The sequence below is a fragment of the Corynebacterium faecale genome (assembly GCF_030408735.1).
GTDB lineage: Bacteria > Actinomycetota > Actinomycetes > Mycobacteriales > Mycobacteriaceae > Corynebacterium > Corynebacterium faecale.
The window spans coordinates 1-103,707 of record NZ_CP047205.1; the positions used below are offsets into that span (position 1 = coordinate 1).

A 103,707-nucleotide genomic window follows, 5' to 3' on the forward strand; every position below is an offset into this window, starting at 1 on the left:
ATGAGTACCCCACATCATCACGGTGATCACACTGGACATGAACAGCACGACGATGCTGCCACCCACGGCCAGGCCATGCCCCAGGATCACCCCCACTCCGCAATCGACGAGCACCACGGGCATGGCGACCATGCCAGCCATGATCACGACGATGATCACCATGTCCACGGCCACGGTGACCACGCCGGCCACAGCGTTGCGATGTTCAGGGATAAATTCTGGTGGACGCTGATTCTGTCAGTGCCGGTCGTGTTCTTTAGCCCCATGTTCGCCGACATCATCGGTTATCAGATCCCGCAGTTTCCGGGTTCCACCTGGATCGCCCCGATACTGGGAACCATCATCTTCATCTTCGGTGGAGCCCCGTTCCTTAAAGGCGGAGTCGCCGAGCTGAAATCCCGCCAACCAGGCATGATGCTGCTGATCGCCATGGCCATCACCGTGGCATTCGTCGCGTCCTGGGTCACCACCTTAGGGATTGGCGGGTTCCACCTTGATTTCTGGTGGGAACTGGCGCTGCTGGTGACCATCATGTTGCTGGGCCATTGGATGGAAATGCGTGCCTTGGGCTCAGCCTCCTCAGCCCTGGACGCCCTGGCGGCTTTGCTTCCCGACGAAGCGGAGAAGATCGACGGCGATACCACCAGGACCGTCCCCATCGCCGAGCTGGCTGTGGGCGATCTTGTCCTGGTACGCGCTGGTGGTCGCGTGCCCGCGGATGGAACCGTGATTGACGGTTCCGCCGAGTTCGACGAAGCAATGATCACCGGCGAATCCCGCCCTGTGTTTCGTGATGTCGGCGCGCATGTGGTCGCCGGCACTGTGGCCACCGACAACTCCGTGCGTGTCCGCGTTGAGGCGGTCGGTACTGACACGGCACTGGCGGGGATCCAGCGTATGGTCGCTGATGCCCAGGAATCCTCCTCCCGCGCCCAGGCGCTGGCTGACCGGGCTGCGGCATTATTGTTCTGGTTCGCGCTGATCGCAGCACTGATCACCGCGGTGGTCTGGTCGATGGTCGGCAGCCCGGATGACGCCGTGATCCGGACCGTAACCGTGTTGGTCATCGCCTGCCCGCATGCGCTCGGGTTGGCCATCCCGCTGGTCATTGCCATCTCCACGGAACGCGCAGCCAAGTCCGGTGTTCTGATCAAGGACCGGATGGCGCTGGAGCGCATGCGCACCATTGATATCGTCCTCTTCGACAAGACAGGTACCTTGACCGAAGGTGCCCACGCTGTCACCGGCGTGGCACCTGCAACAGGTACCTCGGAAGGCCAGCTATTGGCTTTGGCTGCCGCAGCTGAGGCTGATAGCGAGCACCCCGTGGCCAGGGCCATCGTCGCGGCAGCCAACGAACATGAAGAAGCCTCCCGCCAGCCGATGCGCGCAACCGGTTTCACCGCGGCCAGTGGCCGCGGGGTCCGCGCGCTTGTCGACGGCGCAGATATCCTCGTCGGCGGACCCAATATGTTGCGAGAATTCAATCTCACCATCCCCGGCGAACTGAATGAGCAGATTGAATCCTGGGAACAGCGCGGTGCTGGTGTGCTCCACGTCGTCCGGGACGGACAGATCATCGGGGCACTCGCGGTCGAGGACAAGATCCGTCCCGAGTCCCGCGCCGCAGTGCAGGCGCTGCAGGCGCGAGGAGTGAAGGTTGCACTGATCACCGGTGATGCCCGTCAGGTTGCTAACGCCGTCGGCAGGGATCTGGGCATTGATGAGGTCTTCGCCGAGGTCCTTCCTCAGGACAAGGACACCAAGGTAGCGGAGCTGCAGGATCGTGGACTGCGTGTGGCGATGGTCGGTGACGGCGTCAATGACGCACCAGCCCTGGCCCGGGCTGAGGTCGGTATCGCTATCGGTGCCGGCACTGATGTGGCCATGGAATCTGCCGGGGTGGTGCTTGCCAGTGACGATCCCCGAGCAGTCCTGTCGATGATCGAACTTTCCAGGGCCAGCTACACCAAGATGATCCAGAACCTGATCTGGGCCTCTGGATATAACATCCTCGCCGTTCCTTTGGCTGCCGGGGTGCTCGCCCCGATTGGATTCGTGCTCTCTCCGGCAGTTGGCGCGATCCTGATGTCCGCATCGACCATTGTGGTTGCCTTAAACGCCCAGCTGCTGCGCCGGATCAATCTTGATCCTGCTCATCTGGCTCCCAGCAAGTAGAAGGAGGAGACCCTGTGGGTCGACATCCCCCTAATCAATAATGACCATCCTGGTCACTCGGCCCCCAGTTCTATCACTATTCCTTGAAAGGAACGATCATGAAACGCACCATCACCATTGCGGCCCTCGCATTGACGTCAACCCTTGTGCTGAGCGCTTGTAGCGACGATGCCAGCGACTCTGACAACGCTGATACTGTCAGCGCCACAGCGACATCTGCGGATAACGGTGAGACCCACGAGGACACCACCACTGCAGAAGACGGTGGGCATGACATGGATCATCCAGAAGACGGTGGTCCGGCACCAGAAGGTATCGTCGAAGCCGTCGATCCAACCTATCCAGTAGGGTCTGAGGTCATTCTCACGGCCGATCACATGCCGGGCATGGATGGTGCTCAGGCCACGATCTCCGGTGCTTTTGACACCACCACGTATTCGGTCAGTTACACCCCGGTTGGCGGTGGTGAACCGATCACCGACCACCGTTGGGTGGTCCATGAGGAACTGGTTGATCCAGGCCAGGCACCGCTGTCTGACGGAGCCGAAGTGGTCATCGATGCAGAACACATGTCGGGGATGAAGGGTGCTACCGCCACCATCGATTATTCGACGGATGAGACTGTCTACATGGTTGATCTGACCACCGACGACATGACCATGACTAATCATAAATGGGTCACCGAAAGCGAGATCGCCCCGGCAGAGTAAGACCCACCAACCGCAACCTCAGCACCCCGGGCTCCTCCACCATCTGGTTGAGGTCCCTGGGTGCTTACCTCTTTGGTTTCTGCCCTAGGACGAGTTAGTCCTCGTCCTGGGTGAGCACCTGTCGGGCCAGTCGGTAGGCGTGGTCGTTCCATCCCTGGCGGACGACGTCGCGGACGAGTCAGGAGCATCCCACCGGTGGTGGCTGCCCGTGACGGGGATGTTCCCTTGGTGGCGGCCGCTCTAGACGGCGTGGCGGATGTCCTCTGAGTGGGCAGAGACGGTACATCGTGGCCCGCTTGTCTGCCGGGTGAACCGGCCATAGCCATCAGGATGCGAAATGAGCCCCACACCAAATCCCGCACCGGTCATCGTCACCGGGGATGACCTGGTCTCATTGGTTGGAGCTTATCTTCGCGAAGCAGCTACGTACCGTGCCCAGAGTTACTCGGGTTGTGGTCGGTGATACTCGACTTGTGTACTACGAACCGCAGGACCAGACCCCCGCCAGTGGAGCGAAGGCGGAGTGGGTCCAGACCAGCTTGTTCCAGGGCGGATTCGAAGGCATCGGCCTCGATGAGGCGGTGCGGGGAGCCATCGACCCGGTGAAGCCAGCCCGCGACGCGCGAGGAGAGCAGGTCATATCCCACGAACAACCCGCCTGGGCGCAGGACCCGAGCCACCTCAGCCACCGCCTGCTCCCACTCGACCACGTGATGGAGCATGAGAAAGCTCACCACCATGTCGAAGGACTCGTCTGCAAAGGGCAGGGCAGTGGCATCAGCCTGACGTGCCTCAATGGGCAGTCCTGCGAGGGATCGCTGCGCGGCCTGGACCATGGCCGGATCGACGTCGGTCGTTGTGAGGTTCACCTGCCCGTGGGAGTGGATGATTGCTTCAGCCATCGCTCCGCTGCCACCGCCGATCTCCAGAACGCGTCCAGCGAGGGAGCAGTCCTGAGTCGCCCAGGGAATCATCCTCGGGGCCAGAAAATGCCACAGTGCACTGCGACAGAACAACGCTTCTGCGGTCGACATCCGGGGCATGGCTTCCTCCTATCTACGGGGCAGTCTGAGATCGGATCAGTTTCCCGGCGGTAATACCGAACCGCATTGGGCTGCTATGGCTCTACAAACATGCCACCGTGTCGCCGATGTTACCCGGCACAGCAGTCCGTATCGCCGCGCGAGCCAACGTTTCACCTGCTGGGAGTAGGGTGTGTCCGCCACGGTGAAGAAGCTGTCCGCAGTCTCCTGGGAGAACTGCGTAGAGACCTGGGAGGGTGCTGTTGCAAAGTTGGGGCAGTAGGAAAAGCGACGTGAAATAATCACAGCCATGGGTATCTTCTCCGGTCGTCATTTCCCTCGCGAGGTCATCCTGTGGGCGGTGCGGTGGTACTGCCGCTACGGGGTGAGCTGACCTGAGACCTGGAGGAAATGATGACTTCAGCCGGGGCGTGCCGGTCGATCACACCACGATTCTCACCGCTGGGTCCAGAAATACGCCCCTGAGCTGGACAAGCAAACACGGTGGTACCGGCAGGTACCTGACTGGCAGGCCCGGTCCTGGCGGGTGGATGAGACCTATATCCGGGTCGGCGGCAGGTGGTGCTACCTCTGATCTGGCGATCACCGCCGGTGGCCAGACCCTGGACTTTTACCTCTCTCCGAAGCGGAACGTGGCCGCAGCGAAGCGCTTCCTGGCTAAGACCCTGAGGTCGAATGCGTCAGCCGGGTATCCCAGAGTGATCAACACCGATAAAGCACCCTCCCTAGCCAGGGCAATCGCCGAGTTGAAGTCAGAGGGAATCTGCCCTCCTACGGTGGAACACCGGCAGGTGAAATACCTCAATAACGTGCTGGAAGGTGACCACGGTCGGCTGAAGCGGATCCTCGGGCCGAAAGGGGCGTTTAAGAACCGGACATCTGCATATCGGACGTTGAAAGGGATGGAGGCGATGCACTCGATCCACGGAAAGGTCAGGGGACGATGTTTGACCTCACGGGCAACCGAACCCGGACGCGGTGATCGTCAACCGGGTCTTCGAGACGGCCTAACAACGCCCACACGCAGCGGCCATCAGGGAATGAGAAACTGAGTCTTCGCTGCTCTCCGCCCAACTTTGCAACAACACCTTCTCGAGGGCGATCATGGCCGGTTGAAACGGATCCTGGGGCCGAAAGGGGCCTTCCAGAACTTAGACGTCTGCGTACCGGACGTTGAAAGGGATGGAAGCGATGCACTCGATTCACGGAAGGGCCAGGGACGATGTTTGACCTCACGGTCATCTGAATCCGGACGCGGTGATCGTTAGCCGAGTGTTCGAGACGGCCTAGGAACGCTGAGTCGCAGAGACCATGGGAAATGAACCCGGGCGTTTACGGCCCCTCCACCCAACTTTGCAACAGCACCCTTTAATCTGGGGGCGAGCGATTTGATCGGGTTTGTAGGGTTAATAAAAATTGCCCTCTTGATACACAAATACACAAATACACAAATACGCAAATACATGTGTATTTGTGTATTTGTAAATTAATCTTCATGCTCATTAAGGTATCTGACCACTGATTCCTCTACGATTTCTTTCATCGTACGATCTTCTTTAAATGCCTGGAGCTTCAACCGTCTGTGCACACTGGTAGTCATCCGGACATTGAACATAGTGCTTTCCTCAGCCTTGGAAGCGGCATTGGTATCGACAAACGCTTCAGCAATGGAACGACGTTGACGAGGCTTCCCTGGTCCGAGGCTGGACTTCTTGGCGGGCATTAGACGGACTCCAAAATTTCTTGTGCGACGTGATCATATCCCTCGAGGCGTTCTGGTACGGCACCCCAGGATGCGGTGACGGATTCGCGGAGGGGGATAGCAGCCCGGAACCTTGGGACTTCTTCCTCATCGAGGATGGCCAGGAGGAGGTCCAAGCTCTTCGTTCCAAGACGGGCAGAGGTGATCAAGACAGCGTGCGGGATTCCCTCGAGCGCGGGGAGGGTATCCCACACTCGTGATGTCTCGATGCCAGAGGAGCGGGTAGGGACCAGGACGAAGTCGGCGACGTTGATTGCGGCATCGATATTCTGCGGGTCACCGGGGGGAGTATCGAGGATGATGATCGTCTCTGGGTTGATGGACTTCACGTAGCGGTCGAGCCGCTTGGCGTTGGAGATCTCTACAGGGAAAGGGAGTGGGGTGTCCGCATCGGCGGCACGGTCTGCCCAGTCGGAAGCAGAGCCCTGGTGGTCCATGTCGATAACGACCACGTCTTTACCCATTTGGGCGAAGGCGGTTCCGAGGTAGATGGCGGAGGTCGTTTTACCCACACCACCTTTAACGTTCACGATTCCAATAATCATGAAAAACCTTTCCGTAGCGAGATACAGCGATACATGTGTATTTGTAAATCAAGATACAGGAATACTTGTGTATTTGTAAATCACTGCAGTTTGGAGATCTAGAGATAACTTTTTCAGGTTCAGTCGTTAATAGTGACTCATCTTCGATAAGACATCGCTGAGCTCATCTGGAAGAAGGATGATGCCGTCGGGCCCCGTTTTTAAGTGAAGACATATCTGTCTTGAGGAGTTTTTAGGGGCGCTGGCGCGTTAATGTCCCGTTAAACCCATCCAGAGGGCATACTAGAGGCACGAGAAAAAGTAGAAGACCCCGGGTGCAACCGGAGTCTTCTGGAGGTGTAAGTCAGATCGGCCAGGATCTTCTTACCCTCACCCGAACCGTACATTCGAGGTGAGCTGTATCAACAGCATAGCAAGAACCCGTGCCCACGCACCACAACTGGTGCGCGAGTGTCATCACGACACCCTACCGACCTATGTCCCCGTCACAGTCGGTGATCACGCACCCTCCCTGTGGTCAAACACCCAGCGCTACACGGACGAGAACACCTATCAGCGCGACCGGGATAGCTGGTTTGATGCCCATATCGTGGCCCACCAGAGCCGCGAACTCGTTGATACCGGGTGGTGCCACCATGATGCCGAGATCCTGCTCAATCACCTTGGTCGGGATGGCCTGCACTGCGCGAAGGACCGAGCAGGAATCACCAAAGCCTGGTCCAAGACCAAAGACAAACACGGCCACCGCACACCGCTGATCTGGCCCAAGGAACGGGTGCACCTGGCGGAATACATCCACTTCACCAACCCCACCTTTGCTGCAGTCATCGTCATCGATATCGATCATGTCGGAGCACCCGGAGGATTCCTCTCCGGACTCGATGGGTTTGTCGCAGACAAGGTCGAAAAACTCGCCCACCTTCGCCTAGGGCCAAACTGGATTGGGATCAACCCAGAATCGGGTAAATCCCAGATGATCTGGTACATCGACCCCGTCTACCGCACCCCAGGGGAAGTATCCAAACCCTGGAGCCTATTGGAGGCACTACATACGGAGCTACAGGCGTTTTTCGAGGCCGATAAGAACTTCTCGCATGGGTGGTCTCGTAATCCGATCTATTCCGGGGATAATCTAGGGGCATACCGTTGGTACGCCCAACACCATGAGGTGTTTCATATGCGCCTGTTATCCACAGGTCTATGGATGCTGAAAGGAGACACCGTGGCCACCATGGAAGACAAAGGTGTGGCAGATCGACGCCATACCCAACGTTTTTCCAGCGGACGTGAACTCATCAACGCCGCCAGAGCTAATACCGAGCGTGCTCGTCAAGCCATGCAAGCCAGGGAAGTCCTCGCCGGCTTAGAAGACGATGATCTCGCCAAAGCTTTTGAGGCCTCTGACCCGGATGTGATCGATGGAGTGCGCGTGGTGTGGCAGTCACCTGGCAGGGCTCAGCGTGATGTTACCGCGTTTCAGCACGCCTTGAAGACTGCTGGTCGGTTGAACCGGGCGGGGAAGAAGATGACCGATGATGCGATCATTGATGCCTACCGGGAGGCCTACGAGGTGGCGCATTCAGTCGGTGCGGATGATCGCCCGCGGGAGGAACCCCCGATGCGGGATCTGCGTTCTCTAGCGCGTCGTGTGCGCGGCTATGTGGCGAGTGATAAGCGTGTGGAGCATGCGGTGGTGAAGGAGAATCCGACAGATACCCGTATGCGACCGCAGGAACGTAAGGCGTTAGCGACGCTGGGTCGGCGTGGAGGGAAGAAAGCCGCGGAGCGGTGGAAAGACCCAGAAAGCGACTATGCCCAGCAAGCTATGAAGCCGGTATTGCAAGTACAAAAGCGTAAAAGACTACAAGGGGCAGAAAGTCGCTCTCGCGTATTAGCGGCTTACTTAGAAGGATATAAGCAGTCTGAAACTCCTCCTACGCGTCGGATGATTATAGAAGAGACAGGTTTATCTCGGGCCACGGTTACCCGACATTTAGCCACCCTGCGTGGTTTAGGAATGCTTCCGGAGTAGAGGGGGCTCATACTCTAAGCAATAGAACGGTGCCCCTTGGTTGTACTACTCCTAGGGGTTTGTTTTCTTTTTATCGGTGGGAGAGAAAGTGTTTCTGATTCACTGTCTATAGATGAGTACTTAAATCTATTGGTAGCTTGCTAGCTCGATGAGTTAGGCGCTGTGCCCCAAAGGACTTAGTGCTGAAGTAGCTCGTTGAGAGAACCATAGAGAGAAGAAGTAGTCGTGAGTGAACCTGTTGCTGTTGGTGAGTTTTATGTTGATCCTGCTGATTCGGAGGTGCCACCGTGGTCGCGGTTAACAGCAACCGTGCTTCACACCATGACTGACGGGGAGATCTGGCGTCGTAGAGACATCCTGTCAGCTGCGCGGAAGCACGCGAAGGTATCTGAAGCCGGGATGACGGAAGTGTTGAACTCAGGGGCTCTTCGTATTGATAACCGGTTAAGTTGGGCCGTCCAACACTTATCCAAGGCCAGACTCATTGAAGCTGTGTCCCGGGGCCAGTACCGCATCACGGACGCTGGTCGCAGGTGGCTTGAGGAGCACCCGGACGGCATGATCTACAGCGACGCTAACGCATTCTTCAGCCCCTACTGGCCTAAGCCAGCACCCACAGCAGAGGCAGCAGAAGAAGCTGCAGATAGCCCTTCGGTAGAAGTACCTAGTTTGCAGAATTCTGACGAGGTGATGGACACCGCGGAACAAGCTAACCGCCACCGGGTCGGGGCAGAACTCCTTGCCGCACTGCGTGAGGTGGATCCGGAGTTCTTCGAGCGCGTGGTCATCGATGTGCTTTTGGCGATGGGGTATGGAGGAGCGCACGGTAAAGGTTCTGCTATTGGTCGCAGTCACGATGGGGGCATCGATGGAATCATCGATGAAGACGCCTTAGGGTTAGACAAGATTTATGTGCAAGCTAAGCGCTATGCCAAGGGCAATAACGTCGGTCAGCCAGAGATCCAAGCTTTTGTCGGTGCGATGCATGGTCGGGCCGCGCACAAGGGTGTCTTTTTCACCACGAGTGCTTTTACCTTGTCCGCGCGGTCCTATGCTGCTGGGATCCCCACGCGTGTGGTGTTGATCGATGGCCCACGACTCGTTGATCTGATGATGCGGTATCGAGTAGGGGTTCAAGCGCAGCGGACCTATGTCACCCTCGAGCTTGACCAAGATTACTTTGAGTAAACCCCGTCACCACTTCCCGGTGGGTCCGCGCGCCTCGAGTTCGAAACGCGTGCAGGCGAAGGACACTTGATTACGAGCACATCGCGAGCAGACTCGCTAGTTCTCAGTGTGGGTCACGATGATGTCGAGGGTGTCGCAACCTAAGATCGCTGCGGCTAACTCAGTGAGCATTTCTTCTGTCGGTGACACCGGGAGCCGTTCAAGCAGTTGACGGGTTATCTCCGCGGTGTCAGCGCCGATGAAGATCTCATCCCAGGTATCTACAATAATCGCCACACCTTGTTAGACTTCCTGAACCTCTTCGAGGTTCCCATGAGCCCAAAGAAACCTCACCGCGAGGGTCACGTTCGTGATCCTCGCGATCTCACTTGATCAGGGTCTCCTGATCAAGTGAGAAAACCAAAGACACACAAAGAGATCTTTGGTACATTGGCAGTAAACTTGCAAAATTTGTACCCCGTCTGAGCTGGGCAAACGCGTATAAGAGGAGGTCACAGCGGTGCTGACGATCGGCAAGATGCACGCGGAGTCTGTGGCTTATTATGAGTCCACGGTTGATACTTTTGTAGCTAAAAGTGGGCCGGATGGGTATTACTCGGAGGATGGTCGGCGACCTGCTACCGCCTGGGTGGTGAGCCCAAGCCCGCGGTTGGAGGCGTCGGTATCGGCGTTTTTGGGTGTGGAATCGGGTGATGTTGTTGATGGGAAACAGGTCACGAAGTGGTTTAATTCAGCACAAGCTCCGAGTGGTAAATCATTAGGTCGGAGGCCGGGGAGGAGTGGGGTTCCGGGGTTTGATTTAACATTTTGTGCACCGAAAAGTGTGTCGTTGGTGTGGGGTTTCGGCGATTCAAGCATGAAAAAGATCGTTGATGAGGCGCACGCGCAGGCGGTATCAGCGGCGTTAAGTTACCTTTCGCAGCATGCTGGCTACACCCGAAAGGCATCGGAGCATGATCCGAACGAGATGATTCTTGCTCGGGTTTCTGGCTTATCGGGGGTGAAGTATGAGCATAAAACCTCTCGTGCGGGGGATCCTCATGTGCATTCTCATGTGTTGTTGAGTAATCGTCAGTTGTGCCCGGATGGGAAAAGTCGCACGCTGGATTCGAAGTCTGTGTATCACGAGGCGCGTGCAGCAGGCATGTTGTATCAGTCTGTGCTGCGCTCGACGTTGAGTGAAAAGTTGGGTGTGCAGTGGGCTGAAGTGAGCAATGGGTGCGCTGAAATCGCAGGCCTAGATGCCCCGGAAGTCATTGAGGCGTATTCGACTCGGATGCGAGAAATTAATAACTGGAAGCATGAGAATGGTGCTGATTTTGCTGGTGCCTCGCGGATGGGGCAGGCAATTACCCGTCGAGTGAAAGACACAGAGACCCCGATGGAGGAGCTGCATGCGCGGTGGATGGCGCATTCTGTGGGCATGAAAGTCTCTGACACGGTCGCGTCTTTTGCTCAGAAAAGTGCTACGGAATCGGCTCCTCGTGAGGTGACACTGCCCAGCCCAGCAGCGGTGATTAATGCGGTGATTGAGGAACGCTCGACGTTTACGCGCGCTGATTTGGTGGAGAAAACCGCCGAGCTTATGCCCGTCGGCATCGCTCCAGAAGCCATTGTGGGTCAGGTGGAAGCCCTGGTTGATCAGATTATCGCAACGGAATTGGCGTGGTCGGTTAACCCGGATATGGCTCGTAGTCACAGCCTCAAAGCGCGGGAAGGATCGCAGCGGTTTACTGCGGAAGCTGTGGTGGAGGAAGTCAATGACGGCATTGATCTGGCCACAGCGCGGGTGAATCGGGGAGTGGATGCGTCGTCTATTAGGCCGATTAAGGACACGTTGTCGGTGGATCAGGCGCGTGCTATGCGCGCAGTGGTGGCATCATGCTACCGGGCATCGGTGGTGGTAGCACCAGCCGGAGCAGGTAAAACCTCCTCACTCAAGGCTGCTCGCCGGGCCTGGGAACGCGCGGGTAAAACCGTCGTTGGCCTGGCACCCACGGGCAAGGCTGCGGATGTGATGGTGCGAGAAGACGTTGCCCACACCTCTGCCACCATCGCCAAAGCCTTGGTCGGAACCCGGGAAATGACCCCGGAACAGATCGCTTTGAAACTTGGGTGGGATGCCTCAACAGTGGTGGTCGTTGATGAAGCCGGCATGGTGGCCACCCCAGACATGGTGACACTGCTACAAGTTACCGCTGCTGCGGATGCCAGGATTGTGTTCGTTGGTGATCCCCACCAGTATGCGGCAGTGAAAGCTCGCTCTGGGATGCTGGCGACCTTAGCCTATGAACTACCTGATGCAGTGGAGTTGACGGAGGTGTTTAGGCAAAAGCATGCCGGGGAACGTTTGGCGTCGCAGTTGCTGCGTAACGGTGACGAAACCGACTCTGCCCGTGCCGCCCAATGGTACGCCGATAACAACCGTCTGCATGCAGGATCCTCCACGGCGATGCTCATGGACGCCCTCACCAGTTGGGCCAAAGACAAGGATAAAGGCCTGGAGTCGTTGTTGGTGGCTAGTACCCGGGAGGATGTGGATCTGCTTAACCGCTTGGCCCAGCAAGTCTGCGGGGATACCGGGGCTATTAACCCACTGGGTCATCATGTCCGGCTTTCTGGTGGCCACCAGGGATTTATCGGCGATGTCATCCTTAGCAAGCGCAATAACTATGATCTGCTGACTGATGCTGGGGATATTGTCCGCAATGGCCAACGCTGGATCATCGACCACGTGCATGAGGACGGCAGTATGACTGCTCGGCGTATGGATGACACTCACGCTATAGCTCATCTACCCGCTGACTACGTTAAGGATCATGTGCAGTTAGGATATGCCTCCACTGGGCATGCTGCCCAAGGTGCGACCGTTGATACCTGCCATGTTGTCGCAGGTATCGGCCAGGTTGATCGGGCAGGAGTCTATGTGCCACTGACGCGTGGACGCTATGAAAACCACCTGTATTTGATGGACACCAGAGCAGGTGACCCTGATACCGGGCACGGATCCCTGCTGGTGGAAGAACGCCGGGAAACAACGGAGTATGCCCGTGACCTGCTGATCAATGCTGCGAAACGCGACCGGGCAGATATCACGCCACAACAACTGTGGCGGGATGCCAGGGCTGATTTTGAGCTCGCGAAACTCTCCAGCAACCTGGTGGTGGGTGAAGACCCTTATGCCGGCACCCACATGGCGGCCGTTATGACCAAGCGTCAGAGCATGCGTCGTACACGGTTGGAGGAGTTTTACCAGGCCACCCGGGAGCAGCGAGCAGCCAAGAAAAATAAGCCTGCACAGGCCCTGACACCTGAGGAGATTGTTGAGGCGTCCTTGAAGGATCGCCCCCTGGCGGATATCCCCGGCTGGTTGTTAGAGCAGATGGTGGACGCCCCTCACACGGTGGTGGAGACTTATCAGGCCACAGAACAGACCTATCACATGCTGGTAGACAAAGCCCAGCAGGCAGAAGAAGCGAAACAGCACCTCCCTGATGTGGTGGCCACCCTGGAAGACCTACAGGCGAAGAAGCACCAGGTGGAGCAGGAGTTTACGGCGGCACGAGCAGAATTGGAGACGGAACGCTCCAAGCCTGGATTGGTGAAGCTGGTGCGGGGTGGAAAGTTGAAGGATGCTCAGTCCCAGGTGGATGACCTGCGTGAGCAGCTTGTTCACACTACCCGTGAGGTGGAGACCGTCTCGACGCAACTGCGTGATTATCAGGAGGTTCTCGCAGCAGCTCCCACGGCAGAGCAGGTAAGTGAGCAGGAAAACAAGCTCGCTCATTACCGCCGCGCTGCCAACGCCTTAGACAATCCTGCGGCGGTGGCCACGGAAGATCAGTGGCGCAGCCACGCCACGTGGGAGGTCCTACGGGCAGATAGGACACGCCGCGACCCGAACGAACAACCTGGCATGAAAGAAGTATTAAGGGTTGCCGGGGGAGATAAGGATCTGTCCACCATGCTCAACAACCTCCACGCATCGACACCGATAAGTCCCAGGCCCCCAGTTCAGCGCCCCTCTGGGCTGGAGCGGGATCGAGGTTATGGCCTATGACAGCTAAGAACAGTGATGGGCTCAATGATGCGGCACGGTCCTATCTTGAGGCTGTTTCTCGCCGGCTTCACCAGGAATATGAAGAGCAATTCCGCCAAGTACAACGCCGCAGCGAGGCCCAAGAAGAGCTGTGGAAACTAGTAGATCAATTAGAAGAAATCTCTATTAAGGCAGCACAGCATATGGAGGTGTTGCAGGAGCAGGGGATGGAGTTGCCGGAGATCGCCAAGCTGATGTGCGTACCTCGTGGTGTGGCCCGGATGTTTCTCGAGATCGCCGAGAACAGTAAAAACTAGCTGGCATGGCTGGCTACCGCCACCGTGCCCCGACACCTTGCCAGGGCCGGTGCGTGGGTGCTAGCGGGTGCTGGGGACGTTGGCGAGGTAGGCGGCAATCGCGCGTTCTAGCACGTCATGGGCGGTTTCTCTGCGCTGATCAAGCAGGCGGTGGAACAAGTCTGCTTGTTCTGCGGTCACGGAGGTAGAAATGGTGACGTTGGGTCGCCCGTCTGGTGAGTGGCGGGATATTTCTGAATTATCTGCTTCTAAGTAGTCCACCAGTCCTGCAGTAGCGCGTTCCATGATTCGGGTCATGGTGGTATCACGCATAAACGCCTGGTATTTCAGGCGTTTATGCAGGTGCTCGGGGAGGTTGATGGTCATGCGAGCCGACGGGGTTGCCATGGAGATCCTTGGGTGAGTTATATGACTGCATAGTCATATAATGAGTTGTATTGTCTGTAGATTCATAGTCTACATAATCCCATTGTGGATGAGTGACTCCAGACAAGAAAATACTTATGCAACTTGGTGACCGTCTCCGAGAGGCCCGTAAGCAGGCGAAACTCTCCCAGGAGGAAGTCGCGCATCTTTCCGGATTGCACCGGACCTATATCAGCCTGGTGGAGCGCGGGGGTCGCAATATCAGTGTGCTGAACTTGCTCTCTATCACGGGAGTGTTAGGGATAGACGCGGGCGATATCATCAACGGTTTAACTCGCGAACCTAGGATTAAGCCATAAGTTTAAAATTAATGTGGTCAAGTCCGACGGAGTGGTGTTTCTGCCTTTCGTTGAAACAAGCAGTGTGATGGCGTCAGGGACCGGCACGTGCTTGGTGCTGTGACTGGTTCATGCGACCTCCTTGGTGGTGGTGTCGGCGTCGATGATGCTGGCGGTGATCATTGCTTTGGTCTGTTCCAGACTGGTCAGTGACATGTAGCGGTTTTGCTGAATCCAGTCATCATGTTGTTCTGCCAACACAGCACCAACAAGGCGCACGACTGCATCACGGTTAGGGAAGATTCCAACAACATCTGTGCGCCGGCGGATTTCACGATTAAGCCGTTCAGTGGGGTTATTCGACCAGACTTTCTTCCACACCGACTTCGGGGTATTGGTAAACGCCAATAGTTCGTCGAGGGCTTCTTCCAGGTAGTCGGCCACGTGTGGGAACTTCTGCTCACAAAATGCCACGACCTCTTTGGCTTGGGACCACACCGATTCCGAGTCTGGTTGTTGGAATATCGTGTGAAACATCGCCGATAGCGTCGGCCATTGAGTCTTGGGGACCATGGCTGAGAGGTTCTTGGCGAAATGGGTACGGCATCGTTGCCAGGACGCATTCGGTAAGACATCACTAATCGCATGCTGGATACCTAAGTGAGCATCACTGGTAACGAGGTAAACCTCGTTGAGTCCGCGGGCTTTAAGGTCTCTAAAGAACCCGGTCCAGGATGCTACTGATTCCGAGGTAGCAACCTGCATGCCTAGTAGCTCGCGGTAGCCTTCAGCATTAACCCCGGTAGCAAGGAGTACGGAGGTTTTAACCACTCGTCCGCCTTCACGGACTTTCATGGTCAACGCGTCACATGAGACATACAAGTATGGGCCGGTATCTAGTGGCCTGGTGCGGAAGTCTTCGACCATTCCGTCGAGGTCTTTGGCCATCTCAGATACCTGGGATTTTGAGAGATTATTGATACCTAGACTGGCGACAAGATCGTTCATCCTGCGAGTGGATACGCCCTTTAAATAGCAGGTAGCAATTACGGTAGTTAGTGCGCGTTCAGCCCGGGTTCGTCGTTCAAGTAGCCAGTTTGGGAAGAATGATCCAGTGCGTAATTTGGGAACAGCCACATCAATCGTGCCCACGCGGGTATCAAGGTCACGGTGGCGATAGCCGTTGCGGACGTTAGTACGAGACTCAGAGGAGGTGGCGTATTCAGCGCCGCAGACTTGGTCTGCTTGGGTCGAGAGGATTTGGTTGATAAATCCTTGAAGCATCTCGCGCATCAGATCAGGAGAGGCTTGAGCGAGCAATTCGTCTAAGTAGGAAGACGGGTCTATAGAATAAGGACCAGCGGCCATCGTGGTTATCCCTTTCGAGGAAGTGTGGTTATGGAATCGAAAGGTACTACGGTGGTCGCCTCATGCATTCATCAGGCCCTCACCGATAGTCACAGATACACCACGCTAACGGACGCAACCATTAATGTTTGATGGTCAAAATTATTTTTGATGTGTTTTTTCAGCTGTGGCTGAAGTCATAGCTGCGTCATGACGGCTGCGTAGGTAGTCTGAATTTTCATACAAAAGCTCCACCATCTGTGATATAAGTTTCACATTTTTATCGATGCGCCATGTTGCATATACAGGAGCAGAACGGATATCACCTGTCTGAGATGCTATCGGCAGCCAGCGATAATCTGAGAGCCATTTACCAGCAAATTCTCCATCTACTTCAGCATCAAACTGTGCAGCAGCATCGGAGGAAAGAATAGGAATACCTACGTCTTTATGAGCTAGTGAGACCAATACTTTACTCTCGTAAGTCTGGCGAAAAGGGTTGATCGCAACTGCCTCTACATTTGACAAAGAATTGAGAAGAGCTCTAGACCGGGTTCCCTCCGGGGATACTAGAAGGCGTTCTCCCTCCAGGTCAGATAAGTAAACTACCTGTCTGCCATGAGTATGCTCTTTTTTTATGAGAGCAGTTAAAAATGAATCATACAGATGTCGAGCTCTGATATGAGTGGTCTCATTACCTTCTTTTCTTGCTTCCTGAAGGTTCACCTCATGACCAATGATCAAATCATATTTCCCCGAAAAGAGCTGATGGACCGCGCGGACAATAAAACTATTGCGTTCACGGCCCTCTTCTCCTAACACCCGAGCACGGATTTCTTCTACATCATTCCCAGGGGACAGCTTGTCAAGAGCAGGGGCTACAAAACCTGTGTGCTGAGGAAGGTGGAGTACGGCGACCTGGGATTTCGATCTATCGGATAGTTTTTGTGCGAGGGATAGGAACTGCATAAGTTCCCCCCGAATTCGTTCGCCGTGCTCAGTTAATGACCAGCGTTTACTGGTTTTGCTATATTCCACTACCACTCCACCAGTGATCTCAGCTAGTTTCTCTACTCTATTTATTGTCGTTCGAGGGTCGGTGAAACCCAAGAGGTCCCCTACCGACGAAGCACTATGTCCATTAGAAAGCAGTAACACGGTCTCAACAATTTCAGGAGTAAGGCGATGTGCTGCTGTAGTAACTGATTGATTTAATCGACCGTTTTTAGATGGCATTAATATACCCCTAATTTAGATGTTATTCACCACCAATTTTATCCTGCTTTTACGACTAAAGCACTTCTTCTATACCTGCAATTTGAATGTTTAAACTTCATTGAAATCGCTGCTATTTTTTTTCTTTTAAAGGGGGATATTGTTAGAGGGAGCGCTATCCTGCTCGCCCTAATCTAGGAGGTCAAGATGTTCACCCCACACAGTCTTCGCTCACTCCGAACCACCTCAGTGGTACTGACCCTATTTATTCTGATCGGTTTCATGTTCCCCGCTCCGTCCGCAAATGCGCAAAATCAACATATTTGGACAAACTGTGGTGACTACACGTGTACTACATATTTTTCGAAGAAGGGCACTCAAGCTGTTGCTGAGTATCTCAACTCGACCGCAGGTGCAGTTGGAACTGGGGCTGAGTCTGCGGTGTGCTTTTCCATAATGAGCCCTCTCTTGGAGAACAAGCAGATGTTGCCAGCATTTGGTGTCGAGGTAGGGTGTGAAGCCCTCTTTGATAAATACGGAGTATCTGCGTGGAAAAAAGCGGCTCAAAGGGCGGTCGACCGCGGAGGTTGCCTGCAGGCAGAAAAGAAGAAGAATGGTTTCATCTATAAACCGGGATCCACTACACATCCGCGGTATTGTAAGTCGTAATCTACTTTTGTAGCTTCTAATGCTCGCTTTCTACACTTGTAGAAAGCGAGCATTAGTCATTGGAATTCTGTATCAGAGGTAGCGTCATTCTCCTTCAACTTGGGTATCGGTCGCATCCTGGATATTTGCTCTTATAGGCGTCAACCGCTCCACCCTCTATCAGGCACTTGATCATCAAGGCAATACGTGAATATTAAGTTTGAAGGCTTTGGAACTTTCAATTCTGTAACTTAAGTCCCTATGACAGATGTTGTTCTAGTTTCGCTAATCACCGGCAGCTTTACGTTGCTGGCCGGGCCTGCAGCGACACTTGCAAAAGGATGGTGGGATGACCGAAACATCCGCATTGATACCAAACGGGCAGAAGACCGCGATCAATTGCAAGTAATCCGCAGCCTCTTATTGACTTTGAATAAGGAACGCCGTCGATGGGTAGAAGTGGCTCAGTTTTCACACCAAGAAGAAAAACAGCGTGAGTATGCCTCCGACCCCCAGCTCTTTCGGGCCACGCAGGCGCTGCGTAGAAACTCTGAGGAAGCATTTGCTGACAGCTCGTTCCAACTGTTTCACCCAGAGTTACGGGATTCTTTTGATACGTTTCGCACTGAGTGGGATGAATTAACCGTGCGCTTGCTCAACCATCCTCTGCCGTGGCATAAGGGCATCGAGCGGACAGTTGGAATTTCGTTAATTGTTGAGCAAGTCGACATTCAGAACTCTATGGACGCGTTTGCTCGCCGTGCCCAAGAAATTCTGATCGATGACCCAAAAACAAGTTCGTTCTCGAGCATAAAGCGGAGGAAACCGCGTAGGGGCTGGGTCTCGACTACGCGGCCATGGGTAGATTCGAAAGTGGATTCAAAAAAGACAGACACACCCTAGATGGGTATCCTGCTTCTCAGGTGTACTCTGCATATAAAGACTAAGTCTCAACATTATAGAAATTTTGATAATAGTGTATACATCACTAGCTGTATTATCCCGGTAGGTTAGAAATGACCTGGTCTGGACAGTACAGCTAGGAGACCGGTAGGGGAAAGTGCTGAATTCAACTCGCGGCACTTATATATTGGCCAAAGCCCTGTAGAGGGTAGCTCGACTGACACCAAGATCGTGAGCAATAGCCACCTTCGATTCCCCTGCCTCTATACGGGTGCGGGCTTGTTCTACTTGCTCAGGGGTTAAGGCGCGTTTACGGCCCTTGTACTTACCGGCCTTTTTCGCCAGCGCGATCCCTTCTGCCTGGCGCTCGCGGATAATGGCACGTTCGAACTCCGCGAATGAACCCAGGATGCCGAGCATGAGGGTGGCGCGTGGGTCGGTGGAGTCTTTCGAGAACACGAGGTTCTCCTTGATGAAATGCACCGATGCTCCCTTGGCGGTGATCTGGTCAATAGTCGTGCGTAAATCCACCAAGGACCTGGCTAACCGGTCGATGGAGGCGACGTAGAGTTCGTCATGATCACGTAAATAATCAATGCAGCGTTCTAGTCCTGGCCGGCCAGCTCTAGATTTGGCGGAGACTTCATCAATGAATTCTTTGTCTACTGCCCCGATCATGTCGCGTTGACGGGCAAGGTTTTGATCTGTGCTGGAGACCCGGATATAGGAAAACCGCTGCCCACGAGGTGGCGCCGCTGGTGGGAGCGGAGGTGCGGAACTCTCCGCCACCGCTGCTGATTGGGCCATAGGGTGCTTATCGGTTGACCCTCCCGACTTCTGCTCATCGCTCTTGGCCTTTTCTTCTTCCACCTCGGGGACGTTACTTCCCTGGTCGGCGGTGTCTTTTTCTGCCCAGGAAGGAATTATCCAGCCAGCGCTGGCTCCGCCGTCGAACAGGATGGAGGAGGTGAGAATATCTTGTACATTTGTCCAGGTGTTCTCCCCGAGGTAGACCTTGGCTTTGGTGATGTGTTTATAGACACGGTGAACACGCAATCGGGCACGTGGTTCGCCAAAGCTACCTATATAGGTGGCGTGCTGAGGGTTCCTAGAGTGCTGGGCGAAACGCTGGCCATCATCAAATAAGACAGTGTCGGTGGGAACTTGCTGATCGTTGGCCTCCCAGGAGCGCCCGTAATCGGTCGAGCGTTTAATCCGGGTGTTATTTTTACCCTTATGGACGATCTGCACTTTATCTATGGGGCGACCGCACTCATCGAGCAGTGTTCCAATCCTGGCCATATCCCACCTTATGTTTCAATAGAGTCTAAAATTCTATTGCGAAGTGTATCATAATTCGTGTTTGTGACTTGGTGAGACAGGGAATATCGGAATCTACCTTGTGTCTCATTAGGGTATACCCCAGTGATCGGCAGGGAATGGTGCTGATGATCAAGTGAACCTTTTATGCTCCTTCGGTGTGGTAGCTATAGTGCATGTCAAATATGGGCGAAATACTCCCGCCGAATCAGCCTCGGCCGACGGTGATTGTTTATCAGAATGCGGATTTTGTCTCAGGGCTTCTTCAAGAGCTCTATCAAATTGGAATCCTGGAAACTGCAGAGACGGATTTCACCTCGATCGCCGCAGAGAGTAGTGGATCATCGGGTAAGGGGCGCGGGTCTATAGGGGGAGTGTTCAGTTTCCTCTTTGGAAAAAGCGAGATGAGGGCAGAGGGGGAATATGTTCAGGAGCAGGCGAAGAACGACGAGAATGCAGTAGAAAATCGTAAGAAATTTGTTTACTCTCAAGCCTTTTACATGGACCGGGTGCGAGCTGCCCTCCGGGGGAGGAGGCAGGTCCGCGTTATCGATTCTGTGGAAGAGGCAGAATCGATCAAAATTGGTGATTTCATTGAGTTTGACGCCTCATTTGCTGCCAACGAAGCCAATGCCATCCTTGATATCCTTACTCCTCAACTGACTGCTGCGATCACTCGGTACCTCCGCAAGATGGAGGGGTTGAAGGAGATAAGGAGGGTTTCGGAGAGTCTGGAGGATATTGGGGAAGCCATCTCCGTAGAAAAAATCAATTCGATCAAAGCGATTCATGAGGCAGAAGCAGAAAATCAGGCTGCGTTAGCTGAAGCGGTGACTGCAGCGATTCGGACGGACTTCCGAAGCGACAAAACTAAGGAGTTCTACGCCACTATCGGCGAGGAAAGTAAAAAGTTTACCGCGGTCACTGTCTGTGAAGCGGAGCACTTTGTCTCGAGTGATTCGGACCGTTTGCTTGACGGTCGATTTACCGTACTGGCAAAAGTCATTACTGAGGCTCGGGAAGATGCTCCCATACTGGCCAAAAATAAACTCCTGCATCGACTAAAAATCGAAGCGGTGGAGGATGCTTTGTCTCCCCTGGCTGACGACGCTGAAGCGCAGCGATACGTGAATCTGGATCTTGCGGCCAAAATTGAGGGTGTCTCTATCACCGTATTGCCTATAGCTATCTACATCTGAGGGAGCCCAGACAGGGGCAGTGTCGGCGGTGTGATGGGTCGCTTTCACAGGGAAAGTGTTCTTAAAAACTCTCTGGGATCAGTGGCTTGGTCTCTTTCGACCCGTCGATACCTTCTCCAAAGCGCGGTACAGCGTGGAGCGCGCCACCCCTAATCTTCGCGCAACCTCGGACACACTTTCTCCGGATGCCAGAGCCCTTTGTGCCTCATTTATCTGATCTGGGCTCAGCTTAGGCTTCGGTCCGGCGACGCGTCCTTCCGACCGCGCGCGTTCGACCCCCCTCTTGGTTTGCTGCCTGAAGAGATTTTTCTCCCACTGGGCCAATGACTCCATAACACGCAGCACCACTTTGTCTTCCGGGTGACTTGTGTCAAAGGCTGGATCGAGAACCTGGAGATTGATGTTTCTGATCGAGAGATCGGCAATCGAGGTTACTATCTCCTGCAAATTCCTCCCCAACCGGTCCAAACGCGTCACTACCAGCGTGTCACCGGTGTTCATCAGCGACAAGGTGGTATCCAGTCCTAGACGTTGCCCGTTTGTCCTGGAAATCATGTCAGAGTAGCAGCGATTGGCATCGCAACCGGCAGCGATCAACGCTTTGTGCTGCTTCTGAATCGACTCGCTCTGGTGAGAAGAAGACACACGTACATAGCCGAACTTCATGACTGCAGAATTCCTACTCGGTCTCGAGCTCTGTCGCCTCAGCCCCAAGAAACACATGGTGGATACCACCCTGCTCTAGGTCCGCAACGAAACTGCGGCGTAGCTCATCGAGCCCTATGTAATAATCGCGAAATGATGCTGAAATTTCCGCAGCACGTGCGGAATCGTCAATCCAGGGAATCTCGATCTCTAGGTATCGTTTCCCAACATCTTCGCGGTTTGTCTGCATCAAGACGATACGGTTCCACTGTTGACGCACCACCGTAAGGGAGAGCGCCCATAACAGGTAGAAATTGTCTACAGGTGCTTGTTCTGTTGCTCGGAGGACCAGCATCTCTTTCGTCAGGACGATACGCTCCTGACCCGGCATCAGCACAGCGAATTCACCGATGTTCTTCGAGGCACGAATCGGTGTGATCAGATCAAACGGTATCAGACCCGATGTCTCACCCCGCCAGAATTTATGAGCGATGACCTCTGAGACAAGGTTGGTCGGATTAATGTTAATTTGACCTGCTCTGACGTCAGACACCTTGATGTAAGGGATGTCACCTCGACGCTTGTCTGCCGACGGGGAGCCATGGCCGGCCCGGGTGAAGAGCAGGCCTTCTTCGACCAACGAACCGATGGTTCGTTGTGAGAAGCCCGAGAACTCTGGCTTCTCCAGTAGTTCCTCCACTTCCTTGGTATAGCGGGTGTCATAGTACCGCGGGGCACCGATGCTGAGATCCGACTCTGGTACCCAACGCCCGGTGCTAGCAGCCTGCTCATCAAGTAGGGCGTAGACATCTTCGATGAGTTTGTCGTCAATCGTTGTGGTGCGCTCTCCAGTAGCAGGGTCAACGGTGTAGAGCGTATTTCCGTCTTTGTTGATCCCGCAGGTGTCGGCGAAGGAGATGAAAACTTCGCCATCCTTGAACCACTTTGGTTTGTGCGGCATCGGTTAGTCCTTCTTTTCGAGCACGTAGAGATTAGTTTTAGCGCGGCAGAATCCCTGGAAAGCTTCCATCGGGATGTTGAACTCCCCTCGGCGGATGAACCGCTCATCCATCCACTCCCAGAAATATGTGTAGGAGGGGGAGAAGAAGTAAGTTTCAGGAAGGATAATTGCGAGTCGTCCTCCTGCCTTCAAGAGCCGATAGGCGCGCTCCAGGAACACGAGGCCAATCTCGATATCTTTGTAGGTCTTCCCTTTGCCGGAAGCCAGAGAGATCGAATACTTATTTGCTTCGCAATCTCTTGCCGTGATCTTCAAGTTTTCGCCAAAAGGTGGGTTTGTCATCACTACAGTGAAGGTCTCATCTCTCATTGCCGCAGGCATATGGGGATAATCCTTGACCCACCGGTCTTCACGTAGTGAGTCACCGATATGGACATGAGCTGACCCGTCGCCCATCACCATCATCATCGCGCGGGTTAGCTTGACGTTGATCGAATCCTTGTCGACTCCGTAGACATTGCGGTGAGCCCAGGTCCGGAGACGAGCTTCATTACTTACCGTCGAGCTCATTTGACGAAAAGCTTCTACTAGGAATCCTCCGGTGCCGCACGCAGGGTCAATGATTTTGTCGGCAGGCTGAAGGTCCATCAGTTTGACCGCAGAACGAATAATTCTCGCAGGAGTATAATATTGGCCTTCACCAGCTTTCAGGTTTGCCCGACGAAAGACCTGGAAAGCAGAGGAAACCGCCTCAGCCTTCATCTCAAGAAGGTTCCATCCCGACCAAGCGAACACCACCTCCTTGATGGTGTGATCGTCGAGCATCAACGCTGTGCCATGCTCATCCCGGAAGACCTCCTCGCGCTGAGTGACCATCTGATCAAACTCAGATCTGATGTGGGCTGCAGTAGCACCCTCATCGCTTCGCAGCTGAAAAGCTACTGGGTGGGCGGGTCTAAGTGAAGCATTAGTGTCTGATTCCAGCTTGAGCAACAGCAGGTTACAGAGCTGATCCAAGTGCATCTCGGACCTCGTAGCTACAGAGTCTCGTGCTACGACGACATCGAGCAGCGCTTCAAAGGATGCCTTGAGTTCTTGTTCACTGGGCTCTACCAGGTCGTTAAACGTGATCGCCTTGGTCGTTGCCAGCTCAAAATCATCATCGGGGCTCGGCAGAACGACCTCTTTATGGAGCACCGTTTTGAAGGTTCCGTCGGGCAACTTGTAAAGCATGGCTGAGGAAGTCCCGTTGGTCCAGACACCAAATCGGGCTCGAGGCTCACGTAGGAGATAAATTTCCAGCTGTGAAAGGCCCGTATTTTGGTCAGGTGCCTTGAACTCAAAGATGCCCAGGACGTTCTGCCAGTCGTTTGCCTGATCTGTGTCCTGAAAAAGGACCAAATCTACAGGCCAACCGTCGAAGCTGCGCCCATTCTCACGTTTCTGCGACTCGCTCGGCGATTTTGGTACACGCCACTCAGGCTGCCACTGAAGTTGAGACTTCGACCACCCCGCTACCTCAAGGGCCGCAACAATGGGCAGTCGCACCTCCGTATGCTCAGGTCCGCTCAAGGCCATGGTTTCTTCGCCCTCTCAATCGTGCGTCATCCGAGATCAGTTGGACTCGGAAGGCCTAGCTGCGTGCTAGACCGTGAGTAGAGGAGACCCTGGCGGTGTCTCATAATCCCTGTCCGAAGTTCGTACTATAATCTACGGGACCCCCGTGACCACAATCGATAAGGGTGTAGAAGTTGCTAAGCCTGGATCCACCGACGTTGAGGGCGGCGCGGTCTGGCTTGCGGTGAGCGGTCGTGGGCGGTTTCGAGCGTGTTGGATCGGCCGGTCTGTCCGGCTTCTCCACTGAAGGTTCCTGGTCGTTGGGACGATTTCTGCTTCGGTCAGGTGGCCGCTGCGGGGGCGCGGAAGAGCTTTCGGTAGAGCGTCTTCCAGGCGTTTTCCCATGGCCACCCGGCTGGTAGGTGCAGGTGCAGTCGTCGAGCGGAGCTGGCGATCCGGGCCGGGACGGTGATGAGTTTGCGGCGGATCGTGACGGTCGTCGCCCGAGCCAGGGCGTGGGTCTCGGTCAGGGTGGCGGCGGCGCGGGTGAGGTTGAACGCCATCACCGCGCAGGCCAGCCAGACGGCGTTGGCATTGAAATTCCCGGAGGGAAGGTGCGCCAGTGCCGAGTTCTTCAGATCAGCGTGGACGTTCTCGATGATCGCGTGCCGGCGATGAATCCGGTCCGCGGCCACGGTGTCGGTGTGGTCTGGGTCGCTGGTGGTGAAGAAGGCGTGGAACCGCCACGTATCGAACAACGCATCTTGACCTTGACCTTGTCGCGGGTTGAGGTCAGGTATGCGGCGCACCACCAAGCGTCCGGGCACCTGATCGCCTGCACCTTTGGAGGAGAAAGCGGTGAACGGGATCTCGGCGACCTCGGCTCGAGAAGTCCAAGTCCCGGTGACCTCGTCGTAGATGGCGTCGGTGTACTTGATCGCGGTCCACGCAGACTCATCGATGGAGGCGATGGCCCTTTTGACGGTGGGGAACATCCGCACCGTGATCGACACGTCCGCACCGGTGGTCAGGGCTGCGTGAACCAGGGTGTGGGAGTAGAACGCCGAATCGGCACGCAATAGAACTGGCCGTCCGGCCAGCGCGGAGCGCCGCACCAACGCCAACGCATCGGTGGCCAGGCGGGCCGCACCGCGAGGCGAGGCCGCGTTGCCTTTGCGCAGGCGTTGGGCCGCGATGACCGGGGCGATCTGGTCAGTGGAGACCGTCGCCAGGAACGCATTCAAGCCGCGAACACCGGAGTAGCCAAACGCAGCGCCCTGCTTGGCGTATCCGTGCACTTCGATGATGGTGTCATCCAGATCGACCATCACCGTGCCCGTATCGTCGGCCCCACCGAGCAAGCCGGTGCTCTGGCCCAGTCCGAGCAGGAACCGGGAGGCCACCGCGTCGACCTGGCGAACGTGCCCGAACGTGAACGAGCGCAGGAATGACCCCAAAGTCGAGGGGGCGTAACCGCCGGAAAAGAGCTTGCCCATCCCGCCGTGGCGCAACAGAGCCATGTCGTCGATGCTGTCAGCACCGGCGACCATGCCCGCCACCAGCGAGGACAGTTTCAATCCCGGATTGGCGCCCTTGTCACCGGGCACAGTCAGACGTTCGTCGGCCAGTTCGCCAAGGCCGGCTTGCCGGGCCAGCGCCATCACCGGGACCAGACCCGCGGACGACACGAGATTGGGCTCGTCAAACGTCGCCGAAGATACGGGACAGGTGTGAGATAGTTGCATCTGCGAGATGCCCTTCTTGAACGGAAAATGCGGACCTTAAGCAAGTCGCATCTTTCCAGTTCAGAAGGGCATTTCCGCGTTCCCGCGCCTACTCACGCAACCTCAGCATCGGTGGATCGAGGCTAAGCATTCGCCGGTGCTGTTGCAAAGTTGGGGCAGTAGGAAGACCGGCATGAAATAATCAGGGCCATGGGCATCTTCTCCGGTCGTCATTTCCCCCGTGAAATCATCCTGTGGGCGGTGCGGTGGTACTGCCGCTACGGGGTGAGCTACCGCGACCTCGAAGAGATGATGACCGAGCGGGGCGTGCCGGTCGATCACACCACGATCTACCGCTGGGTCCAGAAATATGCTCCTCAAGCTGGACAAGCAGACCCGATGGTACCGACAAGTTCCTGACTGGCAGGCCAGGTCCTGGCGGGTGGACGAGACCTATATCCGGGTCGGCGGGACGTGGTGCTACCTCTATCGGGCGATCACCGCCGGTGGCCAGACCCTGGACTTCTACCTCTCCCCGAAGAGAAACGTCGCGGCGGCGAAGCGTTTCCTGGCGAAGACGCTGCGGTCGAATAAATCGGCAGGTTATCCGCGGGTGATCAGCACCGACAAGGCTCCCTCACTCGCCAGGGCAATCTCTGAGCTGAAGGCGGAAGGCGTCTGCCCATCGACGGTAGAGCATCGTCGGGTGAAATACCTCAACAACGGGTGCTGTTGCAAAGTTGGGGCAGTAGGAAGATCGACGTGAAATAATCAGAGCCATGGGTATCTTCTCGGGTCGTCATTTCCCTCGTGACATCATTCTGTGGGCAGTGCGGTGGTACTGCCGCTACGGGGTGAGCTGACCTAAGATCTGGAGGAAATGATGACTTCAGCGGGGCGTGCCGGTCGATCACACCACGATCTACCGCTGGGTCCAGAAATACGCCCCTGAGCTGGACAAGCAAACACGGTGGTACCGGCAGGTACCTGACTGGCAGGCCAGGTCCTGGCGGGTGGACGAGACCTACATCCGGGTCGGCGGGAAGTGGTGTTACCTCTATCGCGCTATTACCGCTGGTGGAAACACCCTGGATTTTTATCTCTCGCCGAAGCGGAATGTAGCTGCAACCAAGCGTTTCCTGGCCAAGGCCCTCAGATCCAATGCGTCAGCCGGGTATCCCAGAGTGATCAACACCGACAAGGCACCCTCCCTGGCCAAAGCAATCGCCGAGCTCAAGGCAGAAGGTATCTGTCCACCGACAGTGGAACACCGGCAGGTGAAATACCTCAACAACATCCTGGAAGGCGACCACGGACGGCTGAAGCGGATCCTCGGGCCGAAAGGCGCGTTTAAGAACCGGACATCTGCATACCGGACTCTGAAAGGGATGGAGGCGATGCACTCATTGCGGAAAGGGCAAGGCACGATGTTTGCCTACGGGCAACCGAACCCGGACGCGGTGATCGTCAACCGTGTCTTCGAGACTGCCTGAGAACGCCGGCCCGCAGTGGCCATCAGGAAATGAGAAACTGAGTCTTCGCTGCTCTCCACCCAACTTTGCAACAGCACCGTTCCCCACATGTCCTGCCCTGATTGAAGATTCTGATCCTCGAGACCTCTTCAAGGGGGCAGTATTTCTTGATGAGCAGGACGTCGAAGGGTAGCCCATAGTTATGATGTTTTTAGGGTATACCCTAATTGAACCGCCTGTCAGCAAAGGCATTCTGGTCGACCGGTTTTTCGGGTAGGAGCCAATAGGACGGTCGAGACCCTTTCCAACATCATGCTGGTTTCAAGGTGTCTACCAAACGGGGGTCGGGCCCGTATTGCCCAAGAACAACTTGCTCGCCTATTAGGCATGCACCGCACCTACGTCAGCTCGGTGGAGGGTGGCGAAAGCAATATAAATGTGCTGAATTTGCTCTCTATTGCGAGAGCGTTAGGCGTAGGCAGCATTGTCACTGGATTAACCCGCGAACCCCGGATCAAGCTCTAACCCATTGAAGGGGTAATTCGTAGACTCTATGACGGTCCCCGGATGGTCGTACTAGACCCCCAATTGACGCTTATGCCAACTTTTAGGCAGGTGAAAGGGGGTAAATAACTATTTACAGGTTTACAGGTTCTGTAAACCTGTAAACCTGTTAGGATGAGCATGTACCCACTACAACCGCAGGGGAAACCATGATTATCAGTGCAGTCAACGCCAAAGGTGGCGTGGGGAAAACCACCACCACCATTTTCGTGGCCACCGAGTTAGCACGCCGTGGCCACCAGGTTCGAGTCATTGATCTTGACCGCCAGGGCAGTGCCCTGGACTGGGCGGAACGAGCAGAAGAAAACAGTGACCCGCTGCCCTTTGAGGTTGAGGTGTCTATCCCGCGCCAGCTGCCCCGGATCGCCGCCCGGATCGCAGATGATGAGGTTATCGTCATTGATGCCCCACCGGGTGATGAAGCAGCGATTGAAGCCGCCATTGAGGTCAGCGACTTCGTTATCCTGCCCACCCGTGCCACCGCTGCTGATCTCACCCGTGTGTGGGAGATTCGGGACGCGCTCGAGGACACCCTGCACGCGGTGTTGTTGACCTTTGTCCGCCGTGGCACCAGTGCCCCGGAAGTCACCCGCGAGATCCTCGACGCTGAGCAGTTACCGCGTTTTTCCGCTGAGATCCCACTGCGTGAGGATATGCACGCCGCCTATGGCTACACCCCGACCGAGATGCACGGCTATGACACCGTAACCACTGAGATGATGGAGCAGATGAAATGACCACCCGAGCACGCGTTGCCGACCAAGCCGGCCCACGCACAAAGACCACCGCGACCACTCCCGCGAAAAAGACCCCGGCGAAGAAAACCACGCGCAAAGCAGCGGTGAAAAAAGCCTTCCAGCAACCCAGCACCCGCGACTTCGTGAAGAAAATGACCGTGGAAATCGACCAGGATGCCCACGCCGAATTGAAAATGATCGCAGCAAGAGACGGGGTCACCATCCGGGACATCATCAGTGGTCTCATTGATGGATACATCAAAAAGCACAGGTAGGAGCAGGTAAACCTTTATGCAGGTTTACAGCACCAGTAAACCTGTAAAACTGTAAAGTAGTAAAAGAGTAAAAAGATATAAAACCGATCTGAGCAGTATCGACGTGTCACCCGTTGTGGTTGCATGAGGCGCTGATACAGTGCCCTAAAAGAACTTAAAAATGGTGAATGCCCACCAGCTGGACACTGATGGGCATTCCTTGTTTCGCTTAGCAACTAGCTACCAACTAGGTGTTAAGCGCTTTACACCGGTCTAGTCCACCGGGGAAAGCATGGCTATGAGTCTAGTCAATAGCACCGTGTCTGGCACAACTAGACACACCCAGACCACCGATCTCTACGGTGGCCTAGACGATACCCCTGCCAGCGGCCTCGACCGCGAGGCCCTCCTGACACACCTCGGCCGCAAGGTGCTGCACGGCAGCAGGGGCCGTGATTTCGCCAGCTCATACATCACCACCAATAACGGCACCCGAGCACCCAGAATGTACCGGGTGGACTCAGAAGCCCTGGGTAAATGCGAGTACGTGCAGCTGACCAACAAGCAATACGCCGCTGTCCTGGTGGTGGATATTGATCTTCCAGGTGATACCGGCGGACACCCAATCAACCTCAATGACCAGGTCAAGGAGAAGTTTTCCCAGCTCATCGCCCATTATCTCGGCCCGGCGTGGGTGGGGATCAACCCTGTGAACGGTAAATGCCAGGCCATTTGGCTCATTGATCCGGTCTATGCCGATGCCACCGGGCAATCTAAGGCGATGACGTTACTGGCAGCAGCAACCCATGACCTGGGACAATGGTTGGGACATGACAGCCATTTTTCCCATCGTTTCAGCCGGTCACCGTTTTATACCGGCGATTCCCCGACTGCGTATCGGTGGTATCGCCAGCATCACCGTGTCTACCGGTTGGGAGATCTTTTGTCAGGGGTGCGTGCCATGACCGGACAGGAGTCCTATGCCAAGCCTCGCCAGCAGTTTTCTAGTGGCCGTGAGCTGATCATGGCGGTTAAGGCTAGGCGTGAGGAGGCAGAACGCTTCAAAGCACTGTCGCAGGACGTGGAGGCAGAGTTAGCCGGCCAGCTTGATCAGTACGACCCGGAGCTCATCCAGGGTGTGCGGGTGTTGTGGATCCGTGAGGGCCGGGCCGCTCGTGATGAGACAGCGTTTCGCCATGCTCTAAAAACCGGTCACCGGTTGCGTCAATCTGGTCAGCGTATGACGGATGCGGCGATCATTGATGCTTACGAGCACGCCTATCACGTGGCCCAGGAGGTTGGTGCTGATGGGCGCAAACTTGAGTTGCCGCCGATGAAAGATCGCCAGACCATGGCCAGACGAGTGCGTGGGTATGTCACAACGTCTAAAGGCGAGGTGTACGGCAGCTCATCCACCGCAGGACGTGCAACGAGTGCTGAGCGTAAAGCCCTGGCCACGATGGGGCGTCGGGGCGGGAAGAAGGCCGCAGAACGCTGGGAAACAGATCCGAAGGGTGAATACGCCACTGACCTGCGGAAGAAACTCCAAGCAGCAAATCAGAAAAGAGAGTGGAAGGGGCAAGCCCTCGTATCGGAAGTGAGGGCCTCCATTCTTCGAAGTCGTATTGATACCGGTGCAGACCCGTCTACAAGAGAACTCGCAACTGAGTTCAACGTCTCTATTGCCCGAATAAAGCAGATACGAAAGGCGTTAGGAATGCAGGCTGCGCGTGGTCGCCCTAAAAGGATAACGCCATAAGCAATATACGGTTCCCCTGCCGGCAGGCAGGCGGGCTACCTATTTCCAAGTTTCTAGAGCTTCCTGTCTACGAATGATTGAGATGAGTCAAAACGCACCCCTCACCGGTAATGGCTTGGGCTAGCCCGGGTTTTTCACTGGAAGTAGCGGGACACCGGCTGAAGAAATGAAGAAAGTGACCCTTGACCAGGTAAATTGGTAGTTGCTTAGACTCCAGACACCCAGGTCGAAAGGATCACCTTCAGGGTGAATACTACCAGCTTCCATATCGGCACCCCCGCACCTTCCCAACTGTGTTCGAACGCCGGACTCATGCTACTGGCCACCACCGCTGATCAGGTCGGGGTGGCCGCTGCGATCGACACTGAACTCGGGGACCGGCAGAACCCGAACCTGGTCCACACCACCGGCCAAACCATGACCACTCTCGCCCTGGCACTTGCCCTCGGTGGGGACGACGCAAATGACGTGGACCTCCTGGATCCGCTGGTGGCCACCGGCCTGATCGACCAGGTGCCCTCAGACTCCACGGTGCATCGCCGCCACGCAGAACTCGCCGGCCTGGGTTCTGACGGCACCACGGCGATCCTGGCGGGGATGAAATCGGCCCGTCGAGCCGCCTGGGCCGCCTGCGGCACCCGCAACCCCGCAGCCCGGGCCACCACCGACAATCCACTGGTCATCGACCTGGACGCCACCGAAATCCTCTCCCACTCCGACAAAGAGCATGCCACCCCGACGTGGAAGAAACACTTCGGATTCCACCCCCTGGCAGCGATCATCGACCACGGCGACGGGCTGACCGGGGAACCCGCAGCCGTGCTCCTGCGCCCCGGCAACGCCGGATCCAACACCGCCGCCGACCACATCACCGTGCTGGACCAGGCGGTGAGTGCTCTGCCCGAGCACGCCGACGGACACGAGTGGGACACACGCCTGCAGGTGCGTACCGATGCCGCCGGTGGTTCCCAATCCTTTCTCAACCACCTCAACGACCAGGGCCTGGCCTATTCCATCGGGTTCCCGGTGACCTGGCAGATCGGGGAGATCGCCTCGACCCTGGGGGACCCCGTCAAGCAGGGCATCATCCGCCCCGACGGCACCGTCACCGACCCGGGTGACGGCTACGTTGCCGATATCACCTCCCGGATGCGGTCCTGGGCCGGGGAACCCCTGGGCCCCGACCTGGACAACTACCCCGACGATACGCGGATCATCATCCGGGTGGAACACCCCGCGTCCGGGGCGCAGCTTCGCATCACGGATGTCGATGGCCGCCGGGTTCAGGCCTTTGTCACCAACCGCCCCGGCCATGCCAACCGGCTCGACGTCCTGCACCGCGGCAGGGGCAGGTGCGAGCAACGGATCCGGGACCTGAAAGACTGCGGGTTGGGGAAACTCCCGCACGAGAGTTTCCGGATGAATCAGACGTGGTGTCATGTGGCGGTCCTGGCAATGAGCCTCGTCACCTGGGCGGGGTTGGTCACCGCTGCCGGCAGTACCGCGGCACAGCAACGGCGGTCGCGGTGGTGGGTATGGGAACCGAAGACGCTGCGGGCGAGGATGTTGTCGATCGCCGCGATCGTGGTGCGTCACGCAAGGCGGGTCAGCCTGCGCTTCGATCAGGCTGCGCCGCATCGGCAGCTCCTGGAACACGGCCTGGCCAGGATCAGACGGATCGTCTGATCCTGGCCACATCCAGCCGCACGCTTTCGTCACTGCAGCCCTGAAGTTCCCCTACGATCTCATACCGGACCCTGGTTTCCCGGCCCAGTACCCGCCGGGACTCCGCCGACCCTGCAGCCGGTCACCCCCGTGCTGAGGACTGGAGACAGGACCCGTGAAAAATCCGGGCTAGGGGTCTCTACACTGAGGGACGCCTCGATGCCGACTACTTTCTCGGCAGTGCAGGACCGATTCGTGAGTTACTCCGTGCTGGAATCGGGCACACCCTCGTGGACATCCGCAGCCTTGGTAGTGCATATGCGCCAAGCAGGTTTAAGCGAACTTACGCGGTTGATGGAGAAGACTTCGTGCCGTACCTCCGGCCTTACGACGTCTTTGAATATCTCCCACCTGAGGCAGACCGACTCTCAGTCACGCGCACCGCGAGGCTTGAGGATTACCTGATCCAAGAAGGCGACATCCTCCAGACCTGCTCTGGTCGGAATTTGGGCCCGGTAACCATCGCGGACTCTTATCTGACCCAATCCGCGCTCTCGCACGACATGATTAGAATTCGGGTAGAGGATCTATCGGACCGGTACTATCTTCTGGCCTTTCTACGTAGTCGCGCTGGACAGCATTTACTGGCTCTTCACGATTTAGAGTGCGTTGATCCGGGTGTGCAGCTGGCCGGAGTGGATCAGGGATCCGCAAGATGTAGTGGTTGAGGTTCCGGAAACCCAGGGCGATGCCGCGTAGGTGCTCGAGCCGGCCGTTGATCGCCTCGACCGGGCCGTTGGACGCCCCGATGTCGAAGTAGGCGAGCACATCTTCCCGCCGACGCCACAGGGTTCTCCCGAGTTGAGCCAGCTCCTCCAGACCTTTCGGCAAGCCTGTGCGCAGGGTGTTGATGATCCGGTCCATCAACTTCTTGCCCTCCGAGTTCTTCGGATGCCCGTACGCCTGGATCACGTCCTGTGAGAGCATCCACGTCACCTCCAGGGCCACGTAGTCGTCATCGGTGGCCCACAGCATGTCCAGTCGCTGTTTCTGCCGCTGGACCTGACCCCTGGGGGTGTCCCCCGTACCTCGCTCAGCTCGGCAGAGTCCCCGCCACTAGACTCGGGGCACATGACAACTCGACCGGATTCCCTCCGGCATTGGGAGTACTTCGTCGCCGTGGCCGAGGAGGGCAGCGTCACCGGTGCCGCGGAGCGGCTGGGGCTGACCCAGTCCCCCGTGTCCCAGGGGCTGAAACGTCTGGAGTCGAATCTCGGCCTCGACCTGATCCGCCGCTCCGCCACCGGTGCCACCCTCACCGAGGCGGGCCGGTCCCTGCTCCCGCAGGCCCGGATTCTGGTCCGGGACGCCACGGAACTGCAGAGCATGGCCCACGCCATCGCCGACGCCGGGGCCGAGGTCCGCGTGGGGCTGGCCCCCTCGGTGCCGCCGGGCATCGCCTTCGACCTCACCTCCGCGTTGCGGGACGTCGGCCGGGTCAGTGTGCACACGGCCGAGGTGTCGCAGCTGGTCACCCGGGTGGGCGAGGGCCGTCTGGACTGTGCCGTCATCGAGGACCCGGCGCCGACGGGTGAGTTGTCTCGCGGGCAGCTGCACGAGGTTCCCCGGCTGCTCGCCGGGCCCGCCGAAAAGCCCGCGACCTGGGCGGCGTTGCGGGGACACACCCTGCTGGACAACACCGCCGCCGTCAGCCCGGCGGCCGCCGGACGCCTGGCCGACGCCTTCTTCACCATCGGCTTGCACCCGGAGACCGAGCTGTGGCCGGACCGGACGGTCCTGGCCGCGCGGCTCGGTGCCGGAGGCGCGATGGTGCTGCTCACCCCCGATCAACTCGGGGGCCTGCCCGCGTTCCCGATGCCGGCGGCCTTCCACCTGCGGCTGCGGTGTGTGGTGCCGCCGCAACGGGGCGTCGCCGTCGGAAAGCGGGATCTGCGCGACGTCGTGGACCGTGCCCTGCGGCGCTCCCTCGGGCGTCTGGGGGAGACCGGATGACCAGGAGCCTGCGGGCCCGGATCGGCACCGAATTGGTCGCCGCGGGCTGTGACGGTTGGTGCTGGGCGCACCCGGTCGGCGAGGAGGCGGCCGGCGTCGGGGTCGGCGCCGACAGTCAGACCAGCATCTCGTCGATGTACAAGGTCCACCTCCTGGCCGCCTTCTGCCTGGCCGTGGACCGCGGGCTGCTGAATCCGCTCGACGCGGTGACGCTCAGCGCGGATGACGGCCCGGTCGGGACCCCGGGAGTGGGGCTGTTCGCCGACCCCGTGACGATGAGCCTGCGGGATCTGGTGCGTCAAATGGTGGTGCTCTCCGACAGCATCGCCGCCCGGGTGCTGCAGCGGCGTCTCCCGCCGGGCCTGGTCGGGGAGGTCGTCTCCCTGGCGAATCTCGAGGACACCACGATCGTCGCCCCGGGCACCACCGAGTCCGAACTCCCGGCCCTGCCCGAGGACGGCTCCGCGGCCAGCGAGGCGATCCGGCTGCTGGCCTCCTACCCCCGGGTCCGCCAGGATCCGGCCGCCTACCGCTCGGTGAGCACCCCACGCCAGCTGTGCCGCCTGCTGGACTGGATCTGGACGGGCCCGGATCTCACCGGGGTCTCCCGTGCCTTCACCCGGACCGTGCTCGGGCAGCAGGTGTGGGGCCACCGGATCCCCTCCGGCTTCCCCGCCGGGGGCGTGCGCTTCCACGGCAAGACCGGGACGATCGGCCCCGTGCGCGGCGAGGTTTCCGTGGTGGCCGTCGACGAGGAGGCACCCATCGTCGTCGCCGTGATCACCCGTTCAGCCCGCAGCGGCCCGAACCTCGCGGCCGCGGACGCCGCGATCGGCCGCATCGCCCGGTTACTCGTCGATGAACTGCGCATGTCGCGCTGAGATTCCCCACCGGAGAACACCCCGCCGAGCAGGCGGTATTCGTCTCCCGACTGGCCGGAAGTCGTGCGGGAACGTGGTCGCGGTGAGCCCGTGGGCCTAATCTCATCCGGCATGACCACCCGCACCACTGTCCGTGTCTCCGCCCTGCTCGCCGCTACGGCGCTCGCGCTCTCCTCCTGCACCGTGCCCTGGTTCCGGGACGCGGTGGACGAGTTCGTCGCCGCCTTCAACGCCGGTGACGACGCCGGTGCCGCCACACTCAGCGACGATCCCGCCCGGGCCGCAGCCGACCTGGAGCAGCTGCGCGCGGGCATCGGCGGGACCAGCGTGGAACTGGACGCCGGCGGCGAGGAGGACGGCGCCACCGAGATCACCGCCACCTGGACCGTCCCGAATGGCGATGAGTCCACCACCACCGGGACGATCACCCTCTCCGAACAGGACAGCGACCTCATCACCTGGGACAAGCGGATCTTCTCCACGGAGCTGAACGGGGACAGCCGCTTCCTCTACTCCGACGACAAGACCTTCACTCTGCCGGTGACCGACCGCAACGGCACCGACATCCTGTCCTGGACACCTGTCACCGTCGTCTCCGCGGGCCCGGAGCTGATCCCGCGGGCCGGGGAGATCGCCGCCGCCGTCCGCCCGGTCGTGCCGACCTCCACCGCCGAATCCGTCACCGCCCAGATCGAGTCCGGGGACGGCTCCCCGGTGGGGCTGTTCACCCTCCGAGAGCGGGACTTCGCCGTGATGGGGGACGCCCTGCGGGCGATCGAGGGACTGGACCTGCGGGAGGAGGGCCGCATGCTCGGCCCCACCCGGGACACCGCCTCCCCGGTGGACGGCGGCCTGCGCGACTACTGGTCGGAGAAGATCACGGCCGACGCCGGCTGGACCCTCCAGGCCACCTCCCCCACCGGCACGACCATCCTGGGGCAGGTGGAACCGGCGGAGAGCGAGCCCGTGCGCACCACGATGGACCTCGGGGTGCAGACGGCCGCGAAGCGGGCCCTGGAGCCGATCGAGCAGCCCGCGGCGATCGTCGCCCTCAGCGCCTCCACCGGCGGGGTCATCGCCGTCGCGCAGAACGACGCCGCCGACGCCCTCGGCCCCGTCTCGCTGAGCGGGCTGTACCCGCCCGGCTCCACCTTCAAGACGGTGACCACCGCCGCCGCCCTCGAACGCGGCACCGTGGTACCCGACTCCACCGTCGCCTGCCCCGCCACCGCGGAGATCGACGGCCGCGTCATCCCCAACGACGGCAACTTTGCCCTCGGGGACGTCTCCATGACGCAGGCCTTCGCCCAGTCCTGCAACACCACCCAGGGTTTCATCTCCCAGGATCTGGAGCCGGACGACATGAGGAACACGGCGGCGCGCCTCGGGCTGGGCGTGGACTTCACCGCGCCCGGCATGACCACGGTGACCGGCTCCGTCCCCGTCACCGAGCCCGGCGCGGCCCGGGTGGAGGCCGCCATCGGCCAGGGCGAGGTCCTCTCCTCCCCCTTCGGGCTGGCCGTCATGGAGGCCTCCCTGGGCAACAACGGCCGGATGGTGCTGCCGACCCTGATCCAGGGTGAGGAGACCACCGCCGACCAGGACCCCGAGCCGCTCGACCCGGCGACAGTGCGGGCCCTGCGCGCGATGATGGCGGAGACGGTGGACTCCGGGACCGCCGCCAGCCTGAGCGACATCGACGGTCTCGGCGGCAAGACCGGGACCGCGGAGGTCGGGGGCAACCGGCCCGCCCACGGCTGGTTCGCCGGCATCAAGGGTGACCTGGCGTTCTGCACCTTCGTCGCCGGGGCGGAGTCCTCGGGACCGGCGGTGGCGGCCACGGGCCGTTTCCTGCGCGATGACGCGATGTCGGAGTGGCGCTGAGCGAACCCCATCACCCGGGCCGACGCTCACGTCGATCCCCCAAAAGTGGTATTAGTGCAGGTCAGCCCCATTCAGGGGGGCGGAAGAGGACGTTCCGGACAAAAGTCCGCGATACCTCGGGTGGTCACGTCAACTTCTGGGTTGAAAATGAGGGGTCGTTCACTGTCGGTCAACATATTCGAGAAGGTAACCCGGTGTTTTCACGGGAAGCGGGCTGACACGTGGTGAAGATACAAGGAAAGTGACCCTTGACCAGGTAAATTAGTAGTTTCTCACACCGCTAATTGCCTGCTCGAAAGGATCACCTTCAGGGTGAAGACTACCAGCTTCTGCGTCGGTACCCCCGCTCCTGCTCAACTGTGCTCGAATGCCGGGCTCATGTTATTGGCCAGCACCGCCGATGCCGTCGGGGTGGCCGACGCGATTGACGCCGGCCTGGCCGAGTGGCAGAATCCGAACCTGCTGCACACCACCGGGAACACCATGACCTCGCTGGCCCTGGCACTGGCCTTGGGCGGGGATGATGCCAATGACGTCGACCTGCTGGGGCCATTGGTCGCGACCGGGTTGGTCGACCAGGTCCCGTCGGACTCTACAGTGCACCGCCGCCACAAAGAGCTCGCCGACCACGACGACGAAGACGATCGCGCCGGCACGACGGCGGTCCTGGCCGGCATGAAAACAGCCCGCCAGGCAGCGTGGGCCGCCTGCGGTGCCCAGAATCCTGCCGCCGCGGCCAGCGCCGATGCTCCGCTGGTTCTGGATCTGGACGCCACGGAAATCCTGTCCCACTCGGACAAAGAGAAAGCGGCCCCGACGTGGAAGAAGCACTACGGGTTCCACCCGCTGGCTGCGATCATCGACCACGGCGACGGGCTGACCGGTGAACCCGCAGCCGTCCTGCTGCGCCCAGGCAACGCCGGCTCGAACACGGCCTCCGACCACCAGGACGTCCTCGACCAGGCCTTGGCCGCGATCCCCAACCACGTCGATGGTCAGGAGTGGGGGAAGCGGATGCTGATACGCACGGATGCCGCCGGCGGATCCCAGGCCTTTCTGGGCCACCTCGATCACCAGGGCCTGGCGTATTCGGTGGGGTTGCCGGTGACCTGGCAAATCGGTGAGATCGCCTCCACGCTCGGCGAGGACATCAAACAAGGCATCATCCGCGCGGGCGGTACGGTCAGCGACACCACGGACGCGTACGTCGCGGACATCACCTCCCGGATGCACTCCTGGGCCGGGGAGCCACTGGGCATCAACCTCGACAAATACCCCACAGATATGCGGATTATCATCCGGGTCGAGCACCCCGCCCGGGGCGCGCAGCTACGCATCACCGATGTAGATGGTCGGCGTGTGCAGGCCTTTGTCACCAACTGTCCCGGGCACGCGAACCGACTCGACGCGCTCCACCGGGCCCGGGGCAGGTGTGAGCAACGCATCCGGGATCTGAAGGACTGCGGGCTGGGGAAACTGCCGCATGAGGCGTTCGGGATGAACCAGGCGTGGATCCACGCCGCGGTCCTGGCGATGAACCTGATCACCTGGTGCGGACTGATCATCGCCGCAGACAGTGCTGCCGCCGATCGGCGCCGCTCGCGGTGGTGGGTGTGGGAACCAAAGACCCTACGAGCCCGCATGCTATCGATCGCAGCGATCGTGGTTCGTCACGCCAGGCGCACCATCCTCCGGTTCGACAACGCCGCGGCCCACCGCGAGGTGCTCGAGCACGGACTCTCCCGACTCAGATCCATCGCCTGACTCTCGGTACAACCGCCGCACGCTTGCAGTCTTCGCAGTCCCTACCCGCATTTCGAGCCCAGGACATGGAACCTGGTTTCCCCGGCACCAGCACCCGCCGGAATCCCAGCGACCCCGACCTCAGCCACCCCCACCAAGCCGGCCACTCAAAAAGCCCGGTGAAAGAAAGGGGCTAGTAGCTCGACCTGTCTGGGGGATATCGGTGGGGTCAGTTGCTCCAGGAGGGCCGCGGCGATCAGTTCCAGATCACCGATCACCACATCGGTACTTGTTTGTAGCATCCACATATCTGGTTGGACTGCGCCGGCACACTAAAGGTTCCACCCGTTTTTTCTGGTTCTGGGGCAGAACGTGTGGTTCTCTTGGAGGACTCCTGAAGTAAAACCAGGCGGGTGTAAAATCCGAATATCATGAACCCACCTCGGCGGCTCTCAGTGCCACAGCAGAGGCAGCCGATCGATGAGCCGCCGAGATCCCCCTAACAGCACCTTTTGCCTCTTTACATTGCCGCCGGTAGCCCAGGTCTCCAAGTGAACGTAGACAATCCTTTTCTTGGCATCCTCGGAAAGCTTGTCGATATTGAGTGTCCAATTGACATGTTTGGATGGCTCGATAAAAACCCGCTCTGTAGGCCCTTCGAAACGGAGATACGGATCAGACACCACAAGCCGACCGTTACGGTTAGTGTCAATAACAGGCGGCGACACTTCACAGGCGATGCGGCCTCGGTTCTCTACCCTCACGATCATTTGATGCGCGGGTAAGTCCGAGCCTGTGTATCGCTCCCTATAGATCATCATCACAGGATACGGTCCACTCTGGCGATGAATTATCAGCATGAGTTTTTGATTCCGAGCGGCAACTCGATAAGTGATTATCGCTGTAACTAGGCTTCCAATGGCAGCGAGCGCCGCCCACTGCCCAGAAGTTAGCCACCACACGGTTTCGCTCATATTGAAATCTTCTCATAACCTACGGGCTTTTCATCTTTGTCGCAGCTTCGTGTATATCTATGAGATTCCCGCAAGAGCACGCCTTGTCCACTGGTTATTTCTGTTGGTGTGGTCAAATATGCGCACTTTTAGCTGGGGTGGAGTGGGTAGCGGTAGTGCATACGCGAAGATCTCTGAGTCAAAGGGCGAACATTGGGGGTATTTTACGAACCTTTGCCCCTGTTAGTCGTAGTGCTGGATAAGCTCAATTAATGACTTCTAGGGGTCGCCGCAGAAAACGGAAAAAATCGTACGGTAAGGGTGGGCTGAGTCCAGTGGTCACTGGAAGCCACACAGAGCCTGTCTGTAAGCGGGTCCACCACCGGACAAGCACGTTCCGGACCTGCATCAGGGTAAAGTTAGTCCCGCCACCGTCCCGTAAGACCTGTCCGGTGATTCGACCGGTGAAGGGACGTTATATGGAACACTAGACCGCATGGCTAACATACTGGTCGGCTACGCACGTGTATCCACGGAAGAGCAAGATCTCACTGTCCAGCGTGACGCACTGGATGCTCTTGGGGTTGAGTCGAAAAGAATCTATGTGGATCACGGATTTACCGGCCGAAACAAGAACCGGGCCGGACTCCGCGAAGCCCTGGCCGCTTGCCGGGCCGGGGATACCTTCGTCGTGACCAAGCTGGACCGCCTGGCCCGTTCTGTGCGGGACGCCCACGAAATAGCAGACGACCTCGCCAGCCGTGAAATCAAACTCAACATCGGTGGTTCCGTCCACGACCCCACCGACCCAATGGGCAAACTGCTGTTCAACGTGCTGGCGATGATCGCTGAGTTCGAAGCAGACCTCATCAGCATGCGCACCCGCGAAGGAATGAAGATTGCCAAGGCCAAGGGCCGACTCCGCGGAAAACAACCAAAGCTCTCCGTCAAACAGGAAACCCATCTTGTCAAACTCCACACCGCTGGCGAGCACACCATGAGCGAGCTGGCCGAACTGTTCTCCGTCGGCCGATCCACTGTCTACCGGGCCATTGAACGCGCCGAGCGCAAGAAGATCGATGCAATCACACCCTGACCTGTATAGGGCCACCTTCGAAAGCTGACATCCGGTCACAGCATCCCCGATTCTCCTTTTTTCATTTGTTATCGAGAGGAACACCAATGCCGCGTCGTTCGATCTGGTCTGCGGCTGAGCGCGAAAGTCTGCTCGCGCTGCCCGCTGATGAGGATGAGTTGATCCGGCAGTACGCGTTCAGCGAATCCGATCTGGCAATGATCCGCCAGAGACGCGGTGACACGAACCGTTTGGGCGTTGCTGCGCAGTTGAGTTTGTTGCGTTTCCCCGGCCAAGGTCTATCGGCTGAGGCCGATGTCCCCGCAGTGTTGTTGGATTGGATCGGACGGCAACTCGGCATCGATCCGACCTGCTGGCCGGAGTATGCCGCACGGGAAGAAACCCGCCGTGAGCATCTGCTTGAGCTTCGTACATACCTTGGCTTGGGGCCTTTCGGTCTCACCGATTACAGGAAGGCCTTGCAGTCAGCCACGGAATTGGCCTTACAGTCCGACAAGGGCATCGTGCTGGCCGGTAGCGTGCTCGAGGCCCTACGCCGACAACGCATCGTGATTCCGTCCTTGGACGTCATCGAACGTATCTGCGCCGAAGCCATCACGCAGGCCAACCGCCGCATCTACGCAGTCTTGACGGATTCCCTGACCACCGAGCACCGACGACGGTTGGACTCTCTGCTCAAACGCCGGGAAGACAGTAAGTCCACCCGGCTTTCCTGGCTGCGCCAGTCGCCGGTCAGACCGAACTCACGGCACATGCTCGAACACCTCCAGCGTCTGAAAGCCTGGCTGGAGCTGGAGCTGCCTGCCGGCATTGAACGCCAGGTTCACCAGAACCGCCTGCTCAAGATCGCCCGCGAGGGAGGGCAGATGACGCCGTCAGATCTGGCCAAGTTCGAGCCACAACGCCGTTATGCGACGTTGGTGGCTGTGGCCACGGAGAGCACGGCTACCGTCATCGATGAAGTCATCGACCTGCACGACCGCATCATCGGCAAGATCTTTAATACAGCCAGACACCGGCACCAGCAACAATTTCAGGCCTCCGGAAAGGCGATCAACGACAAGGTCCGCCTCTATGGGCGCATTGGCAAAGCACTGCTGGACGCCAAGGAAAGCGGTATAGACCCCTACACCGCGATCGAGAAGGTTATTTCTTGGGAGGCCTTTACGGCCAGCGTTGGCGAGGCACAGACACTCGCCCGCCCTGGGGATTTTGATTTCCTGCACCACATCAGCGAAAGCTACACAACGGTGCGCCGCTACGCTCCGGAATTCTTGGCCGTGCTCAAATTCAGGGCAGCCCCTGCCGCCAAGGATGTGCTCGAGGCCATCGAGGTACTGCGGACTATGAACAAGGACAATACCCGCAAGGTGCCGGCGGATGCGCCGACCAGATTCATCAAACCTCGTTGGGCAAAACTGGTCGTCACCGATGAAGGAATTGACCGGCGGTACTACGAGCTATGCGCGCTGTCGGAGCTGAAGAACGCGCTGCGTTCCGGTGATGTCTGGGTACAGGGATCACGCCAATTCAAAGATTTCGAGGAGTACCTCGTTCCGGCAGGAACGTTCACCGAGCTGAAGGCCACCGGCGCCTTGCCAGTGGCGATAGACACCGATTGCGATCAGTACCTGCACAACCGACTTTCACTGCTGGAGCAGCAATTGGCAGTGGTTGACGGTTTGGCTGGGAGCGGCGGTCTACCCGATGCCATCATCACCGCTTCCGGGTTGAAGATCACCCCGCTCGATGCTGCCACCCCCGATGCGGCGCAGACACTGATCGAACTGACAGCGGCACAGCTGCCGCGGGTGAAGATCACTGACATGCTCATGGAGGTGGATGAATGGACCGGGTTCACCCGCCACTTCACCCACTTGAAGACCGGTGACACGGCGAAGGATAAGAAACTCCTGCTGACTGCGATCCTGGCTGATGGAATTAACCTCGGGCTGACCAAGATGGCCGAATCCTGCCCCGGAACCACCTATGCCAAACTGTCCTGGCTGCAGGCCTGGCACATCCGGGACGAAACTTACTCCACCGCACTGGCCGAACTGGTCAATGCCCAATCCCGCCAATCCCTCGCCGGACATTGGGGCGACGGTACCACCTCGTCCTCAGACGGCCAGCGCTTCAAGGCCGGCGGCAGGGCCCAAAGTACTGGCCATGTAAATCCCAAATACGGCACGGAACCGGGGCGGATGTTCTACACCCACATCTCGGATCAGTACTCGCCCTTCAGCGCCAAGGTCGTCAACGTCGGCGTCCGCGACTCGACCTATGTCCTTGACGGTCTGCTCTACCATGAGGCAGATCTGCGCATCGAGGAACACTACACGGACACGAACGGGTTCACCGACCACGTGTTTGGCCTGATGCATCTGCTTGGCTTCCGCTTCGCTCCACGCATCCGCGACCTAGGCGAGACCAGGCTATATATCCCCGCATCGAATACCGCCTACGGTGCACTGAACCCCCTGATCGGTGGCACCCTCAATACCAAGGCGATCCGAACCCATTGGGATGAGATTCTGCGGTTGTCCACGTCCATCAAACAAGGCACGGTGACCGCCTCTCTGATGCTGCGCAAGCTTGGCAGCTACCCACGCCAAAACGGCCTTGCGGTCGCCCTGCGCGAACTGGGACGGATCGAACGAACTCTATTCATCTTGGACTGGCTCCAAAGCGTCGAACTCCGCCGCCGCGTCAACGCCGGACTAAACAAAGGAGAAGCACGCAACGCCCTCGCCAGGGCTGTGTTCTTTAACCGCCTCGGCGAAATCCGGGACCGTGGATTCGAGCAACAGCGCTACCGCGCCAGTGGACTGAACCTCCTCACAGCCGCCATTGTGCTCTGGAACACCGTCTACCTCGAACGAGCCACAAACGCAGTCGCCAGCCACGATCCGGAATTCGACGACGCGCTCCTGCAATATCTCTCACCACTGGGTTGGGAACACATCAACCTCACCGGTGACTACACCTGGCGCAACAACGCCAAACTGGGAACAGGCAAATTCAGGCGCTTGCGCCCCGCCAAGCGTCCTTAGCGTACGATATATTCCGTTTTCTGCGGCGGCCCCGAGTTCTCCCACTCACCAAGAGCGGCGCGCGTGGTACGCAGCCGCGCAAGATGGCTGTCATGGTCAGCCTCACCCCTGCCGATGAAATCGACGTTGAGGTGCGGGAAATCGCGCGAAAAACAGAGCATGCCCGCATCGAGGGAATTTACATTGACCAGCTCGCCAGGGCGGCGCTGGCCATCGACTATGACGGCCCCACGGCGCTAAACCCGCGCTACTGGCACTAACCGAATAGTACTATTACCGTTGCTTTTTAATAGCGGTGATAGTACTATTAGAGTTATAATAAACATCGAAAGGGAATCATGAGCGACAAGAAGAAATTGCCTATGGCCTGGCCGCATATGGTTGTATCCCTACTCTGCGCCGGCGTGGCCGCAGGTGCAATCGTTGCCCTCTGGCTCGGGCGGATGGAGCGCGGGGAAACGTTTGCTGTCATGGTTTACTGCTTCATCATTTCTGGCATAGAATTCTGGGCTTTCAACAAGATTGCGGATCGCCGCCAGGCTGAAATCGCAGATCGCCTCTATCGGGACGACGAGTCCATGCCATAGACGCAACCCATACCGCGAGGCGTCTAAATCTTGGCCATATAGTACTATTACCGTTGCATTTCGGTAGCGGTGATAGTACTATTAGAGTTAGAGGAAATCACCCGGAGCACTAACCAGGAGGCGAGTCGCATGGTCACCGTGTACACCACCGGGCCAGACTGCATTCGATGCAAGATGACCAAGGGCGTCATGACCAAGAAGGGCCTCGAATTCGTCGAGGTGGACATTCGGCAGAACGCCGCAGCTCGCGAGTACGTCACCGAGGAGCTGGGTTACTCCGAGGCCCCGGTGTGCGTCGTGGAGGACGGTACGGGCGAGGACCATTGGTCCGGCTTCCGCCCCGATAACATCAGCCGGCTGGTCACCCTGACCAGGAGTGGAGAGTGATCCAGGGCACTTGACCCGGGGTAACTCTGATAGTACTATTAGAGTTAGAAAGAATGGAAGGAGCTGAGTTATGAAGCAGCAGATCATCACCCCCTACGACACGGGGGAGCGGCTGGAGCCGAAGGCCTGGCATGTGCAGCCCCGGAACCTCCCAAGCGAGGAGGAGGCCGAGCGCTATGGGCGCGTGGACTTCGACGACGACGAGGGGCGTACGGTTCTCACGGCCCACGTCGAGCGGACACCGATCGGCTACGCCGTGCGCATCGAGAATGTCGCGGAACCCGTTACCGTGACGATCGCGGCAGCAGAGTAACCACCAAGCGGCCCTGATAGTACTATTACCGTTAGGGTCGCTCCGAAAGGAGAAGCAATGCAGACCATCACCGTTCACCGCCTGGCGGACCTGCGCGTCGGGGGACCGCATCTTGAGCCATGGGGGCCGCGCGTACCGCACGCCGCTGCGCGTGACCAACAGCCTGGGACCCATTGAATTCGGCTCGCCCGTCCGGGGCGTGCTGGTCGAAAACCCCAATCCATCCAGCGGCATCGAGTGGGTCCTGTACCTCTCGCAGATGGACGGGCGTCCGATGGAAGTCGAGCGCTACTAGCCCTTGCCAATCAAATAACCCTGATAGTACTATTAGAGTTACACAATGAAGGAAAAAATCATGAGCCACATCACCCAAACCGGCAACCTGGCCGCCACCCCCGAACTGCGCCAAGGGGAGCGCGGCGCATACACCTATGCCCGCGTCATCGTCACCGACAGGCTGCGCCAGGAGGACGGCAGTTACGCCGACGGCTCAGCCATCGCCTACGACGTCGCCGTAAGTGGTGACCAGGCAACGAACCTTGTCGCCGCCGCGCAGGAGTCCGGCAACATCCGCGTGATGTTCTCGGGGCGCTATCGCGTCACCGAATACAAAGGCCAACAGAGAACCCGGATCAAGCACGAAGTGAACGCCGACGAGGTGGCCGTCAGCTTGCGCGGCCAGACAGTCACCGCAACCCGCAACAGCCGCAGCAGCGACTAGGGCAGACTGACGCCTAACCCGTCAGGGGTGCGCGGCTGGCAAGCTTCGCACCCCTGACAGTACTATTAGCACTATTGGAGGTAATACAGTGACCGCTCAAATTTTCGCCCTCTGCAATCAGAAGGGCGGCGTCGGTAAATCGACGACCACCTTCCACCTGGCACGTTCCGGAGTGCTCCGAGGCCTACGGGTGCTCGTGGTCGACAACGACCCCCAGGGCAACCTCACCGCCGTAGCTGCCGCAGAACCAGTAAGCGAGGACCAGGCCGGACTAGCCGACGCGCTCAGCTCCCGCGCATCCGAGACCGTGCGCGACGTCATCGTGCCCGGCATTTGGCCCGGCCTCGACGTCGTACCCACCTCCGGCGTCACGCTTGGCACGGTGCGCGATGAACTGGTGATTGCCGGGGCAGGCCGCGAGGGCCGCCTCAGGGAAGCCCTGGCCACCGTGGCGGAGGACTACGACCTAATCCTGATCGACTGCGCCCCAAGCCTGGACCAGCTCACCATCAACGGGCTGACCGCAGCCCACGGGGTCCTAGTTGTCACGCACTCGAAACAATGGAGCCTCAGCGGCCTGTCCCAGCTCCTTGACACCATCGAGAGCGTGCGCGGCTACTACAACCCGTCGTTGACGGTGGCGGGCGTGCTCGTCAACCAGCACGAGGAACGAACCGTCAGCGGTCAAACGTGGCTCGATGAGCTGCACACGGCAGCAGAAGCCCGCGGCCTGCGCGTGTTGACCCCACCGATCCCCAAGCGCGTCGTTATCGCAGACGCCACCGAGGCCGCGCGCGGCCTCGACGAATGGGGGAGCGCCGAAGCGACCACGCTGGCCACCCTCTACAGCAAACATCTGGCCACCATCGAAGGAGTCAAGCCATGACCCGCCCCACCCCGCGCAAATCATCCCTTGCCGGTTCAAGCCCCGTCACCCCACCTCAACCAGCTGCACAGGCAGACCCAGTGCCCGCGGCCAGCGTGCCGGCCGCCCCAGCTACCGCAACGCGGGCAGTGGCGCCGAAGCCGGCCGACGGCAAAAAGAAGTACCCACATAAAGTCTCGTTTTACCAAGACCCCGAGGACACCGCCCGAGTGCGCGGTGCCATCCTTTACACGATGACCACCGAGGGAAACCGCAACCTGTCCCAGTTCGTCAACCGCGCCGTGATGGCCGAGGTTGAGCGCCTGGAAGCCAAATACAACAACGGCGAGCCCTTCCCATCGGTGGGAGCCCGCGAGATGCCCCAGGGCGGCGCGGCGGCCGCAGGGTCCGAGGACTAGGCCATGCGGGCGCACGCGGCCGCCGCAGTGGCCTTGGCTGCCCTGCTAGCCGGATGCGCTTCGACGCCTGAGGAACCCGCGACCGCCCTCGTCGCCCTCGGCCCGGCCCTGGAATTCCAGGTAGAGCATGCCCGCACTGCCGACGAGCAGCGCACGGGCCTCGCTGGCCGGTCCGAGCTGTCGGAGGATCAAGGCATGCTGTTTTCATTCGCCAGCCAATCAGAACGCCAAGTATGGATGGCCGGAATGAAATTCCCGCTCGACGTCGCCTGGATCGCGGATCACCGCGTGATCGCTGTACAGACCCTTGAACCCTGTACCGAGGTCGAACAAGATCGCTGTCCGCGCTGGACGTCTCCCAACGACGTCGACGCGCTGTTAGAAGTCCGGGCGGGTGCCCTCGCAGGCATCGACGCCGGAACCGTCGTGACCATCCGAGAGGAAACCCCGTGAGTGCCACCGACCCCGCACTGACCCCAGCGCAGCCCGACACCAGGCCCGACTACATCGCCCAAGCCATTGCCGCACTCACCGCCGCAGCGCGCACGACACGCACCATCGGTGCGGGAACCGATAACGAGCACACCGAACCGGCCGACTTTGGAGAGATCGCCTGTCACGTCATCACGAGCGTGGCGGCCAACCTCGGAGGCGTTGATACGCTGCTGGCCGGTCGCCCCGGCTCCTGGGAAGCCGACTACGTCCGGCAGATCGTCCACAGCACCACCCCCGAGGACGAGCTGTTGACCTGGCGGACCGAGCCGGTGCGCATGCACCTCGATATTGAGGGCGTGTTCTACGACTTCGGTCTGGAACAACTGTGGGACGAAGAATCAGGACAGGCTATCAAGCACGAACAGGACGACAGTCTCACCGAGGAACAGGTGGCCCGCGCTGACGCCATCGCCGCGAGTATCGACCGGCTCTGGAAGCAGGATCAGGCCGCGTACCGTGAGGCCTATCTGGCCTCGATCCGCCATGAGCTGACCAGGCGCGGGCTCACCGTCGAGGTGGAAGCCATCGACGAGCCCGCCGACACTCTCACCTGGGAGCCGTTCGCCGACGAGCTGCACGAGCTCGCCCGAAAAAACACGCCCTTGCCGATGACCGGAGAAGTCCCGGACTGGACCGAGGGCACCCCGGCCGACGCGCTGCGCCGGGCCGGTCTGACCTACACCGCCCGCGCGCAGGACGCCATCTAAGCGCGCTGCAACAGAAAGCTGCGAGGAAGGAAATAATGAACGATCCCGAAGCTGTCGATGATCTGATCACCGATCTTCCAGAATGGGCGACGACCGAAGAAATCGCCGATCTAATGCGTGTTAAGCCGCAAACCGTTCTGAAATGGAACAAGGAATATGGGCTTAAGGCCGTTTCGATCGGTGCTAGGGTGCGGCGCTACCGGAAGAAGGATGTCAGGGACTTTTTGCTCACCAGTGACGACAACGACGAATAGCCTCAGGCTGCTTTCACGGTCAGTAGCTCACGCCAGTGCGTGGTGTACCGCGGACTCATCATCTCCCGCCGCATCTCCCACGCCGGCCCCTGCTGTAGTCCAGCCCGACCTAAACCGATGGACTTCACACCGTGTTCAGAACGAATCTGCTGAATCAACGGGCCAATCTGTTTCGCCTCATGGGGTGGCTTGTGAAAAAGTAGAATATCCGACGCTAAGGTTTTGTCGAGCGCCGTAGTGGCCTGTATTTGCCTGGTTTGATCTTGTTGGTAACCCGGAAGAGATCCGGGCTGCACGCCAAGCCTTCGAACGCTCATGGGGGCGCTGGAACTTCGTCCGCACGCTCGCCAGCGTCGTGGCGCTCGGCTGCCTTGTCATCGCGGAGATTTCAATATAGTCAGACGCCTCCAGGTCGAGGGCTGTCATGCCGGTGTGTAGTCAGGCAGGTCAATGTCGGACGCTTTGCTGAACTGTTTCTCCATGAAGCCTCGCATAGGCCAGCGTGTTGCCCACGACATCGACGCCTGCATGAACCGGATCGCAAGAGCCGTCATCGGCGCATATCCGCCAGGCCCGCCCGCAAGCTGCTGCGCACCCTCGACATACGGGCGAACGAGGCGATCGTACGCCGCGAACGCAGCGGCATGGTCGCTTCCGTCTCCGAGTTCTCCGGCGAGCACATAGGCGCCCACCAGCGCGACGCTGGTGCCGAGCCCGCTGAGCGGGGTCGGACAGGCGGCTGCATCCCCGATCAGGGCAATGCGGCCATTCCACCAGCGAGACAGTTGAACCTTCCCCATCTCATCGAACGAGAAATCCGATGCCGAGCGCGCGGCCTCGAGCAGCCGCGGAACATGCCATCCGACACCACCGAACCGATCTTCCAGGAGTGCGATCTGGGAGGCGCGGTCGCGTCGGTCGTGGCCGACCCTCTCTCCGGGGCGGGTACGAAAGCTCAGCGCTGCTTTGGACTCACTTGGCTGGCTCCCGGGCCTGATCGAGGCCACGAGTCCGCCGGTGTGGTTGTACAACTGATACCAGTTGTCGAGTTCTTCGAACGCCGGAGCGGTGAACCATGCCGTGTACAGCCCGAGCGGATGGACGAAGTCCTCTTCCCGCCCAAAAGCGGCCGTCCGAACTGCCGAATGTAAGCCGTCGGCGCCGATGACGAAATCGAAACGCTGTGGGCGTGCGCCACGGAACGTGACATTCACGTAGTTCGAACTCTGCGCGAGCTCGGTGATGGTGTCGTTGAAGATCCACTCGATACCGTCACCGAGCTGTTGGTAGAGCAGGTCGACGAGATCGCCGCGGAGGATCTCGATCTCCGAGATGAATCCTTCTCCGCCGAACGCATCCGTCGGCATGGCGGCGCGTGTCTGGCCGTGTGCGTCGACCCAGGACATGCCCGCCTGCTCGAGGCCGATCGCACGCGCCCCATTGAGCAGCCCCATACGGTCGATGACTGTGCGTCCGGCGCCGCGCAGGTCGACGGCTTGACCGCCGGGCCGTGGGCTGGGAGCGATCTCGACGATCGTGACGGAGAATCCGTGCCTTCGAAGCCAGTAGGCGCATGCCAGTCCTGCGATGCTTGCGCCAGAGATGAGTACTCGTCGTTCATTCATATTCATGACGCCAAACCTAAGGAAGGCCTGAGATGGTGAGCAAGCTCGTACTAGTACAGCGATGCTGAGACCTGCTCCACTGTGACGGAATGGCAAGGTTCTCATCGCTTGCCAACGCTGGTGTTCTAGTACAGGATGGCAAGGGTGGGAACGTCATCTGCGGAGATCGCTGCCGAGCTGCGGGCGCAGATATTTGCTGGAGAATTGCGGCCCGGGGAGATGCTTCCTTCTGCCAGGGAGATCACTGGTACGTGGAATGTCGCAATTGCAACGGCCAGTCGTGTGCACGCACTACTGCGATCCGAGGGACTGGCGACACCGGTGCCCGGTGTCGGAACGGTCGTCGCGACAACGGCACCAGGGGCAAGGGGTGGGCGCAGCTCACGAGACGCACCCCAGCACCCACAACGGCGGCAGCATGTGCAGCGTCCGGTGCCGGAAGCAGATGATGCCGTTGCGGAACGCATCGTAACTGCCGCTGTTTCCATCGCCGATGTCGAGGGTATTGACTCGCTTTCGATGCGGAGGGTCGCGAATGTGGTCCATATGGGGTCGGCCACGCTATATCGGTTCTACCCGAGCCAGGAACATCTGCTTTTCGCGATGATGGATCGTGCGCTTCGCGATTGGTCTGCGGGTGATGAAGTCGGGACCTGGCGTGAAGATCTGATCCGCGGACATCGAGAGCTGTGGCGAGTGTTCCGACGGCATCCGTGGCTTGCTCCGCAGCTTTCCGTCACACGCCCGCAATTAGTGCCCGCAGCACTCGTCTTCGCAGAGTGGGTGATTCGAACACTCACTCGGGCGGGTATCAGTGCCGAAGAAGCGATGGAGACGCACATTCTGCTCTTCACGCAGGCGCGAGGCACGGCAATTTTGCTCGAGCCCGAAACAGAGGCAGAATCTATCACCGGTGTCGATGCAGATACCTGGATCGATGAGCGTATCGACAAACTCGAGCAACTCAGTTCGAATGAGAACCACGCCGCGCTGAAATCCTTGATCGGCTCGGGTTATGCCCTCGATCTTGATCGTGCCTATGAGCGCGGTCTGGCGCTTATGGTGGACGGGATCTTTTCCCGTCTCGCGCGAACCCGCTGAGCGTCGAATGAGGTCACGATTCGCTCGAGGTCAATGACGCTGTGCGGGAGTGAGAGAATCCGTCGATCAGTGCTGTCAGGCCGAAATCGAATTCCCGGTCGCGTTCAGGAACGCTCGCATTGCCGACCTCTGCGGTTTGCTCCTCCAGTACGACACCGACGGTGTATCGGCTGACCGCGATGAGCATGCTGATGGCTGTCTGTTCATCGAATCCCTGAGACACGAGAAGCCCGACTTGCTGACCGGAAGCCTCAGCTCCTTCGTCGGTGTCGTCGCCGGATGGTCTGCGGTGGTGCTCAGCGTGGAGACGCGCACCGTCACGGACCGCGTGTAGTGCGTGGCGGAAACTTCTTGCGTTTCGCAAGAGAAATGCGTCCCATTTCTCGTCGGACTCGGGGAAGGAAGCGTGATGCTCTCGGTCAAGCACGTCGCTCGCCAGCGCTGCGAGGAGTTCGGCCTTCGTGCGGAAGTGCCAGTAGAGGCCGGGCTGCTGTACCTGTAAGTGAGCCGCCAGCGCGCGAGTGGTGAAGCCATCGAGCCCAGTCTCGTCGAGCACCTGCCGGGCCCCGAGCAACACGGACGTGCGGTCGAGACGCTTCCGGTGGTGAGTCATAGTTGCACTTTATCATCGATAACTTTATCTTAGATAAAGTGACTGCTCGCTACTCTCATCTGACTGCTCGCTACTCTCATCGTGGAATCCTGACAGCCGTGCTCATCACGGCGACCCTCGATGCTGCAGGGCTGGGCCTCGTGATGCCGATCTTGCCTACCCTTCTCGACCAGGTCGGTGCCCCCGACGACATGATCCCACTGCACGTCGGACTACTGACAGCGCTCTATGCGATCATGCAGTTTCTTTGCGCCCCGATCCTTGGCCGACTCTCTGACCGTTTCGGACGCCGCCGCGTGCTTGTCGCCTCCCTCGCAGGCGCGACGATCGACTACCTCGTGCTCGCACTGACGGACACGCTGTGGGTCTTTTACCTCGCCCGCGCGGTTGCAGGCATTACCGGCGCCACGAACGCCGTCACCGCGACGGTGATCGCCGACATTACTCCGCCGGATCAGCGCGCAAAACGCTACGGGTGGCTCGGCGCATGCTACGGCGGTGGCATGATCGCGGGTCCCGCCATTGGCGGTCTTTTCGGCGGGGTCTCACCGCATCTGCCATTCCTCGTCGCCGCCGCGCTCGCCGGAATCACCCTCGTACTCAGCGCGAGTCTTCTGCGTGAGACGCGGCCACCGGGCAGCAACGGCTCGCACGCACAGCAACCCGGTACGGCGAAGCGAACCGCAGTGCCGGGGATGCTTATCCTTCTCGCAGTCTTCGGCATCGTGCAGTTCATCGGCCAAGCACCAGGCTCCACCTGGGTGCTCTTCACGCAGCAGCGCCTCGACTGGAACCCCGTCGAAGTCGGCGTTTCGCTATCCATCTTCGGAATGGTGCAAGTATTCGTGCAGGCGGCACTGACCGGACGCATCGTGTCCCGGATCGGCGAGACCCGGGCGATCCTCGTCGGTATCGCCGCAGACGCCATTGGGCTCATCGGCCTTGCCCTCATCGCCAGCACATGGGCGATGCTACCGATCCTCGCAGCGCTCGGACTCGGCAGCATCACGTTGCCCGCACTGCAGACGCTGCTCTCGAGACGCGCGCCCGAGCAGCAGCAGGGACGCCTGCAGGGAACACTTGCAAGCCTGAACAGCCTCACCTCGATCATCGGCCCGGTCACCTTCACCGGCATTTTCGCACTCACCCGAACGAATGCAGACGGCACCCTCTGGATCTGCGCCGCAGCGCTCTACGTTCTCTGCGCCCTCCTGATGATCCGTGAGACATGCGCCTCACGGCGATCTCGATAACCGCGCTAAGGTGCCATCCCGATGCGACGGGATCGCTCTGCCACCAGTCAAGTCTCCCGTAGCCGGTATGAGCTGACAAGCACGGATATGGTGACTCGCTCGGGCAGGTCGTCGTCCGAGACCTCTGCCGGGGTGATGTGCCGCGCACTCGGCGTCATTCCGAGCAGATCGCGAGCCGTTTGCGGTTCAATCTCTGCGATGTAGCCGACGTGTTGATCTCGCTCCTGTTCGAAGAACGGTGCCAGGGCGTCATGCAGGCGTTGCTCCTTGGAAACATCGATAGTCACCGAGTCGGGCACATCGCGGCGCAACTCGGCCAGGTGGTCGACCGTCGGACGCACCACGATCAGGCTGCCGTTCGGGCGGAGGACCCGGTGAAACTCGCCGGGGTTGCGCGGAGCGAACATGTTCAGCACAGCATCCACCGACTGGTCGGCCAACGGATACGGGCGGAACACGTCCCAGCTCGCTGCGGCTGCTCGCTCGTGGACGCGCGCAGCGACCCGCAGCGCACGCACCGAGGAGTCAAGCCCCAGGCCGCGAGCCCCGGTCACTTTGTCGAGCGCACCGGCGAGGTAGTAGCCGGTACCACAGCCAACATCGAGAACTATGCCATCACGAGGGATCGTATGAGACACCATCGTCGAGACGGCCCGGCGTATCGGCTCGTAGGCGCCGGTCGCGAGGAAACGTTCTCGAGCTTGGATCATCGGCGCATCATCCCCGCTGATCGCATTAGTCCCAGACAGTAGGCTGACGTAGCCGTGCCGAGCGATGTTGAAGGTGTGTCGCTGACGACAACGCAGTGCCCCCGGTGTCAGTTCGAGGCGACCGGCGCAGATCGGGCACCGGAGTGAGTCACGGATAGCGCTGAGGCCAGGTGCGGCCAGGGCTGACATGATGGTCTACCTCTCTTCGGTCGAACGACGGTGTCAAAGACGATCTCGGCCTTCTGGGGGCGAGACAACGACTCTCACACAGTCATCGGCGGTCTTGTGGGATCCGGAGTTGGAAAGTTGGTTGAAGTCTTAGGAGCCGTCTTGCACATTTACGGGTACAGGACTGCCTTACACGGGGTATCCGTAGCGAAGTAGCAAGCTATAGACTTAGGTCCCCTAAGTCGCTTTGTCCTCGACTTCGTGTCGAGGATGGGGCACACTGGAGGTGTGGTCCCCGCACAAGGCGGGGTCGCTGCGCTGGGCCGAAAGAAGGTGATCCCGTTGGGTGACGAACAGACTCCCACAGGTCGCTTGTTCGCGCGCCGACGTCGTGCCAACGTCGAAGGCGGACGGCAGCACCATCACAAGGTGAAGGTGACGCCGGAAGAAGAAGGCATGCTGCTTCGGCTGGCCGAGGCGCAGCACGTGACCATCCCTCGCCGGTGCTGTTGCAAAGTTGGGGCAGTAGGAAGACCGGCGTGGAATAATCAGGTCCATGGGCATCTTCTCCGGTCGGCAGTTCCCTCGTGAAATCATCCTGTGGGCGGTGCGGTGGTACTGCCGCTACGGCGTGAGCTATCGCGACCTCGAAGAGATGATGACCGAGCGGGGAGTGCCGGTCGATCACACCACGATCTACCGCTGGGTCCAGAAATATGCTCCTGAGCTGGATAAGAAGACCCGGTGGTATCGGCAAGTTCCTGACTGGCAGGCCAGGTCCTGGCGGGTGGATGAGACCTATATCCGGGTCGGGGGAAAGTGGTGCTACCTCTATCGGGCAATCACCGCCGGTGGCCAGACCCTGGACTTCTACCTCTCCCCGAAGAGAAACGTCGCGGCGGCGAAGCGTTTCCTGGCGAAGACGCTGCGGTCGAATAAATCGGCAGGCTATCCGCGGGTGATCAGCACCGACAAGGCCCCCTCACTCGCCAGGGCAATCTCTGAGCTGAAGGCGGAAGGCGTCTGTCCATCGACGGTCGAGCATCGTCGGGTGAAATACCTCAACAACGTCATTGAAGGCGACCATGGTCGGTTAAAGCGGATCCTGGGGCCGAAAGGCGCATTCAAAAACCGAACGTCTGCCTACCGGACGTTGAAAGGGATGGAGGCGATGCACTCATTGCGGAAGGGGCAGGGCACGATGTTTGCCTATGGTCACCCGAATCCGGATGCAGTGATTGTTAGCCGGGTATTCGAGACGGCCTGACAACACAGGCACATAGCGTTGATCACACAATAAAAACGGAGCCTTCTTGGCTCCCGCCCCAAGTTGCAACAGCACCACACCTGGATAGGCCACCCGGGCGCTCGGGATGGGCTTATTAGAGGCCGAAGGCGCCGCCGCTGACGAGGATGAAGATGCCCAGGCCGATCAGGACGATCGGGAACAGCACGTGCTCCCAGCGCTCAAGGACTTCTGCGATGGGCGGGCGGGTGGCCACGAACTTTGCCAGCAGGACCAGGCCTGCCACCAGGACGAGGAAAACGATGCAGTAGATGATGACGGCGGCAGTGTCCACGTTGAGGAAGACCGGGACGTAGACGCCGATATTGTCGCCACCGTTGGCAAACGTCACACCGGCGACGGTCAGCACACCCACCTTTTTCCCGGCGATCTTCGCATCATCATCGTCGTCATCATCGCTTCGCCAGGCCTGCCAGGCCGCCCATAGTCCCAGGGCCAGGGGAATTAGTCCGAAGTACGGGATCGCCTCAGCAGGTAGGAATGCTCCTGCCCCCAGCGTGACCAGGACTGCGGCCGCGAGGATGCCCATGAAGCCGAGGTACTGACCAGCCAGAATCCGAAGCGTGGTCCCTTTTTGCCCCGCCCCGCGGGCAAAAAACAGCGAGAGCACGATGATGTCGTCGATATTGGTGGCGATAAACAGACCAATCGCCGACAGTAGACCGGTTACCACTACGCACTCTCCTGTCCAGTGACACACCCAGGTACGGCGCATCCGGCGTCGATGCATTCGGCGTTGTCATCGACGGCCAGGGTGATATCCAGCAACGCGTTCAACGCCTGCGCCAGATGAGCATCAACGATCTCGTAGCGGGTCTGTCGCCCCTGCGGTTCGGCGACAACAATTCCGCAGTCCCTCAGGCAGGCGAGATGGTTCGACACGTTCGAGCGCGTCAGTTCCAGATCCTGGGCGAGAGCGGCCGGGTAGGCCGGCCCCTCCAGCAGCGCCAGGAGAATGCGGGAACGAGTCGGATCCGCCATGGCCCGACCCAACCGGTTCATCACGTCTAGATGAGAAGCAATAGTCAGCATGTGCTGAACTATACAGCTGTTGCTGAACTAACTTCGACATGGGGTGGCGTCGTTGCCAGAGGTCGTCTGCACTTTCAGGCTGAGGCCTTCACTGCGCAGGAAGGAAGCGGCTGCCTAGTTGGCGGTGTTCCCGACGTGATTTAAAGGTGAGGGCTATTGCCGGCAGCTTCCGGCCCAGGCCAGTGGCGGCCCACGTACCGATCAAGGTGTCCCACTTCCAAGGAAGTGGAACACCCTTAATGAAACCAAGTGAAAATACATAGCCCCAGGACGAAACTGTTCCACAAGCTATTCCAACGAACTGACTCACGAAACCTGCTGCAGAATAGACTTCCGGTACGCTGTAGGTCATGGATATTGGTTACGCCCGGGTTTCCACCGCAAAACAAGACCTCGACCGCCAGATCGACGCGCTACGCAAAGAAGGTGTTGCGGATAAATATATTTACGTCGATAAGAAATCCGGATCCACCACGAATCGGCCCGGACTCCAGCAAGCCCTGGAGCAAGCCCGCGAGGGAGATGTCATCGTCGTCCACACCCTCGACCGGCTGGGCCGCACCGTCCGTGACACCCTTAACCTGATCCATGACCTTCAGGAGCGTGAGGTCGGGGTGCGCACCTTGGCCGATCCCATCAAGGTCGATTCCTCGAACCCGAATGATCCGATGGCCCAACTATCAGTGGTGATCCTCTCGCTGTTCGGGCAGATGGAACGCACCTACGCCGTTGAACGCGCGGCCCATGCCCGGGCCGTGGCCGAGGCCAAGGGAAAGCGCGTGGGCCGGCCCAGTGTGGTGGACCCGGACAAACTCCGATACGCAGAACATCTGCGCAACGAAGGGTATTCAATGAGCAAGATCGTGGAGAAGACCGGCATCACCCGCTCCAGTCTCTACCGGCACCTGCCACCCCGGCCGGTGGAAACCCACACCGCCGCAGACATCCCTGACGCCTCACACCCCACCTTGGGGTGACGGTTGGTGAACAGGACTTCTGACACTTGTCGTCTTGTGCACGCGGGTAGTGACCAGATAGTGGTCAGAAGGCGCGTGCACAGCCCTGCTCACCACATCGTGTTTGTTCAATCGCCTTCTGACCCTGACAACGATATTTTTTCGATGCGTGTCACGTAAATGATCGTATAAGTGATGGGAGAACACTATGGCACTGATTGGGTATATGCGGGTCTCGAAGTCGGATGGATCGCAGACGACGGATCTGCAACGCGACGCCCTCATCGCGGCCGGGGTGGATCCGGGGCATCTCTACGAGGACCGGGCGTCAGGCAAGCAAGAAGACCGCCCACACCTGGATGCCTGCCTCAAGGCACTGCGTCCCGGGGACACCCTGCTGGTGTGGAAGCTCGACCGGCTGGGCAGGAATCTGCGGCACCTGGTCAACATCGTCCACGATCTCACCGCCCGCGAAGTAGGACTCAAAGTTCTCACCGGGCAGGGGGCGGCAATCGATACCACCTCGGCCCAGGGCAAGCTCGTGTTCGGGATCTTCGCCGCCCTGGCCGAGTTCGAACGCGAGTTGATCTCGGAGCGGACGAAGGCCGGCCTGGAGTCGGCGCGGGCCCGCGGGCGCAAGGGTGGTCGGCCGTTCAAGATGACACCGGCGAAAGTGCGGTTGGCGATGGCGGCAATGGGCCAACCCGAAACCAGCGTCGCCGCGTTGTGTAAAGAACTCGGGATTACCCGTCAGACCCTCTACCGGCACGTCTCTCCCACCGGTGAGCTGCGGGAGGATGGGCGCAAGCTGCTTTCCGGGAGCTGACTACTGGCGGTAGAGCGCGGGTGGATCGGGTTTTCTGGGGTCGTCTCGAGGTGTCTTATATATAGAGGTATAGGGGAGAAAAATTGAGGGGGAGAATCCGGTCCCATCGACTTCCCCATCACTGCAGTCGCCAAAAGAGTCTGTGAGTCACATCCCAGGATGATCTCATGGCAGGAAAAGTCGGCCCGGGAAAATACCCCTGATCTTCATCGTGCCAGAGAAGGGCCGCGCATCTCGCGAGTGCGGCAGTATCCCTAAAAGTTACCCCCCGAGACTATAAGTTCGTGTAACTTAACTTTTATGAAACTCAGGGGCGCCTGGGGCGACTCGGACCAAGCGGTGCAAAGAGTACCGGGTGGGCGACGGGTGAGCCGGCAGCCTCTGCCCTGGCTGCTGGGCCCGGCCTTCGTGGCTGCGGTGGCCTATGTGGACCCGGGTAACGTCGCGGCGAATATCACCGCCGGGGCGCAGTACGGGTACCTGCTGGTGTGGGTGCTGGTGGTCGCCAATGTCATGGCGATGCTCGTGCAGTACCTCTCGGCCAAACTCGGGTTGGTCACCGGTTATTCCCTGCCGGAGTTGCTGGGGCAACGGCTACCGCGGGGACGGCGCTTGATGTTCTGGGCGCAAGCAGAGACGGTGGCCGCGGCCACGGACCTAGGTCCTGTTACGAAATTCCGGTGAGTGAGACCGGCGTGTCCTAAACACAAGCGAGGGTTTCCCCACGCACGCTGTTGGTGTCTAATCATCAACGCTTGCAAGGAAACCCTCGTTGCCTACTTTACCGCCCTCTGCGCGCCATGACCTCACCGACGCTTCAATGGGACCTGCTCGCTCCACTCCTGCCTGCCCCGTCACGCCGGGGACGACCGCGCACCTGGGATCTACGATCCCTGGTCAACGGCATCTTCTTCCGTGTTCGGACTGGTTGCCCGTGGCGGGATGTTCATGAACGCTACGGGCCGTGGTGGCGGGTCTACCATCTGTTCATTCGTCTGCGGGCCGACGGGGTGTGGACCCACGTGCACACCCGGTTGCTCACCCACGCCCAGGAGAAAGGGAAACTGTCCTGGGAGGTCAGCGTGGATTCCACCACCGCCCGGGGCCATGTCCACGCCGCGGGCGCGCGGAAAGATAGTACCGCCCGGCACCCCACAGAGCCGGCTGATCATGGTTTCGGCCGCTCCCGGGGTGGCTGGTCAACGAAGATCCACGTCGGTATCGACGCGGACTGCGGGGTGCTGTCCTTTGTGATCACCCCAGGTCAGGTAGGTGACGGTCCGCAGATGGTGCCGGTGATCGAGAAGATCCGGGTGCCGTCCACCGGCCGGGGTCGGCCGCGGCGCCGCCCTAAACGGGTGCTGGCGGACAAGGCGTACTCCTCGCGCGCGAACCGAAAATATCTGAGCTCACGGGGTATCAAGGCGACGATCTCCCAGCCCAGGGACCAGGTCGCCCACCGGAAGCGGCGGGGATCAGCTGGTGGCCGACCCCCTGCCTTCGATGCGGCCGCCTACCGGCGGCGTAATGCCGTGGAGCGGGGCATTAATCGGATTAAGCAGCACCGTGGGTGTGCCACGCGTTTCGACAAGTTAGCGGTGCACTTCGAGGCCACGGTTCAGCTGGCGGTGATCCGGTACTGGCTGAAACGACTTTCGTAACACGACCTAGCCGAAGTGATCGGCGGAGCGATCGCCCTCCACATTCTCTTCGGCCTCCCCTTGCTGATAGGGGGCCTGCTCATCGGGCTGGTCTCGATGCTGCTGCTGGCCATCCAATCCAGGCACGGTCAGCATCCCTTCGAGTTCGTCATCGTAGGTCTGCTGGTAATCATCACCGCCGGCTTCCTCACGGGCATGTTCATCGGCACTGTCTCCTGGGGCGAGGCCCTGGCTGGGGTTATCCCGCGCTTTGAGGGGACCCCGACGGTGGTGCTGGCTCCGAGCATGCTCGGAGCCACCGTGATGCCCCATGCCATCTATGCCCACTCCTCCCTCGCCCGAGACCGCCACGGTGACACCATCGCGCCCGAGGCATTGCCGCGCCTGCTCCGTGTCACCCGGTGGGATGTTCTCCTGTCGCTGCTGGTGGCCGGGTCGGTCAATATCGCGATGCTGTTGTTGGCGGCCGGCAACTTGAACGGGATTCCTGGCACCGACAGCATCGAAGGGGCCCACGCGGTGATCACCGACACGCTGGGCCCGGTAGTCGGAGTGGCCTTCGGTGTCGGTTTGCTGGCTTCCGGGCTGGCGTCCACCTCGGTGGGCTGCTACGCCGGATCCACGATCATGGGCGGATTGTTGCACCGGCAGATCCCGCAGGTGGTGCGGCGAGCGGTCACCCTGATCCCGGCCTTAATCGTGATCGCCGCCGGGGTGGAGCCGACGTGGGCGCTGGTGCTCTCCCAGGTGGTCCTCAGCCTGGGTATCCCCTTCGCCCTGATCCCGCTGGTGGTGTTGAGCAGTGATCAAACCCTCATGGGTGGTTTCGCCATCCGGGTTCCTCTGCAGGTGGCGTCCTGGGTGGTGGTCGCGTTGATTGTGTCGCTGAATCTCGCCTTGATCGGACTGCTGGTCACCGGTCGGGGCTGACCGGCTGTGGTCTTCGGTAGCGTGAGTCCATGGACCTGAGTGAGATCACGCCGGTAGCCCAGGACTACCTCAAGGTGATCTGGGCGGCCACCGAGTGGGGAGGCCCACCCATCACCGCCACGGCCTTGGCGGCACGGATGGGCACGACCACGCCCAACGTCTCGGATACGGTCAAGCGGCTGGCGGCCCAGGGACTGGTGGAGTATCAACCTTACAAACCGGTCATGCTTACCGAGCGGGGCGAGAAGTACGCCATCGCGATGGTACGTAGGCACCGACTGCTCGAGACCTTCCTCGCCACCACCCTGGGCTACCCGTGGGAGGAGGTCCACGACGAGGCCGAACGGCTCGAACACGCCGCCTCAGAAACCATGATCGAGCGTATCGACGCTCTCCTCGGGAACCCCGCCACCGATCCACACGGCGACCCCATCCCCACCGCTACCGGGCATATCTCCCGCTCCATCGATGCCATCCGGCTCACCCACGTTGTTCCGGGTGACTACGTAATCATCCGCATCTCTGATGCTGACTCAAGCCAGTTAGCCGGCTTTAGGAGGCAGGAAATAGTTCCGGGCGCCATAGTGAACGTCGCTGGCGCGGACCCACGCCAAGACAGAGTTCTCCTCAAAGGCGCTGATGGGAAAGAGGTCATCCTCACCACGGAGCAAGCCAATGCCATTTGGGTAGCGCCCTCCCCCGGCCTCCGGGGCAGCACTTCCTTGTAGCTGGTAGGGGGGGGATATCGGCCGCACCACTCTTTGCATCTAGCGTGATTGTTTTCTGAAGTCCTGCGCCCAAGGCGCCCGTTTGCGATGCGTGACGTTCGGAGCTGATGCACATATTTCCTGGCCCATCCTCCGGGGGCGGGCAAGGATTGTTCAGTGTCTGCTGTATAGTTAAGTGCATGCTGACTATTGCTTCCTGTCTCGATGTGATGAACCGGTTAGGCCGTGCCATGGCCGATCCCACCCGGTCCCGGATCCTGTTGTCCCTGCTGGAGGCGCCCGGCTATCCCGCGCAACTGGCTCGGGAGCTGGAACTGACGCGCCCGAATGTGTCGAACCATCTCGCCTGCCTACGCGACTGCGGCATCATCGTTGCCGAACCGGAGGGCCGGCAGACTCGCTACGAAATCGTCGACGCCCACCTCGCCCAGGCGCTCAACGCGTTGCTGGACGTCACGCTCGCGGTGGATGAGCACGCTCCCTGTCTCGACTCGGGCTGTGACGTGCCCGGTTGTGTCACCGGGCAGGAGGGCATGTGATGGTCTCCGGCTTGCTGTCGGCGATTGGCCTGTTCCTCGCCACGAACATTGACGACATCATCGTGCTTTCGCTGTTCTTCGCCCGCGGTGCGGGACAAAAGGGGACCACAGCCCGGATCCTGGTCGGCCAGTACCTCGGATTCGTCGGCATCCTCGGCGCCGCCGTCCTGGTGACCCTGGGGGCGGAAGCCTTCCTGCCCGAGCAGGCCATCCCATACTTCGGGCTCATCCCCCTGCTCCTCGGCTTATGGGCGGCCTGGCAGGCCTGGCGGAGCGATGATGACGACGATGACGCCGGGAAGGTCGCCGGGAAGAAGGTGGGTATCCTGACCGTCGCCGGGGTGACGTTTGCCAACGGCGGCGACAATATCGGCGTCTACGTCCCCGTCTTCCTCAATGTGGGAACCGCCACGGTCATCACCTACTGCGTCGTCTTCCTCGTCCTGGTGGCAGTTTTGGTCCTGCTGGCAAAATTCGTTGCCACCCGTCCGCCCATCGCCGAGGTCCTCGAACGCTGGGAACATGTACTGTTCCCCATCGTTTTGATCGGCCTGGGTATTTTCATCCTCGTCGGCGGCGGTGCTTTCGGTCTCTAGGTGTACTTCCTCGGGAGGTTGTAAACGGTGTGAGCAGATAAGCAGATAAAGGAAGTCCCCGGTAGTGGTGTAGGTAACCACACGAACAACCACACCGGAGGCTTCCATGACACACCGTAACGCGCCGATGACCCCGACCGGTAGGGCCAGGATGATTGAACTGGTCATCACCCACGGATGGACCCAGCGCAGGGTTGCAGAACGGTTCCAGGTCTCCCCGGCCACCGTCAACCGCTGGGTACAACGCGCCCGCAACGGTGAGCATCTCGGCGACCGTTCCAGTCGGCCCCACACCTGTGCTCACCGGCTGCCACAGCGTAGTGAACGCCGGATCATCAAGCTGCGGTTCACCCGTCAGTGGGGACCCCACCGCATCGGCTACCACCTGGGCATTGCCCGTTCCACCGTCGGCCGGGTCCTGGCCCGCTACGCGATGCCCAAGCTGTCATGTATCGACCAGGCCACCAGACTGCCGGTACGAAAGAACCCGGCAGTGCGCTACGAACGCGACGCCCCTGGGGATCTGGTGCATGTCGACATCAAAAAGCTCGGGATGATCCCCGACGGCGGTGGATGGCAGATCCACGGACGTGGTTCTGCCCAGGACCGGAAGGCGGGGGTCGCCCGGCAGAGGAGAACCCGGGCAGGGGCACCGTCCGGACGGGGATACTCGTACCTGCATCACGGTCGTGGATGACCACTCCCGGGCGGTGTATTCAGAGATCCTCACCGATGAGAAGAAGGAGACCGCGGCCGGGTTCTGGAAACGGGCCGAGGCATTCTTCGCACTTCAGGGGATCACCGTACGTGGGGTGATGACCGATAACGGGGCCTGCTACCGCTCGCATGCCTTCGCCGCGGCACTGGGAGACGACGTCAGACACATCTACACCAGGCCGTATCGTCCGCAGACCAACGGCAAGGTGGAACGGTTTAACCGCACGCTGATGCAGGAGTGGGCTTACGCGCACCCCTATCTCAGCGAACAGGCCCGGCAGGCAACGTATGAGAAGTTCATCCACGAGTACAACTACCATCGGGCCCATACCGCTATCGGAGGGCTAACTCCCATGCAACGCGTTCACAACGTCACAGGGAAGTACACCTAGGGGATTGATCATTAAATGTATGCAGCATGGTTGATTCTCGGCCTCGAAGGCCGCGAATCGCCACGCCACCCCTCCCATTGCCGATGGTCATTGCCGGGGGCAAGCGCGCGGTGTGATGATGGGATCGAAGGGCAGGCGGGATTGTCGGCCCCTCGGAAGTAGGCCACGATGATCGACCGTGTTGAGATAGCAGATGGATACTGGCGAGCCTATGCCGAACTGGAGGACGTCCTCGCGCGGGCCGGGGATGCCGAGCTGCGCAGCCATAGCGTGGGGACCCGGTGGACCAACGAGGAATTGCTATTTCACATGGTCTTCGGCTACTTGGTGGTCCGCCGACTACTACCTCTAGTCAAGTTCTTCGGCTATCTGCCGCCCTCGCTGAGCGAGGTGTACGCGCGTCTGCTCAATTCCAGCACCCGCCCCTTCGGCTGGGTCAACTACTGGGGATCTCGGGCTGCGGCGCGGGTCTACCACCGTCACCGCATGGCCCGGAAACTCCGGTTGCTCACCACCGCCCTGGCCACCAGTCTGGAGAAGGAATCCGAGCACTCCCTGGCACGTGAGATGGCGTTTCCGACCCGGTGGGATCCGTTCTTTGCCCCGGCGATGACGGTGGCGGACGTCTACGCCTATCCGACTCGGCACTTTGATTTCCACGCCCGGCAACTGAGTCTGCCCTTCGAGCGGGGAAACGCGGAGGAATAGGAAATCCTCACTCCAAGGACCCTCGCCGCCAGTGACCGGCCGGGGACTGTGAACAGCCCCGAAATATAGTGCTAAGCAGGTCAAAAAGGGCGGACAAGCCGTCGCCGTGGGGTCCCACTCTGGCAGTGAGTGATCAACAGACCTCTTCGTGATGGACGTGGCCGTCCTGCTCGATCTGGATAGTCGAGTGCTCAATGCCGAAGTCTTGCAACCGAGTTTGAGCGGCGGCCAGAATCCCTCCGTCGGAGACGTTCATATCGTCGACGACCAGGTGGCAGGTGGCAAGCGGCTTCGTGCCGTCGGTGCTCCAGATGTGCAGGTCGTGCACGGCCGTGACCCCGGGCAGGCCGACCAAGGCGGCTTCTACCTCGCGGGTATCGACACCCCGGGGGGTGTGGTTCATCAGGACCGAGAGGGACTCGGCCAGCAGGCGCAGTGCTCGCGGCAGCACCAGGGCGGCAATGAACAGGGAGGCGATGGTGTCGGCAGCTAGCCAACCGGTGAAGTGGATGATCAGGCCGGCGATGATCACGGCAACCGAACCGACCAGGTCGGAGAGCACATGCAGGTACGCCCCGCGCATATTGAGGCTCTCATGCTGACGGCGCATGAGAATCAGGGCGGAGATCAAGTTAGCGAGCAAACCGACCACCGCCACGACGAGCATCATGCCCGTGTCGATCGATTCGTGGCCGCCGATCCGGCCAACCGCGCGGATGACGATCCAGACCGAGACCGCGGAGACCACCGCAGCATTGACCAGTGCGGCGAGCACCTCGACGCGTCGGTAACCGTAGGTGGCCCGAGGGGTGGCGGCACGACGGCCGATGAGGAGGGCCACCAGGGCAATAAGCAGCCCCGTGGAATCCGAGAGCATATGCATCGCATCGGACAGCAAGGCCAACGAACCGGAAAGGAGGCCGCCGATCACCTGCGCCAGGAAGATGGTGGCGGTCAGGGCGAAGGTGACCGCCAGGGCGGTGAGGGATCCGTTCGAGGCAGTACGGTGGCCGGGGTCATGGTCGTGTTGGTGCTCGCTCATGCCTGTAGCCTAACGGGGAAAACCTCTTATTGAAAGCTTATTAAAAATCCTTGAGGGTATCCCATTCCGCACCCTCCGTATAGACATCGAGCGGGCCGCAACGTGGGTGCGGAAGGCTGCGGTTAGAACCGCTCGTGCCGGCGGTTGGTGAATTTCCGGGAGTGGTTCGGCTGGCTGTCGCCGTAACGGTCGTGCAACATGCGTGAACGGGCACCGGAGGATGCGGACGTGGTGGTTCCGGTAGGGGCGAGGCCAGGGGTGTCGTTCTCCAGGAGGGTGGTGCGGAGGGTGCCCATCGTGCCGGAATCCGTGTCACCGTCCTGTCGGTCCGTGGTCTGCTCGGCGGATGCGGCGTCGACGGAAAGCTCGGCCTCCTCGCGGCGCACGCGGCGGCGTTCCTTCAGCTCCGCCCAGATAAAATACCCCAGGCCGAGCGGGGCCATGATGCCGAAGGCGATCCACTGGAAGGCGTAGGACAGGTGTGAGCCGCGGTCGAGCATGGGCACCGGGATGGCGTTGATCTCCCCGGCCTGCCCCTCGGCCAGCTGCACATAGTCCTCCGCCAGGTCCATGCCGATCACCTCGGAAATCTGCGCGGTGTTGATGCCGTAGACCTGGCGGTAGCCCTGGTCCTCGATCGGGGGGGACATCGGTGTCTGCTCGGTGAATCGGGCGTGGCCGACGATGGACTGCTCACCGGCTGGCGCAGTGTCCATCGGGGGGACACCGCCCTCAAGCGGCGGGTTGAAACCCCGGTTGACCAGGATGATCTCACCGGAGTTCAGCTGGAAGGGAGTCAAGGCATGGAAGGCAGGGGAGGAGTCGACCGGACGGTTGCGCATCAGCACCTCATCCTCGGGCAGGTAGTGGCCCTGAAGGATCACCCGGGCCCATTCCTTCCCGGGCTCGATACTGCCCTGGGCGTCAAAGATCTCCTCGGCGGGGACGAGCTCGACCTCGAAGGCGGCTTCGATCTGCTCGTTGCGCTCGACGATAGTGCTATCCCTGCTCAGCTGCCACGGCGCCAGAAAGGTAAAGGCGACGTAGGAGAAAGCGATGATGGCGAGGACACCGAACACCCAGCCGGGACGGAGGAATGTCCTCCAGCCCTTCTTCTGCGGGGCCCGACCGTACCTGCGTTCATGTGTGCTGCTCACAGCCATGAAGTCTACTGCCCCGTCCGGTGGAAAGTACATCCTGTCGCCGGGTGCTCATGGGGGAAAGCACTACGAGACCCGGGACCTTCTGTACGCATCCTCGTCGGCGGTGACCGTGGTCGCCTCGACGGGCTTCAGGTCAGGATGCTGGGTGCGGGCGGCGCGTAGGCCGTTGGCGATGACGATGACCTCGGCCACCTCGTGGACCAGCACGACAGCAGCCAGTCCCAGCACGCCGGTGATCGCCAGCGGCAACAGGACGATGATGATCGCCAGGGACAGCACAATGTTCTGGTTGATGATGGCCCGGCCCCGGCGGGCGTGGTGCAGGGCCCGGGGGATCAGGCGCAGGTCATCGCCGGTAAACGCCACATCCGCAGACTCGATCGCCGCATCCGAGCCCTTGGCACCCATGGCGATACCGATATCGGCTCGGGCCAGGGCGGGCGCGTCGTTGATGCCGTCACCGATCATCGCCACCGGGCCGCGGGTCCCCAGTCCGGCCACGGCGGTGGCCTTGTCCTCCGGGCGTAGCTCGGCCCGCACGTCCGTGATGCCGGCCTCCCGGGCCAGGGCGGTGGCGGTGCGGGTGTTGTCGCCGGTGAGCATGGTGACCCCGAAACCCTTATCGGTGAGTGTCCGGATGACTTCGGGGGCCTCGGGGCGGAGTTCATCGCGCACCCCCACCGCACCGACCGGGTGGTCGTCACGGTAAACGATGACCACGGTCATACCCTGGCTCTCCAGGGTTTCGACCTGCCCGACCAAGGGGCCAGGGGACAGCCAGCGGGGACTCCCGACCTTAATCTGCGTCCCGTCGATCACCCCAGTGATCCCCTGCCCCGCAGTCTCGTCAACCTGCTGGGCAGTCGGCGCCTGGGGTGCTGCGGCGGTAATAGCGGCGGCCAGCGGGTGGGTGGAGTGATCCTCGAGCGCGGCAGCCCAGCCGAGGACATCTGCCCGACTGATGCCATCGATGGTGAGCACCTCCGCAACAGTGGGCTGATTGCGGGTTAGGGTACCGGTCTTATCCAGGGCCAGGTGGCGGATGCCACCGAGGCGCTCAAAAGCGGCGCCGGACTTGATGACCACCCCGAACTTGCTGGCCGCCCCGATCGCGGAGACGACCGTGACCGGCACCGAGATCGCCAGCGCACACGGCGAGGCCGCGACCAGCACGACCAGGGCACGCTCAATCCACACACCTGGATCCCCGAACAGCGACCCGATCACGGCAACGAAGATGGCCAGAATGAGCACCCCCGGCACCAGGGGGCGGGCCAACCGGTCGGCGATACGCGCGCGTTGGCCCTTCTCACTCTGCGCCTGCTCGACCAGCGCGACCACAGTGGTCAGGGAATTGTCCGTGCCTCCGGCGGTGGCCTCAACTTCGAGAGCCCCGGTGGTGTTGATTGAGCCAGCCAGCACCGCGTCACCGGGGCCGACCTCCACAGGGATGGATTCCCCGGTGATCGCCGAAACATCCAGGCTGCTGTGCCCGGACCGGATGATCCCATCGGTGGCCAAGCGATCTCCGGCCGCCAGGCGCAACACATCCCCTGGAGCGAGGTCTTCGACCGGCACCGTGCGGGTAGACCCGCGGACAAGAATGGTCGCGGTCGAGGGGATCAGAGCAAGCAGGGACCGCAGGCCCGAGCGGGCCTTGTCCATCGCCTTATCTTCCAGCGCCTCTGCGATGGAGTAGAGGAAGGCTAGGGCGGCGGCCTCCTCGATGAACCCGAGCAGGACGGCACCGGTGGCGCTGATCGTCATCAGCAACCCGATACCCAGTTTTCCCCGGGTAAACAACCCCTTCAGCGCCCCAGGAACGAACTGGGAGGCACCCAACAACAGGGAGGCCCAGAATAAGACGAGGGCGATCATCCCGGCATTGGGGACGAACCACTCAAGGATCAGACCAACCAGCAACGATACACCGGAGGCCACAGGAAGGAGGATAGCCCGATCACGCCACCAGGGCGTGTGCTCCTCTTCTCTGGCCATCGGTGCAGATGGTTCACAACCACAGGCAGACGTCATGACTGCTGGCCTCCTTCTGTATCGCAACAGCCGGCGACCGGACAGGCAGGGTCTAGGCAGGGGGCATCCTCATCAACGGCGAGGGTGATCTCTACCAGGGCATTGAGCGCGCGAGTCAGGTGTGCATCAGCGATTTCGTAGCGGGTACGCCGCCCCTCCGGTTCGGCCACGACGATGCCGCAATCGCGCAGGCACGCCAGGTGGTTGGAGACATTCGTCCGGGTCAGGCCCAACGTCTCGGCCAATTGGGCCGGATACCCGGGGGATTCGAGTAGGGACAACAGGATCCGGGACCGAGTGGGATCAGCCATGGCCCGGCCCAGGCGGTTCATGACGTCAAGACGAGAAGCAATAGTCAGCATGCACTGACTATACAGTGGGGACTGATTAGTCTGCAATTGTCCCTAGGGTGGTCGCCCCTGGATGTCCGACGAACGTCAGGTGGGAGGTGGGGTCCTGAAACCGCGTCAGCCTGGAGGGAGATTGACCCGCGGCATGGCACACCGGCGCTCAGGATGTAGCGGGAGTCTTCTGCTCCCTAACGCCTGTCACGGCTCCGGACAGCCAGCACGATGGCCCCGGCGATGACGCCGAAGAGGGCCAACCCCGCGAGGGTCAGGACTATCGGATTACTGACTATGGAGGTGTCCCCCTCGGCGGTGTTCTCGACAGCTGTGGTCTCCTCCACAGGCTTGGCGTCGGCGCCCGTGGGGGTGGCGGTCGTTTGGGCGTCACCGGCGACGGTGAAAGTGGTCGCGCTGCGGGTGGCGTGGCCGTCGGAGGAGAGGATCTGGAAGCCGACGGTGTAGTCACCTGGCCCGCCGCTGACATCCGCAGGTAGATCAAGGGTCACCAGTCGGCCGTCGATGGTCGGCTCACCACTGAACAGGAGATCACCGGAGTCCTGGTCGGTGATGGCTACGGTGCTGAAACCCTCCTGGGGAAGCCCGGAGAACTTCAGCTCGATGCTGCGGGGAAATTCTTCGACCACTTCACCGTCCGCGGGATTGCCGCCGATCACGGAGTCATGCGCGAGGGCAACCGGGGTGGCTACGACGGTCAGGGCCCCGACCGCCACAACAGTAGCCAGCACACGACGAGGGAGCATGGGGGAGATGATCACGAAAGTCCTCCTGGACTGGGCCGGTTCTTCAACCGGATGTGAGCGACTAAGGCACCTGCCTGCGGGAGGTGCCAAGACACTGGTCGGAACGGGCGGGAGGAAAGTTCCCGGCCACGCCGCCTTCACCGGGTGTTGTTCTTCCCAGGTCGGTGCACCCCTGCAGGGTGCGAACCGGGGAAGAGACCGGTCCCTGGGTAATGTACAAGAACACCCGCAGGCCCCATTAGGGTGAACCTCACGCCCGCTTCCGAGCACACCATGAGAGCGGAGGCGGCATGGACGGCGAAATGGACACAGATGACCCACCCGGTAAATGACACCCCCACTGCCACGGATACGACCACAGGGACGACCCCCACCATCGGGAGCCGGCCTCAGGAGCGGGTGCGCCCCACGTGGCCGTTGTACCTGCTCTTTTTCGCCGTCGCCGGTGCCATCGGCGGGACGGTTGCCTACAGCTTCCTCGGTGAATCCCTCGCGGCCCTGGGGATCCCCAACCCGGGCATCGCGACCACCTTCGGGTTGCCGTTTTTCCGTGCGGTCGGTTGGATGCTCGCTGCCCTGTCGGCCGGTTCTTTCCTGTTCGCTGCTTTCCTCATCTCCCCACGGTTGCCCGGCGGTGATCACGACCGCCTGCACCAGGCCTCGTTGAGTGTGGACGGGCACCTGGCCTCGCGTACCGGTGCGGTCGCGGCCATCTGCTTCGGACTGATCGCGTTGTTGATGATCCCGCTGGTGCTCTCAGATGTCTCCGGCACCCCCCTGGCCCAGACACTGGGCGTGGAGACCCTGACGGTGGCCGTCGAGCAGGTGGCCATGGCCCAGGTGTGGCTGATCGTCGCCCTTATTGCCCTGGTCACCGGTTGTACGGGCCTGATGAGCAGGGCGTGGATCACCCAACCACTGTTGCTCCTCGGGTCAATCCTCATGATCATCCCCCTGGGCCTGACAGGACACTCCTCCTCGGGCGGTAACCACGACCACGGCACCAACTCCTACCTGTGGCACCTGGTCTTCTTAGTCCTGTGGGTCGGCGGACTCATGGCCCTGCTCGCCCACGGGCGTCGCCTGGGACCTGACCTGGATATTGCGCTGCGCCGCTACTCGATGATCGCCCTGGTCTCCATCATCGTCATGGCCGTGTCCGGGCTGGTCAACGCCGCCATCCGCATCGAGCTGACGGATCTGTTGACCACCCGTTACGGGTTGATCATCGTGGCCAAGACCATCGGCGTGATTATCCTCGGTGTCTTCGGGTGGATCCACCGGGCGTGGGTCATTCCGCAGGTGCAGGCCAACCCCGCTGATCGCCGCCTGTTCCGCCAGGTCGCCATCGTCGAGGTGCTTGTCATGGCGGCGGTCACCGGTATCGCCATCACCATGGGGCGCACCCCGCCGCCCCCACCGCGCATCCCGAACCTCTCGCAGATGGTCACCAAGCTCGGCTACGAGCTGTCCGAGAAGCCCACCATCCTCAACGTGTGGGGCATGTGGCGCTTTGACCTGCTGTTTGGTGCCCTCGCCCTGCTGCTGGCCGTCGGCTATCTGGCCGCTGTGTGGCGCACCCGCCAGGCAGGTCACACCTGGTCGAGTACCCCCACCGCCTGGTGGTTGGCCGGATGTGTGACCCTGCTGGTGACGATGAGCTCCGGGATCGGGCTGAATATGCCCGCGGTCTTCTCGGTGCACATGGTCGGCCACATAATCTTGTCGCTGGTCATCCCCATCTTCCTGGTGCTGGGTGCCCCGCTGACCCTGCTGATGACCGCCTTCGCCCCGGGGGCCCCGGGTAGGCCGAATATCCACGACTGGGTGCGCGCCTTCACCCGCAGCCGGTTGGTGGGGGTGATCACCCATCCGGTGGTCAACACCCTGCAGTTCCTGGTGTTCTTCTACGTCATGTACCTGTTCATCCCGCTTTATGAGCTGCTGATCTCCAAGTACGCGGGGCAGCTGATCATGAACGCCGTGCTCCTGGTCTCCGGTTGCTTCTACGTCTGGGGGATGCTCGGACCCGACCCGATCCCGCGCCGGCGCCCGGCCACCATCCGCCTGGGGTGGCTGGTTGCCTCCCTGCCTGTCCACCTGCTCGTCGGGGTCTATCTCCTGCGCCTGGACACGATTCTGGGCGAGGAGTTCTACCGCTCCCTGCTCCTGCCCTGGGAGCTCGATCTGCTCGCCGACCAACGCACCGCCGTCCTGGCCTGGGCCACAGGTGTGGTCCCACTGGCCGTCGTCGCCCTCCTGCTCATCGGCCAATGGCCGGGCACGGTCGGGAAAACCACGGGCAACGAGGAAAAGACCACCACCGGTAGCAACGCCGAGAACGAAAACCACACCGCATTCCTCGGCCCCACCGCGGACGGTAAGACCCCCACGTCCGACCACGGCACCCGGACAACCGACCAGCCTTAACCACCCCGGTCTCACCGCCGGCCCCTCACGGGGCCAGCGAGGAACTGGTCGCGTGACCTCCTCCCGGGCTCCCGCGGCCATGGCCCATGCCTCGACGAGCTCAGCGACAAGCCCGAGACAGGCCTTTCCCCTGGTGATCCCGCCCGCCCATCACAGACCCCTCTCCGACTAGGAGCCGAGGAAACTATGAAATAGATCACTAAATGGACTCCGGAGGTGACTTCGGTGGGGATGAGGGGTTAACGTCACCTCCATCAGGTAACGGAACAGTCACAATTTCGTCTCTAACGAGTACAACGGTGAGATCGAGTGTGGCGGGACAACGGACAACGACGGAAGAAGATTCATGCTCCTGAAGGCCCAGCGATCAGCCGGAGGAAAACACCGCAAGATCCCCACCTCGCAAACCAAGAGCCGCGTAGCCCTGGTGGCCGTGGCCACGGGAGCGGTCTCGTCCGCGGGTATCGGGGGTGCCGCCGCCGCCACGCTGCAGACCCAGGCTGAAGCCTCGATCTCCCCGCAGGACACTGTCGGTGGCGTGCAGTTGGCCACCAATGACACCGCGCTGCCCCCGGACACGACGGAGACGGCCCCGCAGATCCTGACGATCTCAGAGTATAAGCCGGTAACCAATATCAACGAGCAGTTGGACAAGGCGGTTGAGTACGCCGCCGAGCGCACCGAGGCCGCCCGCGCTGAGGCCGCACGTCTGGAAGCAGAACGCATTGAGGCAGAACGCCTGGCCAACGCCTCATCCGTGGTCAAACCCACTGAAGGCACCTTCACCTCCGGTTTCGGTATGCGCTGGGGCAGCCTCCACGCAGGACTAGACATCGCCAACGTCGTGGGCACCCCAATTCTTGCGGCCATGGGCGGCACCGTCATCGACTCCGGACCGGCCTCCGGTTTCGGCCAGTGGATCCGCATCCAGCACGACGATGGCTCCATTGCCGTCTACGGACACATGGAAACCCTCGACGTCAGCGTCGGTGAGCAGGTCACCGCCGGCCAGAAGATCGCCGGCATGGGTAACCGAGGATTTTCCACCGGGTCCCACCTGCATTTTGAGCTCTACCCCACCGGCAGCGGCGCCGTCGACCCCGCCCCCTGGTTCGCCCAGCACGGCATCACCTTCTAACCTTCCCCCCCACCCGGGAGAAAACCCGGCCTTGGCCCTCAGGGCCGCGTCTGTGGCCGGGGTGCCGAACACGCTCCCGCTTATCGGGGGTTAGTGCGCTGAGTGCATTGAGGCTTAGTACAGGGGACTGTGTACTGTCTATCGTTATGAGCACGGTGACCCTGCCTCACATCTCCGCCTTGTCCCGGATGGGCCATGCCCTGTCCGATGACACCCGGACCGGAATTTTGCTGGCCCTGCGCCACGGGCCGGCTCGACCGTCCGAGCTGGCCCGGCAGTTGGCTGTCTCCAAGCAGGTGATGTCGAATCAGTTGGCCTGCCTGCGCGGATGCGGACTGGTGGTCTCCACCCCGCAGGGGCGCAACGTCTGGTATTCGCTGGCTGATCCTCGGCTGGGTCACGCCTTGGGCGAGTTGCTTGAGTTGGTGGTCACCATTGATCCGACCTGCTGCTCGCCGGATGGATGCACCTGTTCATGACCCTCCCAGGTAGAGGGCTTCGTCGGCAGGTTGCCGGGCGACCCTGGGCCTGCTGCCTTGACACCCCTGATTCCCACCAGAGATAGAACGGAACCCTCGTGAGCACTCCCACCAACCGCACCACCCGGCCGTCCGGGAACTGGAGAAAAGCCCGGATCATTGTCTGGGCATTGCTAGCCGTCGTCGTGATCGCCGGGATCGTGGCCTTCCTCATCGGCCGGGCGGACTCCACTTCTGCGCCCACCCCCGAAACTGTGGCCAGTGATGCGGGCCAGGTGGTGAGGGACAACAGTCGGGTGCTGTCCCAGGCGCCGAACGAGAAGGCTGTGCTGGTGGAGTTCCTCGACTTCGAGTGCGAGGCCTGCCGAGCGGCGTACCCCTTCGTGGAGGACCTGCGCGCGGAGTATTCCGACACCGTCACCTTCGTCCATCGTTACTTCCCGCTGCCGGGCCACCGCAACTCCATGCCGGCGGCCGTGGCCGTGGAGGCCGCCGCCCAGCAGGGCCAGTACGAAGCGATGTATCACCGCATGTTCGAGACCCAGTCCGAGTGGGGCGAGTCCTCGGAGGACCACAGTGCGGTCTTCCGCGGCTTCGCCGAGGACCTGGGCCTGGACCTGGCCGCCTATGACGCCGCTATCGCCGATCCGGCCACCGAGGCACGGGTCCAGCTCGATGTGGCCGACGGCACGGCCTTGGGTGTGCGCGGCACCCCGACCTTTTTCCTCGACGGCCAGCTTTTGACTCCGGACTCCCTGGAGCAGTTCCGGGCCGAGGTCGACGCGGCCGCCGCCGACTAACCCGAACCCATGACGCACCCACCCACCGCCGAAGACGAAACTGAGGTTCTCGTGACCGAGACGAACACTGATACCTCTCTACCGACCGTCGCCCGGGACCGTCCTTTCGCCCTCATCCTGCTGATCACCGGTGTGATCGGATGGGTGGCCTCGGGCATCCTGGTGCTCGAACGCCTGGCCCTCTACGAGGACGCCGAACATGTCACCACCTGCGACATCAACGCGTTAGTTTCCTGCGGAAAGGTGATGGGCACCTGGCAGTCCGAACTGCTCGGCTTCCCCAACCCCCTGATCGGCATCGTCGCTTTCGCCGTGGTCATCACCACGGCGATGGCCATGCTGTCCGGGGCCCGCTTCGCCGACTGGTACTGGGGGGCTCTGCAGGCAGGGGTGACCGTGGGCCTGCTGTTCATCGTCTGGTTGTGGTACCAGGCCCTGTTCGTCATCCACATTCTCTGCCTGTACTGCATGGTGGTGTGGGCCATGATGGTTCCGCTGTTCATCCTGCTTACCGTGCGCAACCTCGCTCATGGGCTCTTCCCCGCCTCCCCGGCTGTGGTGCGGTTTTCCTCCCAATGGGCGGGCACCCTGATCGCCGTGATCTACGTCGCCGTCGCAGCCTCGGTGTTTGTCAGCTTCTACTCCGATTTCACCAGCCTCTGACCTTGGCGAGCGGCCACTTCCCAGCGCCGGTGATTCCGGGGCCATGTGTGACGCAGGCCCAGACCTGGGGTGACCTGCATCAACTCGAATGGGCTTCGGGTGGGGACCTTCGTCACGTTCTCGGAACTTTCCGTTCAGCCGGACCGACAACTTGGGTATACCTGAATTTAGATCGGGTGTCGGCAGGAATCGCGAGCCGGGAGTGTGTGAGGCCAGTTCGCCGCGCCTGCCGGAAAAGAAGCTGTCGCGGTGGCGATGAGTTACTGTGCCGGTTTTTCAACTGCGAAAGGCATACGCTGTGGATCTTGTCGATGTCTCACGCTGGCAATTTGGCATCACGACTGTCTATCACTTCATTTTCGTCCCCCTGACCATCGGACTCGCTCCGCTGGTGGCAATCATGCAGACGGCCTGGCATCGCACCGGTAAAGATATGTGGTACCGCGCCACCCGGTTTTTCGGCACGCTGTTCCTGGTCAACTTCGCCATGGGCGTGGTCACCGGCCTTGTCCAGGAGTTCCAGTTCGGCATGAACTGGAGTGAGTACTCTCGCTTTGTCGGCGATGTTTTCGGTGGTCCGCTCGCCCTGGAGGGGCTGGCAGCTTTCTTCTTTGAGTCCATCTTCTTGGGCATTTGGATCTTTGGTTGGGGAAGAGTCCCCCGCTGGATACACCTGGCGTCCATCTGGATCGTCGCAGCCGCGACTAATGTCTCGGCCTACTTCATCATCGTGGCGAACTCCTTTATGCAGCACCCGGTGGGGGCGGCGATGAACTACGAGAACGGTCGCGCGGAACTGATCAACGTCTGGGAACTGCTGAGCAATCCGGTGGCCCTGGTGGCCTTCCCGCACGCGGTGGCCGGTTCCGTGCTTGTGGCCGGCACCTTCGTCGCCGGCATTAGTGCGTGGTGGATGGTGCGCGATCGTCGTCACGCCGCAAAGACGGGCGAAAACGCCGAGGATGCCGGGCAGTTGTGGCGGCCCCTGCTGCGCATGGGACTGTGGGTCACATTATTGGGGATCGTCTCCGTTTCCATCACCGGTGATCTGCAGGCCAAGGTGATGTTCGAGGTCCAGCCGATGAAGATGGCCTCCGCGGAGGCCCTTTGCTATACGGAGGAGGACCCGTGGTTTTCCATCTTGGCTATCAGCACGTTCAACGACTGCAACTCCGTCTCCGAGATTTTCAGTGTGCCCTGGGTTCTGTCATTCCTGGCCGGCGGCCAATTCAGCGGTGTAACGCTGCAGGGTGTCACGGACCTGCAGGCCCAGGCCGAGCAGCTCTACGGTCCGGGCAACTACTCTCCGAACCTGTTCGTGACCTACTGGTCCTTCCGTCTGATGATCGGCTTCATGGCCGCCTCCATCCTGGTGGTTATCGTCGGTTTCTGGTTGACCCGTAAGAAACGCACCACCGACAGGCGGTGGTTCGCCTGGCTGGGTCTCATCGCGATTCCGTTCCCCTTCCTGTCTAACTCCGCCGGCTGGATCTTCACCGAGATGGGGCGCCAGCCCTGGGTGGTGTACCCGAATCCTGACTTCGGTCCGGAGAATAGCCCGAACGGGGAGAACGACATCCACCTGATCGTGGACTTCGGGGTGTCCAACCACTCGGTGGCCACCGTCTGGATTTCCCTGATCGCCTTCACCCTGATCTACGGCATCCTCGCCGTGGTCTGGTTCTGGCTCATGCGCCGCTTCGTGGTTGCCGGGGCACTGGCATCTGGCGCTTCCGAGAACATCGTCGAGGACACCTACGGGCCGGACGCCGAGGAGCTAGAACCGCTGAGCTTCAACGCCGACAGCTCCGACGACTTCCCCAGCGCCGAAGAGTCCGAACCCGCCGACCGGGGTTCCGCAGCTGTCACCACGAAACCACGCCGACAGCGTGATGAGCGCACCGTTGATGAGAAGGGGAATTGATCATGGATCTGCAGACCTTGTGGTTCATCGTGATCGCTTTCCTGTTCGTCGGTTATTTCGTCCTGGAGGGTTTCGACTTCGGTGTCGGTATGCTTCTGCCCTTCCTGGGCGGTGACGGTGAGGAGCGTGCGCGGCGTCGCGACGCGGTGGCCACTAGCATCGGACCGGTGTGGAACGGCAACGAGGTGTGGCTTATCGTGGCGGTGGGTGGCATGTTCGCAGCCTTCCCTGAGTGGTACGCCACGATGTTTTCCGGTTTCTATCTCCCGTTGCTGCTCATTTTGCTCTCCCTAATCCTGCGGGGCGTCGCCCTGGAGTGGCGCGTCAAAGTCGACACCCAGGCCTGGCGGGACCGCTGCGATATCGGGTTGGCTATCGGCAGTTGGGTGCCAGCGATTTTTTGGGGTGTAGCCTTCGCCAATATCGTCCAGGGCGTGGCGATCGACGCCAACCGGCAGATCGATTCCAGTCTGACCGCGATGTTTGGCCTGTTCAATCCCTACGGTCTGCTGGGAGCGGGGACCTTCGTTCTGGTGTTCATGGTGCACGGCGCGACCTTTTTGGGGCTCAAGGTGCACGAACCGTTGCGCAGCCGGGCCCATCGCCTAGCCCAACGGCTGACTATCCCGACAGCCGTGGTGGCCGTCGGGTTCGCGGTATGGACTCAGCTGGCACATGGTGATCCCGTCATCTGGATCGCGGTGGGTGTGCTCGCACTGTGCGTGCTCATCGGTTCGGTGGCCATCATGCGGGGCCACGACGGCCTCGCGTTCGCGGCCACTGCCGTGGCTGTGGCCACCCTGGTGGTGCAGATTTTCGTCACCTTGTTCCCGAACGTGATGCCTACCTCCCTGCCGGGCGGGGTGTCTCTGGACATCTATAACGCCTCTAGTTCGGACTACACGCTGGTCTTTTTGTCCTGGGGTGTGCTGATCCTGGTGCCGTTCATCCTGGCCGCTCAGGGCTGGACCTTCTGGTCCTTCGCCAAGCGGATCACGGTGTGAGCCGCGTGCAGGGACCCATTGACCCCAGACTCCTTGCTCTGGTTCCGCCGGTGTGGGGCCTGATCCTGCGTACCGGCGTTCTGCAGGCGCTCACCACCGTGTTAGTGCTCGCCCGCGGGGTGCTCATCGGCTGGATCGCAGCCCGCGTCATCTTGGACCGCGGCGCCGACTGGGACGTGCTGACCTGGCCAGTGGTGGCACTTTTCGTGGTCATTGCTGTCCACGGCGTCGTGTCCGGTCATGCGCAACGCGCCTCCTCGGAGAGCGTCGGACGGGTCGTGGATACGCTGCGGGCCAAGGCTCTGACCGCGTTGCGACGCCGCGATCCCCGCCGCGTGCAGGAGGAATCGGCCCACTGGCGTGAGGTACTCACCGACGGTATCGAGGACTTCCGGCCCTACTTGAGCGAATTTCTGCCCTCGCTGGTCGCCGTCGTGCTGGCTACTCCGGCCGCTTTGGTGGTGGTGCTGGTGGCGGACCCGGTCTCCGGAATCTTGGCGCTGGTGACGGTGCCGCTGATCCCGGCCTTCATGGTGTTGATCGGCAAGCTGACCGCCGCGCATACCCGACGCCGCCTGGAGGTGACCGCTGCTTTGGGCGGGCAGCTGGCGGATCTACTCTCCGGCTCGCTAACGCTGCGGGCGCTGGGAGCCATCCGTCATCCGAGTAGGCAGCTGCGGTCCACGGGGCGTCGCCATGAAAAGGCCACCATGTCGGTGCTGCGCCTGGCATTCCTCTCTTCCTTCGCCCTGGAGTTCCTGGCCACCCTCGCGGTGGCGCTAGTTGCTGTGAGCATCGGGCTGCGCCTGGTGGACGGGAACATGGAGTTGACCGCCGGGCTGATCGCGCTGATCGTGGTCCCGGAGGTGTACAACCCGATCCGGCAGGTGGGTACGAACTTCCACGCCGCAGCCGATGGGCTGGCCGCCGTCGAGGAGATCTTGGAGCTGCTGGATGAGGATGCCAAAGCAACCGACACATCCGGGGCCGGAGCGGACCACCGCGGCCGGACCTATCTGACCCACCGCGAATCACCTGGAGACGCCCAACTGACGGTCACCGGCCTCAGCGTGAGAGGCCGCGACGGCATGAAGCCGGAGAACTTGAGCTTCACCGCCGAACCTGGGACGATCACCGTGTTGTACGGCGACAACGGTTCCGGAAAATCCACTGTGTTCCTCGCCGTCCTGGGCGCGCTGCCGGATGATCTGGTCACCGGACGGGTCGTCGCTGCGCCGTTGGTGCGCACGGCCTATCTGCCGGCCCGGCCGGTACTGGTGCAGGGCAGCGTAGAGGACAACCTCGTGCTGCTGGGTGCGGAGCGTGGGCCGGCCACCGAAACCGCTCGGAACCTGGGCTTCGACGTGTCGCTGGAACGCCGCCTCGGACCGGCGGGGGAAGGCATCTCGGCGGGCCAGGGCCAACGCCTGGCCCTGGCGCGCACCCTGGCGGGCGGCACCGGCCCCACGCTGTATCTGCTGGATGAACCTAGCGCGCACTTGAGTCCGGAGCTGGTGGAGGCCCTCTCCGCTGAGCTGCGGCGGCGTGCAACGGCCGGACACACGGTGGTGGTGGCCAGTCATGACGTCCGGCTGGCCGCGATCGCGGATGAGGTGGTGTACCTGTGAAGTCCGAATTTCGCGCCCTGAGCGCCATGCTGCGCCTGGCCGGCGTGCGCTACCGCGAGGTCGTCGCGGGTATCGCTGCCGGTTCCATCACGCTGATCTCTGCGTTGACCCTGACGATCGTTTCCGGTTGGTTAATCACCAAGGCTTGGCAGATGCCACCGGTGCTGGACCTCTCGGTCGCGGTCACCGCGGTGCGCGGCCTGGGCATCTCCCGGGCAGTATTCCGCTACGTGGACCGGCTGCTCAGCCACCGCATCGCGCTGCGGGCCCTGACCACATTGCGGTCACGGGTCTTCGACGCGCTGGCTTTTGACCACACCGGCACCGGCCGAGGACACCTCTTCACCCGCGGTGACGGGCTGGTGCGCCTGGTCGCCGACACCGAACGCATCACTGACGTCATCGTCCGTTCTGTCGTCCCCGGTGGGGTGGCATTGGTGCTCACCGTGTTCGCGGTGGCCGGCGCTACCTGGCTGCACCCGGCAGCGGGCCTGGTCCTGACTCTCGGCTTCATGGTCACCGGCCTTATCACCCCGTGGCTGGCGGTGCGGGCGGCCAGACGTTCACGCCGAGTGTTCGCCGAGGACAACCTCGACGTGGCCCTGGATGAACTGCTGGACCACCGCGTCGAGTTCGCCGCCGCCGGCCTGGGGGCGAAACGCGAGGAGTGGGCCCTCACGGCGTCGCGACGCAGCAGCGACGCCACCGTCGCCGCCGAGAAACCGCTGGCCACCTCACAGGTCTTGATCACCTGGTCCACCGGTCTGGCGGCGGCGCTGACCGTGGTCGTTGGCGCGCTGACCTACACCGGGGACCCCACCTGGCTGGGCATGATGGTGCTGCTGCCGCTGGCCGCCTTCGAGTCTCACGCCCAGCTCTCAGAAGCTGCGATCCACGCCGACGAGGCCTCCCGCAGCGCCCACCGACTCACCGACCTGGTCAAAGAATCCGACACCACTTCGGCGACGGACGGCGGGGAGGCGACGGCGTGGGAGCTCGATGGCTGTCACCTTAAAGCCACCGACCTACGTTGCCGCTTCGGCGATACCACCTGGCAGGTGGATCTGCCACCCGGTGAGCGCATGGTCATTCGCGGCCCCAGCGGTTGCGGCAAGACCACACTGCTGCAGACCCTGGGTGGCCTGGTGCCACCACGCAGCGGTTCTGTCACGCTGGGAGGGCAACGTGTGCCGGAGATCGACCCGGCCGCGTTGCGGAAGACCGTCCGCGTGCACGCGGAGGACGAATGGCTCTTCTCCACCACTATCCGACAGAACCTCCTCGTGGCCAACCCGGCCGCCAGTGACGGGGAACTATGGGAGGTCCTGCATGCGGTGGGGTTAGATGACTGGCTGCGGGAGACTGTGGGACCGGTCACCGACCCGCTGGACCTGCTGCTTGCCGACGGCGCGGGTTCCCTGTCGAGCGGGCAGCGCCGCCGTCTGCTGCTGGCCAGGGCGCTATGTTCCACCGCGCCGGTGCTGCTGTTAGATGAGCCGACCGAACACATTGACGCGGCAGATGCCGACGACCTGCTGGACACCCTCCTGGCCAAGCCGCTACCCGGACCGCGGACCCGACGCAGCGTCATCGTGGTCACCCACCGGTCGGATAAGCAGGACGGCGGGAACACTGAAGTCGGAGAAGTAGACATCCGCCGCTACGCCGACCCGGTGACGGAGCACCCCTAAGTGCTTATCTGCTTGTCGACGCCTCCTGAGCCCGGAGGCAAGTCGGGGTGAGCCGGTCACCGCAGGGTGATGCCGATGTGCTCGACACCCACCAAACCGGCATCGAGCTGCCCCTCACAAGGCAAGAGAACACCGCAATATAAGTACCCAGGTCCCCTGACCGTGTGGTCGGGGACCTGGGTGCTGCCCTCTTCGGTTTCTGCCCTAGTGCGAGTTGATCCTCGTTGACGGTGAGCATCTGCCTCACCATCCGGTAGGCGTGCTCGTCCCACCCTTGGCGTACAGCATCGCGGACGAGTCGGGAGCGTTCCCACCGGTGACCGCAGCCAATGACAGGGGTATTGTCGCGGCGGCGGCCGATCTCCCCGGGACAGAGACCTTCATCCACGTCGAACCCCTGGCGGGCAGTGACGCGCCTTGACTGTCCCTAGATCCCACTCCTTTCTCAGGGGCGAAGATCTGTTCGCTGAATGCGCCGTGCCCAGGCCGTCAACCCGACTTGGCTCAATTTAGTGCCGTCGTCACCCTGACTGGATCCGGTCGATGAGCTCCTGGACCGGAACCGGCAGCGGTGACGCAGCATGCACGGTTTGGCCGGCGACCTGAAGCTCGAAGGTCCGATACTTGCGCAACGTACGAACCAGACGCTTGAGAGACAACCCTGACCGCTGTTCCAGCAGGTGGCCCACAGCCATCGCGGCCATCACCACCGCCAGATGCGCGTCAATCGATTCACGCTTGTGGTGATAAATCGGCCGCGCTTTGAGATCTGACTTCGACATCCGGAACGTCTTCTCAATCTTGAGCAGCTGCCGATACGCCCCGATCACCTCCTCGGGCCCCAAGTCGATTCGGGAGGTTTCGTAGCCCTTGATCCCGGCCAGGGCCCTGTTCTTGTTCACCAACGCCCAGTTGACCTGCTTGTTCGGTGACTTCAGATCCACGAAGCGATTACGCTTGACCGCGATCTTGCCGGCCACCGCCTTCTCAGCCTTGGCCACCTGCTCGTCAATGCCTTTGAGGGTGCGCCGTGCCCTATCCCAGGAGTACTGGTAGTAGGTCACCTCCCCGACCACACCGTCTGAGGCTCCCTGGTCGGCACGGCTGCCGGACTGCCAGATCTGGCCGTGGGTGTAGTCCTGGCCCGGATGCTCCTTGCGCCACTGCGCGATCGGGGCCGGCAGCTGACGAAACTTCGTGCCGATGATGTAGTGCAACCCGGCGTCGACGATGGCCTTCTTGTTGCCAGCGGAAAACATGCCGGCGTCCGCCACGACAGTGATGTCGTCGGCGTCGAAGGAGTCCTGGAAGCGCCGGATCATCGGCAGCATCGTGCGGGTTTCGGCCATGTTTCCCTCGAACGCCCCGACCGCGAGCGGAAATCCTGACTGATCCGACAGCAGGCCGACGGTGATCTGTGGTTCCAGGCGTCGCTCCTTGGAAAACCCGGGTTTGCGGAATTCGTCGGCTTCGTCGGTTTCGAAGTACAGGGTCGTCACGTCGTAGAGGACCAGCACCCCGGGGCCGATCCCGGCATGGGTGGCACACGCCCGGGTGATCTGATCCCGGAAATCGGTGGTGGCATAGCGGGGTAGTCGTCGTTTGATCGTGGCGTAGCTGGCGCTGGCCACGCCGATGTCGGCCAGTGTTTCCACCGAGTCCAGTTTCGATCCCGGTTGCACGATCCTCGCGGTGACCAGGTCGACGAAGACCTGGTCGTTGTTGGTGGCCTGGTCGAAACCCAAGACTTGGTAGGCGGTGGTGATCGCATCGATGAGGTAACCGGCGCGTTCAGCGGTCACCGGGACTGGGGCCTCCTGGGTGCCGGTCGCCGCCGCGGTGGTGTCGACACCCAGATCAAGTGTCATCTGATCGCCGTCGAGGAGGCGTTGGGCCTGGGCTTTGAGCATCGCCAGTTCATCGTCGGTATGTGCCGAGCCGATGTGTTCGAGCTTTTTCGATCCGCGGTGTTGCGAGTACACGACCTGTACCGCGGTGGCACCGGAGGCGGTGGTGACGGTCCGGATGTAGGGGCTCACAAAGTTCAATCGTATCGGCGACCCCGGGCTTCACCCCCTTAGTGCACAGAAGTCAGGGATCGCACGCCTGAACCTACTGGTCTAGGTGTCAATATGGTGATGGTCACAGCACTTTGAGCCAAGTCGGGACCACGGCGCGACGCTGGGTCTCGTCGAGCTGCACGAACAGCTCGGGCCAGCGGTCCTCGATGTCGAACTTCGTAGCCACGGTGGGGCTCCCCTCTCCTGGGTCTGAGACCATTCTACCGGAGCAACCGAAAACGGTCCAGCGGTGGTTTCGGTGCGTCTAGGTTTCGGTGGTGAGTTTCGGTTGACCGATGCTCGGCGTGTCGGCGCTCTGGTCGACGTCGCCGGCATCCGCACCGGAAACGATCGTTATCGGTCAGGGCGAGGTGGTCGCGGGGATCATGGCGGCGATGGCCTCGGCCACGGCGCTCCGGAACTGGGGGTTCAGGCGGGTGTCGTACATCGACTCGAAGCTCCACAGCCCGTCCGCGGCGAGCCGGGCGATGAACATCGCGAACGCACGCGGGTCGGTCGCTGCCTCCTCTGCGGTGGGCGTCCACCGCGCCACGACGCCATCCCACTGCGCGGCGAGGCCGGCGTGCTTGGAGAACTCGAGAATCAGGGCCAGCTCGGCGCTACCGGCCGACTCGGTCGCCACCCGCGCGTACGCGGCCAACCGTTCCTCCGGCGTCGCCTCCGCGGCCGTCTTGCCGGCGGCTGCCTCCATCGCTCCCTCCCAGAACACGATCAAGTGCTCTTGGATGCCCCACAGCAGGGCCTCCCGGCTCGGGAAGTAATACATGAGCCCGGCCTTGGTCAGCCCGGCCTCCTGCGCGACAGCATCCAGGGTGATCCCGGTCACCCCGTCACGCTCCGCGACGCGCAGCGCGGCGTCAAGGATGTTGGTGCGCTTGCTAGGTCGCGTCACCGCGCACCTCCCGTCCTCGAATCGCCCGGCACCGAGCTTGGCTGGCGAGCCTCGCCCGAGTTACTATACCATTTGGTAGGTTGCTTGAATCGTCTGAGTTCCGGTAAGGGGTCGCGGCCCCACCCAGCTCCTCTCGAAAGTCGAATGATGAAGAAGTGGATACTCCTCGCCTGCGCGATCCTCAGTGAGGTCACCGGGTCGCTCTCCCTCAAAGCCGCGCTCGGTCATCCGGGCTGGTATGCGCTCGTGGTCGCCGGTTTCTTCTGCGCGTTCATGTTCCTCGCGCTCGTCCTGCGCGAGCGCGTGCCGCTCGGCGTCGCCTACGGCATCTGGGGAGCCTCCGGCGTCGCCCTCACCGCGATCCTGTCCACCCTGATCTACGGTGAACCGCTCACCCCGATCATGGTCGGCGGGATCGTGCTCATCATCCTCGGCGTGCTGACTATCGAACTCGGCTCCCAACGCGCCGCCCGCCAGAGGCAGGCGGCGAGCTGATGGCCTGGCTGTTCCTCGCCGGCGCGATCGGCTTCGAGGTCGCCGCGACCCTCTCCCTGCGCATGGCCACCCACGGCCGCAAGCTCTGGTTCGTCGCGGTCATCGCCGGCTACATCGTCGCGTTCACCATGCTGGCACTCGCCCTCGACGCGGGGATGGCCCTCGGCGTCGGCTACGGCATCTGGGCCGCCTGCGGCGTCGCCCTCACCGCCATCCTCTCCAAGCTCCTCTTCGACGAGCCGTTTTCGTGGATCATGGCCGCCGGCATCGCCCTTGTCGTCGGCGGCGTCCTCCTCGTCGAACTCGGCGCCGCGCACTGAGCCGTGGCCGACACACCGCGGGCCGCTGCCGGCGTGCGGTCAGCGTTCGAGTTGGCCGGGCCGGTCGGCGGTAGGTCCGTTCGCTCGTACTGCGGTGACCGTGACGGCGCGGGCCTGCGGGGCGCTTGGGAATGACGCTGCCCTTACGTTCGTCACGGCGCCGGCGAGAGGGGAGCGCTCGCCCTCCTGGGTGAGCGTGAATGCCTCGACGACCTCGGCGCGGTCGAGCGGGATTCGGTAGTGCAGCTCGCCGTCGGGGAACTCGTCTTCGAGCTGCGCGTCGGCCTCGTCGACGCGCACGTGCACGACGGCTGATCCGTAGCCGGCGGCCTCGCCGTCGACGTGCGTCGAGACGTACGCCTCCGGCGTGTTCTCACGTGTGACCCGACTTGGCTCAATTTAGTGCCGTCGTCACCCTGACTGGATCCGGTCGATGAGCTCCTGGACCGGAACCGGCAGCGGTGACGCAGCATGCACGGTTTGGCCGGCGACCTGAAGCTCGAAGGTCCGATACTTGCGCAACGTACGAACCAGACGCTTGAGAGACAACCCTGACCGCTGTTCCAGCAGGTGGCCCACAGCCATCGCGGCCATCACCACCGCCAGATGCGCGTCAATCGATTCACGCTTGTGGTGATAAATCGGCCGCGCTTTGAGATCTGACTTCGACATCCGGAACGTCTTCTCAATCTTGAGCAGCTGCCGATACGCCCCGATCACCTCCTCGGGCCCCAAGTCGATTCGGGAGGTTTCGTAGCCCTTGATCCCGGCCAGGGCCCTGTTCTTGTTCACCAACGCCCAGTTGACCTGCTTGTTCGGTGACTTCAGATCCACGAAGCGATTACGCTTGACCGCGATCTTGCCGGCCACCGCCTTCTCAGCCTTGGCCACCTGCTCGTCAATGCCTTTGAGGGTGCGCCGTGCCCTATCCCAGGAGTACTGGTAGTAGGTCACCTCCCCGACCACACCGTCTGAGGCTCCCTGGTCGGCACGGCTGCCGGACTGCCAGATCTGGCCGTGGGTGTAGTCCTGGCCCGGATGCTCCTTGCGCCACTGCGCGATCGGGGCCGGCAGCTGACGAAACTTCGTGCCGATGATGTAGTGCAACCCGGCGTCGACGATGGCCTTCTTGTTGCCAGCGGAAAACATGCCGGCGTCCGCCACGACAGTGATGTCGTCGGCGTCGAAGGAGTCCTGGAAGCGCCGGATCATCGGCAGCATCGTGCGGGTTTCGGCCATGTTTCCCTCGAACGCCCCGACCGCGAGCGGAAATCCTGACTGATCCGACAGCAGGCCGACGGTGATCTGTGGTTCCAGGCGTCGCTCCTTGGAAAACCCGGGTTTGCGGAATTCGTCGGCTTCGTCGGTTTCGAAGTACAGGGTCGTCACGTCGTAGAGGACCAGCACCCCGGGGCCGATCCCGGCATGGGTGGCACACGCCCGGGTGATCTGATCCCGGAAATCGGTGGTGGCATAGCGGGGTAGTCGTCGTTTGATCGTGGCGTAGCTGGCGCTGGCCACGCCGATGTCGGCCAGTGTTTCCACCGAGTCCAGTTTCGATCCCGGTTGCACGATCCTCGCGGTGACCAGGTCGACGAAGACCTGGTCGTTGTTGGTGGCCTGGTCGAAACCCAAGACTTGGTAGGCGGTGGTGATCGCATCGATGAGGTAACCGGCGCGTTCAGCGGTCACCGGGACTGGGGCCTCCTGGGTGCCGGTCGCCGCCGCGGTGGTGTCGACACCCAGATCAAGTGTCATCTGATCGCCGTCGAGGAGGCGTTGGGCCTGGGCTTTGAGCATCGCCAGTTCATCGTCGGTATGTGCCGAGCCGATGTGTTCGAGCTTTTTCGATCCGCGGTGTTGCGAGTACACGACCTGTACCGCGGTGGCACCGGAGGCGGTGGTGACGGTCCGGATGTAGGGGCTCACAAAGTTCAATCGTATCGGCGACCCCGGGCTTCACCCCCTTAGTGCACAGAAGTCAGGGATCGCACGCCTGAACCTACTGGTCTAGGTGTCAATATGGTGATGGTCACAGCACTTTGAGCCAAGTCGGGCGGTGACGGAGCACCCCTAAGTGCTTATCTGCTTGTCGACGCCTCCTGAGCCCGGAGGCAAGTCGGGGTGAGCCGGTCACCGCAGGGTGATGCCGATGTGCTCGACACCCACCAAACCGGCATCGAGCTGCCCCTCACAAGGCAAGAGAACACCGCAATATAAGTACCCAGGTCCCCTGACCGTGTGGTCGGGGACCTGGGTGCTGCCCTCTTCGGTTTCTGCCCTAGTGCGAGTTGATCCTCGTTGACGGTGAGCATCTGCCTCACCATCCGGTAGGCGTGCTCGTCCCACCCTTGGCGTACAGCATCGCGGACGAGTCGGGAGCGTTCCCACCGGTGACCGCAGCCAATGACAGGGGTATTGTCGCGGCGGCGGCCGATCTCCCCGGGACAGAGACCTTCATCCACGTCGAACCCCTGGCGGGCAGTGACGCGCCTTGACTGTCCCTAGATCCCACTCCTTTCTCAGGGGCGAAGATCTGTTCGCTGAATGCGCCGTGCCCAGGCCGTCAAGGTCCGGGTTCGCCTCGCGCCCCACGCAGCCGTGCGTGTTCTGCCGTCTCGCGGCGAAAACTGTTGCGACGGTCACCGGGGACGCGCCACCTTCTCCGCTGAATCCACGGATCTGCGGGCCACCCTGATATGCGGGGGTTCGTGAGCTAGTTTGTTCGTTCGGTTAGGAGCGGGCGAAGCGGGCGATGGCATCGGTGACTTCCTGAAATTTCGCGTCTGCAGCCTCGCCTCCCGACTGGGCGGCATCGCGCACGCAGTGCCTCATGTGGTCATCGAGCAGGCCCAGGGCGACATTGCGCAGGGCGGAGTTGACCGCGGAGACCTGGGTGAGGATATCGATGCAGTACTGCTCCTCGTCGACCATGCGGTGTATGCCCCGGACCTGGCCCTCGATGCGCTTGAGGCGGGCAAGGTAGCGGTCCTTATCGTTGATGTAGCCGTGGGTGGTGTGGCAGGTGCCTGCCGTTTCGTCACTAGGGACGGTCTGATCAGGGGTGAGGGTATTCATGGGGGTCTCCTTGCTAAAAAGGGGCCGGCTGGTAAGTCGTGGGGTTGGTGAGAAGTTCGATCAGGATGGCAGGCGTGAGGGAAGGTGGATTAGGCATTGATCGGCTGTCGGGGGCTGGCCTCAGTCGTGTTTGGTGCGGGGGCTGTCGCACCGTGACTGGACGTGAAACCACGCAGTCGCAGGGAGTTGGACACGACGAACACGGAGGAAAATGCCATCGCGATACCGGCGAGGATGGGGTTGAGCAGGCCGATGGCGGCCACCGGAATGAGGGCAACGTTGTAGGCGAAGGCCCAGAACAGGTTGCCTTTGATGGTGCCGAGTGTGCGGCGTGACAGCCGGATCGCGTCGACCGCGGAGCGCAGGTCGCTGTTCATCAGGGTGATGTCAGAGGCCTCGATGGCTACATCTGTGCCTGCCCCCATGGCCAGGCCCAGGTCAGCCTGGGCGAGTGCGGCGGCGTCGTTGATGCCGTCGCCGACCATGGCGACATTCTTGCCCTGCTTCTGCAGCCTCTCGATGACTCGGACCTTGTCCTCCGGCATGACCTCGGCGATGACGTGGGCCGGGTCGATGCCGACCTCGGCGGCTACCGCCTTCGCGGCGCCGGCGTTGTCACCGGTGAGCAGCATCGGGGTCAGGCCCAGCTTCTTCAGGCCGGCCACCGCGGCGGCGGAGGTCGGCTTGGCGGTGTCACGCACGGTGATCACCCCGGCGTTGCGGCCGTTGATCTGGACGACCACCGGGGTACCACCCAGGGTTTGGGCGTGAGTGAAGGCACCCTGCAGGGGGCCGGTCAGTCCACCGGCGGGGCGTCCGACGGTCACACTGTGGCCTTCCACCATGCCGGTGACTCCCCGGCCGGCGGCGTTGGCGAAGTCGGTCACCTCGGGCAGGGTTTGGGTGCGTCCGCCTTCCCGGGCGATGGCTTGGGCGATGGGGTGTTCGGAGGCGAACTCGACGGCGGCGGCCTTGGTCAGAACATCGTTACGGTCAAATCCGTCGGCAACGGTGACGCCCGTGACAGACATGACGCCGGTGGTCACGGTGCCGGTCTTGTCCATGACAATGGTGTCCACCTTCTTGGTCGACTCCAGCACCTCGGGGCCCTTGATCAGCAGACCCAGCTCGGCACCACGGCCCGTACCCACCAGCAGGGCGGTCGGGGTGGCCAGACCCAGGGCACACGGGCAGGCGATGATCAGCACCGCGACCGCGGCGGTGAAAGCCGTCGCCAGTCCGGCATCGAGGAGGAAGACGTGGGTCAACAGCGTGAGGATCGAGATGACGATGACCACGGGCACGAAGACCGCAGAGATCCGGTCGACCAGGCGCTGCACCGGGGCTTTCTTCGCCTGGGCGTCGGTGACTAGCTTGGCCATCTGCGACAGCGTGGTGTCGGCACCGGTGCGGGTGACCTCCACCAGCAACCGCCCTGAAGTGTTGAGGGTGGCACCGGTGACCTTGGAACCCTTGGTGACCTCCACCGGCACGGACTCACCGGTGAGCATGGATTCATCCACGGCCGAGGATCCCTCGGTGACACGACCGTCGGTGGCAATCTTCTCGCCCGGGCGGACGACGAAGACATCACCAATCTTGAGCTGGCCCACCGGGACGCGGACCTCCGCGCCGTCGCGGATGACCGCGGCGTCCTTGGCACCCATGTCGAGTAGCTTGCGCAGCGCCGCGGAGGACTGGCCCTTGGCCTTGGTCTCAAACCAGCGACCCAGCAGCAGGAAGGAGATCACCACTGCCGCGGTCTCCAGATAGATCTCGTCCATGGTGGAGTTTGTCGGCAGCAGGTGAATCTCCATCGTCATGCCAGGATGGCCGGCATTACCGATGAACAGGGCCCACAACGACCACAGGTAGGCCGCCCCTGTGCCGAGCGTGATGAGCGTGTCCATGGTGGTCGCGCCGTGGCGCAGGTTAACCAGGGTGGCCCGGTGGAAGGGGGCACCGCCCCAGAAAAACACCGGGGTGGTCATGGTAAGGACAGCCCACTGCCAGTTGGTGAACTGCAATGCGGGAATCATGCTCAGCAGGACGATTGGCACCGTGAGCAGTGCGGAGATGATCAGGCGATTCTTCAGGTCAGCGGCCTCATGCTCGCGGGCGGTGTCGACCTGACTCCGGGCACCGCTGGAACCTGAAGCCACTGTCGCGGCGTCGTCCGTACTGTCGCCGCCATCGTCCGTGGCACCTGACATGGTGAAGGCACCGTAACCGGTGGCCTTAACGGTCTCGATGAGGTTGTCAGGGTCGACTTTCGCCGGGTCATAGCGCACGGAGGCCGATTCGGTGGCGAAGTTGACGGTCGCCTCCACACCGTCAAGCTTGTTGAGTTTGCGTTCCACCCGCGACGAACACGAGGTGCACGTCATTCCGGTCACGCCGAGATCGATCTGGAGCAGGTCGACCGCTGGTTGAGTCGGGGTCATCACTTATCAGTCCTCCGGGAGAGTGTATGGGTAATTGTTGTCCAGTGCGGGCGACAATCCCCGCCTTCCATAACCCTAACCATATACCCCTTGGGGGTATAATGTAAGGGTGGGTAATGTCCGCGAATCTGCAGATAAAAACGGGCCCGGCCCCGCTGTGACGCAGTGCAGCAGCCGGGCCCTGGGGGTGGGAACTAGGGCTTGAGGGTGTAGCCGGCCTCCTTGATGGCGGCGGCGATATCCTCGTCAGTGAAGTTCTCTCCGGTTACCTCCACGCGGCCGGTGCCGGGGTTCGCCTCCACGGAGTTTACGCCTGCCACCTCGCGGACCTCTTCCTCGACGGAAGATTTGCAGTGGCCGCAGGTCATGCCTGTGACCATGTAGTTCTTGGTGACGGTTGTCATGTGAATGTCCTTTCGAAGGTGGGTTGGGCCGGAGGGGGCGAAGTGATGTCAGTGCTGGGATGCCCCTTCGACTATCTTCCAATTTATACCCATGGGGGGTATAAATCAAGAGGGTGGGCAGTCATGGCAAGCGCAAGAGATATCGGGGCCCTGCGTCACCCTCCCGTGCTGCCTCGACCTCACTCGAACCACGTTGCAATTACTTCCGGTCAGGGTGTCCTTGCCGCTCTGGCTCAGGTCTTTCGGGCGGTGTCCAGCATGGTGGTACGTGATAGGTCATGTTGTGCTCCCTATTTTGCATCGATCCGGACAGCGGACCGGCCGACCCGCGCCCTCGACCCTAAGGGCCTCTCGGCGGGAATCACGGGGTGAAACCATGAAGATTTCATGAAGAAAATCCCTCCTTCATCCCGCGGCTGTGCTGCTGGAGGGGTGGCTCCAATGCCGGCCCCCACTTTCCTGGGAATAGGCCTGCCCTATGTGGGCTGTGACCAGCCATTTCCTTACGTCGCTTGGGGTTGCCTTCCGGTACGCAAGCTCAGTCGCCAGGTCCGTGTATGTGTCGTGGAGAGTGGGTATTCGTGCCCACTGCGGGTCCAGGTCTGCTTGTTTTGCCTGGGGAATGCGCGGATGGGGAAGTCATCGGGGTGGGGCATCTCCCATTGGGTCGCTATAGTCATCTCGGAACGGTAACGCCATGATCACAATCCCGCATAGGGAAACGACGGAAGAAGATTTAATGCGACTGACGGCTCAGCGGGCTCCCCGAGGGAAACATCGCAAGATCACCACCTTGCAGACCAAGGGGCGCGTGGCGCTGGTGGCCGCGGCCGCCAGTGCGGTCTCCTCGGCCGGTATCGGTGGGGCCACCGCGGCCACACTGCAGGCCCAGGATGAAGCCCCGGTATCGTCGGAGGTCGCCTCCGTCGATGTGGAGCTGGTGGCCAATGACACTGTCCTATCCTTTGATGCGGCACAGGTGGCACCGCAGATCTTGACGATCCCGGAGTATAAGCCGGTAACCAACGTCGACGAGCAGCTGGACAAGGCGGTGGAGTACGCCGCCGAACGTGCCGAGGCTGATCGTGTGGCCCGTATTCCCTCCGTGGTGAAGCCGGCCGAGGGTATCTTCACTTCCGATTTCGGTATGCGCTGGGGCAGCCTCCACCAAGGCATTGACATCGCCAATGTCGTGGGTACCCCCATTCTCGCAGCGATGGGAGGCACCGTCATCGACTCCGGCCCGGCCTCCGGTTTCGGCCAGTGGATCCGCATCCAGCACGACGATGGCTCTATTGCCGTCTACGGCCACATGGAAACCCTTGACGTCAGCGTGGGTCAGCAGGTCACCGCCGGCCAGAAGATCGCCGGCATGGGTAGCCGAGGATTTTCTACCGGTTCCCACCTGCATTTTGAGCTCTACCCGTCCGGCAGTGGTGCCGTCGACCCCGCCCCCTGGTTTGCTCAGCACGGCATCACCTTCTAAACCCACCCCACCGGGGAGAAAACCCGGCCCCGGCCCTCTGACTGCGTCTGTGGTTGAGGCGTCGAACATGCTCCCGTTTATCGTGGGTTAGGTCCTGTTACGAAAGTGGTGGGAGTCGGGATGTCGGGTGGAAAATAGGGCGGCCTCCGGTGTAGCGAGGAAGGTGCGAACAATCACTGCTAGACACCGGAGGCCTTATCCCCACCCTAAACGCTGCCAACCGTCACGACCTCACCGACACCCAATGGGATTTCCTGGAAACGCTGCTACCAGCCTCTTCCCGGTATGGTCGGCCTCGACGCTACGGCCTGCGGGATCTGATCAACGGCATCCGACACCGCATCCGGTCTGGCATCCCTTGGCGGGATGTGCCTGACTGCTACGGGCCCTGGTGGCGAATCTATGCCCTGTTTCGTGACTGGCAACTATCAGGCACCTGGTCACAGATCGAAGCCGCCCTCCAGACCCGGGCCGATGGCCAGGGGAAACTCGGATGGGACATCTCCGTCGACTCGACCACAAGCCGGGCGCACATCCACGCCGCCGGGGCCCGTCGAGATTCCTCCGAGCGCCTCGACGGTGAACCGGACAACCATGCCCTCGGCCGGTCCCGGGGCGGGTTCTCCACCAAGATCCACCTGGCCTGTGACCAGCATCTACAGACGGTGTCGTTCACGCTTACCGCCGGGCAGTCCGGCGATAGTCCGCAGCTGATCGAAGTCCTGGAACGAATCCGAGTGGCCCGCCCCGGGCCCGGTCGACCCCGCAGTCTGCCGGATCGGGTGCTGGCGGACAAGGCCTACTCCTCACAGGCAAACCGGTCCTACCTGCGGTGCCGGGGCATCACGACCACAATCCCGGTCAAAAAGGACCAGGTCGCGAACCGTCAGGCCAAAGGGTCTGCCGGTGGCCGGCCACCGGCCTTCGACGCAGAGGCCTACAAGGCCCGCAACGTCGTAGAACGCTGCTTCAACGCGCTCAAGCACAATCGCGGGGTGGCCACCCGCTACGACAAGCTCGCCGTCCGATTCCAGGCAGTCGTCCAGGTCGCGAACATTGACCGCTGGCTCAAACGACTTTCGTAACAGGGCCTAATGCGCTGGGTGTTTCGAGGTTTAGTACAGGCAACCGTGTACTTCCTATCGTTATGACTACGGTGACCCTGCCGCACATCTCCGCCTTGTCCCGGATGGGCCACGCCTTGTCCGATGACACCCGGGCCGGAATTTGCTTGCTCGATGACACGAGCCGGCTCGACCGTTTGAGCTGGCACGGCAGTTGGATGTCTTCAAGCAGGTGATGTCGAATCAGTTGGTTTGCTTGCGCGGATGTGGACTGGTGGTCTCCACCCCGCAGGGGCGCAGCGTCTAGTGTCCGCTGGGTGATCCTCGGCAGGGGGGAGGAACCTTGGGTTAGTTCAGTCCAGCGTAGGAATGCAGACCAGACACCACCAGGTTGATGAAGAACAGGTTGAAGATCATCACAGCCAGCGCCAGGATATTGATCCACGCGGCCTTGTGATCACGCCAACCTGCCGTGGCCCGGGCATGTAGATAAGCGGCATACAGGATCCAGGAGATGAAGGAGGCTGTTTCCTTTGGGTCCCAACCCCAGAACCGACCCCACGCGGCTTCTGCCCAGATCGCCCCGAGAACAATCCCCAGGCCGAGAACCGGCAGAGTGATGATGGCCGATTTATACGCCAGCCCATCAAGCTTCTGTGCATGGGGCAGGGGTTTCGCCACCGCACCGAAGAAACCGCGCTCTTCACCCTGGGGCTGCTTGATCCGCAGGAGATACAGCAGGGAAGCGATACCGGAAACTATACCGATCGCCGCACCGAGCGAGACGGTGGAGACATGGATGGGAAGCCAGTAGGACTGTAGTGCCGGGACCACTGGTGCGGACACCGAGTACAGGTTAGTGCCACCGAAGAAGAGCAGTACCAGAATGGGCAACAACAACCACGGCCAAAAACTGCGCCATTCCTTTCGCTGGATCACAATCGAAGCGGATATCACCGACAGCACACAGATCATGGAGATGTACTCGTACATATTTCCCAGTGGGAAACGGTCGGTGGCCAGTCCACGAAGGATCACCGATGCCAGGTGAACGACAGCCCCGAGGTACACCAGCCCCTGGGTCATGCCACCGAACTTGTCGGTGGCGTTCCTCTTCTTGGTGAATTCTTCTTCGCTGAGGGCCTCGATGTCCACACCGCTGGCTGTCTCCACCTCTTGGTTGTCTCCAGCGGAGGAGACCAGTGCTTTTGCTGTCATTTTTTCCCGTGCGCGGTGGGCGTCGATGACTCCCTGAAGCTTCACGTAGTAGATCAGTGAGAGCACCAAGGCTAGTAGGTAGATGACGAACGCTGTCTGGAAGGCGGTGTCGGAGAATGTGGACAAGGTTTGATTAACCGGCATGGGGATGTGGATTCCTTTTGCAGAACATTGGATGTGGATCTACGGGAAAGTCAAGGTCGGTTCAAGTCATGAGAGGGTGCGCCGTTCTCGGTGGATAGATGAAGGATCAGTTTCTGGACGCGGACTGGGCAAACCAGGAGTCATCCTCGGTTTGCTCCGCCACATCATCGGGGTCGGGCAGGTTGAATAGTGCGCGGTGGAGTTTGTCGAACTCCCGACCACCACCGGCGTTATCGGTTCGTGCCAGACCGGCGATCTCCATGGTGGTGGTGTTGTCTGTGGGGCCGGGATACAGACGTATCCAGATACGACGACGCTTGATCAACAGGGAGCTGACCAACGAGATGAGCATGGTCGCTGTGGTCACCAGGACCCACGGTTGGAAGGGGTCGTAGCTGATCTGGAAGTTGGCGAATTCACTGGCACCATCGAACGTGATGGTGGTGCCGTCATCGAGGGTCACGTCACTGCCTTGTTCAAGGTTGACCCGCTCGATTTTCTGTAACTGCCCGCTGGCAATCAGTGTGGGGTCGAGTTCAAAGATGGACTGGGCCCGACCGGTATCCAAGCCAGCATCTCCACGGTAGATATCGATCGCTACTGCGGGATCACGCATGGCAGGGAAGGCTGATGTCAGTAATTCACCGTTGTCCCCGCCCCAGGCTGCGGTGGGGGCAAAGAGGCCTTGGATGGCAATCTGCTGTTGGCGGCGTTCATAAATCTCGGGGTACATCCCGGCCGGTGGATCAAAGCGCATCGCTCCGGAGGAAAGAAAGAAGGTTGGGTCTTCGGGGCCAAATTGGATGGTTTGGGTGCGGGTTTCGCCGTTGGGCCAGGTCACGGTGAATGTTGGTGCGTACCCGTGGCCCATCAGATATACGCGGTCACCTGCCAGTCGCAGCGGGTGGTTGACCTGTAGTTGATAATCGGTCCATTCTTCCTTGGGCCGGAGGATGTGCTCGCCCACGGCGTAGGAGATGTTGGAGGTAAACATCTCCGCCTGGCCGTTACGTAGATAATCGGCGGAGAAGTCGTGGGCATCAAAGCAGAAGGTGTTCAATCCGGTTCCATCGAATACTGGACCGGCGCGGAAAGAATCGAAGTTGGCGGTGGAGGTGTTGCAGAACTCGGTGCTTTGGTCGATCGGAGGGGTCTCGTAGTTGCCGGATTCGGTGACGATGATGACCATGCCCTCGTAGTAGATCATTTTTCCAGCTGCGATCGTAGCCAGCATGCCAACGAGACTGAGATGAAACACCAGGTTCGCCAGTTCGCGGGCGTATCCTCGCTCTGCTGAAAGGGAGAATTTCCCAGCCCGGTCTTGGTTCGGCTGGTAGTCAGCAACTTTCCACCGCTTGAGTAGCTGGCGTGCATCGCGAGTGACCTGGTCCATGGGCTTGTCGATGGTGCCGGTAGCGTGGAATGGAAGTCGTTCCAGGCGTTTTGGTGCACGGGTTGGCGGGGTTTTCAGTGCTTTGTAGTGTTCCCAGGATCGGGGCAGAATGCAGCCGATCAGAGAAAGCGTCAAGAGCATGAAGATAGAATTGAACCAGGTGGATTCGAAAACATCGAAGAGCTGAAGTTGGTCGTAGATCTCAGCGAGTTGGCCGTTGTTGGCAATATAGTCGGCAACATTTCCTGCGTTGAGGCTGCGCTGGGGTAACACGGTGCCGGGAATCGCTGCGATAGCCAGTACAAACAGCAGTGCCAGCGCGGTGCGCATGCTGGTTAACCAGTGCCAAGCCTTCTTGAGATACGTCCAGAAGGTGCGTATCAGGGTAATCATGAGTGTTCCTCTTCAGAGTTTCCAGCCCGACCAGCCGAGATGGTTGATGTAGATGTCAGATGTGGTGGGATCGTCTGGACCGCCACTGATTCCATGGGTCAGATCAGGGTGGCACCGTATTCCACGGTCCACTGGCGAGCCCAGTTGATGAAGTAGGCCCAGGCACCGCTAGTGAGGGCGACACCGACCAGGACCATCAACACCCCGCCGAAAATCTGAATCTTCCGGGAGTGCTTGCCTAACCAACCAAAGGTGCGCATGGCCTTGGCAGAGCCAAACGCCATCAGCAGAAACGGCAGCCCCAATCCCAGGCAGTAACCGATGATGAGGATGACCCCGCGGGCAGCGGTCATTCCCTCGGTGCCTGCGGAAACAGAGATGATTGCAGCAAGTGTTGGGCCAAGACACGGGGTCCAGCCCAATGCGAAGACCCCTCCGAGTAGCGGAGCGCCCAGCCAGGTCGACCACTTCTTGGGAGCCATCCTGGTGTCGCGTTGCAAGGCGGGAACCATCCCCATAAACGCCAAACCCATGAGTATGGTGATCACCCCACCAATGCGCATGAGGGTGTCGGCATTGAGTGTGAGTAGGCTGATTGCCCCGAATACGGTGACGGTGGCCAGCACGAAAACAACTGTGAAGCCAAGGATGAATAATCCGGCTGCGCCAGCCACGGCCCACTGACGTTTCTTGGTCACCACGGCACCGTGTTCGGAGTCGTATTCCACCTCACCGCCCACCACACTTGCCAGATAGGACATATAACCAGGCACCAGAGGCACTACACAGGGGGAAGCAAAAGAAATAAGACCGGCGGCTGCAGCAGCAAAGATCCCGAGCATCAGGGGACCAGAGGCTGCAACATCGGCGAACTGCTGGCCGATGGACAACTGGGCCATCACATCAATAGTCATGATTGAGGTGCCTGTTCAGCTAACGGCAATGCCACGTCGAGGATGTCGTCGGCATCGACTTCACGCAGGAACACCGCAGCCGGGCGGTGCTCTCGGTCCAGAATAATGGTCGTTGGGACCACAGAAGTGGGTATTCCACCCAAAGACGCAGCGGTGCGGAAGGGTGGGTCATAGATCGAGGGGTAGGTCACGCCATTATCGAGGATAAAGTCCTGGGCGATGGTTTGGTTATAGTCGCGGACGTTAATGCCCAGCACGGTGCCACCGAGTGGTTCGAGAGTTTCCTGGACAATTTGGAGATCATCGACTTCTGCGCGGCAAGGGGCACACCATTGTCCCCAGGCGTTGAGGACTACTACCTCGCTGTCAAAGTCGGACAGGTTGATTTCTTCACCTTCCTCCATCAATGATGGCCCGGAAAAGTTCGGCAGGGGGGCGCGTTGCTCTTCGTCGTAGAAAATCTCAGTTTGTCCACCGGGGGAGTGGAACTGGAAGGTGCCCCCGAGAGCGACAGCATTTTGTGCGCCTTCTCCGGAAGAACATGCTGTAACCGTCAGGGTGGTGAGCAGGGCAAGCATGGCGGTGATAATGCGGGGGCGAATTTTCGACATGGACAAGGTCTCCTTTTCCAGGACAAGAGGAAAGAATCCGATGATCTGGCGATTCCGCAGAATCAGTGCATCATCTAATAGGGCCGTGGTGTAGGACTACTCGTAGCGAAGCGAGCTGATCATTCCGGTTTCCATGTGGTAGGCGTTGTGGCAGTGAAATGCCCACTCACCGGGGTTATTGGCGATCAGATCAGCGATCACGGTTTCTCCGTGGCGGAGCAGGACGGTGTCTTTGCGCAGTCCACCGCTGCCGGGTAGAGACCACGTGTGGCCGTGGATGTGCATGGGGTGGGGCATCATGGTCCTGTTGCGCATGACCATCCGCAGGCGCTGGCCTTCCTGCACGGTGCCCGGGGAGGACTGGCCGTTGGTGAGGATGCCCCATTCGTACGGCATCATCTGTCCGCTCAGGTCGATGCTGACTTCTCGGTCTGGTTTGCCCTCCGGCATGAGTGCACGATCCGCGGGTTCAAAGGACGTCAGGAAGGTGCCGGTAGCGTTGAGCTCGGGGAAGGTGGTCTCTGGTGCGGGGGCCTGGCCCCCGGAGGTCCGGACCACGGCGAAGGCCCGGTCATCCTTGCCGGCGGCTAGCGCAGTCAGGGGGAACACACCATCGCCCAGGACCACCTCCACGTCCACGCGCTCGCCCATCGAGAGGTAGAACGATTCGATGTCGCGGGGGCGGACAGGGAAACCGTCGATATGGGTGACGGTCATGCGGTGTCCACCGAGGGCGACTTTGAAGATGGTGTCACCGCCTGCATTGATGAACCGGAGGCGGGCTTTATCCCCCGGTCGGGCGTTGAACGTGCGGTGTGCCCGGGGGATCCGGCCGTTGATGAGGTAGTGCGGATACATAACATCACCGGCATCACCGCCCAGAACGGGGTCAGGGGTGCCGTGGGCCATCATGCCCCCCTCACCACCCATAGCCATCCCGCCATGGTCACCCATATCCATCCCGCCATGGTCACCCATGTTCATCCCCGTCAGCATGCTCAGCTGGTCCTCGGGGGTGCTGCCGTCGATACCGTCGACCCAGTCATCAAGCACGATGGTCCATTCGACATCCTGGTCGTCTGCGTCTTCCGGATCACGGACGATCAACGGAGCATGCAGGCCACGGTCGAGTTGCAGGCCACTGTGGGAATGGTAGAAGTAGGTGCCCCCGTGTGGGGTTTCAAAAAGATAACTAAACGTCTCGCCCGGTTCAATCGGGGATTGGGTCATTCCGGGAACACCGTCGGCCGCGTGATGCAGGGCAATACCATGCCAGTGGATGGAGGTGGATTCGGGAAGTTCGTTGGTGATGTCGACCTGGAGGACATCCCCTGCGGTGGTTTCGATGGCGGGTTCACCGGTATCGGCGTTGTACCCCCAGGTTTTTGCCTCGATGCCACCGATATCGATCGACATGGGTCGGGCTGTTAATTTCTTGTGTACTGAGGGTTGCGCCAAGTTCGTTGGTGTTGGGTACGGGCCACGGGATGGGGAAGTGGTGGCAGGGGCTGTGCCAGTGTTGCCACCGCAGGCGGCCAACGCGCCTGTGCCAGCGAGAACAAGCCCGCCGAGCAAGAACTGTCGCCGGGAAAAGTTACTAGTCATAATTCAAACTTTCTTATTGCCAAGCTCAGAGAAACAAAAGGAACATCCAGACTGAATATCAGGTCAGACGCAGGTCCGTGACACAGGTGGCACCGTCGTCGGTGGTACTGAAGTCAACAGCTCCGGTGTGGCCCCCGTGGTTGATCTCAATGAGTCCTTCGGCATTATCTGGGAGCCAGAAGCCGACAAACCCGTTATCGAAGGTGGTGGTCTCTTCGTTCACCAGAACCTCTCCGGAGGCCTCATCTGTGATCTTTACCTTGATCTGCTCATTGCCCAGTTCGCCCCGACAGGTGGTCAGACTGTGATAGAAGCAGTCATGCGTCTGGTTCAGGTAGGGGGCTATGGATACGTAGGTCAGATTCTCCGGCAGGTCCAAGGCCACTTCCTGGGACTGATCCGAGAGGATGAGTTGATCGGTGCGTACCGAGGCGATGAGATCAGTGGGGCGATCGGCGAGAGCCTGTTGATCAAGTTCGTCAATGATGTCTCTGGCGTCCATGCCTGCCAGACCTTGGGAAACCAGAAGATCCTGATCCCTGGTCTGGTCAGCCACTGCGGAGTCAGAGTCGGTGGTTGTACATCCGGCCAACACCAGGCTGAGGGCGGCGAGAATAATCGCAGCTCGTTTCACATCCATCTCCTAAAGGCAAGTGCTCCACACCGTCCTCTGTGGCGGTGATACCTGGCATTTCTAACACGGATCTCTACCCGGTGAAAAACTAAAAACCCTGCTCAGTCGGTAAAAATGGAGGGATATCTGTTCATAGAAGTGGTCGTTGTCACCACATCCTCCTCATGTGTAGCTTGATGTTGACTGGGGTGGGATCCACGGGAAGTGGCCGCTGCGGTGGGTGAACCTATGGTGGGAGCACCTTTTACTCTTATCCCAGTGCCTGTGACCACCGTGGGTAAGGGAGTCCGTCGTCGGCAACTTACACATCGGTATTTAAAGATTTGGCAAAGATTTCCCTGATCAGGGTTTTCGGGTCTCTTCCGGGCAGGTGTTGGGGAGATACTGGGAGCTATGAGTGAGCACACTAGAACACCCCAGGACCCGGTCGGTAGGGTGTTGGTCGTCGACGATGAGCAACCCCTGGCTCAGATGATCGAGAGTTATCTGGTGCGGGCTGGCTTTGATGTCACCCAGGCTCATACTGGTCCGGAGGCGGTTGAACAGGCACGGGCGTGGGCACCAGATGTGGTGGTACTGGATCTGGGCCTGCCGGAGTTGGATGGAATGGAGGTCTGCCGGCGAATCAGGGAATTCTCGGATTGCTACATCCTCATGCTCACTGCCCGGAACAACGAGGATGACAAAATTGCCGGATTGACCACGGGTGCAGATGACTACATCACCAAACCATTTAGTATCCGGGAACTGGTTACCCGGATCCGTGCGGTTCTGCGTCGGCCTCGCGTTGCCACCATGGGTACCGGGATGACCTCCACCTGGGTGTTTGGGGATCTTGTTGTTGACCTAAGCGCCCATGAGGTTCGAGTCAACGATGTCCCGGTACCTCTCACCCGCACGGAATTTGCGATCCTGGTAGCCCTAGCCACCCATCCTGGTCAGGTTCTGACCCGTCAGGAATTAATCATCGATGTCTGGGATACCTCCTGGATTGGAGATGAGCGCATCATTGATGTCCATATCGGTAATCTGCGGCGCAAGCTAGATATAGGCGAGGCAGGCCAGGGCTATATCGACACTGTCCGTGGTGTTGGCTACCGCATGGGGCGGGCATGACGAACGGAACAAATCTCACCTTCCGCTTTCTGATCGCCCAGGCCGTGGTTGTAGTCATCAGCCTACTGTCAGCCGTGGCCGTAGCATCGCTGGTAGGGCCACCATTATTTCATGATCACCTGTTGATGGCTGATCGCGCGGATGAGCTGCGCCATGTTGAGCAGGCCTACCAGGATGCTGGGCTGATCACCCTGGCCGTGGCGGTGCCGATTGCCTTCGTGTCTGCGCTGTTGGCCAGCTTCTGGCTGGCCCACAAGATCCGAGCACCCCTGCGTGGTCTGACCAGGGCTGCGACTGCGGTCGCGGGGGGAAATTATGACGTTAAAGTCCCTACCGATGATGCCGGCCCAGAGGTGACAACCCTGGCCGTGGCGTTTAACACCATGGCTGACCGGCTCGCACATACCGAAGAGGTGCGTCGCCAACTCTTATCCGATCTTGCACACGAAATGAGCACACCCGTATCCGTCCTTAGCGTTTACCTCGATGGTCTACAAGATGAGATCGTGGACTGGAATGCCACCACGCAGCAGGTGATGGGGGAACAACTGCAACGCCTCACCCGATTGATCGAGGACCTCGATGATGTCTCCCGCGCCCAGGAAGACCGCATTGAATTAGACCGTGCCGAACAACCCCTGGGTGAGCTTATCCATGCCAGCGCAATCGCGGCACAGGAGGCCTACGCGCTCAAAGGGGTGAGCCTGCAGGTGGTTCCTGTCACAGCGCCCGTTTTCGTGTTCGTGGACCGCCAACGTTTCGGCCAGGTCATGGGCAATCTATTGTCCAATGCACTGCGTCACACTCCCGCAGGTGGTCAGGTCATGATCAGCGCCCGTCGACAAGGTTCGGAAACCGTGCTGATTGATGTGACGGACAACGGGGAAGGGTTGACCAGCGACCAGCTGGGGCACATCTTCGAACGCTTTTACCGCGGTGACGCTGCCCGCAATCGTGACAACGGTGGTTCTGGGATTGGTCTCACGATTTCCAAGGCATTAGTCGAAACCCACGGTGGCACCCTGACTGCTGCGTCCGCCGGGCCTGGTACCGGGACCACACTCACCATCCGTCTCCCACTTTCTCCACCATCAGGGGGTTCTGCTCATGGCCATTCCGTCTTACCTGGGGCATGAAAACTCTCAACCCCTAGCCCATATACCCCATGGGGGTATATGGTGGTGGGTGAGAACCTCCCCAGTCCACTCTTATCAGGAGCTTGAAGATGACCACCCTGCTGCCATTGACCTCCACCCAATCGACTGATCCCGCTGGTTGTGGGTGCTGCGGCCCTGCCGAGTCAGCTGAGGCTTCCGCCCCCAGCGGTGACGCGGCCACTGAATCCATGACCCGATATCGAGTATCTGGTTTGTCCTGCACCGGGTGTGTCAACACTGTCACCTCTGCCCTCGGGGAGGTGCCACAGATCACTTCAGTTGATATAGAACTGATCAAGGGTGGTGTCTCCACGATCACCGTGACCGGAACCGCATCCCGGAAAACCGTCACGCAGGCCATTGAACAAGCCGGTTATGCCCTCGCCCCTTCCTGATCCGACCACCCACCACCCCCAGAGAAAGACAGGAGTTTC

96 protein-coding genes and 13 pseudogenes are annotated in these 103,707 nt (G+C 60.6%); 68 read left to right on the forward strand and 41 right to left on the reverse strand.

From position 1 onward, the window contains the following. Both CFAEC_RS13485 and CFAEC_RS13490 read left to right on the forward strand, forming a co-directional pair. Positions 1–2,178 carry a heavy metal translocating P-type ATPase gene (locus CFAEC_RS13485; protein WP_191734567.1) on the forward strand — a complete coding sequence of 726 codons (2,178 nt, stop codon included), beginning with the start codon at positions 1–3 and terminating at the stop codon, positions 2,176–2,178. A 98-nt stretch (positions 2,179–2,276) separates the two neighbouring features. After that, positions 2,277–2,888, forward strand: a complete 612-nt coding sequence (locus tag CFAEC_RS13490; protein ID WP_290280086.1) for a YdhK family protein — start codon at positions 2,277–2,279, stop codon at positions 2,886–2,888. Between the two features lie 422 nt (positions 2,889–3,310). Here CFAEC_RS13490 and CFAEC_RS13495 read toward each other — a convergent pair whose 3' ends face one another. Next, positions 3,311–3,922, reverse strand: a complete 612-nt coding sequence (locus CFAEC_RS13495) for a class I SAM-dependent methyltransferase (protein ID WP_198028689.1) — start codon at positions 3,920–3,922, stop codon at positions 3,311–3,313. Positions 3,923–4,220: 298 nt separating this feature from the next. Here CFAEC_RS13495 and CFAEC_RS13500 point away from each other — a divergent pair. Both CFAEC_RS13500 and CFAEC_RS14335 read left to right on the forward strand, forming a co-directional pair. Next, positions 4,221–4,942 (forward strand): annotated as a pseudogene (locus CFAEC_RS13500) (IS6 family transposase). A gap of 74 nt (positions 4,943–5,016) precedes the next feature. After that, positions 5,017–5,221, forward strand: a pseudogene (locus tag CFAEC_RS14335) (IS6 family transposase); the annotation flags it as partial. Between the two features lie 196 nt (positions 5,222–5,417). On the opposite strand, the gene CFAEC_RS13505 reads toward CFAEC_RS14335, so the two are convergent. Together CFAEC_RS13505 and CFAEC_RS13510 are read right to left on the reverse strand one after the other, a co-directional pair. Further along, a complete protein-coding gene (locus CFAEC_RS13505; RefSeq protein ID WP_290280089.1) occupies positions 5,418–5,654 on the reverse strand; it encodes a hypothetical protein in 237 nt (78 codons plus the stop codon). Next, positions 5,654–6,238, reverse strand: coding sequence for a ParA family protein (locus CFAEC_RS13510; RefSeq protein WP_290280091.1), 585 nt, complete (start codon positions 6,236–6,238; stop codon positions 5,654–5,656). Before CFAEC_RS13510 ends, CFAEC_RS13505 begins: the two co-directional genes overlap by 1 nt. A 391-nt stretch (positions 6,239–6,629) precedes the next feature. On the opposite strand from CFAEC_RS13510, the gene CFAEC_RS13515 reads away from it, so the two are divergent. Both CFAEC_RS13515 and CFAEC_RS13520 read left to right on the forward strand, forming a co-directional pair. After that, positions 6,630–8,270: a replication initiation protein gene (locus CFAEC_RS13515; protein ID WP_290280093.1), complete on the forward strand. Its 1,641-nt coding sequence runs from the start codon at positions 6,630–6,632 to the stop codon at positions 8,268–8,270. 225 nt (positions 8,271–8,495) lie between these two features. After that, on the forward strand, positions 8,496–9,458 hold the full coding sequence (locus CFAEC_RS13520; RefSeq protein WP_290280095.1) for a restriction endonuclease: 963 nt from the start codon (positions 8,496–8,498) through the stop codon (positions 9,456–9,458). 96 nt (positions 9,459–9,554) lie between these two features. On the opposite strand, the gene CFAEC_RS13525 is transcribed toward CFAEC_RS13520, so the two are convergent. Then, complete coding sequence (locus CFAEC_RS13525; protein ID WP_290280097.1) at positions 9,555–9,734, reverse strand: hypothetical protein; 180 nt, start codon at positions 9,732–9,734, stop codon at positions 9,555–9,557. 223 nt (positions 9,735–9,957) lie between these two features. Here CFAEC_RS13525 and mobF point away from each other — a divergent pair, with 223 nt between their 5' ends. Then, positions 9,958–13,518: a MobF family relaxase gene (mobF, locus tag CFAEC_RS13530; protein WP_290280098.1), complete on the forward strand. Its 3,561-nt coding sequence runs from the start codon at positions 9,958–9,960 to the stop codon at positions 13,516–13,518. Then, positions 13,515–13,814 carry an arginyl-tRNA synthetase gene (locus tag CFAEC_RS13535; RefSeq protein ID WP_290280100.1) on the forward strand — a complete coding sequence of 100 codons (300 nt, stop codon included), beginning with the start codon at positions 13,515–13,517 and terminating at the stop codon, positions 13,812–13,814. Before mobF ends, CFAEC_RS13535 begins: the two co-directional genes overlap by 4 nt. 60 nt (positions 13,815–13,874) lie before the next feature. On the opposite strand, the gene CFAEC_RS13540 is transcribed toward CFAEC_RS13535, so the two are convergent. Next, a complete protein-coding gene (locus CFAEC_RS13540; protein ID WP_290280101.1) occupies positions 13,875–14,201 on the reverse strand; it encodes a hypothetical protein in 327 nt (108 codons plus the stop codon). 116 nt (positions 14,202–14,317) lie between these two features. On the opposite strand from CFAEC_RS13540, the gene CFAEC_RS13545 reads away from it, so the two are divergent. Further along, positions 14,318–14,539: a helix-turn-helix domain-containing protein gene (locus CFAEC_RS13545; RefSeq protein WP_290280199.1), complete on the forward strand. Its 222-nt coding sequence runs from the start codon at positions 14,318–14,320 to the stop codon at positions 14,537–14,539. A gap of 108 nt (positions 14,540–14,647) precedes the next feature. Here the strand turns inward: CFAEC_RS13545 and CFAEC_RS13550 are convergent, their stop codons facing one another. Together CFAEC_RS13550 and CFAEC_RS13555 are read right to left on the reverse strand one after the other, a co-directional pair. Further along, entirely contained in the window at positions 14,648–15,886 is a 1,239-nt protein-coding gene (locus CFAEC_RS13550; protein WP_168939886.1) for an IS256 family transposase, read from the reverse strand. Between the two features lie 141 nt (positions 15,887–16,027). Beyond that, positions 16,028–17,101: a LysR substrate-binding domain-containing protein gene (locus CFAEC_RS13555; protein ID WP_290280106.1), complete on the reverse strand. Its 1,074-nt coding sequence runs from the start codon at positions 17,099–17,101 to the stop codon at positions 16,028–16,030. An 888-nt stretch (positions 17,102–17,989) separates the two neighbouring features. Between CFAEC_RS13555 and CFAEC_RS13560 the strand changes: the two genes are divergently transcribed. Then, positions 17,990–18,631: a hypothetical protein gene (locus tag CFAEC_RS13560; RefSeq protein WP_290280107.1), complete on the forward strand. Its 642-nt coding sequence runs from the start codon at positions 17,990–17,992 to the stop codon at positions 18,629–18,631. 180 nt (positions 18,632–18,811) lie between these two features. On the opposite strand, the gene CFAEC_RS13565 is transcribed toward CFAEC_RS13560, so the two are convergent. Then, complete coding sequence (locus CFAEC_RS13565; RefSeq protein WP_290280110.1) at positions 18,812–19,933, reverse strand: recombinase family protein; 1,122 nt, start codon at positions 19,931–19,933, stop codon at positions 18,812–18,814. 203 nt (positions 19,934–20,136) lie between these two features. Between CFAEC_RS13565 and CFAEC_RS13570 the strand changes: the two genes are divergently transcribed. Then, positions 20,137–21,150, forward strand: a complete 1,014-nt coding sequence (locus tag CFAEC_RS13570) for a DUF6414 family protein (RefSeq protein WP_290280112.1) — start codon at positions 20,137–20,139, stop codon at positions 21,148–21,150. Positions 21,151–21,228: 78 nt separating this feature from the next. Here the strand turns inward: CFAEC_RS13570 and CFAEC_RS13575 are convergent, their stop codons facing one another. The 4 genes from CFAEC_RS13575 to CFAEC_RS13590 form a co-directional block, all read right to left on the reverse strand. Next, positions 21,229–21,816, reverse strand: coding sequence for a recombinase family protein (locus tag CFAEC_RS13575; RefSeq protein ID WP_290280114.1), 588 nt, complete (start codon positions 21,814–21,816; stop codon positions 21,229–21,231). Positions 21,817–21,829: 13 nt separating this feature from the next. Continuing rightward, positions 21,830–22,756: a hypothetical protein gene (locus CFAEC_RS13580; protein WP_290280117.1), complete on the reverse strand. Its 927-nt coding sequence runs from the start codon at positions 22,754–22,756 to the stop codon at positions 21,830–21,832. Positions 22,757–22,759: 3 nt separating this feature from the next. Further along, positions 22,760–24,334, reverse strand: coding sequence for an HsdM family class I SAM-dependent methyltransferase (locus CFAEC_RS13585; RefSeq protein ID WP_290280119.1), 1,575 nt, complete (start codon positions 24,332–24,334; stop codon positions 22,760–22,762). Positions 24,335–24,654: 320 nt separating this feature from the next. After that, on the reverse strand, positions 24,655–26,058 hold the full coding sequence (locus tag CFAEC_RS13590) for an IS1380 family transposase (RefSeq protein ID WP_290280121.1): 1,404 nt from the start codon (positions 26,056–26,058) through the stop codon (positions 24,655–24,657). A 189-nt stretch (positions 26,059–26,247) separates the two neighbouring features. On the opposite strand from CFAEC_RS13590, the pseudogene CFAEC_RS13595 reads away from it, so the two are divergent. From CFAEC_RS13595 to CFAEC_RS13625, 7 genes and pseudogenes are all read left to right on the forward strand, one after another. Further along, positions 26,248–26,761, forward strand: a pseudogene (locus tag CFAEC_RS13595) (IS6 family transposase); the annotation flags it as partial. A 55-nt stretch (positions 26,762–26,816) separates the two neighbouring features. After that, a pseudogene (locus tag CFAEC_RS13600) lies at positions 26,817–27,530 on the forward strand (IS6 family transposase). A 366-nt stretch (positions 27,531–27,896) separates the two neighbouring features. After that, positions 27,897–28,034, forward strand: coding sequence for a hypothetical protein (locus tag CFAEC_RS14340; RefSeq protein ID WP_435384292.1), 138 nt, complete (start codon positions 27,897–27,899; stop codon positions 28,032–28,034). Positions 28,035–28,222: 188 nt separating this feature from the next. Next, entirely contained in the window at positions 28,223–28,810 is a 588-nt protein-coding gene (locus tag CFAEC_RS13610; protein ID WP_290280126.1) for a ParA family protein, read from the forward strand. Then, a complete protein-coding gene (locus CFAEC_RS13615) occupies positions 28,807–29,085 on the forward strand; it encodes a plasmid partition protein ParG (protein ID WP_290280128.1) in 279 nt (92 codons plus the stop codon). Before CFAEC_RS13610 ends, CFAEC_RS13615 begins: the two co-directional genes overlap by 4 nt. Positions 29,086–29,383: 298 nt before the next feature. After that, on the forward strand, positions 29,384–30,823 hold the full coding sequence (locus CFAEC_RS13620) for a replication initiation protein (protein ID WP_290280130.1): 1,440 nt from the start codon (positions 29,384–29,386) through the stop codon (positions 30,821–30,823). A gap of 246 nt (positions 30,824–31,069) precedes the next feature. After that, a complete protein-coding gene (locus CFAEC_RS13625) occupies positions 31,070–32,509 on the forward strand; it encodes an IS1380 family transposase (RefSeq protein WP_290280132.1) in 1,440 nt (479 codons plus the stop codon). Positions 32,510–33,147: 638 nt separating this feature from the next. Here CFAEC_RS13625 and CFAEC_RS13630 read toward each other — a convergent pair. Beyond that, positions 33,148–33,544 (reverse strand): annotated as a pseudogene (locus CFAEC_RS13630) (transposase); the annotation flags it as partial. Between the two features lie 75 nt (positions 33,545–33,619). Between CFAEC_RS13630 and CFAEC_RS13635 the strand changes: the two are divergent. The 4 genes from CFAEC_RS13635 (at position 33,620) to CFAEC_RS13650 (ending at position 39,030) form a co-directional block, all read left to right on the forward strand. Then, entirely contained in the window at positions 33,620–34,501 is an 882-nt protein-coding gene (locus tag CFAEC_RS13635) for a LysR family transcriptional regulator (protein ID WP_085548382.1), read from the forward strand. Further along, positions 34,498–35,382 (forward strand): serine hydrolase, encoded by an 885-nt coding sequence (locus CFAEC_RS13640; protein WP_085548381.1) that lies wholly within the window; start codon positions 34,498–34,500, stop codon positions 35,380–35,382. The genes CFAEC_RS13635 and CFAEC_RS13640 overlap by 4 nt, the downstream gene beginning before the upstream one ends. Before the next feature lie 111 nt (positions 35,383–35,493). Continuing rightward, complete coding sequence (locus CFAEC_RS13645) at positions 35,494–37,266, forward strand: penicillin-binding transpeptidase domain-containing protein (protein WP_085548380.1); 1,773 nt, start codon at positions 35,494–35,496, stop codon at positions 37,264–37,266. A gap of 312 nt (positions 37,267–37,578) precedes the next feature. Then, positions 37,579–39,030 (forward strand): IS1380 family transposase, encoded by a 1,452-nt coding sequence (locus CFAEC_RS13650; protein WP_240309077.1) that lies wholly within the window; start codon positions 37,579–37,581, stop codon positions 39,028–39,030. 431 nt (positions 39,031–39,461) lie between these two features. Here CFAEC_RS13650 and CFAEC_RS13655 read toward each other — a convergent pair whose 3' ends face one another. Next, positions 39,462–39,983 carry a hypothetical protein gene (locus CFAEC_RS13655; protein ID WP_290280142.1) on the reverse strand — a complete coding sequence of 174 codons (522 nt, stop codon included), beginning with the start codon at positions 39,981–39,983 and terminating at the stop codon, positions 39,462–39,464. Positions 39,984–40,458: 475 nt separating this feature from the next. Here CFAEC_RS13655 and CFAEC_RS13660 point away from each other — a divergent pair, with 475 nt between their 5' ends. The 13 genes from CFAEC_RS13660 to CFAEC_RS13720 all read left to right on the forward strand — a co-directional run bounded on the left by CFAEC_RS13660 (position 40,459) and on the right by CFAEC_RS13720 (position 48,859). After that, a complete protein-coding gene (locus CFAEC_RS13660; protein ID WP_010889959.1) occupies positions 40,459–41,058 on the forward strand; it encodes a recombinase family protein in 600 nt (199 codons plus the stop codon). Positions 41,059–41,144: 86 nt separating this feature from the next. Continuing rightward, the gene (locus CFAEC_RS13665; RefSeq protein ID WP_010889958.1) at positions 41,145–44,111 is read left to right on the forward strand and encodes a Tn3 family transposase; all 2,967 of its coding nucleotides are present in this window, start codon (positions 41,145–41,147) and stop codon (positions 44,109–44,111) included. A 92-nt stretch (positions 44,112–44,203) separates the two neighbouring features. Then, on the forward strand, positions 44,204–44,371 hold the full coding sequence (locus tag CFAEC_RS13670) for a hypothetical protein (protein ID WP_290280145.1): 168 nt from the start codon (positions 44,204–44,206) through the stop codon (positions 44,369–44,371). A 78-nt stretch (positions 44,372–44,449) separates the two neighbouring features. After that, on the forward strand, positions 44,450–44,698 hold the full coding sequence (locus tag CFAEC_RS13675; RefSeq protein ID WP_010889957.1) for a hypothetical protein: 249 nt from the start codon (positions 44,450–44,452) through the stop codon (positions 44,696–44,698). Between the two features lie 129 nt (positions 44,699–44,827). Continuing rightward, a complete protein-coding gene (locus CFAEC_RS13680) occupies positions 44,828–45,085 on the forward strand; it encodes a glutaredoxin family protein (RefSeq protein ID WP_010889956.1) in 258 nt (85 codons plus the stop codon). Positions 45,086–45,155: 70 nt separating this feature from the next. Continuing rightward, entirely contained in the window at positions 45,156–45,398 is a 243-nt protein-coding gene (locus CFAEC_RS13685) for a hypothetical protein (protein ID WP_194687792.1), read from the forward strand. Between the two features lie 151 nt (positions 45,399–45,549). Beyond that, positions 45,550–45,693, forward strand: a complete 144-nt coding sequence (locus tag CFAEC_RS13690) for a hypothetical protein (protein WP_290280179.1) — start codon at positions 45,550–45,552, stop codon at positions 45,691–45,693. 60 nt (positions 45,694–45,753) lie between these two features. Further along, positions 45,754–46,119 (forward strand): single-stranded DNA-binding protein, encoded by a 366-nt coding sequence (locus tag CFAEC_RS13695; protein WP_010889973.1) that lies wholly within the window; start codon positions 45,754–45,756, stop codon positions 46,117–46,119. An 88-nt stretch (positions 46,120–46,207) separates the two neighbouring features. Further along, the gene (locus CFAEC_RS13700; protein ID WP_010889972.1) at positions 46,208–47,005 is read left to right on the forward strand and encodes a ParA family protein; all 798 of its coding nucleotides are present in this window, start codon (positions 46,208–46,210) and stop codon (positions 47,003–47,005) included. Further along, complete coding sequence (locus CFAEC_RS14295; RefSeq protein WP_010889971.1) at positions 47,002–47,403, forward strand: ParB family protein; 402 nt, start codon at positions 47,002–47,004, stop codon at positions 47,401–47,403. Before CFAEC_RS13700 ends, CFAEC_RS14295 begins: the two co-directional genes overlap by 4 nt. Positions 47,404–47,406: 3 nt before the next feature. Further along, on the forward strand, positions 47,407–47,856 hold the full coding sequence (locus tag CFAEC_RS13710) for a DUF192 domain-containing protein (protein WP_010889970.1): 450 nt from the start codon (positions 47,407–47,409) through the stop codon (positions 47,854–47,856). After that, complete coding sequence (locus CFAEC_RS13715; protein ID WP_010889969.1) at positions 47,853–48,605, forward strand: hypothetical protein; 753 nt, start codon at positions 47,853–47,855, stop codon at positions 48,603–48,605. The genes CFAEC_RS13710 and CFAEC_RS13715 overlap by 4 nt, the downstream gene beginning before the upstream one ends. 35 nt (positions 48,606–48,640) lie before the next feature. Then, positions 48,641–48,859: a helix-turn-helix domain-containing protein gene (locus tag CFAEC_RS13720; protein WP_013347362.1), complete on the forward strand. Its 219-nt coding sequence runs from the start codon at positions 48,641–48,643 to the stop codon at positions 48,857–48,859. A 2-nt stretch (positions 48,860–48,861) separates the two neighbouring features. On the opposite strand, the gene CFAEC_RS13725 is transcribed toward CFAEC_RS13720, so the two are convergent. Beyond that, complete coding sequence (locus CFAEC_RS13725; protein ID WP_194687794.1) at positions 48,862–49,176, reverse strand: DUF4113 domain-containing protein; 315 nt, start codon at positions 49,174–49,176, stop codon at positions 48,862–48,864. Positions 49,177–49,281: 105 nt separating this feature from the next. Further along, the gene (locus CFAEC_RS13730) at positions 49,282–50,490 is read right to left on the reverse strand and encodes an FAD-dependent monooxygenase (RefSeq protein WP_010889968.1); all 1,209 of its coding nucleotides are present in this window, start codon (positions 50,488–50,490) and stop codon (positions 49,282–49,284) included. 129 nt (positions 50,491–50,619) lie between these two features. On the opposite strand from CFAEC_RS13730, the pseudogene CFAEC_RS14300 reads away from it, so the two are divergent. Both CFAEC_RS14300 and CFAEC_RS13735 read left to right on the forward strand, forming a co-directional pair. Beyond that, positions 50,620–50,817 (forward strand): annotated as a pseudogene (locus tag CFAEC_RS14300) (GntR family transcriptional regulator); the annotation flags it as partial. A 99-nt stretch (positions 50,818–50,916) separates the two neighbouring features. Continuing rightward, a complete protein-coding gene (locus tag CFAEC_RS13735) occupies positions 50,917–51,585 on the forward strand; it encodes a TetR/AcrR family transcriptional regulator (RefSeq protein ID WP_235362322.1) in 669 nt (222 codons plus the stop codon). A 13-nt stretch (positions 51,586–51,598) separates the two neighbouring features. Here CFAEC_RS13735 and CFAEC_RS14345 read toward each other — a convergent pair whose 3' ends face one another. Both CFAEC_RS14345 and CFAEC_RS14350 read right to left on the reverse strand, forming a co-directional pair. Further along, complete coding sequence (locus CFAEC_RS14345) at positions 51,599–51,949, reverse strand: TetR/AcrR family transcriptional regulator C-terminal domain-containing protein (RefSeq protein ID WP_435384293.1); 351 nt, start codon at positions 51,947–51,949, stop codon at positions 51,599–51,601. 132 nt (positions 51,950–52,081) lie between these two features. Further along, positions 52,082–52,198, reverse strand: a pseudogene (locus tag CFAEC_RS14350) (hypothetical protein); the annotation flags it as partial. A 59-nt stretch (positions 52,199–52,257) separates the two neighbouring features. Here CFAEC_RS14350 and tet(Z) point away from each other — a divergent pair. Then, on the forward strand, positions 52,258–53,451 hold the full coding sequence (gene tet(Z) / locus CFAEC_RS13745; protein WP_114950139.1) for a tetracycline efflux MFS transporter Tet(Z): 1,194 nt from the start codon (positions 52,258–52,260) through the stop codon (positions 53,449–53,451). 47 nt (positions 53,452–53,498) lie between these two features. On the opposite strand, the gene CFAEC_RS13750 is transcribed toward tet(Z), so the two are convergent. The 3 genes and pseudogenes from CFAEC_RS13750 to CFAEC_RS13755 form a co-directional block, all read right to left on the reverse strand. Beyond that, entirely contained in the window at positions 53,499–54,161 is a 663-nt protein-coding gene (locus tag CFAEC_RS13750) for a methyltransferase domain-containing protein (protein WP_197077863.1), read from the reverse strand. A gap of 84 nt (positions 54,162–54,245) precedes the next feature. Then, positions 54,246–54,350 (reverse strand): annotated as a pseudogene (locus CFAEC_RS14305) (hypothetical protein); the annotation flags it as partial. Between the two features lie 216 nt (positions 54,351–54,566). Then, complete coding sequence (locus CFAEC_RS13755) at positions 54,567–54,887, reverse strand: hypothetical protein (RefSeq protein WP_194687793.1); 321 nt, start codon at positions 54,885–54,887, stop codon at positions 54,567–54,569. On the opposite strand from CFAEC_RS13755, the gene CFAEC_RS13760 reads away from it, so the two are divergent. After that, positions 54,886–55,596 (forward strand): IS6-like element IS1628 family transposase, encoded by a 711-nt coding sequence (locus tag CFAEC_RS13760; protein WP_010889963.1) that lies wholly within the window; start codon positions 54,886–54,888, stop codon positions 55,594–55,596. The genes CFAEC_RS13755 and CFAEC_RS13760 overlap by 2 nt on opposite strands. A gap of 115 nt (positions 55,597–55,711) precedes the next feature. On the opposite strand, the gene CFAEC_RS13765 is transcribed toward CFAEC_RS13760, so the two are convergent. Both CFAEC_RS13765 and cmtR (CFAEC_RS13770) read right to left on the reverse strand, forming a co-directional pair. Beyond that, positions 55,712–56,308, reverse strand: a complete 597-nt coding sequence (locus CFAEC_RS13765) for a cadmium resistance transporter (protein ID WP_042622301.1) — start codon at positions 56,306–56,308, stop codon at positions 55,712–55,714. Next, on the reverse strand, positions 56,308–56,667 hold the full coding sequence (gene cmtR / locus CFAEC_RS13770) for a Cd(II)/Pb(II)-sensing metalloregulatory transcriptional regulator CmtR (protein WP_290280009.1): 360 nt from the start codon (positions 56,665–56,667) through the stop codon (positions 56,308–56,310). The genes CFAEC_RS13765 and cmtR (CFAEC_RS13770) overlap by 1 nt, the downstream gene beginning before the upstream one ends. Before the next feature lie 350 nt (positions 56,668–57,017). Between cmtR (CFAEC_RS13770) and CFAEC_RS13775 the strand changes: the two genes are divergently transcribed. The 10 genes and pseudogenes from CFAEC_RS13775 (at position 57,018) to CFAEC_RS13820 (ending at position 64,720) form a co-directional block, all read left to right on the forward strand. Further along, positions 57,018–57,644, forward strand: a complete 627-nt coding sequence (locus CFAEC_RS13775; protein ID WP_290280011.1) for a recombinase family protein — start codon at positions 57,018–57,020, stop codon at positions 57,642–57,644. A 187-nt stretch (positions 57,645–57,831) separates the two neighbouring features. After that, entirely contained in the window at positions 57,832–58,449 is a 618-nt protein-coding gene (locus tag CFAEC_RS13780) for a recombinase family protein (RefSeq protein WP_003860186.1), read from the forward strand. A gap of 366 nt (positions 58,450–58,815) precedes the next feature. Continuing rightward, positions 58,816–59,118 (forward strand): annotated as a pseudogene (locus CFAEC_RS13785) (Nramp family divalent metal transporter); the annotation flags it as partial. 103 nt (positions 59,119–59,221) lie between these two features. Next, a pseudogene (locus CFAEC_RS13790) lies at positions 59,222–60,110 on the forward strand (IS5 family transposase). Positions 60,111–60,113: 3 nt separating this feature from the next. Then, positions 60,114–61,040: pseudogene (locus CFAEC_RS13795) on the forward strand (Nramp family divalent metal transporter); the annotation flags it as partial. A 29-nt stretch (positions 61,041–61,069) separates the two neighbouring features. Next, complete coding sequence (locus CFAEC_RS13800) at positions 61,070–61,768, forward strand: metal-dependent transcriptional regulator (protein WP_011896447.1); 699 nt, start codon at positions 61,070–61,072, stop codon at positions 61,766–61,768. A 179-nt stretch (positions 61,769–61,947) separates the two neighbouring features. Further along, on the forward strand, positions 61,948–62,307 hold the full coding sequence (gene cmtR / locus CFAEC_RS13805) for a Cd(II)/Pb(II)-sensing metalloregulatory transcriptional regulator CmtR (RefSeq protein WP_003860192.1): 360 nt from the start codon (positions 61,948–61,950) through the stop codon (positions 62,305–62,307). Beyond that, the gene (locus tag CFAEC_RS13810) at positions 62,307–62,903 is read left to right on the forward strand and encodes a cadmium resistance transporter (RefSeq protein WP_099299367.1); all 597 of its coding nucleotides are present in this window, start codon (positions 62,307–62,309) and stop codon (positions 62,901–62,903) included. The genes cmtR (CFAEC_RS13805) and CFAEC_RS13810 overlap by 1 nt, the downstream gene beginning before the upstream one ends. 106 nt (positions 62,904–63,009) lie before the next feature. Further along, positions 63,010–64,012 (forward strand): annotated as a pseudogene (locus tag CFAEC_RS13815) (IS481 family transposase). A 168-nt stretch (positions 64,013–64,180) separates the two neighbouring features. Continuing rightward, a complete protein-coding gene (locus CFAEC_RS13820; protein ID WP_290280023.1) occupies positions 64,181–64,720 on the forward strand; it encodes a DinB family protein in 540 nt (179 codons plus the stop codon). A gap of 133 nt (positions 64,721–64,853) precedes the next feature. Here the strand turns inward: CFAEC_RS13820 and CFAEC_RS13825 are convergent, their stop codons facing one another. The 5 genes from CFAEC_RS13825 to CFAEC_RS13845 form a co-directional block, all read right to left on the reverse strand. After that, positions 64,854–65,762 carry a cation diffusion facilitator family transporter gene (locus tag CFAEC_RS13825; RefSeq protein WP_191734549.1) on the reverse strand — a complete coding sequence of 303 codons (909 nt, stop codon included), beginning with the start codon at positions 65,760–65,762 and terminating at the stop codon, positions 64,854–64,856. A 122-nt stretch (positions 65,763–65,884) separates the two neighbouring features. Then, positions 65,885–66,925, reverse strand: a complete 1,041-nt coding sequence (locus tag CFAEC_RS13830) for an SURF1 family cytochrome oxidase biogenesis protein (RefSeq protein WP_290280026.1) — start codon at positions 66,923–66,925, stop codon at positions 65,885–65,887. A 63-nt stretch (positions 66,926–66,988) separates the two neighbouring features. Continuing rightward, positions 66,989–68,959, reverse strand: coding sequence for a heavy metal translocating P-type ATPase (locus CFAEC_RS13835; RefSeq protein ID WP_290280028.1), 1,971 nt, complete (start codon positions 68,957–68,959; stop codon positions 66,989–66,991). Next, positions 68,956–69,321 carry a Cd(II)/Pb(II)-sensing metalloregulatory transcriptional regulator CmtR gene (gene cmtR, locus CFAEC_RS13840; RefSeq protein ID WP_015453109.1) on the reverse strand — a complete coding sequence of 122 codons (366 nt, stop codon included), beginning with the start codon at positions 69,319–69,321 and terminating at the stop codon, positions 68,956–68,958. The genes CFAEC_RS13835 and cmtR (CFAEC_RS13840) overlap by 4 nt, the downstream gene beginning before the upstream one ends. 176 nt (positions 69,322–69,497) lie before the next feature. Further along, positions 69,498–70,082 carry a copper resistance CopC family protein gene (locus tag CFAEC_RS13845; RefSeq protein ID WP_003860216.1) on the reverse strand — a complete coding sequence of 195 codons (585 nt, stop codon included), beginning with the start codon at positions 70,080–70,082 and terminating at the stop codon, positions 69,498–69,500. A gap of 258 nt (positions 70,083–70,340) precedes the next feature. Between CFAEC_RS13845 and CFAEC_RS13850 the strand changes: the two genes are divergently transcribed. The 10 genes from CFAEC_RS13850 to CFAEC_RS13895 all read left to right on the forward strand — a co-directional run bounded on the left by CFAEC_RS13850 (position 70,341) and on the right by CFAEC_RS13895 (position 82,245). Next, positions 70,341–72,497 carry a bifunctional copper resistance protein CopD/cytochrome c oxidase assembly protein gene (locus CFAEC_RS13850; protein WP_290280208.1) on the forward strand — a complete coding sequence of 719 codons (2,157 nt, stop codon included), beginning with the start codon at positions 70,341–70,343 and terminating at the stop codon, positions 72,495–72,497. A gap of 346 nt (positions 72,498–72,843) precedes the next feature. Further along, a complete protein-coding gene (locus tag CFAEC_RS13855; RefSeq protein WP_018297431.1) occupies positions 72,844–73,635 on the forward strand; it encodes a M23 family metallopeptidase in 792 nt (263 codons plus the stop codon). A 146-nt stretch (positions 73,636–73,781) separates the two neighbouring features. Beyond that, on the forward strand, positions 73,782–74,114 hold the full coding sequence (locus CFAEC_RS13860) for an ArsR/SmtB family transcription factor (RefSeq protein ID WP_126121953.1): 333 nt from the start codon (positions 73,782–73,784) through the stop codon (positions 74,112–74,114). A gap of 98 nt (positions 74,115–74,212) precedes the next feature. Then, positions 74,213–74,914, forward strand: coding sequence for a DsbA family protein (locus tag CFAEC_RS13865; protein ID WP_259428637.1), 702 nt, complete (start codon positions 74,213–74,215; stop codon positions 74,912–74,914). A gap of 9 nt (positions 74,915–74,923) precedes the next feature. After that, complete coding sequence (locus tag CFAEC_RS13870; protein ID WP_259428638.1) at positions 74,924–75,577, forward strand: vitamin K epoxide reductase family protein; 654 nt, start codon at positions 74,924–74,926, stop codon at positions 75,575–75,577. A gap of 298 nt (positions 75,578–75,875) precedes the next feature. After that, complete coding sequence (locus tag CFAEC_RS13875; protein WP_040355493.1) at positions 75,876–77,501, forward strand: cytochrome ubiquinol oxidase subunit I; 1,626 nt, start codon at positions 75,876–75,878, stop codon at positions 77,499–77,501. 2 nt (positions 77,502–77,503) lie between these two features. After that, complete coding sequence (cydB, locus tag CFAEC_RS13880; protein WP_003847484.1) at positions 77,504–78,505, forward strand: cytochrome d ubiquinol oxidase subunit II; 1,002 nt, start codon at positions 77,504–77,506, stop codon at positions 78,503–78,505. Positions 78,506–78,510: 5 nt separating this feature from the next. After that, a complete protein-coding gene (locus tag CFAEC_RS13885) occupies positions 78,511–80,133 on the forward strand; it encodes an ABC transporter ATP-binding protein/permease (protein ID WP_040355498.1) in 1,623 nt (540 codons plus the stop codon). Between the two features lie 26 nt (positions 80,134–80,159). Then, positions 80,160–81,824, forward strand: coding sequence for a thiol reductant ABC exporter subunit CydC (cydC, locus tag CFAEC_RS13890; protein ID WP_040355500.1), 1,665 nt, complete (start codon positions 80,160–80,162; stop codon positions 81,822–81,824). 259 nt (positions 81,825–82,083) lie between these two features. After that, on the forward strand, positions 82,084–82,245 hold the full coding sequence (locus tag CFAEC_RS13895) for a hypothetical protein (RefSeq protein WP_290280054.1): 162 nt from the start codon (positions 82,084–82,086) through the stop codon (positions 82,243–82,245). Between the two features lie 100 nt (positions 82,246–82,345). Here CFAEC_RS13895 and CFAEC_RS13900 read toward each other — a convergent pair whose 3' ends face one another. Both CFAEC_RS13900 and CFAEC_RS13905 read right to left on the reverse strand, forming a co-directional pair. After that, entirely contained in the window at positions 82,346–83,863 is a 1,518-nt protein-coding gene (locus CFAEC_RS13900; RefSeq protein WP_290280056.1) for an IS1634 family transposase, read from the reverse strand. Positions 83,864–84,245: 382 nt separating this feature from the next. After that, entirely contained in the window at positions 84,246–84,797 is a 552-nt protein-coding gene (locus CFAEC_RS13905; protein ID WP_070424264.1) for a TetR/AcrR family transcriptional regulator, read from the reverse strand. A gap of 147 nt (positions 84,798–84,944) precedes the next feature. Here CFAEC_RS13905 and CFAEC_RS13910 point away from each other — a divergent pair, with 147 nt between their 5' ends. Both CFAEC_RS13910 and CFAEC_RS13915 read left to right on the forward strand, forming a co-directional pair. Then, on the forward strand, positions 84,945–85,292 hold the full coding sequence (locus tag CFAEC_RS13910; RefSeq protein ID WP_108720374.1) for a DMT family transporter: 348 nt from the start codon (positions 84,945–84,947) through the stop codon (positions 85,290–85,292). Next, positions 85,292–85,612, forward strand: coding sequence for a DMT family transporter (locus CFAEC_RS13915; protein ID WP_108720365.1), 321 nt, complete (start codon positions 85,292–85,294; stop codon positions 85,610–85,612). Before CFAEC_RS13910 ends, CFAEC_RS13915 begins: the two co-directional genes overlap by 1 nt. 39 nt (positions 85,613–85,651) lie before the next feature. Here the strand turns inward: CFAEC_RS13915 and CFAEC_RS13920 are convergent, their stop codons facing one another. Next, positions 85,652–85,912, reverse strand: coding sequence for a hypothetical protein (locus CFAEC_RS13920; RefSeq protein WP_290280064.1), 261 nt, complete (start codon positions 85,910–85,912; stop codon positions 85,652–85,654). Between the two features lie 111 nt (positions 85,913–86,023). Beyond that, a complete protein-coding gene (locus CFAEC_RS13925; protein ID WP_290280056.1) occupies positions 86,024–87,541 on the reverse strand; it encodes an IS1634 family transposase in 1,518 nt (505 codons plus the stop codon). A 407-nt stretch (positions 87,542–87,948) separates the two neighbouring features. On the opposite strand from CFAEC_RS13925, the gene CFAEC_RS13930 reads away from it, so the two are divergent. Beyond that, positions 87,949–88,110: a hypothetical protein gene (locus CFAEC_RS13930; protein WP_290280054.1), complete on the forward strand. Its 162-nt coding sequence runs from the start codon at positions 87,949–87,951 to the stop codon at positions 88,108–88,110. A 235-nt stretch (positions 88,111–88,345) separates the two neighbouring features. Here the strand turns inward: CFAEC_RS13930 and CFAEC_RS13935 are convergent, their stop codons facing one another. From CFAEC_RS13935 to CFAEC_RS13945, 3 genes are all read right to left on the reverse strand, one after another. Next, the gene (locus CFAEC_RS13935) at positions 88,346–88,690 is read right to left on the reverse strand and encodes a metal-sensitive transcriptional regulator (protein WP_259428641.1); all 345 of its coding nucleotides are present in this window, start codon (positions 88,688–88,690) and stop codon (positions 88,346–88,348) included. A gap of 89 nt (positions 88,691–88,779) precedes the next feature. Beyond that, positions 88,780–91,134 (reverse strand): heavy metal translocating P-type ATPase, encoded by a 2,355-nt coding sequence (locus CFAEC_RS13940; protein WP_290280066.1) that lies wholly within the window; start codon positions 91,132–91,134, stop codon positions 88,780–88,782. Between the two features lie 194 nt (positions 91,135–91,328). Continuing rightward, positions 91,329–91,538: a heavy-metal-associated domain-containing protein gene (locus CFAEC_RS13945; RefSeq protein WP_290280068.1), complete on the reverse strand. Its 210-nt coding sequence runs from the start codon at positions 91,536–91,538 to the stop codon at positions 91,329–91,331. A gap of 739 nt (positions 91,539–92,277) precedes the next feature. Between CFAEC_RS13945 and CFAEC_RS13950 the strand changes: the two genes are divergently transcribed. From CFAEC_RS13950 to CFAEC_RS13960, 3 genes and pseudogenes are all read left to right on the forward strand, one after another. Continuing rightward, positions 92,278–93,024 (forward strand): M23 family metallopeptidase, encoded by a 747-nt coding sequence (locus CFAEC_RS13950; RefSeq protein WP_290280070.1) that lies wholly within the window; start codon positions 92,278–92,280, stop codon positions 93,022–93,024. 197 nt (positions 93,025–93,221) lie between these two features. Next, positions 93,222–94,109: an IS5 family transposase gene (locus tag CFAEC_RS13955; protein ID WP_290280213.1), complete on the forward strand. Its 888-nt coding sequence runs from the start codon at positions 93,222–93,224 to the stop codon at positions 94,107–94,109. Positions 94,110–94,171: 62 nt separating this feature from the next. Next, positions 94,172–94,392 (forward strand): annotated as a pseudogene (locus tag CFAEC_RS13960) (ArsR/SmtB family transcription factor); the annotation flags it as partial. A 44-nt stretch (positions 94,393–94,436) separates the two neighbouring features. Here CFAEC_RS13960 and ccsB read toward each other — a convergent pair. The 6 genes from ccsB to CFAEC_RS13990 form a co-directional block, all read right to left on the reverse strand. Beyond that, positions 94,437–95,450: a c-type cytochrome biogenesis protein CcsB gene (gene ccsB / locus CFAEC_RS13965; RefSeq protein ID WP_191734559.1), complete on the reverse strand. Its 1,014-nt coding sequence runs from the start codon at positions 95,448–95,450 to the stop codon at positions 94,437–94,439. A gap of 106 nt (positions 95,451–95,556) precedes the next feature. Further along, positions 95,557–97,236: a cytochrome c biogenesis protein ResB gene (locus tag CFAEC_RS13970; protein WP_290280073.1), complete on the reverse strand. Its 1,680-nt coding sequence runs from the start codon at positions 97,234–97,236 to the stop codon at positions 95,557–95,559. 98 nt (positions 97,237–97,334) lie between these two features. Beyond that, positions 97,335–98,150: a cytochrome c biogenesis CcdA family protein gene (locus tag CFAEC_RS13975; RefSeq protein ID WP_191734560.1), complete on the reverse strand. Its 816-nt coding sequence runs from the start codon at positions 98,148–98,150 to the stop codon at positions 97,335–97,337. Continuing rightward, positions 98,147–98,761 (reverse strand): TlpA family protein disulfide reductase, encoded by a 615-nt coding sequence (locus CFAEC_RS13980; protein ID WP_290280076.1) that lies wholly within the window; start codon positions 98,759–98,761, stop codon positions 98,147–98,149. The genes CFAEC_RS13975 and CFAEC_RS13980 overlap by 4 nt, the downstream gene beginning before the upstream one ends. Before the next feature lie 96 nt (positions 98,762–98,857). Continuing rightward, complete coding sequence (locus CFAEC_RS13985; protein WP_290280078.1) at positions 98,858–100,366, reverse strand: multicopper oxidase family protein; 1,509 nt, start codon at positions 100,364–100,366, stop codon at positions 98,858–98,860. A 58-nt stretch (positions 100,367–100,424) separates the two neighbouring features. Next, positions 100,425–101,000, reverse strand: a complete 576-nt coding sequence (locus CFAEC_RS13990) for a CueP family metal-binding protein (protein ID WP_191734563.1) — start codon at positions 100,998–101,000, stop codon at positions 100,425–100,427. A 393-nt stretch (positions 101,001–101,393) separates the two neighbouring features. On the opposite strand from CFAEC_RS13990, the gene CFAEC_RS13995 reads away from it, so the two are divergent. From CFAEC_RS13995 to CFAEC_RS14005, 3 genes are all read left to right on the forward strand, one after another. After that, complete coding sequence (locus CFAEC_RS13995) at positions 101,394–102,116, forward strand: response regulator transcription factor (protein ID WP_290280081.1); 723 nt, start codon at positions 101,394–101,396, stop codon at positions 102,114–102,116. After that, entirely contained in the window at positions 102,113–103,252 is a 1,140-nt protein-coding gene (locus CFAEC_RS14000; protein ID WP_290280082.1) for a sensor histidine kinase, read from the forward strand. Before CFAEC_RS13995 ends, CFAEC_RS14000 begins: the two co-directional genes overlap by 4 nt. A gap of 89 nt (positions 103,253–103,341) precedes the next feature. Beyond that, complete coding sequence (locus CFAEC_RS14005; protein ID WP_191734566.1) at positions 103,342–103,668, forward strand: heavy-metal-associated domain-containing protein; 327 nt, start codon at positions 103,342–103,344, stop codon at positions 103,666–103,668. Positions 103,669–103,707: the final 39 nt, after the last annotated feature.

Excerpts from the sequence above, each read along its gene's own strand:
- CFAEC_RS14000 (WP_290280082.1), top strand. The coding sequence starts at position 102,113 with ATGACGAACGGAACAAATCTCACCTTCCGCTTTCTGATCGCCCAGGCC.
- CFAEC_RS13825 (WP_191734549.1), bottom strand. The coding sequence starts at position 65,762 with ATGAGCGAGCACCAACACGACCATGACCCCGGCCACCGTACTGCCTCG.
- CFAEC_RS13940 (WP_290280066.1), bottom strand. The coding sequence starts at position 91,134 with ATGACCCCGACTCAACCAGCGGTCGACCTGCTCCAGATCGATCTCGGC.
- CFAEC_RS13760 (WP_010889963.1), top strand. The coding sequence starts at position 54,886 with ATGGGCATCTTCTCCGGTCGGCAGTTCCCTCGTGAAATCATCCTGTGG.
- CFAEC_RS13945 (WP_290280068.1), bottom strand. The coding sequence starts at position 91,538 with ATGACAACCGTCACCAAGAACTACATGGTCACAGGCATGACCTGCGGC.
- CFAEC_RS13535 (WP_290280100.1), top strand. The coding sequence starts at position 13,515 with ATGACAGCTAAGAACAGTGATGGGCTCAATGATGCGGCACGGTCCTAT.
- cydC (WP_040355500.1), top strand. The coding sequence starts at position 80,160 with ATGCTGCGCCTGGCCGGCGTGCGCTACCGCGAGGTCGTCGCGGGTATC.
- CFAEC_RS13495 (WP_198028689.1), bottom strand. The coding sequence starts at position 3,922 with ATGTCGACCGCAGAAGCGTTGTTCTGTCGCAGTGCACTGTGGCATTTT.
- CFAEC_RS13570 (WP_290280112.1), top strand. The coding sequence starts at position 20,137 with ATGGGCGAAATACTCCCGCCGAATCAGCCTCGGCCGACGGTGATTGTT.
- CFAEC_RS13870 (WP_259428638.1), top strand. The coding sequence starts at position 74,924 with ATGACGCACCCACCCACCGCCGAAGACGAAACTGAGGTTCTCGTGACC.
- CFAEC_RS13660 (WP_010889959.1), top strand. The coding sequence starts at position 40,459 with ATGGCTAACATACTGGTCGGCTACGCACGTGTATCCACGGAAGAGCAA.
- CFAEC_RS13640 (WP_085548381.1), top strand. The coding sequence starts at position 34,498 with ATGACCAGGAGCCTGCGGGCCCGGATCGGCACCGAATTGGTCGCCGCG.
- CFAEC_RS13565 (WP_290280110.1), bottom strand. The coding sequence starts at position 19,933 with ATGGCCAGGATTGGAACACTGCTCGATGAGTGCGGTCGCCCCATAGAT.
- CFAEC_RS13505 (WP_290280089.1), bottom strand. The coding sequence starts at position 5,654 with ATGCCCGCCAAGAAGTCCAGCCTCGGACCAGGGAAGCCTCGTCAACGT.
- cydB (WP_003847484.1), top strand. The coding sequence starts at position 77,504 with ATGGATCTGCAGACCTTGTGGTTCATCGTGATCGCTTTCCTGTTCGTC.
- cmtR (WP_003860192.1), top strand. The coding sequence starts at position 61,948 with ATGCTGACTATTGCTTCCTGTCTCGATGTGATGAACCGGTTAGGCCGT.
- cmtR (WP_015453109.1), bottom strand. The coding sequence starts at position 69,321 with ATGCTGACTATTGCTTCTCGTCTTGACGTCATGAACCGCCTGGGCCGG.
- CFAEC_RS13970 (WP_290280073.1), bottom strand. The coding sequence starts at position 97,236 with ATGATTACCCTGATACGCACCTTCTGGACGTATCTCAAGAAGGCTTGG.
- CFAEC_RS13810 (WP_099299367.1), top strand. The coding sequence starts at position 62,307 with ATGGTCTCCGGCTTGCTGTCGGCGATTGGCCTGTTCCTCGCCACGAAC.
- CFAEC_RS14005 (WP_191734566.1), top strand. The coding sequence starts at position 103,342 with ATGACCACCCTGCTGCCATTGACCTCCACCCAATCGACTGATCCCGCT.
- CFAEC_RS13830 (WP_290280026.1), bottom strand. The coding sequence starts at position 66,925 with ATGGCTGTGAGCAGCACACATGAACGCAGGTACGGTCGGGCCCCGCAG.
- CFAEC_RS13910 (WP_108720374.1), top strand. The coding sequence starts at position 84,945 with ATGAAGAAGTGGATACTCCTCGCCTGCGCGATCCTCAGTGAGGTCACC.
- CFAEC_RS13915 (WP_108720365.1), top strand. The coding sequence starts at position 85,292 with ATGGCCTGGCTGTTCCTCGCCGGCGCGATCGGCTTCGAGGTCGCCGCG.
- CFAEC_RS13615 (WP_290280128.1), top strand. The coding sequence starts at position 28,807 with ATGACCACCCGAGCACGCGTTGCCGACCAAGCCGGCCCACGCACAAAG.
- CFAEC_RS13855 (WP_018297431.1), top strand. The coding sequence starts at position 72,844 with ATGCTCCTGAAGGCCCAGCGATCAGCCGGAGGAAAACACCGCAAGATC.
- CFAEC_RS13635 (WP_085548382.1), top strand. The coding sequence starts at position 33,620 with ATGACAACTCGACCGGATTCCCTCCGGCATTGGGAGTACTTCGTCGCC.
- CFAEC_RS13670 (WP_290280145.1), top strand. The coding sequence starts at position 44,204 with ATGGTCAGCCTCACCCCTGCCGATGAAATCGACGTTGAGGTGCGGGAA.
- CFAEC_RS13485 (WP_191734567.1), top strand. The coding sequence starts at position 1 with ATGAGTACCCCACATCATCACGGTGATCACACTGGACATGAACAGCAC.
- CFAEC_RS13835 (WP_290280028.1), bottom strand. The coding sequence starts at position 68,959 with ATGACGTCTGCCTGTGGTTGTGAACCATCTGCACCGATGGCCAGAGAA.
- CFAEC_RS13580 (WP_290280117.1), bottom strand. The coding sequence starts at position 22,756 with ATGCCGCACAAACCAAAGTGGTTCAAGGATGGCGAAGTTTTCATCTCC.
- CFAEC_RS13950 (WP_290280070.1), top strand. The coding sequence starts at position 92,278 with ATGCGACTGACGGCTCAGCGGGCTCCCCGAGGGAAACATCGCAAGATC.
- CFAEC_RS13975 (WP_191734560.1), bottom strand. The coding sequence starts at position 98,150 with ATGACTATTGATGTGATGGCCCAGTTGTCCATCGGCCAGCAGTTCGCC.
- CFAEC_RS13585 (WP_290280119.1), bottom strand. The coding sequence starts at position 24,334 with ATGGCCTTGAGCGGACCTGAGCATACGGAGGTGCGACTGCCCATTGTT.
- CFAEC_RS13750 (WP_197077863.1), bottom strand. The coding sequence starts at position 54,161 with ATGATCCAAGCTCGAGAACGTTTCCTCGCGACCGGCGCCTACGAGCCG.
- CFAEC_RS13665 (WP_010889958.1), top strand. The coding sequence starts at position 41,145 with ATGCCGCGTCGTTCGATCTGGTCTGCGGCTGAGCGCGAAAGTCTGCTC.
- CFAEC_RS13725 (WP_194687794.1), bottom strand. The coding sequence starts at position 49,176 with ATGAGCGTTCGAAGGCTTGGCGTGCAGCCCGGATCTCTTCCGGGTTAC.
- CFAEC_RS14295 (WP_010889971.1), top strand. The coding sequence starts at position 47,002 with ATGACCCGCCCCACCCCGCGCAAATCATCCCTTGCCGGTTCAAGCCCC.
- CFAEC_RS13775 (WP_290280011.1), top strand. The coding sequence starts at position 57,018 with ATGGATATTGGTTACGCCCGGGTTTCCACCGCAAAACAAGACCTCGAC.
- CFAEC_RS13680 (WP_010889956.1), top strand. The coding sequence starts at position 44,828 with ATGGTCACCGTGTACACCACCGGGCCAGACTGCATTCGATGCAAGATG.
- CFAEC_RS13550 (WP_168939886.1), bottom strand. The coding sequence starts at position 15,886 with ATGGCCGCTGGTCCTTATTCTATAGACCCGTCTTCCTACTTAGACGAA.
- CFAEC_RS13755 (WP_194687793.1), bottom strand. The coding sequence starts at position 54,887 with ATGGACCTGATTATTCCACGCCGGTCTTCCTACTGCCCCAACTTTGCA.
- CFAEC_RS13540 (WP_290280101.1), bottom strand. The coding sequence starts at position 14,201 with ATGGCAACCCCGTCGGCTCGCATGACCATCAACCTCCCCGAGCACCTG.
- CFAEC_RS13695 (WP_010889973.1), top strand. The coding sequence starts at position 45,754 with ATGAGCCACATCACCCAAACCGGCAACCTGGCCGCCACCCCCGAACTG.
- CFAEC_RS13590 (WP_290280121.1), bottom strand. The coding sequence starts at position 26,058 with ATGCAACTATCTCACACCTGTCCCGTATCTTCGGCGACGTTTGACGAG.
- CFAEC_RS13980 (WP_290280076.1), bottom strand. The coding sequence starts at position 98,761 with ATGTCGAAAATTCGCCCCCGCATTATCACCGCCATGCTTGCCCTGCTC.
- CFAEC_RS13710 (WP_010889970.1), top strand. The coding sequence starts at position 47,407 with ATGCGGGCGCACGCGGCCGCCGCAGTGGCCTTGGCTGCCCTGCTAGCC.
- CFAEC_RS13610 (WP_290280126.1), top strand. The coding sequence starts at position 28,223 with ATGATTATCAGTGCAGTCAACGCCAAAGGTGGCGTGGGGAAAACCACC.
- CFAEC_RS13575 (WP_290280114.1), bottom strand. The coding sequence starts at position 21,816 with ATGAAGTTCGGCTATGTACGTGTGTCTTCTTCTCACCAGAGCGAGTCG.
- cmtR (WP_290280009.1), bottom strand. The coding sequence starts at position 56,667 with ATGCTGACTATTGCTTCTCATCTAGACGTGATGAACCGGTTGGGTCGG.
- ccsB (WP_191734559.1), bottom strand. The coding sequence starts at position 95,450 with ATGCCGGTTAATCAAACCTTGTCCACATTCTCCGACACCGCCTTCCAG.
- CFAEC_RS13555 (WP_290280106.1), bottom strand. The coding sequence starts at position 17,101 with ATGCCATCTAAAAACGGTCGATTAAATCAATCAGTTACTACAGCAGCA.
- CFAEC_RS13675 (WP_010889957.1), top strand. The coding sequence starts at position 44,450 with ATGAGCGACAAGAAGAAATTGCCTATGGCCTGGCCGCATATGGTTGTA.
- CFAEC_RS13655 (WP_290280142.1), bottom strand. The coding sequence starts at position 39,983 with ATGAGCGAAACCGTGTGGTGGCTAACTTCTGGGCAGTGGGCGGCGCTC.
- CFAEC_RS13850 (WP_290280208.1), top strand. The coding sequence starts at position 70,341 with ATGAGAGCGGAGGCGGCATGGACGGCGAAATGGACACAGATGACCCAC.
- CFAEC_RS13645 (WP_085548380.1), top strand. The coding sequence starts at position 35,494 with ATGACCACCCGCACCACTGTCCGTGTCTCCGCCCTGCTCGCCGCTACG.
- CFAEC_RS13995 (WP_290280081.1), top strand. The coding sequence starts at position 101,394 with ATGAGTGAGCACACTAGAACACCCCAGGACCCGGTCGGTAGGGTGTTG.
- CFAEC_RS13985 (WP_290280078.1), bottom strand. The coding sequence starts at position 100,366 with ATGACTAGTAACTTTTCCCGGCGACAGTTCTTGCTCGGCGGGCTTGTT.
- CFAEC_RS13730 (WP_010889968.1), bottom strand. The coding sequence starts at position 50,490 with ATGAATATGAATGAACGACGAGTACTCATCTCTGGCGCAAGCATCGCA.
- CFAEC_RS13560 (WP_290280107.1), top strand. The coding sequence starts at position 17,990 with ATGACAGATGTTGTTCTAGTTTCGCTAATCACCGGCAGCTTTACGTTG.
- CFAEC_RS13490 (WP_290280086.1), top strand. The coding sequence starts at position 2,277 with ATGAAACGCACCATCACCATTGCGGCCCTCGCATTGACGTCAACCCTT.
- CFAEC_RS13685 (WP_194687792.1), top strand. The coding sequence starts at position 45,156 with ATGAAGCAGCAGATCATCACCCCCTACGACACGGGGGAGCGGCTGGAG.
- CFAEC_RS13720 (WP_013347362.1), top strand. The coding sequence starts at position 48,641 with ATGAACGATCCCGAAGCTGTCGATGATCTGATCACCGATCTTCCAGAA.
- CFAEC_RS14340 (WP_435384292.1), top strand. The coding sequence starts at position 27,897 with ATGCACCGCACCTACGTCAGCTCGGTGGAGGGTGGCGAAAGCAATATA.
- CFAEC_RS13860 (WP_126121953.1), top strand. The coding sequence starts at position 73,782 with ATGAGCACGGTGACCCTGCCTCACATCTCCGCCTTGTCCCGGATGGGC.
- CFAEC_RS13510 (WP_290280091.1), bottom strand. The coding sequence starts at position 6,238 with ATGATTATTGGAATCGTGAACGTTAAAGGTGGTGTGGGTAAAACGACC.
- CFAEC_RS13820 (WP_290280023.1), top strand. The coding sequence starts at position 64,181 with ATGATCGACCGTGTTGAGATAGCAGATGGATACTGGCGAGCCTATGCC.
- CFAEC_RS13800 (WP_011896447.1), top strand. The coding sequence starts at position 61,070 with ATGGACCTGAGTGAGATCACGCCGGTAGCCCAGGACTACCTCAAGGTG.
- CFAEC_RS13780 (WP_003860186.1), top strand. The coding sequence starts at position 57,832 with ATGGCACTGATTGGGTATATGCGGGTCTCGAAGTCGGATGGATCGCAG.
- CFAEC_RS13545 (WP_290280199.1), top strand. The coding sequence starts at position 14,318 with ATGCAACTTGGTGACCGTCTCCGAGAGGCCCGTAAGCAGGCGAAACTC.
- CFAEC_RS13935 (WP_259428641.1), bottom strand. The coding sequence starts at position 88,690 with ATGAATACCCTCACCCCTGATCAGACCGTCCCTAGTGACGAAACGGCA.